Source organism: Psychrobacter sp. TPE 89C (genome assembly GCF_055522395.1).
Genome location: NZ_JBVFXW010000007.1, coordinates 1 through 96,213 on the forward strand (window position 1 = coordinate 1; position 96,213 = coordinate 96,213).

The 96,213-nt window shown below is 42.3% G+C and carries 78 protein-coding genes, 1 tRNA gene, 1 other RNA gene, 1 pseudogene and 2 riboswitches; of the genes and pseudogenes, 50 read left to right on the top strand and 31 right to left on the bottom strand.

Annotation, left to right across the window (positions count from 1 at the left end; translation table 11 throughout):
- Positions 1–65 precede the first annotated feature (65 nt).
- Entirely contained in the window at positions 66–710 is a 645-nt protein-coding gene (locus tag ACZW67_RS03680; protein ID WP_465182206.1) for a hypothetical protein, read from the bottom strand.
- A 262-nt stretch (positions 711–972) separates the two neighbouring features.
- A complete protein-coding gene (locus ACZW67_RS03685; RefSeq protein WP_465182207.1) occupies positions 973–1,293 on the bottom strand; it encodes a YcgL domain-containing protein in 321 nt (106 codons plus the stop codon).
- 237 nt (positions 1,294–1,530) lie between these two features.
- Positions 1,531–1,670, top strand: a riboswitch (glycine riboswitch).
- A gap of 53 nt (positions 1,671–1,723) precedes the next feature.
- Positions 1,724–1,871, top strand: a riboswitch (glycine riboswitch).
- A 168-nt stretch (positions 1,872–2,039) separates the two neighbouring features.
- Here ACZW67_RS03685 and gcvT point away from each other — a divergent pair.
- The 5 genes from gcvT to ACZW67_RS03710 all read left to right on the top strand — a co-directional run bounded on the left by gcvT (position 2,040) and on the right by ACZW67_RS03710 (position 8,523).
- Complete coding sequence (gene gcvT, locus ACZW67_RS03690; protein ID WP_465182208.1) at positions 2,040–3,218, top strand: glycine cleavage system aminomethyltransferase GcvT; 1,179 nt, start codon at positions 2,040–2,042, stop codon at positions 3,216–3,218.
- Positions 3,219–3,316: 98 nt separating this feature from the next.
- Positions 3,317–3,697 (top strand): glycine cleavage system protein GcvH, encoded by a 381-nt coding sequence (gcvH, locus tag ACZW67_RS03695; RefSeq protein ID WP_110922708.1) that lies wholly within the window; start codon positions 3,317–3,319, stop codon positions 3,695–3,697.
- 262 nt (positions 3,698–3,959) lie between these two features.
- On the top strand, positions 3,960–4,718 hold the full coding sequence (locus ACZW67_RS03700) for a nitroreductase family protein (RefSeq protein WP_465182209.1): 759 nt from the start codon (positions 3,960–3,962) through the stop codon (positions 4,716–4,718).
- 66 nt (positions 4,719–4,784) lie between these two features.
- Positions 4,785–7,682: an aminomethyl-transferring glycine dehydrogenase gene (gcvP, locus tag ACZW67_RS03705; RefSeq protein ID WP_465182210.1), complete on the top strand. Its 2,898-nt coding sequence runs from the start codon at positions 4,785–4,787 to the stop codon at positions 7,680–7,682.
- Positions 7,683–7,848: 166 nt separating this feature from the next.
- A complete protein-coding gene (locus tag ACZW67_RS03710) occupies positions 7,849–8,523 on the top strand; it encodes a lipase family alpha/beta hydrolase (protein ID WP_465182211.1) in 675 nt (224 codons plus the stop codon).
- A 57-nt stretch (positions 8,524–8,580) separates the two neighbouring features.
- On the opposite strand, the gene ACZW67_RS03715 is transcribed toward ACZW67_RS03710, so the two are convergent.
- From ACZW67_RS03715 to ACZW67_RS03730, 4 genes are all read right to left on the bottom strand, one after another.
- On the bottom strand, positions 8,581–9,900 hold the full coding sequence (locus ACZW67_RS03715; RefSeq protein WP_465182212.1) for a ribonuclease D: 1,320 nt from the start codon (positions 9,898–9,900) through the stop codon (positions 8,581–8,583).
- Between the two features lie 154 nt (positions 9,901–10,054).
- Positions 10,055–10,648, bottom strand: a complete 594-nt coding sequence (gene recR / locus ACZW67_RS03720; RefSeq protein ID WP_110922704.1) for a recombination mediator RecR — start codon at positions 10,646–10,648, stop codon at positions 10,055–10,057.
- A gap of 218 nt (positions 10,649–10,866) precedes the next feature.
- The gene (locus tag ACZW67_RS03725; RefSeq protein WP_110922703.1) at positions 10,867–11,196 is read right to left on the bottom strand and encodes a YbaB/EbfC family nucleoid-associated protein; all 330 of its coding nucleotides are present in this window, start codon (positions 11,194–11,196) and stop codon (positions 10,867–10,869) included.
- A gap of 80 nt (positions 11,197–11,276) precedes the next feature.
- On the bottom strand, positions 11,277–12,551 hold the full coding sequence (locus ACZW67_RS03730; RefSeq protein WP_352259371.1) for an O-succinylhomoserine sulfhydrylase: 1,275 nt from the start codon (positions 12,549–12,551) through the stop codon (positions 11,277–11,279).
- 606 nt (positions 12,552–13,157) lie between these two features.
- Here ACZW67_RS03730 and ACZW67_RS03735 point away from each other — a divergent pair.
- From ACZW67_RS03735 to dusA, 3 genes are all read left to right on the top strand, one after another.
- Complete coding sequence (locus ACZW67_RS03735) at positions 13,158–14,798, top strand: phospholipase D-like domain-containing protein (protein ID WP_465182213.1); 1,641 nt, start codon at positions 13,158–13,160, stop codon at positions 14,796–14,798.
- Positions 14,799–15,039: 241 nt separating this feature from the next.
- On the top strand, positions 15,040–16,341 hold the full coding sequence (locus ACZW67_RS03740) for an MFS transporter (protein WP_465182214.1): 1,302 nt from the start codon (positions 15,040–15,042) through the stop codon (positions 16,339–16,341).
- Positions 16,342–16,441: 100 nt separating this feature from the next.
- Positions 16,442–17,416 carry a tRNA dihydrouridine(20/20a) synthase DusA gene (gene dusA / locus ACZW67_RS03745; RefSeq protein WP_465182215.1) on the top strand — a complete coding sequence of 325 codons (975 nt, stop codon included), beginning with the start codon at positions 16,442–16,444 and terminating at the stop codon, positions 17,414–17,416.
- Between the two features lie 65 nt (positions 17,417–17,481).
- On the opposite strand, the gene ACZW67_RS03750 is transcribed toward dusA, so the two are convergent.
- From ACZW67_RS03750 to ACZW67_RS03765, 4 genes are all read right to left on the bottom strand, one after another.
- Positions 17,482–18,273, bottom strand: coding sequence for a lysostaphin resistance A-like protein (locus ACZW67_RS03750; RefSeq protein ID WP_465182216.1), 792 nt, complete (start codon positions 18,271–18,273; stop codon positions 17,482–17,484).
- A gap of 65 nt (positions 18,274–18,338) precedes the next feature.
- On the bottom strand, positions 18,339–19,229 hold the full coding sequence (locus ACZW67_RS03755; RefSeq protein ID WP_465182217.1) for an alpha/beta hydrolase: 891 nt from the start codon (positions 19,227–19,229) through the stop codon (positions 18,339–18,341).
- 148 nt (positions 19,230–19,377) lie between these two features.
- Complete coding sequence (sppA, locus tag ACZW67_RS03760) at positions 19,378–20,430, bottom strand: signal peptide peptidase SppA (RefSeq protein ID WP_465182218.1); 1,053 nt, start codon at positions 20,428–20,430, stop codon at positions 19,378–19,380.
- Between the two features lie 232 nt (positions 20,431–20,662).
- Positions 20,663–23,725 (bottom strand): ComEC/Rec2 family competence protein, encoded by a 3,063-nt coding sequence (locus ACZW67_RS03765; RefSeq protein ID WP_465182219.1) that lies wholly within the window; start codon positions 23,723–23,725, stop codon positions 20,663–20,665.
- Between the two features lie 325 nt (positions 23,726–24,050).
- Between ACZW67_RS03765 and ACZW67_RS03770 the strand changes: the two genes are divergently transcribed.
- The gene (locus ACZW67_RS03770; protein ID WP_465182220.1) at positions 24,051–24,626 is read left to right on the top strand and encodes a DUF2062 domain-containing protein; all 576 of its coding nucleotides are present in this window, start codon (positions 24,051–24,053) and stop codon (positions 24,624–24,626) included.
- Positions 24,627–24,695: 69 nt separating this feature from the next.
- Here the strand turns inward: ACZW67_RS03770 and ACZW67_RS03775 are convergent, their stop codons facing one another.
- Genes ACZW67_RS03775 through ACZW67_RS03785 form a run of 3 tightly spaced genes read right to left on the bottom strand, consistent with a single transcriptional unit; the run spans position 24,696 to position 27,000 of the window.
- The gene (locus ACZW67_RS03775) at positions 24,696–25,007 is read right to left on the bottom strand and encodes a hypothetical protein (RefSeq protein WP_465182221.1); all 312 of its coding nucleotides are present in this window, start codon (positions 25,005–25,007) and stop codon (positions 24,696–24,698) included.
- Positions 25,008–25,036: 29 nt separating this feature from the next.
- A complete protein-coding gene (lolD, locus tag ACZW67_RS03780) occupies positions 25,037–25,717 on the bottom strand; it encodes a lipoprotein-releasing ABC transporter ATP-binding protein LolD (protein ID WP_110922693.1) in 681 nt (226 codons plus the stop codon).
- Between the two features lie 47 nt (positions 25,718–25,764).
- The gene (locus tag ACZW67_RS03785; RefSeq protein WP_465182222.1) at positions 25,765–27,000 is read right to left on the bottom strand and encodes a lipoprotein-releasing ABC transporter permease subunit; all 1,236 of its coding nucleotides are present in this window, start codon (positions 26,998–27,000) and stop codon (positions 25,765–25,767) included.
- Positions 27,001–27,506: 506 nt separating this feature from the next.
- Here ACZW67_RS03785 and ACZW67_RS03790 point away from each other — a divergent pair.
- Positions 27,507–28,481, top strand: coding sequence for a hypothetical protein (locus ACZW67_RS03790; RefSeq protein ID WP_110922848.1), 975 nt, complete (start codon positions 27,507–27,509; stop codon positions 28,479–28,481).
- A gap of 113 nt (positions 28,482–28,594) precedes the next feature.
- On the opposite strand, the gene ACZW67_RS03795 is transcribed toward ACZW67_RS03790, so the two are convergent.
- Positions 28,595–28,984, bottom strand: a complete 390-nt coding sequence (locus ACZW67_RS03795) for an SCP2 sterol-binding domain-containing protein (RefSeq protein WP_110922691.1) — start codon at positions 28,982–28,984, stop codon at positions 28,595–28,597.
- Positions 28,985–29,832: 848 nt separating this feature from the next.
- Between ACZW67_RS03795 and ccoN the strand changes: the two genes are divergently transcribed.
- The 6 genes from ccoN to ACZW67_RS03825 all read left to right on the top strand — a co-directional run bounded on the left by ccoN (position 29,833) and on the right by ACZW67_RS03825 (position 36,098).
- Entirely contained in the window at positions 29,833–31,314 is a 1,482-nt protein-coding gene (gene ccoN, locus ACZW67_RS03800; RefSeq protein ID WP_465182223.1) for a cytochrome-c oxidase, cbb3-type subunit I, read from the top strand.
- Positions 31,315–31,323: 9 nt separating this feature from the next.
- Positions 31,324–31,962, top strand: a complete 639-nt coding sequence (gene ccoO / locus ACZW67_RS03805) for a cytochrome-c oxidase, cbb3-type subunit II (RefSeq protein WP_197100044.1) — start codon at positions 31,324–31,326, stop codon at positions 31,960–31,962.
- Entirely contained in the window at positions 31,962–32,144 is a 183-nt protein-coding gene (locus ACZW67_RS03810; RefSeq protein ID WP_194197257.1) for a cbb3-type cytochrome oxidase subunit 3, read from the top strand. Before ccoO ends, ACZW67_RS03810 begins: the two co-directional genes overlap by 1 nt.
- Entirely contained in the window at positions 32,141–33,337 is a 1,197-nt protein-coding gene (gene ccoP, locus ACZW67_RS03815) for a cytochrome-c oxidase, cbb3-type subunit III (protein WP_465182224.1), read from the top strand. Before ACZW67_RS03810 ends, ccoP begins: the two co-directional genes overlap by 4 nt.
- A 420-nt stretch (positions 33,338–33,757) precedes the next feature.
- Entirely contained in the window at positions 33,758–35,161 is a 1,404-nt protein-coding gene (ccoG, locus tag ACZW67_RS03820) for a cytochrome c oxidase accessory protein CcoG (protein WP_110922687.1), read from the top strand.
- A gap of 346 nt (positions 35,162–35,507) precedes the next feature.
- Positions 35,508–36,098 (top strand): FixH family protein, encoded by a 591-nt coding sequence (locus ACZW67_RS03825; protein ID WP_465182225.1) that lies wholly within the window; start codon positions 35,508–35,510, stop codon positions 36,096–36,098.
- Positions 36,099–36,205: 107 nt separating this feature from the next.
- Here the strand turns inward: ACZW67_RS03825 and ttcA are convergent, their stop codons facing one another.
- Entirely contained in the window at positions 36,206–37,213 is a 1,008-nt protein-coding gene (gene ttcA / locus ACZW67_RS03830) for a tRNA 2-thiocytidine(32) synthetase TtcA (RefSeq protein ID WP_465182261.1), read from the bottom strand.
- A 360-nt stretch (positions 37,214–37,573) separates the two neighbouring features.
- Between ttcA and queC the strand changes: the two genes are divergently transcribed.
- The 6 genes from queC (at position 37,574) to ACZW67_RS03860 (ending at position 44,440) form a co-directional block, all read left to right on the top strand.
- Positions 37,574–38,353 (top strand): 7-cyano-7-deazaguanine synthase QueC, encoded by a 780-nt coding sequence (gene queC / locus ACZW67_RS03835; protein ID WP_465182226.1) that lies wholly within the window; start codon positions 37,574–37,576, stop codon positions 38,351–38,353.
- A 235-nt stretch (positions 38,354–38,588) separates the two neighbouring features.
- Positions 38,589–38,918: a hypothetical protein gene (locus tag ACZW67_RS03840; RefSeq protein ID WP_110922684.1), complete on the top strand. Its 330-nt coding sequence runs from the start codon at positions 38,589–38,591 to the stop codon at positions 38,916–38,918.
- A 272-nt stretch (positions 38,919–39,190) separates the two neighbouring features.
- Positions 39,191–39,688, top strand: a complete 498-nt coding sequence (locus ACZW67_RS03845; RefSeq protein WP_181416251.1) for a peroxiredoxin — start codon at positions 39,191–39,193, stop codon at positions 39,686–39,688.
- Between the two features lie 237 nt (positions 39,689–39,925).
- Positions 39,926–41,416, top strand: coding sequence for a dihydrolipoyl dehydrogenase (locus ACZW67_RS03850; protein WP_465182227.1), 1,491 nt, complete (start codon positions 39,926–39,928; stop codon positions 41,414–41,416).
- A 151-nt stretch (positions 41,417–41,567) separates the two neighbouring features.
- On the top strand, positions 41,568–42,746 hold the full coding sequence (locus tag ACZW67_RS03855) for a mechanosensitive ion channel family protein (RefSeq protein WP_465182228.1): 1,179 nt from the start codon (positions 41,568–41,570) through the stop codon (positions 42,744–42,746).
- A 386-nt stretch (positions 42,747–43,132) separates the two neighbouring features.
- A complete protein-coding gene (locus ACZW67_RS03860; protein ID WP_465182229.1) occupies positions 43,133–44,440 on the top strand; it encodes a hypothetical protein in 1,308 nt (435 codons plus the stop codon).
- A gap of 165 nt (positions 44,441–44,605) precedes the next feature.
- Here ACZW67_RS03860 and ACZW67_RS03865 read toward each other — a convergent pair whose 3' ends face one another.
- Positions 44,606–45,268 carry a LuxR C-terminal-related transcriptional regulator gene (locus ACZW67_RS03865; protein ID WP_465182230.1) on the bottom strand — a complete coding sequence of 221 codons (663 nt, stop codon included), beginning with the start codon at positions 45,266–45,268 and terminating at the stop codon, positions 44,606–44,608.
- A gap of 188 nt (positions 45,269–45,456) precedes the next feature.
- On the opposite strand from ACZW67_RS03865, the gene rlmKL reads away from it, so the two are divergent.
- The 7 genes from rlmKL to ACZW67_RS03900 all read left to right on the top strand — a co-directional run bounded on the left by rlmKL (position 45,457) and on the right by ACZW67_RS03900 (position 53,940).
- Positions 45,457–47,763: a bifunctional 23S rRNA (guanine(2069)-N(7))-methyltransferase RlmK/23S rRNA (guanine(2445)-N(2))-methyltransferase RlmL gene (rlmKL, locus tag ACZW67_RS03870; RefSeq protein ID WP_352259356.1), complete on the top strand. Its 2,307-nt coding sequence runs from the start codon at positions 45,457–45,459 to the stop codon at positions 47,761–47,763.
- 337 nt (positions 47,764–48,100) lie between these two features.
- Positions 48,101–48,676, top strand: a complete 576-nt coding sequence (locus ACZW67_RS03875; protein WP_110922677.1) for a TerD family protein — start codon at positions 48,101–48,103, stop codon at positions 48,674–48,676.
- A gap of 227 nt (positions 48,677–48,903) precedes the next feature.
- A complete protein-coding gene (locus ACZW67_RS03880) occupies positions 48,904–49,971 on the top strand; it encodes a DUF475 domain-containing protein (RefSeq protein ID WP_465182231.1) in 1,068 nt (355 codons plus the stop codon).
- 242 nt (positions 49,972–50,213) lie between these two features.
- The gene (locus ACZW67_RS03885; RefSeq protein ID WP_197217630.1) at positions 50,214–51,143 is read left to right on the top strand and encodes a glutaminase; all 930 of its coding nucleotides are present in this window, start codon (positions 50,214–50,216) and stop codon (positions 51,141–51,143) included.
- 464 nt (positions 51,144–51,607) lie between these two features.
- Positions 51,608–52,183, top strand: coding sequence for a TerD family protein (locus tag ACZW67_RS03890; protein WP_110922674.1), 576 nt, complete (start codon positions 51,608–51,610; stop codon positions 52,181–52,183).
- 251 nt (positions 52,184–52,434) lie between these two features.
- Positions 52,435–53,187: a TIGR00266 family protein gene (locus ACZW67_RS03895; RefSeq protein ID WP_465182232.1), complete on the top strand. Its 753-nt coding sequence runs from the start codon at positions 52,435–52,437 to the stop codon at positions 53,185–53,187.
- 144 nt (positions 53,188–53,331) lie between these two features.
- Complete coding sequence (locus ACZW67_RS03900) at positions 53,332–53,940, top strand: TerD family protein (RefSeq protein WP_110922672.1); 609 nt, start codon at positions 53,332–53,334, stop codon at positions 53,938–53,940.
- Between the two features lie 118 nt (positions 53,941–54,058).
- On the opposite strand, the gene ACZW67_RS03905 is transcribed toward ACZW67_RS03900, so the two are convergent.
- The gene (locus tag ACZW67_RS03905; protein ID WP_465182233.1) at positions 54,059–55,339 is read right to left on the bottom strand and encodes a TerD family protein; all 1,281 of its coding nucleotides are present in this window, start codon (positions 55,337–55,339) and stop codon (positions 54,059–54,061) included.
- 331 nt (positions 55,340–55,670) lie between these two features.
- Here ACZW67_RS03905 and ACZW67_RS03910 point away from each other — a divergent pair, with 331 nt between their 5' ends.
- Positions 55,671–56,819: an ATP-grasp domain-containing protein gene (locus ACZW67_RS03910; RefSeq protein ID WP_465182234.1), complete on the top strand. Its 1,149-nt coding sequence runs from the start codon at positions 55,671–55,673 to the stop codon at positions 56,817–56,819.
- A 227-nt stretch (positions 56,820–57,046) separates the two neighbouring features.
- On the opposite strand, the gene ACZW67_RS03915 is transcribed toward ACZW67_RS03910, so the two are convergent.
- Positions 57,047–57,790 (bottom strand): MHYT domain-containing protein, encoded by a 744-nt coding sequence (locus tag ACZW67_RS03915; protein ID WP_465182235.1) that lies wholly within the window; start codon positions 57,788–57,790, stop codon positions 57,047–57,049.
- A 123-nt stretch (positions 57,791–57,913) separates the two neighbouring features.
- Entirely contained in the window at positions 57,914–58,633 is a 720-nt protein-coding gene (locus ACZW67_RS03920) for a hypothetical protein (protein ID WP_465182236.1), read from the bottom strand.
- A gap of 747 nt (positions 58,634–59,380) precedes the next feature.
- Here ACZW67_RS03920 and ACZW67_RS03925 point away from each other — a divergent pair.
- The 7 genes from ACZW67_RS03925 (at position 59,381) to ACZW67_RS03955 (ending at position 67,249) form a co-directional block, all read left to right on the top strand.
- On the top strand, positions 59,381–60,616 hold the full coding sequence (locus ACZW67_RS03925) for a S1 family peptidase (RefSeq protein ID WP_465182237.1): 1,236 nt from the start codon (positions 59,381–59,383) through the stop codon (positions 60,614–60,616).
- 72 nt (positions 60,617–60,688) lie between these two features.
- Positions 60,689–62,011, top strand: coding sequence for an NYN domain-containing protein (locus ACZW67_RS03930; RefSeq protein WP_465182238.1), 1,323 nt, complete (start codon positions 60,689–60,691; stop codon positions 62,009–62,011).
- Positions 62,001–63,305, top strand: coding sequence for a phosphoribosyltransferase domain-containing protein (locus ACZW67_RS03935; RefSeq protein WP_465182239.1), 1,305 nt, complete (start codon positions 62,001–62,003; stop codon positions 63,303–63,305). The genes ACZW67_RS03930 and ACZW67_RS03935 overlap by 11 nt, the downstream gene beginning before the upstream one ends.
- Entirely contained in the window at positions 63,292–63,966 is a 675-nt protein-coding gene (locus ACZW67_RS03940; protein ID WP_465182240.1) for a hypothetical protein, read from the top strand. Before ACZW67_RS03935 ends, ACZW67_RS03940 begins: the two co-directional genes overlap by 14 nt.
- A complete protein-coding gene (locus ACZW67_RS03945; RefSeq protein WP_465182241.1) occupies positions 63,963–64,796 on the top strand; it encodes an HAD hydrolase family protein in 834 nt (277 codons plus the stop codon). Before ACZW67_RS03940 ends, ACZW67_RS03945 begins: the two co-directional genes overlap by 4 nt.
- A gap of 64 nt (positions 64,797–64,860) precedes the next feature.
- The gene (locus ACZW67_RS03950) at positions 64,861–66,042 is read left to right on the top strand and encodes a cysteine protease StiP domain-containing protein (RefSeq protein WP_465182242.1); all 1,182 of its coding nucleotides are present in this window, start codon (positions 64,861–64,863) and stop codon (positions 66,040–66,042) included.
- Between the two features lie 142 nt (positions 66,043–66,184).
- Positions 66,185–67,249 (top strand): HpcH/HpaI aldolase/citrate lyase family protein, encoded by a 1,065-nt coding sequence (locus ACZW67_RS03955; protein WP_465182243.1) that lies wholly within the window; start codon positions 66,185–66,187, stop codon positions 67,247–67,249.
- A gap of 203 nt (positions 67,250–67,452) precedes the next feature.
- Here ACZW67_RS03955 and ACZW67_RS03960 read toward each other — a convergent pair whose 3' ends face one another.
- Positions 67,453–68,265 carry an alpha/beta fold hydrolase gene (locus ACZW67_RS03960; RefSeq protein ID WP_465182244.1) on the bottom strand — a complete coding sequence of 271 codons (813 nt, stop codon included), beginning with the start codon at positions 68,263–68,265 and terminating at the stop codon, positions 67,453–67,455.
- Between the two features lie 317 nt (positions 68,266–68,582).
- Between ACZW67_RS03960 and ACZW67_RS03965 the strand changes: the two genes are divergently transcribed.
- Complete coding sequence (locus tag ACZW67_RS03965; RefSeq protein WP_465182245.1) at positions 68,583–69,380, top strand: enoyl-CoA hydratase/isomerase family protein; 798 nt, start codon at positions 68,583–68,585, stop codon at positions 69,378–69,380.
- 355 nt (positions 69,381–69,735) lie between these two features.
- Here ACZW67_RS03965 and ACZW67_RS03970 read toward each other — a convergent pair whose 3' ends face one another.
- The 4 genes from ACZW67_RS03970 to ACZW67_RS03985 all read right to left on the bottom strand — a co-directional run bounded on the left by ACZW67_RS03970 (position 69,736) and on the right by ACZW67_RS03985 (position 73,182).
- Positions 69,736–69,909 (bottom strand): YdcA family protein, encoded by a 174-nt coding sequence (locus ACZW67_RS03970; RefSeq protein ID WP_197131400.1) that lies wholly within the window; start codon positions 69,907–69,909, stop codon positions 69,736–69,738.
- Between the two features lie 267 nt (positions 69,910–70,176).
- On the bottom strand, positions 70,177–71,808 hold the full coding sequence (locus tag ACZW67_RS03975; RefSeq protein WP_465182246.1) for a long-chain fatty acid--CoA ligase: 1,632 nt from the start codon (positions 71,806–71,808) through the stop codon (positions 70,177–70,179).
- Positions 71,809–72,066: 258 nt separating this feature from the next.
- Positions 72,067–72,425: a transfer-messenger RNA gene (ssrA, locus tag ACZW67_RS03980) on the bottom strand.
- A gap of 85 nt (positions 72,426–72,510) precedes the next feature.
- Positions 72,511–73,182, bottom strand: a complete 672-nt coding sequence (locus ACZW67_RS03985) for an alpha/beta hydrolase (RefSeq protein WP_465182247.1) — start codon at positions 73,180–73,182, stop codon at positions 72,511–72,513.
- Positions 73,183–73,356: 174 nt separating this feature from the next.
- Between ACZW67_RS03985 and ACZW67_RS03990 the strand changes: the two genes are divergently transcribed.
- From ACZW67_RS03990 to ACZW67_RS04005, 4 genes are all read left to right on the top strand, one after another.
- Positions 73,357–74,742 carry a glycerophosphodiester phosphodiesterase family protein gene (locus ACZW67_RS03990; RefSeq protein ID WP_465182248.1) on the top strand — a complete coding sequence of 462 codons (1,386 nt, stop codon included), beginning with the start codon at positions 73,357–73,359 and terminating at the stop codon, positions 74,740–74,742.
- Between the two features lie 406 nt (positions 74,743–75,148).
- A complete protein-coding gene (locus ACZW67_RS03995; protein WP_465182249.1) occupies positions 75,149–75,922 on the top strand; it encodes a response regulator in 774 nt (257 codons plus the stop codon).
- 54 nt (positions 75,923–75,976) lie between these two features.
- A complete protein-coding gene (gene creC, locus ACZW67_RS04000) occupies positions 75,977–77,794 on the top strand; it encodes a two-component system sensor histidine kinase CreC (RefSeq protein ID WP_465182250.1) in 1,818 nt (605 codons plus the stop codon).
- Between the two features lie 99 nt (positions 77,795–77,893).
- Positions 77,894–78,124 carry a hypothetical protein gene (locus ACZW67_RS04005; protein WP_465182251.1) on the top strand — a complete coding sequence of 77 codons (231 nt, stop codon included), beginning with the start codon at positions 77,894–77,896 and terminating at the stop codon, positions 78,122–78,124.
- Between the two features lie 177 nt (positions 78,125–78,301).
- On the opposite strand, the gene aroC is transcribed toward ACZW67_RS04005, so the two are convergent.
- Positions 78,302–79,405, bottom strand: a complete 1,104-nt coding sequence (aroC, locus tag ACZW67_RS04010) for a chorismate synthase (RefSeq protein WP_465182252.1) — start codon at positions 79,403–79,405, stop codon at positions 78,302–78,304.
- A 112-nt stretch (positions 79,406–79,517) separates the two neighbouring features.
- Entirely contained in the window at positions 79,518–80,684 is a 1,167-nt protein-coding gene (prmB, locus tag ACZW67_RS04015; protein WP_465182253.1) for a 50S ribosomal protein L3 N(5)-glutamine methyltransferase, read from the bottom strand.
- A gap of 356 nt (positions 80,685–81,040) precedes the next feature.
- On the opposite strand from prmB, the gene ACZW67_RS04020 reads away from it, so the two are divergent.
- A complete protein-coding gene (locus ACZW67_RS04020) occupies positions 81,041–82,390 on the top strand; it encodes a L,D-transpeptidase family protein (protein WP_465182254.1) in 1,350 nt (449 codons plus the stop codon).
- Between the two features lie 115 nt (positions 82,391–82,505).
- On the opposite strand, the gene ACZW67_RS04025 is transcribed toward ACZW67_RS04020, so the two are convergent.
- On the bottom strand, positions 82,506–82,718 hold the full coding sequence (locus ACZW67_RS04025; protein WP_110922650.1) for a hypothetical protein: 213 nt from the start codon (positions 82,716–82,718) through the stop codon (positions 82,506–82,508).
- A 288-nt stretch (positions 82,719–83,006) separates the two neighbouring features.
- Here ACZW67_RS04025 and ACZW67_RS04030 point away from each other — a divergent pair, with 288 nt between their 5' ends.
- From ACZW67_RS04030 to ACZW67_RS04050, 5 genes and pseudogenes are all read left to right on the top strand, one after another.
- Positions 83,007–84,761, top strand: coding sequence for a TIGR00341 family protein (locus ACZW67_RS04030; protein WP_465182255.1), 1,755 nt, complete (start codon positions 83,007–83,009; stop codon positions 84,759–84,761).
- A gap of 276 nt (positions 84,762–85,037) precedes the next feature.
- A complete protein-coding gene (gene alaS / locus ACZW67_RS04035; RefSeq protein ID WP_465182256.1) occupies positions 85,038–87,710 on the top strand; it encodes an alanine--tRNA ligase in 2,673 nt (890 codons plus the stop codon).
- Positions 87,711–88,060: 350 nt separating this feature from the next.
- A complete protein-coding gene (locus ACZW67_RS04040; protein ID WP_465182257.1) occupies positions 88,061–89,347 on the top strand; it encodes an aspartate kinase in 1,287 nt (428 codons plus the stop codon).
- A 405-nt stretch (positions 89,348–89,752) separates the two neighbouring features.
- Positions 89,753–89,920, top strand: a pseudogene (gene csrA, locus ACZW67_RS04045) (carbon storage regulator CsrA); the annotation flags it as partial.
- 123 nt (positions 89,921–90,043) lie between these two features.
- Complete coding sequence (locus tag ACZW67_RS04050; RefSeq protein ID WP_110922646.1) at positions 90,044–90,418, top strand: HopJ type III effector protein; 375 nt, start codon at positions 90,044–90,046, stop codon at positions 90,416–90,418.
- A 77-nt stretch (positions 90,419–90,495) separates the two neighbouring features.
- Here ACZW67_RS04050 and ACZW67_RS04055 read toward each other — a convergent pair whose 3' ends face one another.
- Both ACZW67_RS04055 and ACZW67_RS04060 read right to left on the bottom strand, forming a co-directional pair.
- Positions 90,496–90,807, bottom strand: a complete 312-nt coding sequence (locus ACZW67_RS04055; RefSeq protein ID WP_110922645.1) for a YeaC family protein — start codon at positions 90,805–90,807, stop codon at positions 90,496–90,498.
- A gap of 67 nt (positions 90,808–90,874) precedes the next feature.
- A complete protein-coding gene (locus ACZW67_RS04060) occupies positions 90,875–91,882 on the bottom strand; it encodes an NAD(+) kinase (protein ID WP_181416247.1) in 1,008 nt (335 codons plus the stop codon).
- 302 nt (positions 91,883–92,184) lie between these two features.
- Between ACZW67_RS04060 and ACZW67_RS04065 the strand changes: the two genes are divergently transcribed.
- Positions 92,185–92,907 carry a Bax inhibitor-1/YccA family protein gene (locus tag ACZW67_RS04065; RefSeq protein ID WP_465182258.1) on the top strand — a complete coding sequence of 241 codons (723 nt, stop codon included), beginning with the start codon at positions 92,185–92,187 and terminating at the stop codon, positions 92,905–92,907.
- A gap of 141 nt (positions 92,908–93,048) precedes the next feature.
- Here the strand turns inward: ACZW67_RS04065 and ACZW67_RS04070 are convergent, their stop codons facing one another.
- Positions 93,049–94,428, bottom strand: a complete 1,380-nt coding sequence (locus ACZW67_RS04070) for an aminotransferase-like domain-containing protein (RefSeq protein ID WP_465182259.1) — start codon at positions 94,426–94,428, stop codon at positions 93,049–93,051.
- Between the two features lie 264 nt (positions 94,429–94,692).
- On the opposite strand from ACZW67_RS04070, the gene ACZW67_RS04075 reads away from it, so the two are divergent.
- Entirely contained in the window at positions 94,693–95,874 is a 1,182-nt protein-coding gene (locus ACZW67_RS04075; protein ID WP_465182260.1) for an MFS transporter, read from the top strand.
- A 262-nt stretch (positions 95,875–96,136) separates the two neighbouring features.
- Here the strand turns inward: ACZW67_RS04075 and ACZW67_RS04080 are convergent.
- Positions 96,137–96,213, bottom strand: a tRNA-Asp gene (locus tag ACZW67_RS04080).

Consider the following 96,213-nt stretch of genomic DNA (forward strand, 5'->3'; position numbering starts at 1 on the left):
AAAATCTTATTTTATTATTCCAGCGCTTTGAATTATTTGTAAAGGGCTTACTATTAACAACCGCTTTATAACTTGTCCGATTTACCCATCTTAGAATTTTTCGTTAAGCTACTGTCTTTCTTTAAGCTGACCTCTGTTTCGGCCTTAGCTGTTAAAGGCGTTTTACCAGACTGCGGAGTGACATCGGGTTGTTCAGTTAATGTATCACTTCCTAGCAAATAACTGCCTGTCGTCAACTGCATCGTCGCTTGCGTATCTTCTGCACTGCTTCTACGTGCTTTGTCTAAGCTCGATTCAAAAGCACCACGGATGAGTTGCCAAATAAAACCAACAAACAATCCCGCCACTAATACCACCAATATTGGTAGCATGTTAGTAATCGCACCCGCAAAATCTTTCATCATAACAGCGTAAACGACATTGATATTGGCTGGTGCCAATACACTAGGGTCATTCAAAGCGGTACTGGGTGCTAATAAAACAGCAAACAGCACCATCCAACTCATACCACCCAGTGGTTTCGGTAACATACGAGCGACCAACAACCATAATACCAATACGATAACGACACCGCCAAGGTAAGCATACATTGGTAAATCGGCAGGTGGTACGTCTTTGACCATCTGCCCCCACCATATAGCAACCTCACCGAGAATATCACTGATGGCTTCTAACGGTAAGATGTGTACGATATTTTTTAACCAGTCCATACGCGTTTCACTATTTGCATTTATAAATTATGCGTCATATTTTCGTTTTTGCAGACAGACAGTAGATACTGCTCTACTATAACCAGTAACAACGAATACATCATCGACATGCACACTTGATAGGTCGCTAGTTTATCACGACTCTCTACCAAAATGCATGTGACCAAATGTTTACTAAACGTTTTATTGATTGCTTTCTAAAGTGCTCGTCTCAAGGATTGGTCTAAAACAGCCTTGCAGAAAACGCCTTAAAGTAAAGATACTAGTCATAAATATTATCTTGCGCTTCGCGAGCACGTAGCTCAGCTTGGCGGCGCATGACATCCTGAGGTGGCAACTGCACAAAATAGCCTTGTGACTTCAGTTTTGCCAATACTTCTGCTTTATCAACACGGGCTAGCGTTGGCGTGGCTGCCAAATCTAGATGCATGACAAACTTACTACGGCCTAAGCCTGCACGGAAATCTTTGGGTAAAACACCCAACCAATCCCTGATCTCATCGGTATCATCTGGATAATCAGGGCGGGCAATATAGACGTACATATCGTCATGTTTTAAAAATTTATAAATATCGCAATGCATAAAAACAACCTATCAGAAACTATCGCCATAGGTTAGCATATTTTGGGCGATTATCAGTAGTCGCTTTATGTTTTGGTATCGGTAATCGCCTCTCATTTCCTACAATTTCACAGACGTAAAAACCGTCTATTTATTGATAATTGTACTGATTGCCCTCTCAAACAGTCATTTTTTCCACAATTATCCACTTTAATGTGGTTCATGTCTTGTAAAAATACGATTAACCTTTCATAATAAAAGCGTTTTTCAGGAGAGAGTTTGTAAGCATCTGCCTCGTATCAAACCGCATTGGTCATACGATGTCTATAATTGCTATACGACCACCGAAGGCGCATCTACCCTGCCAATCGCTCAGGTAAAAGGACTGAAAAAACACATGTCATTATTGTTTAGTTAAACGCTATTAAGCGTGCATAACTCAAACATTAGGCATAACAAATCTGGAGAGCGGTAAAACGGACGACGTTTTACCCACCGAAGGGGAGAAAATACGCTATCATCAATAGCAGGTTTAGATTAAAAACCACATAGTGATGATTCGTGTTGAAAATCTCAGGTCACAGGACAGATAGGGCTATTGCTTAAACCGACGTTCAGCGTCTGTTTGGTCTACGGTTTTCTATTTATTTTTTGTGCCACCCTTTGATGTAATACTTGCACCTTGCAATGTTGCTTCTCACTACTATGATAATGCGCATCCGTTTCTATACTTTTGAGTATGACTGATGTACACATAAGGATTTGTTATGACCGATACTCAAGATAACCAAGCTCAAAATCAAGCGCCTCAACGCACTCCTCTATATCAGTCTCACGTCGACAGTGACGGCAAACTGGTGGATTTTTCTGGTTGGGAATTACCGATTCATTATGGCTCACAAATAGAAGAGCATGAAGCCGTTCGTACTGATGCAGGGATGTTCGACGTCTCACATATGGTCGTGGCTGATATCAAAGGCAGCGATGCAAAAGCATGGCTACAGAAACTGCTGGCTAACGATGTTGAGAAACTAAAAACTGTCGGTAAAGCCCTCTACTCTGGTATGTTAAATGAGCAAGGTGGCGTCATCGATGATTTGATCGTCTACTTGATGAATGAAGAAGCCACTGAATACCGTATCGTCTCTAATGCTGCCACTCGCGATAAAGATATGGCACAGTTCCATAAAGTCGCTGAAGGCTTTGACATTGCTATCACTGAGCGCTCTGAGCTTGCGATGATTGCTGTTCAAGGTCCAAACGCCGTAGAAAAACTGGCACAAGCCAAACCTAGCTGGGCAGATACCTTAGCAGGACTCAAGCCTTTCGTTGGTGCCGACCTAACAGATATCGAAGGCACAGATTGGTTCGTTGCGCGTACCGGTTACACAGGTGAAGATGGCGTCGAAGTCATCATGCATGGCGATGATGCACCAGCGTTCTTTGAGCAATTAAAAGCCAATGGCATCAGACCTGCGGGCCTTGGTGCACGTGATACTTTGCGCATGGAAGCCGGCATGAACCTATATGGCCATGATATGGACGACTCCATCAGCCCTTATGAGTGCAACATGGGCTGGACACTAGCGCTAAAAGACGAGCGTGACTTCGTCGGCCGTGCTGCTATGGTTAGCAAACGCAAGCAGTCAAAAGAGGACAACACTGCAATGAAGCAAGTGGGTCTACTACTAACGACTCGCGGCGTATTGCGTGAAGGCATGACGGTGACCATCAATCAAGGCACAGACAATGAGCAGACTGGTATCATTACCAGTGGTACATTTTCCCCTAGCCTCAAAAACTCAATCGCGATTGCCCGTATTCCTGCCAGCGTATCAGACGATGACAACGTCCAAGTTGATCTGCGCGGCAAAGGTAAATTCGTTGATGTACGCGTTCTTAAACTACCATTTGTCCGTAATGGCAAGCAGCAGTTTGACTCATAGGCTTTATAAATTCTATTATTAGCCTCTATTAGATTTAGCTTTACTATTCTTGCTTTACTATTCTTGTTAATTAACCTCTATCACGTAGGAGAGAGACCATGAGCAACATCCCAGCAGAACTAAAATACATTGCCAGCCACGAATGGTTACGCTTAGAAGACGACGGCACTATCACTGTTGGTATCACTGACCACGCTCAAGACCTACTGGGTGACGTGGTATTTGTTGAATTACCAGACGTTGGCGACATCATCGCTGTTGATGATGAAATCTCAGTGGTTGAATCAGTAAAAGCCGCTTCTGACGTTTATGCACCTATCTCAGGTGAAGTTGTGGAAATCAACGAAGCACTAGAAGATGATCCTGAAATCATCAACTCTGACCCATATGGTGAAGGTTGGTTCTTTAGAATGAAGCCTGACAACATCGCTGACTACGAAGCATTACTGACTGCTGATGAGTACGAAAACGAGCTGTAATATCAGCCCGATACTCTAATCTACTAGCAGCGCTAGGGTTAGAGGTAACTGTTCATCATACCTTATTACATCGAAAACTCGAATAATGACAGATACTAGCAGCAGCTGGTATCTGTACGCTTTACTCTCAAAACCTGCATACCGTTTATTACTTCCAACCGCTATTTGATTTATTCGTATCAATCACTTGTCAGATGATATTGAAGAAGTGCACTCAATAATGACTCAAGTTGATCATTCAATCCCCAGCATGGATCCTAATATGAGCACCAACACTGACCTTAAAGATAACATTGCAACGCCTACTCATACACCGCAGCTACAAGCGTTTCGCGACGTGGTTGAATCACGCCGTTCTGTTCGTCGTTTTACGGACACGCCCATACCTGATGATGTATTAGCAGACTGTTTGCGTTTGGCCATGTTGGCGCCAAATTCTAGCAATCTACAGCCGTGGGAATTTTATGTCATCGATGATGTTGATAATCGCAAACGTGCGGTGAAGAACTGTATGAATCAAAACGCGGCAAAAACGTCAGCACGCCTGATTGCGGTCGTTGCTCGTACTGATATCTGGCAAAGTCATGCTCAGCAAATCTTACGTGAATACCCTGACAAGCCTGTACCAAAAAAGGTCAAAGACTACTACACCAAAGTCGTCGCACTGGACTTTTTACGGGGTCCAGTTAATGTGGTATCAGCGGCTAAATGGGGCGCAACTCAAGTGGTCAGACGCTTAAAAGGTCCGATTAAATCGCCTTATTATACTTTTGAAGACACCAAAAACTGGGCAACCAACAACACCTCGCTCGCGGCGGAAAACCTAATGCTAGCACTACGCGCACATGGCTTTGACAGCTGTGCGATGGGCGGCTTTGATGAGCCTGCCATGAAGCGACTATTAGGTTTAAACAATGATCAACATATCATTATGATGATTGGTGCTGGCGAGCGTGCTGACAATGGTGTCTACGACACCCAGTACCGCTTTGATCAAGATCAGTTTGTGCACTACGTCTAATGCACCATGCCGTTATTTTTAGTTAATCTCTTTATTACTTTATTACTCCCTTAATCAAGGACTATCATGACTATCTCTCAAAACCCGACGTTTGATACTTTTCAAGGACTATTCAACGAAGCTGAATTTGTCTACCGTCATTTAGGTTCAAATGACACCAAGCAAGCTGATCTGCTGAGCGCTGTTGGTTATCAAGATATGGCCAGCTTTATCAATGATACCGTGCCTGAGCCAGTACGTTTGCACAAAGAGTTAGACTTGCCAGTTGCGATGAGCGAACATGCCGCATTAGCGAAACTACGTACGATGGCAGATGACATCACCGTTAAGAAAAGCTATATCGGTCAAGGTTACTCGCCTGTGCGTATGCCTGCTGTTATTCAACGTAACGTTCTCGAAAATCCAGGTTGGTACACTGCTTACACCCCTTATCAAGCTGAAATTGCTCAAGGTCGTCTAGAAGCCTTGCTTAACTTTCAACAAGTTTGTATCGATCTAACAGGTCTTGAGCTTGCTGGTGCCTCATTACTTGACGAAGCAACCGCAGCTGCTGAAGCCATGGCGATGTCAAAGCGCGTGAGCAAAAGCAAATCGATGCAGTTTTTTGTTGATGATCGCGTCTATCCACAAACATTAGATGTCATCAATACTCGCGCCAAATACTTTGGCTGGGACATAGTCGTTGGTGATTTCGAAACTGCCAAATCAGGCGATTATTTTGGTGCATTATTCCAATACGTCGGTGTTGAAGGTGACGTAAAAGACCTAACAGACGTCATTGCAGCTGTTAAAGAAAACAAAACCTACGTCAGTGTGGTTAGTGACATCATGAGCTTGGTGCTACTAAAATCACCAGCTGATATGGGTGCAGACGTGGCTTTGGGTAGCACACAGCGCTTTGGTATCCCAATGGGCTTCGGTGGTCCACATGCGGCTTACTTTGCTTTCTCTGACAAGGCCAAACGCTCAGCGCCTGGCCGTATCATTGGTGTATCAAAAGATTCGCAAGGCAATACTGCACTACGTATGGCATTACAGACTCGTGAGCAGCATATCCGCCGCGAAAAAGCCAACTCAAACATCTGTACGTCACAAGTATTGCTTGCCAACTTGGCAGGTATGTATGCTGTGTATCATGGTCCAACTGGTGTTAAACGCATCGCCACGCGTATCCATGCGTTTGCCACTGCCTTTGCAGATGTGATTAAAGGTGCTAACGACAGCAACTTAAACGTGGTACATGATCAGTTCTTCGATACCGTTGTGGTTGATTGTGGTTCAGAAAGTCTGGCTACTCAGATTTTTGAAAACGCGGACAATGTTGGTTATAACTTATGGCGTTTGGGCGATAGCAAACTAGCCGTTTCATTCAGTGAAATCAGTGATCAAACAGACTTTAATGTCTTAACTCAGCTGTTTGTCAGCAAAACACATGACTTACCTGAAGCAGCCAGTGTATCGCTTGATAGTGCACACTTACGTACCGATGATATCTTGACACATCCAGTATTTAACTCGCATCACACCGAGCATGAAATGCTGCGTTATTTGAAGTCGCTTGAAGACAAAGATTTGGCGATGAACCGTAGCATGATTTCACTTGGTAGCTGTACCATGAAATTGAATGCGACCAGTGAAATGCTACCGATCACTTGGCCTGAATTTGCCAATGTGCATCCTTTTGCACCGCGTGATCAAGTCACTGGCTATATCGCCATGATTGATAGCTTACAAGACCAACTCAAAGCCATTACTGGTTTCGATGATGTGTCTATGCAGCCAAACTCTGGCGCATCAGGTGAATATGCAGGTCTGCTTGCCATCCGTCGCTATCACGAATCATTGGGTGAGACTGACCGTGATGTTTGCTTGATTCCAATGTCAGCGCACGGTACCAACCCAGCGACTGCCATGATGATGGGCATGAAAGTGGTTGTGGTCAAAACTGATGACAATGGTAACGTTGATATCGATGACCTAACCGCTAAATGTGAAGAGCATAGCGCGCGTCTAGGTGCGTTGATGATCACTTATCCATCGACGCATGGTGTGTTCGAAGAAGGCATTCGTCATATCTGTGATTTGATTCATAAGCATGGTGGTCAGGTCTATATGGATGGTGCCAACATGAATGCTCAGGTAGGCATGATGCAGCCTGCAGATGTCGGCGCAGATGTACTGCACATGAACTTGCATAAAACTTTCTGTATCCCACATGGCGGCGGTGGTCCAGGTATGGGTCCTATCGGTATGAAGGCGCATTTAGCACCATTTATGGCCAACCATACGCTAAGCCCTGTACATAACGCGCAAAAAGACTGCTCAGCAGTATCGGCAGCGCCTTATGGTTCAGCGAGTATCTTACCAATCTCATGGATGTATATCGCCATGATGGGCCGTGATGGCTTGCTAAAAGCGACTGAGATGGCATTATTAAATGCTAACTATGTGGCCGCTGAACTAAAAGACCACTACCCTGTGTTATATACAGGTAAAAACGGCCGCGTTGCTCACGAATGTATCATCGATATTCGTCCGTTAAAAGAAGATACTGGCATCAGTGAAAGCGATATCGCTAAGCGCTTGATGGATTATGGTTTCCACTCGCCAACGATGAGCTTCCCAGTTGCTGGCACTTTGATGATTGAGCCGACAGAGTCTGAGTCAAAAGAAGAGCTAGACCGCTTTATCAGCGCGCTCAAATCTATCAAAGCTGAAGCGTTACAAGCCAAAGCTGGCGAAAATGGTTGGACGCTAGAAGACAACCCATTGGTCAACGCACCGCATACTGCTGCTATGGTGACTAGCGGCGAATGGACGCACCCATACAGCCGTGACACAGCTGCATTCCCGCTTCCTTATATCCGCGCTCATAAGTTCTGGCCAAGCGTAGCACGTGTCGATGACGCTTATGGCGATAAGAACCTCATGTGTTCTTGCCCAAGTATCGAAAACTATTTGTAATCGTAGTCTTTGATAAATCATAAGTAGTTTTTTATAAGAAAACAAACCTCCAAGTCAGTAGCTGGCTTGGAGGTTTTATTTTTTGTGTACACTATTAAATAACATCAGAAAATGATGATAGTATTGATGAATATCACAAAATGACTTTTATGATGTTGGAGCAGACATGCAACAGAAAAATCGCGTAATTCTCATCCACGGTCTGCACCAAACTGCATGGATTATGCGACCTTTAGCAAAACGCTTACAAACGGCAGGTTTTGAGACTCATCAATACGGCTACCGTAGTATACGTGATGGAATCAAGACTAATAGTCAACGTTTAAACGCTTGGCTTGAGAGCAATCACAATCCTGCCAAGCCCATCGACCTCATTGGTCATAGCTTAGGCGGGCTAATTATTCGTGATTTTATAGCGCACTACCCTCAGTGGAAAATTGGACGCTGTGTGACTCTAGGCACGCCGCATAATGGCAGCATTAGTGGCGATTATATTTGGCGACTCGCTCCTGCGATTGTCGGTAAATCATACGAGCAAGCTTTGGATGGCACGGTTGCGCCTTTGCCAAAAGGTATTGAACTTGGCGTCATAGCTGGCAATAAAGCGCAGGGTTTAGGGCAACCTATCCTAGCCTATCATAATCGAAAATTGCGTAAGACAGATAATGCGCCATCAGCAGAACATCTAATGCATGACGGCACAGTATATATACAAGAAACTAAGATTGAAGCGGCTGCCGATCATATCGTGATGCATGTCTCACATACGGGTATGCTAGTCCACAAATCCGTTGCGAAACAGGCAATGTATTTTTTACAAAATGGACAATTTGAACGCTGATCGTTATGAGGTTTTGATAATTAACAACGCGCAAACTCCAACAGACATTCACGCTTATTAAGCATGAACACCCATACCTTGCTGTAATTCAGTTTTATGCTTCTCAATGACTGGAATCAAGGTATGCACTATCCAGTTATTGCGCCAACCTTTTAGTCCTTGTGGCAACTCACTGACGCCTTTGTTGAAAGCCACAACTTCATACAGTTGAGCAAGCCATTTTTTACGCATCAGCACATTAGCAGGCACACCAATTTTCTGCGCTTGATCATCTATCGCTTGTTGCACGGCCTTTGATAGGACTTTGTTTTTTGAACGATAAGGTGGCAATAGACAATCAGGATGCTCAGCAGGTGGCAAACTCTTTGCGTCTTTGATGACCTTCAGCAACTCTTCACCATACAGTCGCAACATACTGCGATGCATCGTTGTTTTATGCGCCAGCTCTCGCATGCTGTTAGGCTTTTCGGTGATAATTTCGCGCACTGCTTGTTTTTTTATCACAAACGTACGGGGTTGATTGGTCGCACGCGCCAGTTCTTCTCGCCACGTAGCAACTCCTTTGAGTATCGCCATCTGCTGAGAATTATAGCGATAATCTGCCATCGTTAAATACATCGCATCATCTTCAACGTGCTGTGTATTGTATAAATCACTGGCATAAAGCTGACAATCTGCCCATACATAATCGTACAGACCTTGTTTTTTTAGCTCGTATTCAAGGCTTAGATACAACGCTGGTAAAAACCGCACATCATCAATCGCATATTGCTCTTGCTCATCCGATAGCGGACGTTGCAGCCAATCTGACTGGCTTTGTTCTTTATCAATATGCATATCCAACTGATCATCAAGCGCTTGCTGATAACCCATCTGCAGTTGACCAGTTAGATAAGACAACGCGATTTGCGTGTCAAATATATTGGTCAATGGCGGACAACCAGACAACAGATAAAAAATGCCCAAATCTTCACCGCATGCATGCCAAATCGCTACATCCACTTCACTCAGCGCCTGCCACAGTTCAGCCAATTGCAACTGCGGCGCATCTAGCAAATAAATATGGTCACCCGTATTCAGCTGAACCAATGCCAATCTTGGATAGTACGTATCACGCTTGATAAATTCGGTATCTAATGCGACGCGGCCGCAAGTAGCCAATGCATCGATGACTTGAGCCAGACCGCCTTGCTCACGTACCCATGTGACAGCGGCTTCATCAGCGATATCTAGTAACGCATCAATATCTGGTTGTGGCGGTAACACTGCTGAATCGACATCGGTGTTAAGTGGTTGACTGGATACGTCGTCATTAGCAACACAAGCATCGACTTGAGTGTTTGAATGGGTAGAAGCGTTCGAAACATGGTTGGACACGGGCAGATACCTGCATAAATAAGAGAAAATAAAACGCTAAACCACGTTTTAATAAAATGAAATAATAAAACAATTATAACAGTACCATCAATTATAACAGTACCATAAAATCAAATGGGCAAGACTTGACGGTGGTAAAAACACTATAACAAGTCTATAAAAATGAGCGATTTTGCATGGCTTGACCAAGTGTCATACTGTCTAAGTACTCAAGCTCACCGCCCATCGGCACCCCTTGTGCCAAGCGTGTGACTTTATTGACATGACGGCTGACGGCTTCACTGATAAAGTGTGCGGTGGTCTGCCCTTCAACAGTAGTACCAGTAGCCAGTATCAGCTCTTCAACAGGCTCTTGTTTGACACGCCAGACCAGCTGATCGATATTTAAGTCATCAGCGCTGATGCCGTCGATAGGTGATAAGTGTCCGCCTAAGACAAAGTAACGTCCACGATAACCTGCTGTCTGCTCTATTGCCATCACATCTGCAGCCGTTTCGACCACACATAACAATCCATCATCACGTCTCGGATCTTGACACAGCGGACAGATAGCCTCATCACTGAAGCTATGGCAACGCTGGCATTCAACAATATCACGCATCGCATCATCAAGTGCTTGGGCAAGCGCCATGCCTTGTGGGCGTTTTTTGGTGAGCAGATGTAACGCCATACGTTGGGCACTTTTTTGCCCGACGCCTGGCAAAATACGTAGCTGTTTGACCAGCTGATCAAATTTGGCTGTCAGCAAAACCACTTCCTTTATCTATAAACCGTAGCTATAAAAATGGGGTCGTATCGTGTCGATAACAACCCCATTTGCTAGACATTATAGTCAGCTGACATATCGCCAATTAACCATAAAACAAGCCGCCTATCCATACCAAAAATTAAAAATAACGTGGAAGACTAGTACCATTCTAGTAGGCTCAATAAGTCTAACAAGTTAGATTATCTCTGGAATAGATATTAGAACATGCCTTGCATACCTGGTGGTAGACCCATACCTGATGTTGCGCCAGCCATGGTTTCTTCATACAAGTCATCTGCTTGACGAACGGCATCATTGATAGCAGCAGCAATTAAGTCTTCGATCATGTCTGGCTCGTCTTCGAGCAAGCTTGGGTCAATGGTTAAACGCTTAACGACATGGCGACCAGTCATGGTTACTTTTACTAGACCACTGCCCGCTTCTGCGTGCACTTCTTTATTGGCAAGATCTTTCTTAGCGTTTTCAACGTTTGCTTCGACTTTCTTTTGCATCGTTTGTGCTTGTTGCATCAATGCTTGAATATTCATAGTTGCCTCTTTTGTTTTTTAATAATAAATGATTGATATTTGACTAATATAAAGTGCTAATAGCGATTATACCGTTATCTTTACAAACTGTCTAAACCACGCGCCAAATCTTTGATGATATCTTCTACGTCTTCTAAACCTACAGACAGACGAATAAGACCATCTTTGACGCCTGCTTCTGCACGAGCCTCAGCAGTCAGTCGGAAATGTGTGGTGGTCGCCGGATGGGTAATGGTTGTTTTCGCATCGCCCAAGTTATTGGTGATAGACACCATCCGTGTTGAGTCAATGACATGCCAAGCGGCAGCTTTTGAGTCAAGGTCAGCAGTTGGTTTTACTTCAAAACCCATGATAGCACCATAGCCACCTTTCATATGATGTTGGCGTGTGGCAAGCTCATGAGCAGGATGATCGCTCAACCCTGAGAAATGCACGGTACTTACATTAGGGTGATTGACTAAGAAATCCGCCACTTGATTGGCATTTTGACAATGTGCTTGCATACGCAATTTAAGTGTTTCAAGGCCTTTCGTAAATACCCAAGCATTAAATGGGCTCATACTAATACCACCTGAGCGTACCACGGTAAATGCTTCTTGCATCAGCTTATCGCTACCGACCAGCGCGCCGCCAAGTACTCGACCTTGACCATCCAAATATTTAGTTGCAGAGTGAATCACCACATCGGCACCCAAATCTAATGGGCGCTGTAATGCTGGCGTGGCAAAGCAGTTATCAACCACTAATAAGATATCATTGGCTTTACATAACTGGCTGAGATAACCAAGATCGCAAATCTGCGCTAGCGGATTACTTGGGCTTTCGCAATAAATAACCTTGGTATTTGGCTGAACGGCATTCGCCCATGCTTCGTTATCGAAGCAATCAACGTAGCTAACTTCGACGCCAAACTTGGCCATATAGTTGTTGAATAGACCAATGGATGAGCCGAATAATTGATTGGCCGCCAGTAGATGATCACCTGCTTTCAAATAGGCTAAGCACATGGTCAAAATCGCACCCATACCTGAAGCCGTCGCAACCGCGCGCTCACCGTTTTCTAGGGCTGCTAGACGACGCTCAAAGGTACGCACGCTTGGGTTGGTATGACGTGAGTAAACATTGCCTGTTTTAGTACCATCAAAGTGCGCAGCAGCATCAGCAGCAGACGTGTAAACATAAGAGCTAGTGGTAAAAATAGGCTCTGAATGTTCACCTTCGTCCGTACGGTGTTGCCCTGCTCGTACGGCAATGGTCTGCATACCATAATCCAGCCCTAAATCTAAGGCATCGTTGCGCCAGTTTGGATCTAATTTGTTTACATTGCTTTCATCATTGGTTTGCGACTGACTCATAAATCTTCCGTTACTTTGATAGTTATAAACTTGACTGTAATAAAAGTGGCTGCTTATTTTTTAATTATTGACCTAGGGCATGCTTTCAATTCACTCGATAGTTATCTCAATGGGCTAAAAATGGCTAAATCTTGCCAAACATCGTCAAATAGCCGGTTAATATCCCGATATCATCTGCGCTATTTTTCTTGTTTGACGGCAATTTATCTCATTTTTATCACCATTTTTGAAATGAAGACACGCCCTAATAAACCAGCGTTATCATATCATGCCAACTTATTCCAAACAGCTGGTTTCAGATGATTATCAAATGTTATTTTTGAATACCGACATACCTCTTATATCAAGATAGGTTTGAAGATTAATAAAGATTAAAGATTAGTTAAACGACCAATAAACAAGCCACTACATCTAACAAAAATAACGTATTTATAATAGGCATAGATGCCGACAGCTGATAAGCTTAGCGGCGATCTAAGTTCCACCTTGGGCAGTTTTATTACTTGTCCCATAATTGGCACTATTTTCTGTCAGCAAACACAGGGATATCATGCTTACTTTTAACGGAATTCTTATTATATTAAGGCTTACTAAGGTAACTCATTTATGTCGATGTTCAGTATAGATCCAAGTAATCTATCGTTGAGTCTAACGCTCGGACTTACCTTAGGACTTGTTGGGTGCCAAAGCTTACCGAAGCAACCACATCTGCCTGAAAGCCAAGCATTATCAGCGCGTGTGGATGCTCTATATCAACCTAAAAGCAGCCAAAACATTGAAGACAATGAAACATCTATAACCACTAATATCGATCTAGTCGCAGCCGTTAGTGAGCAAAATGATATTCATCCAGAACTATCGGGCTACCACCCTATCGTGACTGGTGCCAATGCATTTGCCTCTCGCAGCATATTAACGGATATGGCCACACGAAATATCGATGCACAGTATTATATTTGGCACAATGATCAAGCAGGCCAATTACTGTTAAGAGATTTATGGAAAGCTGCTGAGCGTGGCGTGCTTGTGCGTTTATTATTAGATGATTTTAATAATAACGCGACATTCGATCAGCACTTACTGCGTTTTGCCAGCCACCCTAATATTGCGGTACGTATCATCAACCCCCTTATGTACCGTAAATTTCAAACATTGAATTACGTCACGGGCTTGCCACGTATCAACCGCCGTATGCATAACAAAAGTATGACCTTTGATAAGCAGATTACTATTATTGGTGGGCGTAATATTGGCGATGAATACCTAAGTAATGATAAAAATAGCCAATTTGCAGATTTAGATGTTTTACTGATTGGTAAAGTAGTCGCTGACATTGATAACAGTTTTACCAGTTATTGGTCATCGCCATTATCCTTTGACATCGAAACCCTAGTCACCGCTGATGATAACTCACCGTCTGATTTTTTATCAGCATTAGACAAACTTGGTCTAGATGACAAAAAAGAAGAGAACGATTTAACTATTTATAAAACAGCAATCGAAGACTCAACGATAGACAGCGATTTAATCAATAAGCGTGTGCCTTTTCGTTGGACAGACATGCAGTTTTTGAGTGATGATGTTGGTAAATTGACAAAATCCGTCCCTGCTGATACCAACTTGGTGCATCAACTACGGACATTGCTAGGTACGCCAACCAAGCAATTAACGATTATCTCCTCTTACTTTGTGCCGACCAAAAACGGTGTCAATACGCTGGTGAAACTGGCCGAAGCTGGCATTGATATCAAGATTTTAACGAATTCATTTGATGCAACCGATGTAACGGCTGTGCACTCTGGCTATAGCCAATGGCGTCCTAGCCTGCTCCGCGCCGGTGTCAAAATCTATGAGCTAAAATCGACCGCTTCTGAAGAGCAACGTGAAAATAAGCTGTGGAAAGCACGCAGCCAGTCGTCAACCAGCCTACATGCAAAGACTTTTGCGGTTGATGACCACCAAGTATTCATTGGCTCATATAATGTTGATCCCCGATCTGCCAATATCAATACCGAAATGGGTGTGATTATCAATGATGATGAGCTAGCGAGACAGTTACATGGCGCACTTGGCGACGATTTATTAAGCAAAGCTTATGAAGTGAAGTTATTAGACAATGGCAACCTGCAGTGGCAAACCATGGAAAATGGTAAAAAAGTGGTTTACGATTCAGAGCCGCGTGTCGATGTCAGTGACCATGTTTGGTTGACTATCATGTCATGGTTACCTATTGACTGGCTATTGTAGCGCTCATACTTGATAATCCTCGAAATGACTATTTAGAGGTAAATTAGAATGACTGAGTGATTAATTTTCGCTTACTCTCAGAACCCTTGTAACTTAGACATCTGTTTCATATATTAGCTCCCAAACCTTTATTTTTTCGACAAATCACTATCTATTTATACTGATTTGTCGTTTTTTATTATGGCCGGTTATCTAGATAATAACCGGCTTAACGAATACCTTTATATATGCGTGATCTATTATGCCCTCCCGTTCCCAATATGCACTGATGTCTTCCAAAGACAGAAATACAGTAATGTTTATCTGCTTTAGTAGTGCAGTGGCATTTTTTGATTTTTTGATTTATTTATATATCTCAGATATTGTGGCGGCCGCTTTTTTCCCTGCTAACATCGACCCGACTATTACAAAGATACAAGGGCTCGGACTGTTTACGATTGGTTATTTGGCACGCCCGATTGGGGGCATTGTTTTTGGTCGTTATGGTGATATAAAAGGTCGCAAACCCATACTATTAATCAGTATATTAGTAACAGCGCTTAGCTTATTGGCAATGGCAAGCTTGCCTACCTATGCACAATGGGGATTGATTGCACCTATTTTATTTATCACTCTACGATTCATACAAGGCATGGCATTTGGTCTTTATGTCCCACTCGCTTGGATTTTTGTGGCGGAGCATGTGCCACGACTGTATTCGTCCGTCGTCTGTAGTTATGTCAGTGCCAGTTTTTACGTAGGGGTTTTATTCTCTAATGCCTTTTTTCTTTGGCTAACCAGTTCCATGACGACGGCGCAATTGGCTGATTATGGTTGGCGTTTACCATTTTTCATCGCGGCTGCCTTAAGCCTTATGCCATTATTGGCATGGCGATGGATCGATGAATCACCATTTTTCCTTGAAATGAAAAACTCAAAGCCAAACAACCATGTTGCCAGACCATTCCGTCTACTCTTCAAGCACTGCAAGCATTCACTATTTATCGGTATGATTCTCACCCTTATTGTTTCTAGCGTAACGACCGTTGTCGTACTTTTATTACCTGATTTGATTGAGTTGCATTTTACGTTAGATAGTGATCTGTTTAAATTTTCCCACAGTCTAGGCATTGTATTTATGATTCTTGGCTGTATCTTTTATGGAATAATCTCTAACCATCAAAATTTTGGTAAAATTTTGACCATTGGTTCTATTCTGTTAATCGTTCAGATGCTGGCATTCTTTTATCACCTACAGGCGAGTGGTGACTACATCCTCATTATGTATGCACTGTTAGGATTCTTTGCTGGCATCATTGGTATGATACCAGCCATTATCTTGCAATTATTTCCGACCAATGTCAGACTCACAGGAATGGCTTTTTGTTATAATATGGCCTACGGCGTTGTCGGAGTATTAGTACCTTTCGGGCTTGGCTATGCCACTCTTTATGTGGCTTTCTCACCAGCACTCTACATTGCGTTCATCGGTTTTATTGGAATAATAATGGGCATTTACTTCTATAATTTGCCCGAAGCCAAAAAAATAAACCAGATTATCTAGATCGGGATACTCATTAAAATGTTTATACCGTTATTTTGTATAAACATTTTTGTACTAAACCCCACACTCTCAAAGATTAGAATATTAAGGCTTAACAATCATGGTTGATATGACCAATAAAAGACTCTCTGTCGCACCTATGATCGACTGGACAACTACAGATTATCGGTACTTTGCACGGCTCTTTAATCCGCACGTGTATTTATATACAGAGATGATCAGTACAGGTGCCCTAATACATGGCAATCGCGCACGCCATCTACGCTTTGATACGCAAGAGCATCCGTTAGTGTTGCAGCTAGGTGGTGCAGACAACAGCGAGATGACACAATGCGCTGAATTTGCACAGCAGCATGGCTATGATGAAGTCAATATCAACGTTGGTTGCCCATCAGATCGCGTACAGCATAATAAGATAGGCGCATGCCTAATGGCAGAGCCTCACACAGTTGCAGACTTGGTCAAACATATGCAAGCAGCAGTCGATATTCCGGTGACGGTTAAGCATCGCATCGGTATTGATGACTTTGACAGTTATGAATTTATGGTAGATTTTGTGCAGGCGGTCGCCGAAGCTGGCTGTACGCGATTCATCGTTCATGCACGTACTGCGTGGCTACAAGGGCTGAGTCCTAAGCAGAATCGCGAGATACCACCACTTCGCTATGAAGACGTTTATCGCCTGAAACAAGACTTTCCAGCGCTCGATATTGAGATTAATGGTGGGATTGACACCATCGCTGATATTGAAACGCACTTGCAGCATATTGATGGGGTCATGATTGGACGAGCGTTTTATCACAATCCTTACTTATTAGCAGAAGCCAATAGTTTATGGAGCGACGAGCCAGCACCTAAACGCTCAGAGATTCTGTCGCAGCTTTATCCATATCTCGAAGAGCAACTCGCCAAAGGTGAACCGCTACCTACGATGACACGTCATTATTTAGGGTTATTCCAAGGACTTATGGGTGCACGTAAATGGCGTCAGGCATTGAGTGGTAAACCTCAGCTGACCATTGATGATATCAAACGCGCGGCAGATGAAGTCTTCTTATTGAATCCTGATATGTAGTAGCTTTTATCATCGTAAGAACGACAATAAAGACATATAAAAAATCAGCAACAATTGCTGTTTATTTAAGCTGCTTGCGCCATATACTGCCACATCGCTGCACCGTTGTTAGCGATGTGCAATAGTATTGGCAATAATAACGACCCTGATTTGACACGTGCATAGCAAAATACCAATGCTAATACGACAATGGTGCTGATTTCATAAATACCATACTGCACATGGATTACTGCAAATATCAAACTGGTCACAATACTGGCAACGATTGCACCTCGATACTTTGTTGAATAAGAGGAATCAGCGAACTGTTCTGCGATAGCCGTCCACAAAATACCGCGAAAGACCAGCTCCTCATACAATGGTGCAACGATGACCATCGCAAAGACCAGCAGCCATACCGAACTGACAGATTGGTATAGCGGATCTACAAATACCAGTGGCGTCTCATCAAGAAAGTACGTGAGCGCCTGACTGGCAATCATAAATATCAATAGCAGCCCAGCCATTTTCAACCCTGCCGCAGGTGAAAATGACTTTAGCGCCAGATACTGACGCACACTGCCTCCCCTCAAACGAATGACAGAGACAGTAATCCCTGTTATTAACACACAACCTATAATGATAGAAAGACTCACAACCGTGCCATCATTACCGCCAAATAAGAAAATATCACCTACTGTTGCATTTTGAGTAGCAGGTAACACTAACTTGCCAGCGACATATATCCCTAGCAATTGACTGACAAAAAACACCATTACCATGCCTACCGTCAGTAGGAATGCACCCAAGTGTGAAAACAATGGCACATGGTTCAGCGATGCAGCTTTCTTGTGTGAGTCAGTAGCATTTTTTAGCATAAAGTCGTTACTCAAAAGTCTGTTTTCAGCCTATGTCTGTAAAAAACATCAATAATAATTAACGACTATTTTAACAGTTGCTGCTCAATCAATGACAATACTTGCAGCGATACAGAGTCAGGATATTCAAGCGGGAACATATGACCACCTGCATGAGTGGTATAAGGCACCCCTAACCGTGCCTGCACTTGCTGGGGGAAGTGACGTTTTAAGAATATGCTGTCTTCACCAATAATCAAAGTGACGGGCACCTTAGGACCACGATTTGGTGCCAACCAATACCAAGATGGATTGGTACGGAATACGGCGACTTCGCTAGATTTAGGAATCGCTAAGGTTACTTTACCGTCAGCACGTTGGTGTAATCCATAATCGATATAGCCTTGAAAACTGCGCTCATCAAAATTCTTAAAAAACCCCTTATGGCGCATCTGTTCATAAGCATCCGCTCGACTATCCCACACATCACGGCGGTGCTTAGAGATTCCAGCAGGTGATAACTTATCCATCAAACGATTATTCATCAACGGCAGTCTGTCTGCTGTCTTTGCTAAATGCCAGAACAAACTGACCTTGCCATAAATCCAAGGTGGATCCATGAGGACTGCTTGCGCAAAGTACTTTGGCTCGCGATACAATGCTTGCATGGTACACATTGCGCCAAGTGAGTGACCAACTGCCACTACTTGCGTGACGCTATGTTTCTCACAAGCATCTTTCACGCTATCGATAATTTGGTTTGTGAGACTACGCCAATGATCGTCTACGGGATAACCTGGGGTATCGCCTAGCATCGCAATATATTCAATCGTAAAAAACTCTGCTAAATTCTCAAAAAATGGCTGATAAACAGCACTTGGCATACCATTGGCATGCGCAAAATGAATAACAGGTTTGTTTGTTATTTTAGAGATAGGTAAAGCGGCAAAGGTCTGAAAATTGCATTCATCAGTCATAACAGGCTCTCATCGAATCATTATGGATAGCTTATGTGTCATTTATCATGATCAAATCTGACATATCTAATATATAACTAAGAAGGCTGAGCATAATCATATACTCAGCCTTATCAATCATACACATTAAATCTCAAATACAAAATGCTTAACGCATCTCTACATTGCCATCTTCTTTTGTTAGGACATCAAGATTGACACTTGAGCCAATGCCTGCACCTAACTTAACAGCGAAGCGATCCATAAACGACTCAAAAGGATCTGTTGGGCTGTAGTTAATCGCCGTATCAAGATCTAACTCTTTTTCTAAGCTCGCGATGCTACCTTTCTTGTCTGCTAGACCAAGTTCGATAGACTGCTCACCTGTCCAAAATAGCCCTGAGAACAACTTGTTCTGTTCAGGATTTTTTAGACGGTCGCCGCGGCCTTCTTTCACTGCATCGATGAAATGCTTGTGCGTATTTGCTAATACTTTTTCGACATGACTTTCTTCATAGTCAGTCAATGGACGCGATAAGCTTAAGATATCTTTGTATTCACCAGCGGTCAACGTACGATCTTTTACGCCGACTTTATCCATCAAGCCTTCAATATTATAGCTCGACATAATCACGCCGATAGAGCCAACCAAACTTGATGGATTGACATAAATCTCGTCTGCTGCAGAAGCAATGTAATAAGCGCCAGAAGCACCAATATCACCAATCACTGCGTAAAGTTTCTTGTCTGGATATTCTTGACGCAACTCCATCATAGTCTGCCAAATTTCATCAGACTGTACAGGTGAGCCACCAGGTGAGTTGATATCTAGCACAACAGCTTTTGAATTACTGTTTTCAAAAGCACGGGTCAATGCTTCATTGACATCATAGGCATTGGCCACATCGCCACTACTAATGACACCTTGCAGCTCAACCACAGCCAAATGTGGCTCGCTGTTGTCGACTGCATCAATACCTGTTGATGCACTGCTGCAACCACGACCAAGGGTCAAAAATATCAATAAGATATAACCAAAGGTCAATAATTTAAAAAAGATACTCCAGCGACGAGCGCGGCGCTGTTCAACCACACTAGCCAGCAATGTGTTTTCCAGCAGTCGCCACTCTTGTCCAGTCGGTTGGCTTGATTGCTGCATGGGTGCTGGCTGATTTGCCGAAGTGTCAGGACGTTTGTTAGGGTCTGGTGGCCAGTTGGGCATATAACTTCCTAAGTCAGAAACAATCTAAAACGATAAAAGAGATGATATAGAATATAAATGTAGTAAGAAGCTAGTTCTTACTCTCGACGCATTTGTAATGCAAGCGTCATTTATATTAATAGGTTGGTAAGTATGGTCGCATTTCCATTATGGTTCAATAGTATAACTGTGAAATATCACCATATTGTAACGCTAAGAGTATGAGCAATTTTTTGAGAGGTATTATTATAATTTAGTATGAGAATTTGCTCTGAAAGTTATCATCTATAGATAGTGTCACCTCTAGCGCTTTATCATCATAAGTCACAATATTCTTAATGCCTTGAAGGCCTAGTACATTGACAGTTATATGCGATGTACTGTGTCCAAGCCATGTAATATCAGATGGCATTATTGTTTGATTGATGGTTATTGGATCAGTGGTTGTTTGATTAATAGGTGTTTGACCAGCAGCTACCTGACCAGATAATGGCTCCGTTGAACACAGCAACTCCCACATCTGCCAAACACGTTGATGAGTATCTGCATTCAAAACAAGACGTGATGTAGTCTCTGCTACATTAGGCGTCAAGGATGAAAGGTTAGACGGCAGTGTTTGTACAGCTGCAGGTAATGACCTAAGTGGATCAGCAGCATTATATTTTAGTACTTGTATTGGTAAGCCAGTGTCTATAGCGAGCGTGCAATCCCAAACGCTGTCATCATCTATTGTGCTCCAACCTGTCAATGCTTGTATGGACAAGTCGCCATTCGGTAGCTGCCATGTTTTACCCTGCTCGCAACCTTGCACGCTAATATCTGACTTACTCTTAGATTGACTGGCGACCTTATATGAGCGCTGAAGTGCAGGCCAACGATCAAAGCGCCCTGCCTGCCAGTACTGATTAATAGGCAGTTGCTGATTTAACTGTGCAACCGTCAGTGGTAATAGCTCAGAACCTATAGTATTAATGTCAGCACGCTTATCATCAGTTGTCAGCGTAGCCGTCAATCCAACACTACCACTCTGTACGGTAATACCCTCTAGCTTATTAATCGATAAACTGCCCAATTGCTGCTCCAACATCGTCGAGAGCTTCTCTACCGTCAAGTTACTTGGCATCGTTCGTGTGGCTTTCGGTCTATGATCAGCTAAAAACAGCCAACTGACACTCTTATTATTGGTACTTTCAGAATTGGTAATAGGATACTGCAACAAAGCAGCGCTTATAGATTGATTGCCCGTTGGTAGTATATATAACGTTGGGGTCATCGTGAGTGACTGCTGATTGGCATAGACCGTCATCATGAGCATGGTCAATGGCGGTAATACTAGCCAACGACTGATAAACCCACGTGGTAACAGCCAAGGCAATATGCTTAGCAATACCATTAATAAAATCGCTATATTCACTGGTGTATAGAGCCAGGCTTCTGACAATGAGGGTAATGACGTCAGCCATATCATTAGCTCATGCAAGCTCGCAACAATGGCACTAACGAGTGCCCAAATCCTATCAGCGATAGTAGGTGACAACAGATAAAAAAGCCCTGCCAGTAGATTGAGCGGTACAATCACCCAACCAAATAAGCCGATAGCAAATAGATTGATGAAAAGCCCCCATAGTGAGGCCTTGCCGAACAGCAGTAACGTAATAGGCAGTAAAGTAATAAACAACCAAAACTGTAGTTTAAATATGCGTCTACCTATCATCCAAACACGTTTGGCTAACTCATTTATAGCATTGGAGTTGTAGGCGCCAGCTTGATGAATAGATACAGATGCTTGCCTATATTTATAGGACGTGTCTTCGTATTTAAGTAGTAGTGCCACTGCGATAAAAGACAACCAATACCCTGCTTGCCATAGTACATAAGAATCAAGCCATGCCATCAAGACTGCCAGTGCAAACAATACACGCATGGTACTGATAGGCAATAGCGTTAAACGCACCAAGCCTATCGCTAGTAACATCCATGCAGTACGGGCAGCAGGTACATCAAATCCTGTGAATAATGCATAAACAAAAGCCGCACCAATCATCACCCACCAACGCACTTGCCAACGTGGTATATAGCGATAAACAACTGGACAGAATCGATCAAAAAGTAAAACCGCACTTCCAGCCAGCACAATCGCTAAAAACAATACATGCGTCCCTGATATTGCCAGTAAATGCGAGATACCTGCCAACTGATACAAATCCTTAGTATCGCGATTGATTAAACTACGGTCGCCTGTCAATAAACTGAGCGTGACAGCTTTTGCTTGCTGCTCTGCTGTGGTTTTATTACTCCAGTCTGTATAAAAATGCTGCCGCAATTGCCAACGCCCTTGGTCAATACGAGTACGCAAACGTTGAAGATAGCTATCGGAAGTAGGTGCTATGTTTGATGATTCACCATTAGAAAAAGTCGACGTACTAGCCGCCAATATATTTGCGACACCATCAATATGGCGACCTCGCAACCAACGATAGCTATCAAAACCAGAAGGATTGTTTAACGCTTGTTCAGAGGTAGCCAGTGGCGCAAGCCTCAAACTCATAAATAGCTGATCACCTGGCTGCAAATGATTTAAGTTTGCAAATTGATCACTGTCTGAAGACATTTTAGATAGGGTTTTTTTGGGGTAAGCATTGAGTAATACACGGTACTCTATACTCTCATTGATACTGCCACTGCCACTGCCACTGTCACTGTCACTGTCACTGTCACTGTCACTAATATCTGAATTTTTATCATGCGATGTATCATTATTTTCAGTATTTTCACTTAGGCTATTTTTGCTATCACTTAAAAAATTAACGGTAATATCATCTAAGTCTTGCGATATTAACTCTGATACCAGCGGTGATACATGACTAATAACCGCCACTTGTCGATAGCCGCTTTCTGTAGTGGCATCATAGACGCTATCGCTTATCCCCTCAATGGTCACCAACGCTTGCACACGCATAGGCTCAGTGACTGCTGTCATTTCTGCTTGTTGGTGGCTGAGTAAAGCTTGTATCGCGCTACCCACAACCAGTCCAATCGCCAATATAGCGGCTATCAAATGATTAGCAGCACGAAATAATAATTTAGGATAATGTGGAGAATAGCTAGAATGTTTTTGCGAGGAACGACTAATATTGACGGAAGGTATATTGAATTGAACAAGGATAATCAAAACGATAGCAATCGCCATTAGTGATAAAGGTACGATAGAGACGTTAGCAGTATTCATTAATAACGGACTCATTGGCATATTATATGAAACTGCCAACACGCCCATCATAGCGCTAATAATCAAGCTACAGATCAACCAATACACCAGCACTCCTTGCTTGATGATATAAATATTATGATATGACTAAATATAGTAAGTGGTTACGATGGGCAGCAACCTACCATCATAAACAACCTGCCACCACAGAGAAGTATCGGCATAAAATTGAGCCTAAACGAGCGGTAGCTAATACGTCATACAATGGCATTTATATTTATATTACCCTATACTGCTCATACATAGTACGATGACGATACTCTGACATTATCATACTATATAATCTCACCCGTATTTTTTATTAATAATATTACCTTATAACAGTCCATCAAGATAATTGATCGGGCTGTAGTTAACGATTAAAGGCAATCTTGTGCCCCAAAAACGTCTAAAAAGCCTACTTCCTACACCAGAGAAAATTCTAGAAAGTCGCACCTTAAAACTGTTTGCACCGCATTTAGCTGATCCACGATTATGGCACTTTAATCGTCACAGCCTAAATAAAGCGGTCTACATTGGTGTGCTTAGCGCATTTTTTCCATTGCCGGGACAGATGCTGATAGCGTTGGTTGGCTCATTAGTATTCCGTGCCAATGTTCCGATGGCGCTCGGTTTGACTTGGATTACCAATCCGCTTACTAGCTTGCCTATTTTTTATGCTGGTTATTACATCGGCGCCAAAATTATCGACGCACCAGTGCTCAGTCTCCGACTTATCGGACGAATGATTGCTGATTTTAGTTTGTGGGCACTGTCAGATGGTGCCAATCCATTTATTACCTATCGTGGCACTGTATCGATTGCGGCATTTTGTATCGGACTCACAATTTTAGCAGTGTTGACTAGTATTATTTGTGGGTTGGCATTTAAAGCAATTTGGCGCTATAAAACGGTCGTCAGCTGGCAAAACCGTCAGGATATACCTTCTGACAAACCACCCAAATCCTAAATTATGCTAGATACTATTAGATTATAGATTAATAACAGCATCAACTGTCTGTACGCTAGGCTATCTACACTACACGTCTTTGCTATTTTCTATAGCTTCCGTGATATTACTGGTAAGATTGCTATCCATCACAAAAATCTCAACCACCTCTTCACCTTTGAATAGCGTATAGCGTTTGCCTGTTGCGCTATCTTGGGCTTTGAGATCGTAATCGACACCAGCCAGAGTAATGGCATCAAAGACAGGTGTCAGCAGATCTATCTGTGCCTGTTTATCAATCGTATCGAACAATGCCGGATCCATATAAGAATGTAGCGGCGCATTGCCTTCTTCGGCACTGCCAAAAGCTTCGATTGGATCTTCATCTTCATTTTCATTCATTATGTTTATCCTTGTCAGACATAAGGGGCTTAATACTGTTCCCAATGACCATTGCGCAATAGTAGCTGACGATCTGCCAGTGCCGCCAGATTGCGATCATGCGTCACCATCAATAGTGCCGTTTGCATCGTGTTTTGTAATTCTGTCAACAGTCCAAAAACGCTTTGGGCATTATCATAATCCAAGTTACCGGTTGGCTCATCTGCTAAGATAAGCGATGGCTTGGTTACAAGCGCACGGGCAATCGCCACACGCTGACGCTCACCGCCTGATAACTCGCCTGGTCGATGCATCAGACGATGCTCAAGACCGACACTTTCTAGAATATCAATCGCTTGTTGACGCGCTTCAGTCGTCGATACTTTTGGTCGCATCAATAATGGCATAGCGACGTTTTCAATAGCCGTAAACTCAGCCAACAGATGATGAAACTGATAAATAAATCCCAAATGCTTATTACGCATCGCACCACGTTCGGTTTCATTCATGCTATTTAATAATTGACCATGTAGCCACACTTCACCCGTAGTAGGTGTATCAAGACCGCCTAGCAAGTGTAGCAAGGTACTCTTACCCGAGCCACTGGTACCAACGATAGCAATACGCTCGCCAGCCTTAACCGTCAAATCCAAGCCAGTCAATACTTGCGTACTAACCGCCCCTTCATCATATATCTTATTGATATTTTTCGCCTCTAAAATGGCAGACATGGTATTTCCTTTATTCTATTTATATAGTTGATGCTTTAGAAAATCATTTACTCATAACGCAATGTTTGTGCTGGCTGAATCTTAGCAGCGCGACGTGCTGGGTAGATCGTTGCCAAAAAGCTCAATACAAACGAGGCACCAGTAATCAACACTACATCTAACACACGCAACTCTGACGGCAAATAGTTCACAAAATACGCATCAAATAGGTTCAGGTTAAAGACTTGATTGATGAAACCCAAAATATCGCTGACCGTGAGGGCGAATATCACACCCAATATCGTGCCAGCAACCGTACCGATGACACCAATGACTACGCCTTGAACCATAAACACTTGGGTAATCAATCGAGGTGATGCACCAAAGGTTTTTAAGATTGCAATGTCCGCTTTCTTATCCGTGACAAGCATAACCAGACTAGAGACGATATTAAAGGCTGCAACCAAGATGATTAAAAAGAGCAGCAAGCCTACCATCGCTTTTTCCATCTGAATGGCACCAAATAGATTGCCATGAGTCTGTGTCCAATTATTCGGATACAACCTATCAGGGGCAATCGCAGCCGCCTTTTCTGAAGCAATTGGCGCAGTAAAGATATCGTTGAGCTTCATACGCACACCCTGCGCACCCTCTGGCAGACGTAACAGTTTTGCAGCATCACCCATAGGAATGAAGGCCATCAGACTATCGACTTCTGGACTGATGGTGAAGATACCCGTCAAAGTAAAGCGCTTAAATCGCGGTATGACACCGGCTGCTGACGGTGATGCCTCTGGCAGAACTAACGTGACTTTATCACCGAGTTGCAATCCTAATGATTGCACCATCTCTTCACCCAGTACAATACTAAAGTCACCATTTTGCAAGGTATCAATACTACCCTCAACCATGTGCTCGTTGATGATAGAGACCTTTTTCTCATACTCAGGCTCAATACCTGTGACCATAATCCCTGCAACCTGACCATTTGAGGTCAGCATCCCTTGCAGTTGGATAAATGGTGCTACCGCTGCCACTTCTGGGTCTTCTTTGATCTTGTCTGCCAATTGTTCCCAGTCACTGATAATCTCAGATGAGACGACCGTTGCTTGCGGCACCATACCCAAAATACGGGTTTTTAGCTCTCGATCAAAACCATTCATGACCGACAGCACCGTGATTAATACGGCAACCCCAAGAGTCAAACCAATCATCGAGATCAGCGATATAAAGGAGATAAAACCATTACTACGCTCTGCTCGGGTATATCGTAAGCCGATAAATAACGCTAAAGGACGAAACATATTCAAACTCTTTATCTTATCTACGTGCGACTTTATATATAGTCGGTTCAATATAATTTGGATACAAGAAAAGCAAGTGAAAGTACTACAAGTAGTAAACTAAGCGAGACTGACACCATATCCAATTTATAGAGGATTGGCTATATGCTATAAAACGAGCACACAAACTGGGTTTCAGACGGGCTTAAGACAGCCGTCAAAAGGGAGCTAGTTTGACACAAATCGGCTGATATGTGCCAATCATTAGCAAAAACTGAGTATGTTTTTTGCTAAAAAATAGGGTTTTGTTACTATTTTTTATGTGGGACTTGCTATTACTTGCGTCAATACCTATATATTGTATGCTAAGGACAATTGTCATTACCCATTCATTGTAGTTTGTTGACCTTTTGCTGATGACAACGTTGCTAGCCATCATAGACCCATATTTAGCATAGTAGGTTATGGTAGCCAGTAATCGCAGCTATAGCGACAAACTTCACGCTGACTTAATTTTGAGTACTCTCATGACCATTAATTACCAATATAAAAACATCCAATCTCCTACTAAGGTAACCTTAACTGACGAGCAATCTGCAGGTCACGCTGATCATTGGCGAATTTTGACTGATGATATGAGCCATGATGTACCAGAGTGGCTACAGAAAATGATCGAACAAGCAGCGATGCCTAAAGGTCTTAATAGCAATGTCAGCTCGCAAGACAGCTGCCTATTACTATCTGAAAATCAGCCTTGTCACATTAATCAAGTACTGGCGATGAAAAATGGTAAGCCTGAGTGCTTTATCAATGCCTATCCTTGTGTCGATAGTCCATATGGTTTGAATTGTAAAATTGAGCGTATCATCGCTAATGACAAATCACATGATGCCGTACTACGCTTACATACGGCTGATGGCAGTATCATTTATGCTTTTGATCAGCTTTATACCACCAATCGTCATCTATATCAGCGAGATACGTCTTACTTTGTGAACCTTAGCGCCTGGGCGCACGAGATCAAACACAGCGAACAAAACGAAGTGATTATGGTCGAAGATCAAGAGTCGATTCGCTATCATCGTGCCTTTAATGACATTGTTGCCGCCAATGATGGAAAGATACCAGACGATTTGCAAGAGCAAATCAAAGAATGGAAACCTGAGACCAAAGAGCAAATGGCGCCTGTCGAAATCAACTTGGGTCATATGTGTGCATATCTCTTTGGCGATACACTAGGACAAGAAGACGAAGCATGGTGTCAAGGTCAAGTGCTTGGCAAACAAGAGACTGTCTTCAATGGCAAATCTATTATTTTGTTTGATGTCGTCATACTACGTGAACAAGACGCAGATCCATTTGTGATACGTGTTGGTGCGCTCAACACCGCAGAGACAGCCATAATTAAAGTGCATGATTATATACAAGCCAACGTTTGGCTACAGGCGGCTATCTATAAGCAAAACCAAAAAAGCACAACACAACAATCAAAAGCTAGTTAATCAAACAAAAACATGTTGCTATTAAATCTATCAATAAAAAAGCCTCTAATATGAATTAGAGGCTTTTTTTATGTCAACTAGGGCGTATCACATAAAACCATGTGAATATAAAACTACGCCATAGTCGTCATAGATTTGATACGAGAGTACAGTTCTTTTTGTTCAGTGCTTGGGCGAGCAGTCTGTACTGCCATCAATTGTGACATATCGCCTTCAACACGAATTTTACCGCTCATAAATGCACCCATGATTTGATTGGTATCAAAATCAGTGATGATAGATTGCAAGATACTGCGATCAAGTAGCAAGGTAGTGGTCGCCGCGTCATTTAATCCGCGATGTAATAAGCCATTAGTGAAGTTGGCTTCAATATCTTGATCCGTATCAGATAATTTCAAGTTGACGATCATATTTGCAAGTGCTGGCGGTAAGTTAAGCTCGCCCGCTTCTTGACCCATTTGCTCAACTTGCTCAAACCATTCATTTGTCAAAAAAACTGCCATATTATTGTCCTTAATTAGTATTATGTGAGGCTAAGGTTTTATTCACCCTCGCCTGACTGAACATCAAATTATAAAATAGTTTCTGATAGCAACGATATAAAAACGCTGCTACCCATCATATTTAGCCTCATTATAAGGGTCGACTTGATGATAAGTAAAACTTATTTACATGACTCATGCTGCCATTGTTACAAGATTCTTTTTCATACTGACAGTAACGTATGACAATCACTATCCATTTCTAACCAAAGACCGCCTCTAGAATCATGACAAAATTGTGTATAAAATAGGTGGATAGCGTAGCAATAATAAGTTGCTCGCTAGAGTTTTTACCAAAGAGTTTGTATTTTGCCGCATAGTTCTGATGATATTTGATTAGGATTGCGTTACAATACCCTTAAACAGAGTCGGGAGTTTTAACTAAACATTACGTAAACATGTTTTTTTGTCAGCCGCCGCTAGCATACGTCTATGGTCAGTGCATTTTCATGGCCCTATGGATATTGGTATCTATCTTCATTGGTACAGATTTATTGGTAATAATTAAGATAAATACTTAGCCTCATTAGATGTTTGATGCTCAAAAACGGCGCATTTTCTTATTCACCTTAACAGTTATTAATAATCCTACTATCGATTGGCTATGAGCGCTGTGTATTTTAAATGCCTCTATATATGAGCACCAGCTGATATATGGCTTAGATTGATAGCTAATAACGTTAAAACTATAAGCAATCCAAAAAACAGCATGTACCGCAACTACTATTTGATCATCAATTATTATGATGCAGATGGTGCGGAGAGTTAGTTAATTCTGTTGATAATTCGGGCTGTAAAGGAATCATCCAATGAGTTTACAAAACACAGCAGTCGCCCCAGTTGACCGTGAGTACGAAATTACAGTCATAAGATTCTTTACGACAATGGCCGTAGTATGGGGCATCGTCGGCATGAGTCTTGGTGTGTTCATTGCTTCACAGTTAGCATGGCCAGCACTTAACTTTGATACGCCATGGCTGACTTTTAGTCGTCTGAGACCACTGCATACCAATGCGGTTATTTTTGCGTTCGGTGGTTCTGCCCTGTTCGCAACGTCTTACTATATCGTTCAGCGTACCTGTAAAACACGCCTGTTCGCGCCGTATTTGGCTTGGTTTACCTTTTGGGGTTGGCAGGCAGTGATCGTTTCTGCCGTCATTACCTTACCGCTAGGTTTGACTTCAAGTAAAGAATACGCTGAGCTTGAGTGGCCTATCGATATCTTAATCGCGTTGGTATGGATCTCTTATGCCATCGTCTTTTTTGGTACGCTTATCAAACGCAAAACCTCACATATCTATGTGGCTAACTGGTTTTTCGCCGCTTTCATTATTACGATTGCACTACTGCACATCGTAAACAGCATGGCGATTCCTGTTAGTGCCTTTAAATCTTACTCGCTATTTGGCGGTGCAACTGATGCTATGGTGCAGTGGTGGTACGGGCATAACGCAGTAGGTTTTTATCTAACGGCAGCGTTCCTTGGAATGATGTATTACTTCGTTCCTGTACAGATTGGTCGCCCTATTTATTCTTACCGTTTGTCTATCGTTCACTTTTGGGCGTTGATTGCTTCATATATGTGGGCTGGTGGTCACCATTTGCATTATTCAGCGCTTCCAGATTGGACGCAGTCATTAGCAATGGTATTCTCAATCATCCTATTTGCACCATCTTGGGGTGGTATGATCAACGGTGTACTAACGCTATCAGGCAGTTGGGATAAGTTACGTACCGATCCGATCATTCGCTTTATGATTGTTGCATTGTCGTTCTACGCGATGTCGACGTTCGAAGGCCCAATGATGTCTATCAAGACGGTCAATGCGCTATCGCACAACACTGATTGGACAATTGGTCACGTACACTCAGGTGCACTTGGCTGGGTTGGTATGATCACCATTGGTTCATTATATGTACTGTTACCGCGTATTTATAACAAACCAAAGATGTACTCTATCAGCTTAATCACCACGCATTTTTGGCTTGCGACTGCAGGGACTATCTTTTATATCGTCTCTATGTGGATCTCAGGTATTGGCCAAGGCATGATGTGGCTTGCGACGAACCCAGACGGTACTTTGGTATATAGCTTCGTTGATACTGTTGAATTCTCGCATTTCCCATATATTGGCCGTGCTTTTGGTGGCTTCTTATATGTGTCGGGTATGTTTATTATGGCTTATAACTGCTATAAAACACTCAAGATGCCAGAAGGTAAGCCTGTAGATGTCGCTGATCCAACGGATCATGAACCTAGTGTCGAAAAACCTTCGACAGCTAACGTATAAGGAGCGATCATGGCTGGTACACCGCATGAAATTATTGAAAAAAATACAGGCCTGTTAGTCATTGGTATCGTGATTGCTATTAGTTTTGCAACGCTCGTTGAAATCGTACCATTAATATATGACAACAAGGGTCCTGAAGAAGGCGGGGTTAACGCTCCCCTTCCCACTATGGAACCTTGGACTGCACTAGAGTTCGAAGGCCGTGACATTTATATTCGTGAAGGTTGTCACGTATGTCATACCCAAATGATTCGTCCGCTACGTGCTGAAGTTGAACGTTATGGACCATACTCGCGTGCTGCAGAATCAACGTGGGATCACCCATTCTTGTGGGGCTCTAAACGTACTGGACCTGATCTAGCACGTGTTGGTGGACGCTACTCTGAAGACTGGCAAAAGCAGCATTTGATCAATCCACGTTCATTGGTTCCTGAATCAGTAATGCCTGGCTTCCCTTGGCTTGCTGAGAATGAAGTGGATGGTGCAAACATTCAAGACAAAATGCGCCTATTCCGTGATCGCTTTGGTGTTCCTTATACTGAAGAAGATATCGAAGGAGCGCCAGATGCTGTTCTTGGTGCCACTGAACTTGATGCTTTGGTTGCCTATCTACAACAACTAGGCACCGCGATGGAAGGACAGCGCTAATGGGTATTGGTGAATTACAAACAATTGCGACCGTTTCTGCCTTTATTGCCTTCGTAGGTGTTGCATGGTGGGCGTATTCGCCAAAAAACAAAAAACGCTTCGAAGAAGATGCACAACTTGCGCTTGATGACGAAGATATAAAGTCTTTGTCTGAAGAGCAGCGCAATAAGGATAAACGATGACATTTTTTTGGAGTTCTTGGATCACGCTAATCAGTATCGGCTGTTGGCTATTTATTCTTGGGGTTTTGTTATTTGTTCTAAAATACAAACCTGACGTTGAAGAAGATGGCACCACTGGTCATGAATATGACGGCATCCGAGAATACGACAAACCATTGCCTAAATGGTGGCTAGTGATATTTTTTGGTTCGATCGTTTGGGGTGTTGCTTATTGGGTATTTTTCCCAGCTATGTTCCCCAAACATTGGGAAGGAATTGCCACGGTAGAAGTCGATGGTGAAACGGTACCGTGGACCTCTCATAACGAGCTAAATAGTGAGCTTGAACAGAACAACAAAGTATTTACGGATAACTTTGAACAGAATATCTTGGCCAAAGCAGATGCTAGTGGTGCAACATCAACGTTAGCCACACTTGCAGATATGCAATCGACTTTGCGTCATAGCGAAACAGCACCAGCAGACTTAAAAGCTCAGATTGATGGCAAAGTTGCAGAACTTGCACCTTATGTTGAGAAGCTATCTGAAAATCCAAATGCTTTAAAAGTTGGTAGCCGTTTATTTTTACAGAACTGTTCTGTATGTCATGGCTCTAATGCTAAAGGTGCAACAGGTTATCCAAATCTGACTGATAATGATTGGTTGCATGGTGGAAAGCCAGAGAATATCTTGCTGACCTTACATAATGGCTGGCACATTGGTGTAGATTACAAGAAAGAACCTGCAAAACTACCAATGCCTGCTTGGCGTGAAAACCTTGGTGAAGATGGTGTGCGTGCAGTTGCTGAGTATGTACTATCGATCTCTGGCAATCAAAACGATTACGATCTAGACCAAACGTTAGTTACACAAGGTAAGACGTTATTTAATCAGCCTACTAACTGTGTACTTTGTCATGGTCCAGAAGGTAAAGGCATGGTATCTACAGGTGCACCAAACCTAACAGATAACATCTGGCTGTTCGGTGGAGAGCGCGAAACCATCCGTGACACCTTACGTTATGGTCGTGCTGGTGTAATGCCACAATGGCAGACCAAACTGGGTAATGAACGCATTATGTTGCTTGCGGCTTATGTTTATTCATTATCAGATAAAACAACACCGCCTGTGACTCCGGAAACTGCTTTCACTGCGCCTGTTACGGCTACGGCTGCGGCTGCAACTGTAGAAACAGCGGAAGCTACTGCTAACTAATACTTTTAGTAGATTGCTCTGTCATAAATGAATGAGATTGAAAAAAGGGAGAACTGTTATTGCAGTTCTCCCTTTTTTATATACTTTTGCTAGCATGTGTATGAAATTTGGATACTGGCTAGTGCATAACTGGCATATCTTTAGAGTAAGATATTAATTGCTTTTTATTATTATTACCCCATTTATAGTAAGGAGAATGCTAAAATAGCCGCACTCAAAAACAGCTCATTAATCGCTGATTTATAGAGCTATTTTTCATTTTCATGAAGTCATTCGTAATCGATCATTTGGTAGATGGTTTAACAAATATTTGTCCGCTACCTACTGACATTGATAACATCGTTCGCTCATACATCTTATGATTAAAGATGTTTGTTCATCATGCCAGCAAACTGATTCTTTTTTTAAAGAGGCACGTTTATGTCAGCACAACAACCCAATAAAATCCCTGTACAGCAAATTGACTTGGATGCCACCAAACACCGTGTTCATCCTAGATTCATTAAAGGCTTTTATCAAAATATTCGTATCATCACAATGTATGCCCTATTGGCCGCTTTTTTGCTTTTGCCATGGCTACGTTATAATGGCAGACAAGCAATATGGTTTGATGTTCCCTCGCAGCATTACTATATTTTTGGTACGACATTTTTGACTCAAGACTTTTATTTCATTGCCGCCTTTGCCATTATTGCCGCATTTATGCTATTTATGGTGACTGTTTATGCAGGCCGCGTATGGTGTGGTTATGCTTGTCCACAGACGATTTGGACACACCTGTATCAGTATGTTGAAAAGTGGATCATTGGTGATCGCAATAAGCGCATAAAGTTCGATAAAGAACCAATGAGCGCGCAAAAAGCCTTTAAACGCTCTGCTGTATATTTTATTTGGTTTGTACTTTCAGTTATCACAGCGGCGACCTTTGTAAGCTACGTCGCTGGAACAGATTATCTGTATCAAAGCTGGCAAATGATTGGTGTTGTCCCAATTCCTGATTGGCCAACATGGGTATGGGTATCGATGTTTATTTTCACCTTTGCTACCTATGCTAATGCAGGTTATATGCGTGAGCAGATGTGTATCCAGATCTGTCCTTATGGTCGCTTTCAGAGTGTCATGTTTGATAAAGATACGTTGGTTGTATCCTATGACTATGAGCGTGGTGAACCACGTGGCACACGCAAAAAAGGCACAAATCCTGAGCATTTGGGCGACTGTATTGAGTGTACGATGTGTGTGCAGGTCTGCCCCACTGGCATCGACATTCGTGATGGGTTGCAGGTGGGTTGTATTCAGTGTGCCGCTTGTATCGATGCCTGTAATGACGTTATGGATAAAGTGGGCTACCCTCGTGGGCTCATCCGCTATACAACAGAACGTCAACTGGCAGAAAAAGAAGATACTCGTGTATTTAGTCCACGCTTATTTGCCTATTTAGCAGTTATTTCTATTTTGTGTGGTGGTCTTGTTTATGCATTGACGGATCGCGTACCCTTAGAGATTGATATTCGTCGTGACCGTAATCAATTGTCATCCATAAACAATCAAGGCATGATTGAGAACAGTTATATTGTTAAACTGACCAATAAAACGCAGAATCCTCATGCTTATAAAATAACACTAGCACCGAAAGATGGTTTGAGTTTAGAGCTACGATTCAATGATGTGCCACTAGAGGCAGGCGAAAGCTTCGATATGCCAGTTAGCATCTATGGAGATCCAGATGTTATCGATTTCGAACAGACGCCAGTCACTCTAAATGTGACCAGTGAAGATGGACAATACAAAGTCAGTAAGCAGAATGTCTTTACTACTCAATAAGCTTTTATAAACTATTGAGCGCTTCGCTAGGGCGTATCTTCATTTTAAAAATGGTGATAAAAATGAGATAAATTGCTGCCAAACAAGAAAAATAGCGCAGATAATATCGAGATATTAACCAGTTATTTGACGATGTTTGGCAAGATTTAGCCATTTTTAGCCCATTTAGATGCCTATCGAGTGAATTGAAGACACGCCCTAGTATATAATTATACATATTACTTGTTGGTCTATGACTAGCAGGTAAACCGTTTATCATTACACTGGCAGCATGTAGCCGTCAGATGGTTCGTTGATACAGTTTATAGATGTCTGACAAACCAGATATCTGATTAATAGGTACTTTATGTCTACTCCAGCATCAAACTTTAAGCATCAAGACACTCAGCCATGGTATAAAAATTACATGGTCGTTATCTTTGTGATTGGCATGCCCGCATTTGTGGTAGTGGCCTGTATCTACTTTGTTTACTACTCTTATCAGATTCGAGACAGTGTGGTACGTGACGATTGGTACATGGATGGCAAGACCCTTTATCAAGATGTGTCACGTGACAAGCTGACTTATGATTTAGACCTACATGGCAAAATGCAATTTGCTGATAATGGGGATGTTACCTTCTATTTAGATTATCCTGAGCAAAGCTTGCAATCAGGTAAATTATTGAATGGTACGCCGCTCGTTTATCCTGAACAGCTAGATCTGTCTATCTCGCATGCCACTGATATCAAAAAAGACCATGATGTGATATTGCAGCACCAAGAAGGCAATAAATATAGCGCGCAAGTCGATATGGATCCAGTAAAAGCCAAATACTATCTGCAAGTCAGTAACGGTGGTACAAACAACTGGCGTATGCAAGATGTCGCCAAGCTACCTCGTTCAAATGTTAGTTTTGTACCCTTACAAGCTTTCGAAAAAAAACAACCTGATTGATCAGATATAATCTGAAGACGTAAAAAAACCAGCCATTAGTAGATAATGAGCTGGTTTTTTATAGCCAATTTAAAGGTTTTAGCGATAGCTGGTTCAGTATAGAACCATCAAATAACCGGATTAATCGTTGGGATTTTTTGCGTGGTACGATTATCTGTTGTCGCCTTATCTAATTCTGGCAGTTGCTGTTTATCACTCATAAACTTCGGATTAAACGTTTGGGTCTTTGGTGATATAGGCAAACCAATTTCAGCCAGACTATCGGTCTGCCCTACTTGAATATTATCGCCTTCAAACAAACGCTCATTATCATCACGATCAAGACTTAACCCTTCAAAGTCAAACAATTCACGATCGGCTAATTGCGATGGGGCAACGTTTTGCATCGCCTTAAAGATAGAGGCCAAACGCTGTGGATGAGCATCGTTCCATTCTCGTAGCATATCATTGATAATAGCTCGTTGTAGATTGGTTTGGCTGCCACACAAGTTACATGGAATAATTGGGAATTCTTTCAATTTAGCGTATTCAATGATGTCTTTTTCTTCGACATAAGCCAGCGGACGAATAAGCATGTTTTGCTTATCATCGCTCAGTAGTTTAGGTGGCATAGACTTGAGCGTACCGCCATGAAATAAGTTTAAAAAGAACGTGGCCAACATATCATCGCGGTGATGACCCAGTGCAATCTTGGTGGCACCAATCTGCTTCGCAAAGCCATATAACGAGCCGCGACGCAAACGTGAGCAGGCAGAGCAATAAGTCTTACCTTCTGGTACCACGCTTTTAACGATACTATAAGTGTCTTTTTCTAAAATATAGTGAGCAATGCCTTGCTCGTTCAGATATGCGGGCAAAATATCTTCGGGATAGCCAGGTTGTTTTTGATCGAGGTTCACCGCAACGATATCAAAGCTAATCGGTGCAATGCGCTTGAGCAATAATAAGATATCAAGCAGCGTATAACTGTCTTTGCCGCCTGACACACAGACCATCACCACATCACCCTCTTCGATCATATTAAAATCACGAATAGCCCAAGATACTTGTCTACGCAGTTTCTTCTGTAGCTTACGGAACTGTGCTGATTGAGTAGGTGATAACTGCTCCGCCATCAACTCATCCTCAGCGGCATCATCATCTTCCATGCCATCAGTCTCTAAAGTATAGTCAGCCATACCTGCATCAGCAGACATCTCATCAAACTCTGGCGTAATTTTTGGCGTAAACAAGGTCGCTGCAGTCATAAGTTACTCAATATCTTTACAAGGGTGATTTTGCTATACAGCAAACTGCTATTACAGTGCTGTCATACATGATGGGCAAGCACTAACACTGATGCTTTAAAAGCAGGGATTATAACAAAATTTGCTAACAGTTTGAAAAGAGGACATTAAATAATGGCTGCATGGTTCTGTAACGGCTGGATTTTTGCTAAAATAGCCGTTTTTCGTAAACCAATAATAGATACCATTATGACTAACGTTACCTCACAAAGTACCGCCGATAACACAGCGCTTGATAGCGAATTAGATAGCCTTCATAACAACCAAAATGCCGTCGTGCTACTGTCAGGCGGGCTTGATTCGGTCACTTGTTTATATTGGGCAAAGGCACGCTATGCCTCTGTGACAGCAGTCAGCTTTAATTATGGTCAACGTCATAACAGTGAACTTGTCGCAGCCAAGACTATCGCTGAGACGGCTGAAGTTAATCACAGAATTATCGATATCGATATCGCCCAACTCGGTGGCTCATCCCTGACAGATCATAGTATGATCGTTCCTGACGGTGATTCAGATAAATTCCCTAATAAAAACCGTGATGAAATCGATAACGATGCCATTCCTAACACTTATGTCCCTGCCCGCAACACCATATTTTTATCGTATGCGCTAGCAGTGGCAGAAGTGGCTGATGCCAACCATATCGTCATCGGGGTCAGCTCAGTCGATTACTCAGGCTACCCGGACTGTCGTCCAGAGTACATCGCAGCGTTTGAGCATATGGCCAACCTTGCCACAAAAGCAGGCGTCACCGGACACCATTTATCGATTCAAACGCCATTGCAGCAGTTGTCCAAAGCAAAAACTATTGAGCTTGGCTTATCACTCGGTGTCGATTATGGGCAGACTATTTCTTGCTACCGTGCCGATGAAAACGGCCTTGCTTGCGGTGTATGTGATAGCTGTACATTACGTCGTCAAGGCTTTGAACAAGCTGGCATTGCTGACCCTACCCACTATCAATCTTAGTAGATAGTATAAGCGGCGTCTTATTAAAATTTATACTAAATAATGGCAGTGCTCAACATTAGCGCAACATTCGCTTGCATTAACACAGCATGTCGCCATTGTATTTTAGTCAATATACTTGCTATGGTATGGGCGATTGCCTTTATTGAAAGACACAAGTGCCCATATCAATCATCAACTATTAGTGTTTTGCATACAAAATATAAAAACTGATGCCACCTGTAAGAGGATGTTTATGAAGTTACTACCAATATTACCTTTAGCTCTAGCTGCTATTTTTGCGATGCCACAAGCGAATGCTGCTGATATCAAAAAAGAAAATATCAATACTTGCATTGATGGTGCGGTCAAATACAAAGTCGCGGATAAAGGTACTGCTACCAAGCTGTGTAACTGCACCATTGACGTCCGTAGCAACATGACCATCGGTCAAATGTGGGAAATAGAAAGCTACGCGCAAGATAAAAAAGACCCTTCTGGCCTACCTTATGTCAAAAAAATGCAAAAAGAGCTGCAGCAATGCACCGTTGGCTTAGACTTAAAGCAGCCACAAAAACCTGCTTAACCTGCAACTTGCTGAACATATAAAAGACTGGTCATTACCAGTCTTTTTTGTTGGGAATAAACAAGTAAAATGTAAAACTCATTATGAATTCCAATAAATCCCCCTATAATAAGAATACGATAACTAAATACAGCCAATATATAGTTGATTTAGGTTAAAGAAGAGGCAAGGCAACCGAGTGCAGATGTATATGTGATACGTCAAGCGAGGTTAATGCTGTCACTCCTTTATAGAGGATTGACTATATAATCAAAATTAACAAGGACTTTATAATGGCAAAGCCAACCACAGAAAACCTCACACTACCTGAGTTCCCAGTCACGATAGTACGAGAGCTAGATGGCAACTTCGTCCATGACGAGATAAATTTAAAAGAGATGATCAGCAATACCAATAAAGGACTCATTCTTTACTTTTATCCAAAAGACAATACACCTGGCTGCACCACGCAAGCGACAGAGTTTACCGCTCATCTCAACGACTTTGACGAATTGGGCTATGACATCATCGGTGTCTCACGTGATAGCGTTGAGTCTCACGAAAAATTCATCGCTAAACAAGACCTAAACATCGCACTTATTAGTGATACTGATGAAAAACTGTGTCAGTACTTTGACGTTATTAAAGAAAAAAATATGTATGGAAAAATAACGCTCGGATTAGTCCGTTCAGCATTTGTTTTCGATACGGATGGTACGCTAACTCACGCTCAGCGCAATCTACGTGCCAAAGGCTATACCGAACGGTTGCTTGAAATATTAGCACCTTAATCAACATAGCCTCTTAACCAATATAGCCATAAATCACGACAGTCATAAATGATATAAAGTTGCTTTTGTATAAATCCATTTTTATATAAAGCTACTTATATAAAAAGTCACTTATATACAAAGTCACTTTAAAATAAGCGCTGATAATAACGACAATAACCATAACGACAATAATAATGCGGTGCCAAATACTAATAAAAGCATTCAAGGCTACCGCCTCCATAATGTGAGAATACTATGAATAAACAATCTGAGACTGGTGTTGATAATGCAGCACCCAAAGTCACTCGTGAAGTATCTGTAGCCGTCATCGGTGCAGGTACCGCTGGTCAAAATGCCTTTCGCCAAGCCAGCAAAATTCATGACGACATTGTCATTATCAATGATGGGTTTTGGACAACCACTTGTATCCAAGTCGGCTGTATGCCAAGTAAACTGTTGATTGCAGCCGCTGAGCGTGCTCATGATGCTAAAAGTTCTGCTAAATTTGGTGTTCATGCTACCGTTCAGATAGATGGTAAGCAAGTCATGCAGCGTGTCCGTGATGAGCGCAATCACTTTGCTAGCTACATCAAAAAGCAAGTCGAGGGATGGCCTGACGATAAGAAGATAGACGGTCGTGCTCATATCAATAAGCAAGGGCTCATCGAAGTCAATGATGAACTAATCGAGGCAGAACAAATCATTATCGCGACTGGTAGTTCCCCATTCATCCCAGACGGTTGGACAGATAAGCTGGGCGATACGATACTCACTTCTGATAGCGTCTTTGAGCTCACAGATTTACCAAAGTCAATGGCAGTCGTTGGTGCAGGTGCGATAGGGTTAGAAATAGCTCAAGCGTTAACACGTTTAGGCGTGGACGTAACATTATTTAATCGAGTCAAACGTGTTGCCGGACTCAAAGATGACGATATCAATAACAAAGCGATTGATTGCCTGAGTGGTGAGTTGACCATGCACTTGGGTAGTGAGATTAATAATGTCGGCACCCAGATAAATGCAGAGCATAAAACAGCATTTATTGATTATGAAGACAGTGCTGGCGAGTCGAAACAATGGCAAGGTGAATACGTACTGGTCGCGACAGGACGCCGTAATAACATCAAACAGCTAGGCGTTGAAAACCTAGGTGTCGAACTTGATGACAAAAATCGCCCAAAAGATTTGAGTAAAAAAACAGGCAAGATTGGTGATTCAAACGTTTATATTGTGGGTGATGCCAATGCACATATTCCATTGCTACATGTGGCTAGTGATGAAGGCTATAGTGCTGGAAGTATGGTTTGCGAAAACGAAGAAAATGCCTATATTCGCCCGCCCGCCACACCATTCTCTATCGTATTCTGCTCACCGCAAATCGTCAATGTTGGTATGTCCTTGCCAGAAATTCAACAAGACTCAAATCTAGAGCATGTGATCGGCAGCGTCAGCTTTGATAATCAAGGCCGCAGTCGTGTGATGGGCGTCAATTGTGGTCTATTACATATCTATGGCTGTAAAAAAACAGATAAAATTTTAGGGGCTAGCATGGTAGGCCCTGATGCTGAATATATTGGTCATATTTTGGCATCAGCAATTACCAATGATTTGAGTGTCAAAGACATGCTTGACACGCCTTTTTATCACCCAACGATATTGGAAGGTCTACGCACTGCTTTGCGTGATGTGCAGCATAAAATGGAGATACCTTATCAATATCAAGATACTCAGAAAAATAGCTCTTAATTATCAGCTCAGCCGCACCTGCAAAACAGGTATACTCAGTGTCAATCAGCACATCTCTTGTGTTTGATTGCACTGATGATTTAAGGTAACTTATAATCCTATACCTTATGTTAAATACTTTGCATATACCAAAATCTGCATGGACCAAAAAATGCCAATCGCTAGTATTACTGATTTTTTCAAAGAGATCATACGTGATCTCCATACTAGCCTCTATCTTGCGCTTGGTGGATCTGCAGATGAAGAGTCACTTGACTGGTCATCTCAAGCAGTGGATCTGGCAAGTACTGGCATCAAAATCCTAATACTGCTTGCGGTATTAGGATTTTTTTATTGGTTGGCTATTTATATCCTCAAACAAAGCAAAGCGAAAATACGTTTAAATGAGCGTCGAACTAAAATTGTTCGCTCAGTGCTGCGTTATATATGGGTTGTAGCCAGTTTAATCGCCATTATGAGTCAGATTTACTTTGAACCAGATACCATCAAAGCGACGGCAAAGGCTAGTACCTGGGCCGGTATCTATTATGTACTCTGGGCCTCCTCGGGGCAAATTATTCACAGAGTGCTACAGCATTATGGCCTCAACGCCTCCATAGAGCAGCTCCTCAAAAACATCTTGTCCGTGCTGCTATTGGTACTCGGACTTGCCAGTGTCATGGCGCAATTTGGCTTTGATATCGTCTCACTAGTAGCGGGTTTGGGTATTGTAGGTTTAGCAGTCGGTTTTGCTGCTCAATCGACGCTTGCTAACTTTATCGCTGGTATTACTATTTTACTTGAGCAGTCCTTTCAAGTTGGCGACTGGATTCATATCAATGAAAATGAGGGCCGTGTGGTGCTTATCGCCTTACGTACCACTCATATTTTGACTCGAGATAACATCACTGTCATTATTCCAAACTCTAATGTTGCCTCCTCCGAAGTGATTAACCTAACTTCCAAAAACTTTATACGCTTTGATGTTCGTGTACGTATTGCTTTCGAAGATGATATTGATACTGCCCGTAAGGAAATTTTGCAAGTACTTACCGATACTGAGGTGGTACTTAGCCGTCCTGAAACCTCGGCCACCGTGGCAGAGATTGGTGAGTATGGTGTGTTCTTTATTGTACGGTTTTGGGTGAAACCAGCCGCTGTGGCACGTATGCCAAAAATCAAGGAACATTTGAGAGAAGATATCAAGTGCGCTTTTGACGCAGCAAATATCTCAACCCCTTATCCACATATGCGTTTGCTCATGCCAAAAGACGTCGACTATCCCATAGCGACCAAACCCTTTGCAACGACGACACAACGAGTAGCACCAGACAACCATGCTCAGCCTTAATATCAAATAAAACCAATAATAGTTTATGGCTGTTCTGTTAGCGTGATAAAATTTTGTACGCATTCAATAGGTTGATCATGACATTGCTCAAGGTATTTAAATACGCATTGCTTTGAGCGACACCTGACCTATCCTGTATATCATCACCTAAGAACACCTCTTATAGCTTACTTTCATAGTGACGGGTTACGATACTAATTAATATGAATTGAGACTATTAAAATACCTCTAATGCTATGCATGCAGATCCTATACCTGTAGATATCTACAGGTACATCTTTGATAAATCCTTGTTATGCTGCAAACAGATACTAATAGACCGTTGAATAGGTTTGACAAAATATCTAGGGGCATAATCAATTGATTACTGACAGGGAGTTCTGCGCATGGACATTAAATTAAGATTCACTCAAGCTTTGAGCATAGTTGGTGCTAGTTTAATATTGACAACGGGAGCATTTGCAAATCAACTGATTAATGGAGGCTTTGAGCTAAGTCCGCCTACCAGTGGATTTGGCAATCATATAGGTCATCCTATTACTCCTTGGGTGTTAGGAACAGGTGATGATTCAAACGTCATCAGAACCAACCAAGGCATTAATTCCACGGGAGATGGCCCTCGGAGTGATGCATCGGGCACTGCGTCAGGAACTATTAGACATTATCTTGATATTGCTAATGGCAGCAATGACTTCTATCAAACCTTTATAGCAAAATGTAATGGTGAAGCAAATTTTGGTGGATACTTTTCTACCAGAGCTGATAGTAATGGAACAGCCTCTGTCATCTTGCGTAATGGAACAGGTATCAATGGATCAATCGTTGGTCAGTCTAACCCTGTAACTCTCCCAGGTGGTAACTCTTCAACAGATCCTTGGAAATTAGTATCCTATACTAGCCCAGTGGTAGCAGGTAATACCTATTCATTAGTCATCAAAATGGATAATAACATGAACTTTGATGAAGCCTTTGTCAATATCAAAGGGTGTGCTGGCGATGGGGGCACTGGACCGGGTCCCATAATTTTTGATGAGGCTACAAATTTAGGTGATTTGGTTCCAATGGATTATGATGATATTGTCATTAATATACCTGCTGATAACTGCTGCCCACCCATCAATGAAGAAGCTATCATTCGACAATTAACCCCGGTATTTCAGCCCGGTGGCGGATCAAATGCAAAATATCGTCTTAATTTCTCAGCAACATCGCAATTTAACAATCAGATGCAAAGCTACTTAAACTATGTGCATAGCATGAAGCCCCCTATCAATGCATTAATATCCAAATGGACTATATATGATAAAGGACCAGGTGCGTTAGGTTCACCCGTACCTACGTCACCAGGTTGGGGCACTAGTATTGACGCATTTTATACTAACTTCCACATCACTAATCCTATAAATCATGGTAATACTTCAGCAAGTTATGATATGAAACCGAACCATTGGTATCGTGTACAAGTAGGCACATATTTTAATGGTGGTAACAAGTTCTTCCCCCAAACATGCGAGTCTGCTGATTACTGGGTTAATTGGCAAGTTGGTGGAAACAAGTCGTCTGGCTCAAATGGTAGTGCCGGTAGCTTCGTCATTAGTGATGGTAAGCAAGAGATTGCTAGAGTCAAAGTGGAATCTAAAGCTCAGCCTAAATCTATGTCAATGAAAAAAAGCGCTACTCTAAAACGATTCTAAAATAGATCTATAACTCTTTAGAGAAATCTGACAAGAGAGTAATGGAGAAGTCATAGAATTTTGAAGACATTAATTATCAATTAATAAACCACCTATCATTTTATGATGGGTGGTTTATTCGTTAATGTAGACTCCAATTTAGTGCTACCGCTTCTTCAATCCAGCTCAACCATTTTTCAAATCATATACTTTTAAGTCAATATCTATCAACCCATGATTGACTGCTTGTACTATGGCATGTGTACGGTTAGACACTTCTAGCTTTCTAAGGCAGTTGCTCATATGAAAGCAAACAGTACGCTGTGAGATACCAAGATCGCACGCGATTTTTTTATTGCTATCCCCTTTTACAATGCAGGTTAGCACTTCAATTTCGCGATTAGTGAGGTGGGGTTTATTGATTTCTGCTGTGATAGGTTTCAGACTAGCAAGTAATGATGGTGAGATAAATTTTTTGCCTGTACGAACCTGCTTGATAACGGCTAACAAATCTATAAAGGTCGTATTTTTTAACACGTAACCTGACAATCCAATATTGAGTAATTGCTGTGCTTTAGCGCCATCATTGACGGTGGTCAATGCAATTAATTGCGTGATGAGTGATTGCTTTTCAACCGAAAGAACGATGTTTTCGATATCTATACCAGACATCGTGACATTCATTAAGACAATATCTGGTTCATACTTTTCTATTAGATGTAATGTGTGATCGCCATTCGTTGCATGGCCTACAACATTCAACCCTTCTACACGCGCAAGCAAAAGCATAAACCCCTCCAAAAATATTGGATGGTCATCTGCTACGATTACTGTGGTTATCGTCTCCATTTTTTTAGTATAAAACAAATATTGCGTTAACTTACCAGTTTATTACTGCTTTATTAACTACTGTGACATTCAATCTTATAATCCTAGATAGCTTTTAAACTAAACTTATTGAAATATGGTAAAATTGTCGGTTAAACATCTTATTTTATGATGTGCATTAATTATCAATTTAGCCCACAGGTATCCGTATGACCGAAACAACCGCGCCCTCAACTTTAGTAGCAGCTTCGCCAGAGTTGTCGCTTGACCTTATCATCACTTGTGCCGATGGGCTTGAGGCACCGCTACAGACCGAACTGACCAGTTTTGGTATTGCCAGTGAGATCAAAAGCACAGGCCGTTTAGCGGTTACGGGTACTTTGCGCGACCTATATACTATTTGTCTTTGGTCACGTGTCGCCTCCCGAGTATTGATGCTGATTAAACGTAAAAACATCAATGCCGAGTACGATGTGGCTGAGCAAATTTATGGTTTGGCAAAATCAGTCAATTGGACTGAGCAATTCAGCTTAGAGCAAACCTTTGCGATTCGTCTCTCTGTAGACAAGCGCGTGGCCGTTAGTCAGCAGTTTGCGATGCTCCGTATTAAAGATGCGATTGCTGATACGTTTAATGAAGTTTACGACAGCCGTCCTAACGTCGATAGCAAAAATCCAGATTTCTCTATTTTTGCGACCGTGAATGACAAACAAGCTGAACTATATTTAGATTTATCAGGTACCAGCTTGCATCGCCGTGGCTACCGTGTGGCCATGACAGACGCGCCCCTAAAAGAAAACTTGGCTGCCGCCCTACTTTATAGTGCTGGTTGGCATAAAAAGAACGAAGATGGTAATGCGCCTTTCTTCAATGCCTTAATCGACCCTATGTGTGGCTCTGGAACGTTCATCATTGAAGCGTTACTCATGCATTGTGATTATGCGGTTGGTATCGATAAAGCCGCCAATCAATTTGGCTTTTATCAATGGCAGCATCATGACGATGTGCTCTGGCAAGAAATGATTAATGATGCACAGACACGTTTCCGCGACGCGTTGGAGATTGCAAACGAGCAGCCTGACACCCTACCACTAATGTTAGGTTTCGACGCTGATAGTGGTGCAATTCTCGCCACAGAAAAAAACATCATTGCCGCAGGTTTACAAGATTTACTGCCGCTACTCGATATCGAAACTCGCGCCCTTGACCAGTTGGGTGCTGTACTAAGCCCTCTCGTCAGTGATGGTCGATTGAGCAATCCTTTAATCATTACCAACCCCCCTTATGGTGAGCGTTTGGGCGATGAAGAAATGATTAAGCCGTTATATCAAGCGATTGGTCTTATTTTGCAAGATAGCTTTGCTGGTAGTGGCGTTGATCCAATGCTTGGCATACTGGCATCTCATGTCGAACAAGTCGATATCTTACCAATTAAAGAACCAAAAACGTTGCGTTGTCATAATGGTGCCATCACCGTTTATTTCCGCTATGGCACCTTGATTGCAGGACAAACGGGCAATCTCGTGAGTCGTTTTGAGAAACGTGAGATTGAAGTAGAAGATGGACAAGACTTCATCAACCGCTTGCAAAAAAATCTAACCAAACTGAAAAAGCTAGCGAAAAAAGACAACGTCAGTAATGTACGTGTCTACGATGCTGACCTACCAGATTTCAAGGTTGCGATCGATTTATATGGCGACTACGCTCATGTGCAAGAATATGCACCACCAAAGACTATCCCACCTGAAACAGCTAAAAAGCGCTTCAACTTGGCATTGATGGGTATCCGTGAAGTTTTCGGTATTAACCGTGAACAAATCTTTATCAAAACGCGTGCCCGCCAGTCTGGTAATGATCAATACAGCAAGCAGAACACCACAGAAAAACGTGGCAAGTTTCATGTTGCGCGCGAAGACGGCGCTTATCTTTACGTGAATTTTACAGATTATCTTGATACTGGTCTGTTCATCGATCACCGTAACATGCGTGCACGAATCAAGGACAACAGCCGTGGCAAAGCGGTATTGAACTTATTTGCTTATACTTGTACGGCAAGTGTTCACGCGGCATTAGCTGGCGCGAAAAAAGTCACCAGTGTCGATTTATCACAGAACTATCTAGATTGGGGCAAACAAAACTTTGTACTCAATGGCTTGGACGTGAGCCGCAATAAATATCAGTTCGTTGCTGCTGACATCTTCGAATGGATTAAAGACAATACCGAGCAGTTCGATATTATCTTCATTGATCCACCGACCTTTTCAAACTCTAAAAAGTTTCAAGGTACTTTTGATGTACAGCGTGACCATGCTGCCCTTATCAATCGCGCCATGAATCGCTTGACGTCAGATGGTGTGTTGTATTTTTCAAACAACTTTACCCGCTTTGAGCTAGATGAGCAGTTGACTGAGCGCTACGATATTGTTGAGATTACACAAAAGACTATTGGTTTTGATTTTAATATCAAAAAACCGATTCATCAAAGCTTTGAAATTCGCCATCGTCAGAGTTTTTAAGCGACAGTCTATAATCTTAGGTCTATCATTAGAGCTTTCAAATGGTAGCTTTTAGATAAGCGCCTACAGATGACTAATTATATAAACGGTCATCTAGTAAGCCACTAAATCTTAAGTTTTATGCTCAATTTTTTATGAAACATAACAATGACCCAATCAGCTTTGATTGGGTCATTTTTTGTTGTTATGATAGAGCGTTATTAAGCAATAGTTTTGCGGCGATAGTTTTTTGATAATGTTAATCCCACTATCGATTTTGCTCGCTTAGTTGTACTTCTTCGCTTAGTTATTGCTTTAATATTGCATCTCTCCCTACTCTAATAACAAGGATATTCTCATGGCTTTATCACTTAATAAAGGCGGTAATTTATCGCTAACCAAAACGGATCCAAACCTAACCAAGCTACTTATCGGTCTTGGCTGGGATGAGCGTGCCACATCAGGCGCAGAATTTGATCTTGATGCGAGCGTATTCTTGCTAAGTGGCGCTGGTAAAGTGCGCGGCGACCATGACTTTATCTTTTATAATCAGCTGAAATCTGACAATGGTGCAGTAGAGCATACTGGTGATAACCGTACTGGCGAAGGGGATGGTGATGATGAAGTTATCAAAGTAAACCTAACTCAAGTGCCTGCTGATGTCGACAAAATCGTTGTCACCGTGACTATCCATGATGCTGCAGCACGTAGTCAAAATTTTGGCCAAGTAGCCAACGCCTTTATCCGTGTCGTTAACGAAGAAACAGGCACTGAAGTCGTACGTTTTGACTTGGCTGAAGACTACTCTGTCGAGACGGCAATGGTATTTGGCGAAGTATATCGTCATAACGGTGAGTGGAAATTCCGCGCCGTTGGTCAAGGCTATTCAGGTGGTCTACAGGCGATGTGCCAGCAATATGGCGTTGATATTTAAAACCCTATTTTATTAACATTTAGGTACTTATCAACCGTCGTTATCACGTCCAAAACGTAAAGCTGACATAGTTGCAAATAGTCACAATTTATAGTGGCTAAATGACTAGTAATGCTCTGCGTTTCGTTTAGAATTACCTATCAAAGGTGGTTAGCAATAACCACTTTTTTGCAGTTTGTGTCTATAATAGGCCGACCTTAGCTTTACGCAACCAGACAGGATGTGTCATGAGACATTTTTATTTAGATTTTATCTTCACAGCCATTGCCCTAGCGGTAGCGGCATGGTGGGGATATTCACATGGCGGTATGGGTGGCATGATATCCACCTTATCTATTACCGCTATTTTGGCCGTCATGGAAATTTCATTATCATTTGATAATGCGGTGGTCAACGCTTCAGTCCTCAAGGGCTGGGACGAATTTTGGAAGAAGATATTTTTAACCGTTGGTATTTTGATTGCAGTATTTGGTATGCGCTTGGTCTTCCCCATTGTCATCGTCGCGGTTACCGCTGATCTTGGTATGATGGAAGTTATCAATCTAGCGCTGTATCAACCAGAAGAATACTCAGCCAGACTAATGGCGCATCACGCTGAAATCTCAGCATTTGGTGGTATTTTCCTACTATTAGTTTTCTTGAACTTCATTTTCGATGAGAAAGAAGTCCACTGGTTTGATTGGTTAGAAAGCCGTTTGGCTAAGCTCGGCAAAGTCGGTGCTATGAGCGTGTTTGTCGCTCTCATCGTCTTAATGATTGCCGTATCATGGGCCAGCGCTGAGCAGTCAGGTGCCGTCTTAATTGCAGGTGTCTGGGGTATTCTTGTTTATCTTGGCGTACAGGTTGTCTCTGGCATGCTCGAAGGTGATCTCGAAGAAGGCTTAGAAAACGAAGAAAGCGGTTCGGGTGCTGCGGCGACTAGCGCTATCATGAAAGGCGGTATCATCGGTTTCTTATACTTAGAAGTTCTTGATGCTTCATTCAGTTTTGATGGTGTTATTGGTGCATTTGCCATTACCAACGACGTTATTGTCATCATGTTGGGTCTTGCCATTGGTGCGATGTTTGTACGCTCTATGACTATCTTCTTAGTCGATAAAGGTACGCTTGATGAGTTTGTCTATCTCGAGCATGGCGCACATTATGCGATTGGTGCATTAGCAATTATCATGCTGTTGTCGGTTAAGTTCCATGTACCAGAACTCATTACTGGTCTGATCGGCATTACCTTCATTGGTTGGGCATTTGTTGCATCACTTAATTATCGTAAGGCTGAGAAGGCAAGTCTGAATTAAGGCATGTCATTCATATAGCATCTAGTGATGTATTTAAGCAGGTCATATCAAAAAATTGATATGACCTGCTTTTTTTTAGCTTAATTAAAGCGACAGGTTATAAATATATGATGTATGCGTCGGTATACCAGATTGACCAATAATTAAGATAACCAATCATTAAAATACAATTCCATGATTACTATCATTCTTTATTCAGTTAGAATCTCCATCCTCTAATAACATCATAAAAATACGACTACATGATTAATATACAAAAAATTCTTGATGATATTGCTACAGAAATGGCAAATGAAACCGATCGTGGCAAAGTGGCAGATTATATCCCGCAGCTGGCTCATGTCGATCCAAACCAGTTCGGTATTGCGGTGGCGACACCTGACGGACAGGTCTATACAGCTGGCGATGCTGGTACACTGTTTTCTATTCAAAGTATCTCAAAGGTATTCACCTTAACTATCGGTCTTGGCAAGTTGGGTAATGCGCTCTGGACACACGTCGGTCGCGAACCATCTGGTGACCCCTTCAACTCTATCATGATGCTAGAGCATGAATCTGGCAGGCCACGTAATCCCTTTATTAATGCTGGTGCAATTGCGGTGGTAGATGCGATCATGATGGGTCATGAGCCCAAAGAGACATTGGGCGAGATACTACAGTTTGTACGCTTTATCGCAGATGATGACTCAATCAGTTTTGATCACAAAGTAGCCGCATCCGAAATGGCACATAAAGATCGAAATGCGTCATTGGCCTATTTTATGAAATCTTTTGGTCGTCTAAAGCATGACGTGGATAAAGTGTTGGGTACTTATTTTCATCAATGCTCGATTGCGATGAACTGCCAACAGTTAGCTCAGGCTGGCCTATTTTTAGTATCTAATGGTATCAATGAGCACACAGGCGTTAGAGTTATCAATGCACAGCGTTCTCGACGGATTAATTCGCTGATGATGATGTGTGGTCATTACGATGGCTCTGGTGAGTTTGCTTATCGTGTCGGTCTGCCAGGTAAAAGTGGTGTTGGTGGCGGTATTTTGACGATAGCACCAGGTGAAGGTTCAATCGCCGTCTGGTCACCAGGGCTCGATCATATAGGAAACTCTAAGCTTGGAACCAAAGCATTAGAGCTGTTTGTACAAGAAACTGGCTGGTCGGTTTTCGGTGATTAAAGACTATCATTTGATGCTTTTATCGGTGAGTTGTTTAAGACGATGTGCACCGTTAAATATGGTGAGTTTTACTCTGGGTCATGCTAAATATATTGGTATGACCCTTTTTCGTTTTAAAGCTTTCTTTAGGAAAATATGCTCTTATTAGCTAAATGCCGATTTTTCTTATTTAATCTACAAATGGTAGTAGACTAACAATTTACTTTTGATAACAACACCTTAAGTATTGCTATCAAGATTGTTAAAAAGTATCAGATATACAGAGACATTATGTCTCTTAGGAAACATATAGTAAGTGCACAAAATACGCCTTGCTTACTAAGCAAACGCTTAGTATAGTAAAACGTAATGATACGCAGGCCGTGATATACAGGTAGCACTACTGTCTGTGCTTACGTATCAACCATTGCACCACTTTCAGTTCATTTTTTTATTATTTAATTACTAATCAATAGGATATTTATATGGCTATTAGCTTAACAAAAGGCGGCAACGTAAACTTATCAAAAGAAGCGCCAGGCTTAACCAATATTACAGTCGGTCTTGGCTGGGATCCACGCGCTACTGACGGTCAAGAGTTTGACTTAGATGCGATTGGCTTTTTGGTCAATGAAGCAGGTAAAGTACGTAACGACCAAGATTTTATTTTCTTTAACAACCTAAAGTCAGACAATGGCGCTGTTGAGCACACAGGCGACAACCGTACTGGCGAAGGTGATGGCGATGATGAAGCTATCAAAGTAAACCTAGCAAGCATTCCAGCTGACGTTAATAAAGTAGCACTTTGTGCCATCATTTATGAAGGTCAAGCCCGTAACCAAAACTTCGGTCAAGTAGGCGAAGCTTACATCCGTATCGTTAATGACAATGGCGGCAGTGAAATTGCACGCTATGACCTATCAGAAGACGGCAGTACTGAAACGGCCATGATCTTTGGTGAGTTGTATCGTCACAGCGGCGACTGGAAATTCCGCGCTGTTGGTCAAGGTTTCAGCGGTGGTCTGGGACCATTAGCGGGTTCTTATGGCGTAAACGTATAAGCTCAGCTTTGACTAATCTTAGCTTTGACGTAATCGCTTAGCAAAATAAATATCGCAGTCATATAGTTGATTGCGATATAAAAGAGCTATTTAAAGCCATCAAGTGTGCCCTTTTAACGCATTTGATGGCTTTAATTTTAATTGGCTAACCAAAAAAGCCAAAGTCTTGAAGATAGCTTATAGAAAACCATATACATAAACATAGCTATCAAGCGCACATATTAAAAAATTAGAATAAGGATTTGCAAACCATGGCCGCAACATTTAGCTTAATCGGTACCATCGAACCTTTTTTACATTGTAATCTCAAAAAAGGCGACTCGATTTATTGTGAAGCCAATGCAATGGTGATGATGGAATCAAACCTTGAGCTCAAAGGTAAGCTGCAAGGCGGGTTGATGCAGTCACTTATGCGCCGTTTCGCTAACGATGAATCACTGTTTCAACAGCAAATCGAAGCGGTCAATGGTGAAGGTGATTGTTTGCTTGCGCCCACGCTAGATGGTGATATGCAAATCATTGATTGCGGTGCACAGCAGTACACGCTCAGCGATGGTGCTTTTGTAGCGGCGCAAACTGGCGTGGATATCAGAGCCAATATTCAACGCAACCTTGGCGGTGCGGTATTTGGTGATACTGGTGGCTTTATGGTTATGCAGACGCAAGGCCAAGGTCAGGTCGTGGTATCAGGGTTTGGCTCACTATTCGAGATCGATGTAGAAGCAGGTAAAGACGTTATCATCGATAATGGTCACGTGGTCTGCTGGGACTCCAACTTAGATTATAAGCTGTCAGTTTCGACCAGTAAGAAAAAAGGATTCATGAGCAATATCATCAACTCCGTCACCAGTGGTGAAGGCATGGTATTGAACTTCTCTGGTACTGGCAAAGTCATTATCTGTTCGCGCAATCGTGATAGCTACCAAGGCTGGCTACAAAGCGTCTTAGGTAGTAGCTCAGGCGGTCGCGGTGGTAGTAGCGGCTTATTAGGCAATATCTTATAATTGTATGTCGTTATATAAAGATTTTATTCAACGCTTTACTCAAAACTATTACAACATTTTTAAAAACTTAGATAGCAAGGAAGACGAGTGGCAACACTACACTCAGTTCATATTTCTCAATATTGATACTATAAGGATAATCACATGGCAGTTAGCTTACAAAAAGGTCAAAAAATCTCACTTAGCAAAGAAGCTGGTGGTGACCTCACGCAGGTAAAATTAGGTTTAGGCTGGGATGTCGCACAGGGACCACAAGAAAAAAAAGGTGGGTTCTTAGGTAAACTATTTGGTGGCGGTAGTGGCGGCGACTCTATTGACCTCGATGCTTCATGCATCATGTTCGATAGCAATAAACAGGCGGTCGATGCTATTTGGTTCAGTCAGCTAAAATCAAAAGATGGCAGCATTGTACATACTGGTGATAACCGTACGGGTGATGGCGATGGCGATGATGAAGTCATCAACGTAGACCTATCTAGAATTCCTGCTAATGTTGTATCGCTGGTATTTACCGTCAATAGCTTTACTGGTCAGACTTTTGAGACCGTAGAAAATGCATTTTGTCGTATCGTAAATGCTAATAACAACCAAGAAGTTGCTCGCTATAACTTATCAGCGCAAGGTGGACACACGGCGATGGTAATGGCAAAAGTTTATCGCCATAACAATGAGTGGAAAATGCATGCCATCGGTGAAACAGCGTCTGGTCGTACTTTTCATGATTTGATGCCTGCTATCACACCGCATGCATAATTGACTCTAGAAAATTTTTGAATGTTGAAGCGTATTCAATAGTAATAAGCCCTTCTATAATAGAAGGGCTTATTTTTTTGTACCAATCAATATTCTTGCAGCCGTTACTACTTAGTTACTACTTGCTACCGCGTTTCCAGCTAAATCCCCAATTAAAAGCTTTGTCCATTTCTTGGTGACCTTTAAAGTATTGGTTGATACGCTCAACATTGATACTGCCTTGTTGATTGACCAAACGAGCGATTGCACACATTGGCAAATTGCCTGTGCCTTCTGTTAAACGCGTTTCAATCGGTGGCTGCTCTGGTACCGCAATGGTGACCACGCCATCAGTTTGTGCCCAGTTCGGTGCACCTTCGTAGATAAAGGCGAAGATAAAGACCTCCTCAATCTGCGACCACTGCTGACCATTGATATCCAGCCATTCACCACCACTTATCTGACCTGTTCTATCATCGGCACGCAGACACACATAAGGGGCTGACTGTAAGCTACCAAAACGATTACCCAATGCTTGGATAAGCGTCTTTTCACCATTTTTCAGGTGAATCATCGCACCAACATCCAGATCAATACCACCCGCTTTATGTTGCTTAAACAGATCACCCAAGAGACCTTTTTTAGGTGCCTGCTGATCAGCATTCGGTCGTTGATTCCAGTTCAAATTCACAGTAATTTTACCAAAATCATCGCGTTTTTTGAGATTGATGCTAGATTGATTTTTAGTTAAGGTTACTTTACTTAGGTTTATGGCAGGATTAGCTGGAATCGGTGGTGGTGTATTTTTTTGAGGTGCGCTACCCGCTTTTTGTGTGTTGATTGGACGCTGCGTGTTGATAGGTTGAGCCTGATTATTTGACTGATTTTGAGCTTGGTTCTGTGATTGGTTTGGAACTGGTGCCTCATCAGCGATCTCAACACCGAAATGCTCTGACAAAGGTTTTAGACCACCTTCAAACCCTTGAGCAATAAATCTAAACTTCCAACTGCCCTGCCTTCGATAGCATTCAGCTAAAATAATTGCTTTTTCATTACGGCCTGCGCTACTGAGCTGACAAGTCATCAGCACTTGACTGCCTTGTAATACTTGAATATCCACATCACCGACTTGAGCAAGTGTTTTATCACTAGAGAATGCGAGCGCTATTTTTTCAATACTTGCAGGTTGAGCTGGCAAATTGATGTCAAAAAAGCCATCACTGTCGTGACCACGAAAGCTGACACTACTATCATCGCTACGTGTCTGCCCATAAAATATCATGTCTCCATCACCGCGCACTTTACCATTGGCAGTTAGGCGATAAGCAGCACAATCAATCGTATTTTGGCTTAAGATACGAATACTAATATTGTCCGTCGGTAGTGGCGCATTTGCACCTGCAATTAGGGTTTGACTCATTACTCATCCTTTCATGTATTTATTATATCGATGTATTTATTATGTTTACTATCAGCATATAGTAGCACGGTTATTACAAGATTTTTAGTCGGTAGACGCCTTCTGTTAAGTACTAAAAACCCCACAATAAATCTTAAGCATTCTTGTTCATACTATTTTATCAGTACCATTTATAACGCCTAGCATTTGTATATAATAGCGCTACTATCAGCAATATGATGACTTGGATGGTTAACTACATTTTTAGCTTATCTATATTGCTATTGGTTTTGCGATAACGGTATTTCGTTATCCAATTATATCTAACACTTATGATACTGCTGAGAGAATTATGGATAACATTGCTAACGATAGTCACCATACAACGCCAACTGCAGCTTGGTTAGCCGAAGGCCAGTCAAGCCAGCGTGATATGTTAGCCAGCCTACAAGCATTGAAGACTCAATCTGAGACACCATTCAACATCATAGCCTCACACCGTCACGATAGACCTGAGATTTTCGAGTTTGCGGATAATGTCTATCTTGAACCTACTATAGCTTCTATAGATAGCCCCGATGAGGTGGACGTTGAACCTGAACCCGTTATGCCGCGTTGGCAGTTCGTCCTAGAACAGGCTCAACAGCACAACGTAAAGGTATTATTGACTGGTCGCAATGGTATTGATTATGAGGCCCATCGAGAGGTATTTGATGCAGCAGGTATTCGCTTATTGACCGGCGCAACCAGTGTCAAATCGTTAGAATCAATCGACGATAAATTTGCCTTTATGCAACAGTGCCATTCTCATGACATACCTGTCGCTGATGCTTGGCGCTTTGATACGACTGAGCAGCTTGAAGCGCTACTTGCCAAACATGGCCATCAGCCTTTGTGTGTCAAACCAGTCACTGGTATTTTTGCGCAAGGATTTTGGCGGTTAGATTTAGGTAAAACAGAAGAGGATCAATACGATAGCTTTGAGCATTTATACTTTACTGAAGAGAAAAAAATCAGCAATGCCCAATTTATAAATGCGTACACAAACAGCTTAATGGTGCATGAGCGCCCTATTCCAATGTTATTAATGCCTTACTTGTCAGGGCAAGAGTACTCTATCGATGTGGTATGCGAATATGGTGAAGTACTGGCCGCTATTACTCGTTATAAAACTGGGAAAATCCAGCATATCGGCTACGAGCAATCCGTCATGGATGTCGTCATTCCATTAATCAAAGCATTCAACTGTGATGGTATCGTCAGTGTACAGACCAAGGCTGATGATGATGGTCAGCACCGTGTACTTGAGATCAATAGTCGCCCATCTGGCGGTATTGGTTATACAATTCATAGCGGTGTGGATTTAACACAGGTTGGATTTGCCTACTGGTTGGGCTTGACTGATAAACCAAGGCTAGCTGATATCGTTCAAAAGATAGTACCTTGCCAAGTACGTTCAATCATGATGGGTGTAAAAATCGAAGAAACTACAATGGATTAAAGTGTAGATAAGCCATTAGCTATACACCAGCTATTCCACATAAAAAAAAGGTTTTTAGAATAATATCTAAAAACCTTTTTATTGTATTAACCATTCAATAAACAGAACAGTGATGGCTTATAGTCAATTCTCTATAAAAGAGTGACACGTTAACCTTGCTTGAGATATCACATATACCTCTGTACTCGGTTGCCTTGTCTCTCTTTTAAACTGAATCAACTACATCATTACTCGCCGAATACTAAGTTTTCTTGTTTAGGAGCATTTTTAGATGCTAAGAACCATAGTAAGCCAAGTACAACTGCTGAGCCAATAAAGATAATAATCGATGAAGTAATCGCACCTTCAGGTGTATGACTCATAGACATTGCGTGACCCGCTGTAGCGCTCATTTCCATCGCTGCTACACCAGTATAATGCATACCACAAACAGCGATACCCATAATGAATGCGCTACCAAAACGCTGTACCGTACCACGTAGGTTAAATGCTAACCATAGCGCAGCCATAGCTGCCACAATTGCAATGATAATCGAAGTGATTAAAAGTGGTATGTTATATGACATGGTTGCCTCCATCTGCATTGAGGCCATACCTGTATAGTGCATTGCTGCAACACCCAGTCCAGTCAATACACCACCACTGATTAACTTGGCAATACTTGACGCGCCGCGTCCAACGATAACAATACCAACGGCAACAAACAAAATAGCAAGTAGCATTGAAATAACGGTCAAACCTAAATCATAAGTGACTGGCATTTTCATATCGACTGCCATCATACCAATATAATGCATAGACCAAATAGCACCACCAATCGCGATTGAAGATAACGCTACCCAAAAGTATAGATCGTTTCCTGGTTTGGCTGATGGTACGCGAATGGCAAGATTTAGACCAACATAAGAACCCATTACGGCAATAACATATGAGATAAACACCAAAAGCAGGTTGTATTCAACTTCAATCATTTTTTCGACCTTTATATTTAATAAAAACTAAGCTTAAGCAATATCCGATTTAATAAATTAACATTACTTTATGCATTTATTACTGTTTTTCATAGGGATTTCATCGTCTATGAATAATTATTTTTACCAGATGATAAATTCGCAAATATTGGTAGTGCCAGCGCCACAGCTTGACTCCTCAACCCGAACTCTATCTACAGCAGGATTACTTGATAAGAAACCATCGATATAACCCACTACAAAGTGACAGCCTGAATGATTGCTATCTGACAATTTGCAGAATGGACATTTGGTTAAAGCAACTAAGTTATTCTTAGCTTTAACTTTAGAGAATGCCTTCAAGGCTGGTACAAGTTCGCGATTAATCGTAGTTGGCATTTTTAATGGGCTACCAAGCGAATAGTCACGCTGGTAGATACCACTTCCAACTTTACGCCCCAACTCATGCATTGCTTTAGCGCGAATCTCGTGTGGCAAGTTGGCCTCATAGTGCCTAACGACATCGGCGATGTCAGGATACTGGGCACCAATAGCTGCTAACGCATTTTTCTGTTCTAAATCTTGTGCTGCAGGTGGTGGTGATGACACTGCATCTGTACTTCCCTCTCCATCTATCTCTAGCTGAAAAAGTGTACAACCTTCAATGGAAGAAAGATCATTGATTAAATCTTCTTGTGTCTTTGATCCTTGGCTTTTGGCAACGACATGAATAATGTTGCCACCGTTTTCTGAAGGCTCTTGCTTTTGGGTTACAAGTTGGTAACCTGCTTTAATAAGTGGCGAGATAACATTAACCAAACGAATTCGCTCAGAAGACGTTTCCAATGAACAAGAAAATTTCAAAAATCACTCCTTTTCTAAAAATATCGCCAAACTTTTTAGTAGCAAGCTATCTGGGCAAGCTCAACGACTAATATAAATTCAGTTTCAGACTTATGGTTTATCGACTTTCTTGTCGTATGAATTTGGTGAGAAAACAAAGTTTAATATGTTTATTGTCTTTTAAATTTTATAGATATAAGACACCTAAATTTGTGTCCTTCAAGCTTTGATAAGTTATCTATTACACATAATTAAGTACAGGTTTATGCGTAGACTTATTTTTTCTAAGCTTTTCATATTTATAAAACAAGAGAGGTATGCATAGATAATATCTAAACATTTAATTACATATTAACTGTTTAATTTTTCTCAGACAATCTTTGGTTACTTTATAGAATTAATTACGCAGCATTATTACTGAATAGATATATTATGACAAGGCTTAAATTAATATTGCCGGACAAATGGTTATATTATCCGATAGGTGGCTAAAATTAGAAATAAAGATTTTTATCTTGTTACAACTATGCTGCAGGGTGTTGAAATCATGACTTAGAAGTCATGACTACCATTGATTTTTAAAGTCAAATATTCAGTAGATTTTCAATCTAATGTTATTACAACAGTACGCTAATCATTCTATGCCACATTCTGTATAAAAACTATAAAAAATAGACAAATATCTGTTTTTATAATGACCACATAGTTATTTAAACAGCTATCTAAAAACTGTCTATAATGACTTATAATCGACTCAATTAGAGGCATATGATGACTGTACAGACTGCGTTAGTGCTAGGAGCAAATACGATTATCGCGCAATCTAATTGTTCGGTTGCTTTTTCTACAACAGAGCAGCTTACATTTGGGCAGCAACTTGGACTGATATGGCTGCCGTTGGATGAACATCGTAAAGCAGCTTGTAGCCCTGCCTACCTTCATGAGCCCAAGGACTGGGCTCAGTTAGACGATAATGATAATCCAAGCGCATGGCAGCTAGATTTGACCAAATTGTTTGATACGCAAGATGTTGTTTCTTTGCAATTGATTGCATATGTCTATCATGATCCAAGCCTTAACCTACCAGCGATTGAACTCAATAATATCTGTTTAACACTCAACCATGATGAAATAAAATATGACTTCACTGCAAATGAGCGTCATATTAAAGCGGCTATCATATTGGAAGTCTATCGACGTAATGGCCAGTTTAAATGCCGTGCACTGGGTGAAAGCTCTACACAAGGACTAGCAAGCGTAGAGCATCGAGTCGGAATAAGTCTTGATACCCGTCCGCCAGATACACACGCGCTAACTCAAGCGGCTCAGCAGCAACAGCGAACTCAGCCAAACAACGAGTCGCGTCCCCCACGTCACGTTCAGCTTGGCGAAACTTGGACGGGAACGGCATTCGCTATTGACTCCTATCACCTATTGACCTGCTATCATGTGATTGAGTCAGCGGCGATGATTGGTATCCGTCAGCAAGGCCAACCTGATCGCGAAGCGCAAGTAGTCCTCAGCGATATCGGAAGCGACTCAGCCATTATTCGAGTGAGTGAACCTTTGCTTAGCTATTTGCCATTAGCACAGCGATGCTCTGATAATTTGGGAGAGACCATTACGACATTGGGATTCCCGCTGTCAGGACTAAGTAGCCAACTGCAAGTCACGCAAGGTTGTATCTCAGGTCTGACAGGGTTTGGCGATGATATTCGCTATATGCAATTCACCGCACCCATTCAGCCCGGATCTAGTGGCAGCCCTTTATTACTGCCTACTGGTGAAGTTGTCGGCATGGTAACCTCTAGCCTCGTCCACGAGCATGCACAAAACATGAACTACGCAGTGAAATTTCAGTTATTATCTGCCCTACTAGCGAGCGCTGGCATTGGCTTAGATGACTTATCGGACTTGCCTCTTGGTAAAACGTCACCACTGACCACACCGCAGTTGAGCAAACAAAGCCGCGGTGCGCTATGGCTGGTTGGCTGTCAAGGTTGAGGTTAAAGAATCACGTAACGAACCTAAAAAATATAAAACAATGACTTAAAGAAAACGTATTAGGAAATATAAATGTCAGCTCAGCTCAAAAATATAGCCATACTTATCGATGCTGATAATGCATCAGCAAAAAATATTGGCCATATTTTGCAAGAAATAGAAAAGCTTGGTCATATCACTTGCAAAAAAATATATGGTGATTGGGGAAATGCTCATATTCAAAGTTGGCAAGAAGCATTACTCAAATATGCTATCGATCCTATGCAGCAGTTTGCTTATGTTAAAGGCAAAAACGCCACTGATATAGGCATGGTCATCGAAGCCATGGATTTGCTGTATAGCAATAATTACGATGGGTTTTGTCTCATATCAAGTGATAGTGACTTTACCTCACTGGCTTTACGTATTCGTAAAAACCATGTAAAAGTATTTGGCTTTGGCAAACGTAATACGGTTAGCGCGTTTTCGCAGGCTTGTGATAAATTCTTTTATGTAGAAGATTTATTACCCGATCAGAATAATAGCAATTCTACGCAAACAACTCTTTCTCCTAAAAAAGCACCTAATAATAATTCATCAAAACAATGGACGACTCAAAAATTACAGACACAAACGCACTTAATTAACTTATTAAATAAAATAATCAAAGAAAATACTAATGCTTATAATGGTTGGTCGAATCTCTCTTATATAGCCAGCGAACTTAGTAAAAACCATAATGACATCAAACTCGATAAGTATGGCTATGATAAATTTTCCAATTTAATGATTGCACTGCGTTTATATGATATTAGAAAGCAATCTAATGGCATGTGGGCAAAGATTAAAATACTGAAGGCATTAACAGCCGCTATAACTGCTAATAAAAAAACGATTAATACTAAGCCAACTTCTAACCTTTTCCCAGCTGCTCCTATTCTTGTCAAAATATCAACAGCACCTACTATCGATACTGTCTTATTTAGAGTGACTCCCACTGCAAAGGTACGCGGTGATGAAGATATGATATTTTATGGTCAAACGCATAGCGAGGATGGTTCAGTCGAGCTAAACCAGCAGCTCGAAAATAATACATCAGTCTCTGAGTTCAGTTGTGATCTAAACCTCCAACCTACCAGCATTGAACAACTTAACTTCGTGCTATCAAGTGAACTGGAAAGCTTAGCGACTGACTCACAGCAAACCAGTATTGAATTAAATATCACTGATGAGCAGCAAAATACATTATTATTCTCAGGCAAATTTGACGTCCAAAATAAATCAGGCAAAAGCCTAATATTATTTACGTTAAACCGAACTGGCAACCAATGGCAGTTTGTGCCAAAACATCAAAATATAGATGGCGACCTACGTTATCTCTGTGAAAAATATGGGGTAGAACTAAGTGATAACTGATTTTAAAAATAGTACGACATCTCATAAAACCTATAAACGCAGCATCGCCTTACCTCGTGGTACGCTTGATCTAACTTATCAAATCAATCCAGCAGCGGCTAAAAAAGATTCGCAGAAAGATGACAACTATCAATTAGAAGACTTACTCGGGTTTGCTCAGCGTATTAACCCAAAACGTGCGTTTTTATTTGTGTCAAAAGTCTTAGGCCGTCATATTCCGGTAGCGCCTAGTACGATGCGTAATGCTTTTACAGATCTGGCAAACTTAGTACCTAGAGATTTACCTGAGCCGATTTTGGTTATTGGCATGGCAGAGACGGCCGTTGGCTTATCGGCTGGCGTCCATCAAGCACTACAAACGCGTTACCCTAATGCTTTATTATTGAACTCTACGCGTCATGCGCAACACAATGATGATAACAGTGAAACGTTGCTGACCACATTCAGCGAAGACCACAGCCATGCAAGTCAGCATCTGATTTATCAAAGCTCTGATAAAATCACGCAAGCGCAACTACTGGCCAGTAAAACTCTGATTATGGTTGATGATGAAGCGTCAACGGGTAATACTTGCGTCAATGTCGTTACGGCGCTACGCAATGCAGGACTGAGCCAATTAGAGCAAGTGCATCTCACCACGTTGGTTGACTGGTCTCTAAGTCAGAATCAAGATGCAGCAGATATAGACGACTCCATATCTGCTCGCTTGCCGAACATTGACTTTCATCGTCATCACTTATTGTCTGGCGCTTGGCAATGGACGGATGCGCCCAATCCTGAACCCATCATCATGCCGTCGGTCGATACCACTGACGCTGGTAGTCAGTCATTAGGTAACACTGGCAATTGGGGACGCTTTCCAACACTCGATAGTACCGATGGATTCGATCGCTATCTGCAGAATTTTCAAGCAGCATTGACGAGTTTTAGTGATCAAGCACCGTTTGATAAAGAGCTATTGCCTGAGCGAATTCTGGTATTAGGTAGTAATGAGTTTGTGTGGCTGCCATTTTTATTGGCTGAATGGCTCGAAGGTCAGGTTAAAGACTCTAAAAAAACCGTTAACTTTAGCGCTTTGACACGATCACCCATTGCTCTGGGTGGTGCGATTACCACCATGCTAAGCTTTAGCGATAATTATGGGCTTGGTATGACCAACTTTGCTTATAACGTCGAGCCTAGTGATTGGGATTTAATTGTGCTGTGTGTAGAGACCTCAAGCGATAGCGTTGATGACATGTGGCAAGGTTTGGATAATGTATTGGTGATAGGTACTAGCCATGGGAATGGCTGAATTTTTAAGTAGCGCTCAAATAGCTTTGGGTCTTAATGATTATGCTCAGGCTATTATCACAATTATTGTTATAACCATTCTCGTGTTTGTAAGACCTTTTAATTACATAGTTAACCGTGTAGATGCCAAAGATGATAAGCAATTTGAGATGCTTTATAAAATAATTGATGATGAAAACTTTCTTGAACGCCTGAGTAATCAACCATTTTTAATCAAGCAACTTTTCTATAAGCGTTTTTACCTACTCAAAAATTACAAGGTTGAAGAAATAGAGTTTCTAATGTCTCAAAAGAACTTAAAAATTAGCTTATATGAGATTAGCACTTTAAAATCGGGTTCTATAATCAAATTCCAAAATGGTAAATATATAAAGAACATCAATAGTCTGACTAATTATTGGATCCGTTATCATCGAAGATTCAATACATTCATCATTATCGGGTTCCTATGTTGGATACTAATTTCGTTGTTCTTTTTCCTCATACTTCTCAAAAGCACTACATTACTCTATATTTCTATAGCGCCACTTTTTGGCTTAGAAATATATTTATTAATGAAAATAGAGGGTGTAAGAGCTTATCTTAGAACAAAAAATGTAATAGATGATTTCATACATCAAAGCGCGTTATTTAAAGATAACCAAGGTAATAGGAATACATGACCACACCATTTTTTCAGCCTAATGCAAATATCGTAAAACCCTATGCACTCATGGATTTAGACGATACACTATTCCAAACTCAACGCAAAATTGACGCGTGGGACTTACCCACTACGGAGCCTGAGCAATTGGTTTGTGCGACCGTCAATAAACAAGACGAGCCATTGAGCTTTATGAGTCAACGTCAAGCGGCGCTATTTAATTGGCTACTTGCCAGCACTGAGTTGGTAGTCGTCACTGCCCGTGACCGTAGTGAAATCAAACGCGTGAAGCTGCCTTTTGACAGTTGGCAAGTCCTGACTCATGGTGCGATTATTCTCAGCAAGGATGGCAAGCTACAAGCCCAGTGGCAACAGCATATGTATGACGAGCTTGCACCATTGCAGGATAAATTAAATCAGCTGAGTCAAGTATTCGCCAATTACAGCAAAAGTGATGGCAGTCAGCTCGTATTTACACCCCATATCGATAGCTTTCATAATGGTTCTGTTGATGAAGCATTGACCATTTATTTAGCTATTAAACATGCTCACAAAAACCATCAGGCATTGATAGATTTGGCTGAAAATTTGCCAACGCTGATACGTGATTTTGATCAAGATTTTTATGTACACGTGAATGCAAATAATCTAGCGATATTGCCGCGTGCCGTGCATAAGCATCATGCTGTAAAGTTTTTATTAGAGCATCATTTAGACAGTCAGCGACCTAGTTTTGGCTTTGGTGACAGCCTAGCAGACTTGCCATTTCTGCAACTGCTAGACTGGTATGGGATGCCCAATCATGGTCAACTACACTCGCAATTACAATCGCAGTTACAGCCTTTGTGATAGGCTAGGTTATTCATTCTCACGACCCTCACCTTTTTCTATAATGAGTGACAATATTGCTATCATGATTTCACATAACCTCAATACAAAAATAGCCGATTTACAAAGTTACGGTTCAGGCAGTTACTTTGCCAGTGATGTGACCGTTCTGCTCGATATCGTTGATAAAGATGCCGTGGCTGATGTACCTGTCAGCCAAAAAGAAGCGCTTATCCAAAGTGGCCAGCGTCACTATTCTGATATGTTGACGTTAGAAGATGCACCAACAGCGATGCATGAACAACTATATCATCAGGCGCTAGAGCAAGGCACAAACAGAACTGCGACTGATATCGCTAACTTGGCTTATACATTACAAGGTACTTTTGAACAAACCGTTAATACTGAGAATCCATTAGTTTTGGTCAGCTTAGTACGTGCAGGTTTACCGATTGGGGTACTGTTGCAGCGTGCATTAGCAGATACTGACAGCAACTACGCTTTGCCAAGCGTACACTACGGTATTAGCATCATTCGTGACCGAGGTTTGGATTCTGTCGCCCTAGCATTAATATTAAAAACACATCCAAACAGCCCTATTGTGTTCGTCGATGGTTGGACAGGGAAAGGTGCCATTTATCAAGAGCTATCTCGTAGCCTAGAGGTATGTAGCAACCCTAGCCATCCAAGTTTTGCGAATATCTTTCATCAGGGTGAAGGTGTGATTCCATTATTAACGCTGGCTGATCCGGCTGGTGTTGCTTGGCTTGCTGCTAGTGAAGAAGACTGGTTGATTCCATCAGGGTTACTGAACAGTACCGTGTCAGGGCTCATATCACGCAGCTTATATACCGAGCCACAATCAGGTCTGCATCGCAGTGTTTTTTATGATAACTTGGTAGCGTCAGATCACAGCTTAGCCTTTGTCGATCAAATCGATGCGGCACGTCATGCACTGACCGATTCTTCGAAGTGTTTATCACTATACAAACAACCCCGCTATCAAACGGCTGACTTAATCGATATGCTCGCAGCAGATTATGCTATCGACAATCGTAACCGAATCAAGCCGACCATTGCAGAAGCCACGAGGGCCATATTGCGCCGTGATCCTGAACGTATTTTGCTAGCAACTGCCGATCATCCAGATACGATACTGCTCAGACATTTATGTACGCAACGAGATATCGCTATCAGTGTATTAGGTGATAAAATACTGCCTTATCAAGCCATCACTCTCATCAAGCAACGCACCAAAGACAGCTAATGGCTATTTTCTAGTTTTAATGGCTATATTTAGAGCTATTGAACTTAGAGCTGTTGATAAGTAATGACCCTTGAGCCATGCCACTTGATAATAACTTCTATTTTTTATAACTCCTTACTTATCACTACTTATGATGCCAACTATGTCAGATACGCCACACAACGAAGCAAATATCTATAACCATTCCCAGTCTTACGCTCATCTATTTACTGAGCGTCATGCGATGGTTAAACCACACACACATCATCCTTATCAGCTTGGTGCTAGCCTTTATATGCCTGCAACTCGGGAAGATATATGGCAAGTCATCAAGCGCGACAAGCTTCCTACGATTAACAGTATTATTATTTGTTTAGAGGATGCCGTCAGTCATAGCGATGTCGACTTAGCACTTGAACGCTTGCAAGCATTGCTCGATACATGGGCTACGCATGTCGATAGTATCAATAATCCATCTAGAAAAGCAGACATCAAGACTCAATATCCAACTCGTCCGTTGGTGTTTATTCGTCCACGCAATCCGATGATGCTACAACAGTTGGCGGACTACCGTCATATCGATCTCATCGATGGTTTCGTCATGCCAAAAGTCGATATGTATAGCTTATCCAACTGGCGCATGGCTTGTCAGAATCTAAGTGCCGAGCAACTATTAATGCCCACGCTTGAGACGGCGGCCTTATTCAATCCACATCACAATCAAGAACTGGCCATCGGCTTTAAAGAAGCTTTTAGCCAGCCAGTGTTTGCACTACGTATCGGTGGCAATGACTTGTTTGCCGCGCTACGTCTCAGGCGCCCTAAACACAGTATTGTCTATGACACGCCAATTGGCACCCTAGCCTATCAGCTACTTGGCTGCTTTGTGCCGCATGGCTTCTATCTGACGGCACCTGTGTTTGAATACTTAGATCAACCAACACTGTTTATGCAGGAGCTGACCCATGATGTCAGCTTAGGTTTGGTTGGCAAGACTGTCATTCATCCAAGCCAAATCGCTTTGGTACAGCAAGCATATTGCGTACCACTCAGCACCTTGGATGAGGCGCAAGCGATACTTCATAGCGAAGCCAAAGCGGTATTCAAATACAACAACACCATGTTAGAGCCAGCCACGCATCGCGCTTGGGCGACTGAGGTCGTGAATCGCGCCGAAGTATTTGGAACTATTGATGATGGCAGTAGTGAATACAGCTCTCGAATGTAGCTATCAGATAGTTAATGTATGTCACAAAAAAGCCGCTATCATCATTTGATAGCGGCTTTTTTATATGAAGTTTAACCCTAAGAATGAGGCTTTAATACACTACAGTCAAAGAACTCTAAAATGGGTACAAGGCAGCCGACTGCAGATTGTACAAGTAGTACATCTAAGGAAGGTAACGCCGTAGCAGCTTAATAGTTCACTGACTACACACAGTTTTCTAAAAACTGACTCATGACTCGGTTTACTTGCTCAGGTTCTTCTACAGATGATGTATGACCCGCACCTTTAATAATCGCTAGCTTAGACCCTGCAATCGCAAAATGCATACGCTCAGCCTTTGCATAAGGGGTCGCTACATCTTCATCACCAACGATAATCAATGTGGGTGTTGTAATATCACCAAGCTGCTCATAGATGCCTTTACGCTCAATCACACCCATCGTAGCCTTGATCACTCCGCCTTTACGATTGCCTTGTAGCATCGTGAGCCATTGCTTGCGTTCCACTTTACGCAACTTGTCTGCCAAAAAAGTATTGCCAAACATAATAGGCATGAGTTTATTACTCACACGCTTGCTACCCAACCAACGAATGGCTTGGACAAGTTTACGATACTGCGGCATATTTTTAGGATCTTCAGGATCAGCAGACGTTGCTAATAAGGTAAGCGATAGTAATAAATCAGGATGCTTAATTGCAACTCGCTGAGCGACAAAACCACCCATAGACAATCCTACAAAGTGGCATTTATCAATACCAAGCGCAGCAATCAGGCCAAGTGTATCCTCTGTGAGCGCATCCATATCATAGCCAGACTTGGTAATTTGCGATTGACCTTGTCCACGGAAATCAAAAGCAATACAGCGATAGTCTGCTTGGAAATGTTTGACTTGTTCGTCATATATTTGCGTACTCCACAGCAGACCGTGTGCAAATACCATGACCGGCTTTTGCACATCATTTGGCGCACTGTCTTCATAATAAATATCTGCATCATTGATTTTAATGATTGGCATAATAACTTCCTTGTTTGATAGATAAGAGAGGCCAATATATCCCTCAGGATTTTAGCATCTGCATGAATAACCCCCTGACACAGCTTCTGGCATTTTAGCATAACCTATCGAATTTCGATGTGTCTTGAGCGCCCACAAAACCTACTTTTATAATCATGCCAAACTGCTATAGTAATATGCTGTCTACATCGTCAGTTCAATATAATTCAGATATAAGTAAGGCTAGTGAAAGGACTACAAACCGTAGATTTTGCGTATCTGACTTATATGTAATTGACCATAAGATACTTATAAAAACTTATACAAGGATAGATAACATGTCGCAGCCTTTAGTCGATTATCAAGTCGAACAGCATATTGCTACCATTACATTTAATGATCCAAAAAGCCTAAATGCTTTTGGTACGCCTCTAAAAAATGGCGTGTTAAAAGCGCTTGGTGAGGCCGATGCCGATGACCAAGTACGTGTCATTATTTTACAAGGTGCAGGTGGCAATTTTTCTAGCGGCGGCGATATCAAAGAAATGCTGTCTGAAGGTTTGGATAAAGACATTATTTCAAGCAAACTAAAAGGCATGGTGGAAGGTGCTGGAGAAGTCAGCTTAAAGTTGCGTAAGATTCATAAACCTATTATTGCTAAGTTAGAAGGTGCAGTAGCTGGCGCAAGTATGAACTTAGCCTTAACCTGTGATTTCCGTATTGCGGCTGATAATGCCAAATTTGTACAAGCCTTTGTCAATATTGGCCTGATTCCAGATGCAGGCGGCATTTATTTGCTAAACCAACTGGTTGGCGCAGCAAAAGCCACCGAACTGGTAATGTTGGGTGATAAGCTTAAAGCCGAGGATATGGCGCGCTTAAATCTAGTGAATAGTGTGGTTAGTGCTGATGAGTTAGACGCAAGCGTACAGGCATTAGCAAACCGCTTAAGTCAGTTGCCAGGTAAAGCATTGGCCTCGATGAAGCATATGCTCAATGTGCATGCTTTTATGGGTTTAAATGAAGCCTTAGATATGGAAGTTGAACAACAAACCATGATGGCAAAAACGGATGACTTTATCGAAGGTGTCACGGCCTTTGTAGAAAAGCGTAAGCCAGTTTATCAAAGTAAATAGTTTTATTATCTATAGTCAATCCTCTATAAAAGAGTGACAGCGTTAACCTCGCTTGAAGTATCACACATACGTCTGCACTCGGTTGCCTTGTACCTCTTTTAAACTGAATCAACTATAATGTCGAAATACCAGTTGAAGACTTCGATAACAAACTAATTATTGAAAAACAGTGGAATAATAAACTAAACCATAAAAAATCCGACCACTTGTAGTGATCGGATTTTTTATGGTTTAGAAATATTGAAAGCTAAAGGTTATAGCAGTGTTTGTCGCTAATACTTGTACCAAATCATTCTTATTTTATTCGTAGAGAACAATCTATATATCAATTGTCTTTTTAAACTATTAATATTTATTAGCTACATGACTTTTTAGACTGACTGATCTTTCCGTTTTTACAGACAAACTTAGCACCTTGGCAATGCGATATGCCACCCATCTTGCCAGAACAAGGCGTATTCTTTGCATTTGCCTGCATGACAGGCGCTAGCATAAATATAGAGATAAAAAATGCTGACCAAGTTTTCATAAATAGAAGCCTCAACAAATGAATAATATAAATTCGAACTATATTACTGTGACGTTCTTTTATCAATCTTTATTTAATCTACTTTCGTCGATGAATGCTAAACCTTAAAATAGTGTCTTTGCATTAATCAATATAAACCTCGATACCCAAAACACGCCCAAAGCAAAGGGCTAAGAGTCATAGACTATTAGCCCTTTATCATTACATTCATCTCTCAATACCAATTCACTGACTAAACACCTTATGAATTTATGCCGTCAAAATATACTACGATATATTCAATAAGGCATCGCCATGATCATCACGTAAATCCTTTTTCACCATTTTTCCAGCACCGTTAAGCAATATACTCTCTACAAAAATAACTTTATCTGGTATCTGCCAGCTGGCTATTTTATCCTCATAAAATCTCAATACTTGCGCCTCGTCGATTTCTGAACCTTCTTCTTTTACGACGATCAATACTGGACGCTCGCCCCACTTTTTATGCTTTGCCGCAATGGCCGCTGCGATTTTGATTTCCGGATGTGCGACTGCGATATTCTCAAGCTCCACTGAAGATATCCACTCGCCACCAGATTTTATCAAGTCTTTTGAGCGATCACGGATATTCATGTAACCATCTGCATCGATGGTGGCAATATCACCCGTATCAAACCAGCCGTCTTCAGTGATGGCATCAGGGTTCTCTGTGTAATAATCATTGATAATCCAGTGCCCTTTAATTTGCAAACGACCTTGAGACAGACCATCTTCTTTTACGCACTTTGACGGCTCATCAGTGTCTATCAAGCGTAGCTGAACCCCATAAGGCGGGCGACCTTGAGACTTGCGCAAATCATTAATCTCTTCTTTACTCAGTGATTTATGCTTGGCTTTTATTTGATTCATCGTCCCAAGCGGACTGGTTTCAGTCATACCCCAGCCATGTACTGCATCGCAGTTGAAATCTTCTCTAAATGTTTTGATAACTGATGGTGGACACGCTGCGCCACCAACGATAGTGCGCGTCATACTCTCAAGTTTGCTGCCTTTAGATTTCGCGGCAGTCAATAGACTTTGCCAAATCGTTGGAACGCCTAGCGCGACTGTTACCTGATAATCATCAATGAGAGAGACCAGACTGTCACCGTCTAGATTGGGGCCAGGCAATATGAGAGAACAACCTGTTAATGCAGCAGCATAAGGCGTACCCCATGCATTGACATGAAACATAGGTACTACCGGCAGTAAAACATCTTGCGCAGATAGTGCTGAGACGTCAGGCATACATAATGCCATTGCGTGAAGTACAGATGAGCGGTGAGTATATAAAATACCTTTAGGATTGCCTGTTGTGCCTGAGGTATAGCATAAGGAACTGGCAGTCGCCTCATCGAGTTGAGGCCACTCAAAATCAGGAGAATGCGCTGCTAGCAACTCGTCAAAGAACAGTACATTCGGTAACTGCTCTACAACCTTTTCATTTCTAGCGCTCAAGCAAATAAAATGCTCGACGCCTTTGATGTCTCCCTTAATTGCCATAATCAACGGCAAAAAAGTCACATCAAAGAACAATACGCGGTCGTCAGCATCATTAATAATATAGCTGAGCTGCTCAGGGAATAATCGAGGATTGATAGTATGGCAGACCATACCACTACCCGAAATCGCATACCACGCTTCTAAGTGACGATGATTATTCCAAGCCAGCGTAGCGATTCGTTCTGAGGACTTTAATCCAAGTGTAGCCAGCGCATTGGCCAAACGTTTTGAGTTGTTGGACACACTAAGCCAGTCAGTATGCATTATCTGTCCATCGACTTCTTTGGAGACAACCGCTGTATCACCATGATAGCGTGCAGCATGTTCAATAAGACCACTGATCAGCAATGGCTGATACATCATTTTTCCTAACATATTACATTCCCTGTAGTTGTTTGAACGTCAGCTTACTCTTATTGGTATATCATCTGATACTCCGAATAGGCCACAATTAAGAATAATCAGAATTATTAGTTAAAACAAGCGAATATTATGACCTCAATTGATGAAAAAATAATGTTTGCTCTCTTATACTTCAATTCTGAACGATAGCTCATGGTCATTTTAGATAGAAACACCTAAAATTTAGGCAAAAAAAATCCGACCACATTGAGTGATCGGATTTTTAATATTTGGTGGAGATGGCGGGAGTTGAACCCGCGTCCGCCAGCATTACGCTCATGAATCTACATGTTTAGTTTCTGTCTTTAATTTTAGTCTGCACCGATCCGACAGTCAGGATGGATTAGCCGATTCTCTACTTTTGAACCCAAGCGATTGAGACAATCCCTTGTGGCGAGCCTACATGCGGACGCTTCAACTTAGTTGACCAACTGTAGGTGATCAGCAACTTAGTAAGCAGGGTTTATGCTGCTAGAGCGTAATTTTCGTCGTTTGCGACTATAACAATATATGTTGGATTAACGAGAGGACATATACTCTCGACATGCATCATTGAGTTTCATTACCAGCGTCGAAGCCAGAACATCCCCAATAAGGTCGACTATTATATAGTAGGTAGTGGGTAGGTTTCAACCTTTATAAACCCTGTATTACATTACGTTACAGCTCAACTGTCTAAGCAAGTACTGCGTTCAACCATGTACCAATCGCTTGAATCTGCGGCATACATACCTGATGTGCCATCGGATAAGTATGATATGCCACGTTATAGCCTTTATCAGACAATAATTGCTGTGCCTGCTCACCCAAAACAACAGGGACAACCGGATCATGACTACCATGTTCGATTAGAATTGGCATGTCTTTATTAGCAGCACTATAATCGATATTATCATTGGTCGCTAAGTAGGTAGAGAGTGTCATCAAACCAGCCAAACGCTTTGGATAGCCAAGTGCCACATGGTAAGCCACTGCCCCGCCCTGCGAAAATCCTGCAATGACGATATGCTCAGGAGAGACACCGCGCTCAACCTCACGGCTGATCAAATCATTGATTTGTTGGGCAGACTCTTCAATCTGAGCAACATCGATTTTACGTTCTAGACTCATCTCTAAAATATCATACCAAGCTGGCATGACCATACCGCCATTCACCGTCACTGCACGCTTTGGTGCATGTGGGAAAATAAATCGTACAGCCATATCATCAGCCAAGCCCAGCTGCGGTACCACAGGCTCAAAGTCATGACCACTGGCACCTAAGCCATGAAGCCAAATGACAGCACGGTCTATTTTTTTATTGGTAGGGTTATGCTCAACGATAACAGCGTCTAAATAGTCAGTCATGACTGATCCTTAATACAATTTTGATAGTTTAGCTTTGAGAATTGGGAGTGAAATATTTTTGTAACAATCACTCGCCTGTCATTATCTTTTAAAAATTATCAGGTAACGTAAGGGATGGATAAATGACAGCAATATTGTACTTATTATTTTTCACTTTTTGTAGGGACAGTTTACATGACAATGTTAGATAATTCAGTGGCGACGCTCAATCAACTCAAAAAAACGCCATTTAAAACCGTTAAGATGGTCAGTATAGCCATAGCACTAGGGGCCACTTGCACCCTATCAATGGCCGCAGACGATATACGCAATACCACATTGACTCAAACATCCAATCAAACCATTAAGCCATCACTAAAGCAGTTGTCAAAAAACTTACCTGCCAAGCCTCAAGCCTATACCTATGGTGTGCGGCCATTCTACTTGGTCAATGACATGGATGCAGGACCATTAAAAGACGAGCTGATGGCTTGTAGTGCGCAAACGCCTAGCAAAACCAATTTTTCTATCGCGCATCGCGGTGCACCGCTACAATTACCTGAACACACTTATGATAGCTATGTTGCCTCAGCGCAAATGGGCGCAGGTATCTTAGAGTGCGATGTGGCTTTTACCAATGACGGCGAGCTGGTCTGCCGCCATGCGCAAGACGACCTGCATACCACTACTAATATTCTGGCGACCCCGCTAGCCAAACAGTGTACCGTACCGCCAATTATCGACGCCAACGGTGTGCTGACCAATGCTGACAGCATTGAATGTCGCACATCAGACATTAGCGCAAATGAGTTCAAGACCCTCACAGGAAAAATGGATGCCGCGGATAAAACAGCTACCACTCTCAATGATTATATGAATGCAACGGCTGCATGGCGAACTGATTTATATTCACAAAATGGTCAAGTACTCACATTAAAAGAACATATTAAGCTTGCTCAAAGCCTAGGTATGAAACACACGCCAGAGCTAAAAGCACCAGCCGTCACTATGCCATTTAACGGCTATAGCGTAGATGCTTATCGTCAGCAGCTGATTGACACTTATAAAAATGCAGGCGTGGCTGCCAGTGATGTGTTTGCGCAGTCGTTTAATATTGAAGATGTGGATTACTGGATTAAAAACGAGCCTGATTTTGGTACCAATGCTATCTACTTAATTGATGATAGTAATGAGACCGCAGACGGGAAAACATTTGATAAAAATGACCCTAGCACGTGGAAACACTCGCTAGCCAATATAAAAGCGCGTGGCATTAAAACCATTGCCCCACCACCCTGGATATTGGTAACCACTGACGCGACAGGTAAAATGATACCATCTGCTTATGCCAAACAAGCTAAAACACTTAATTTAGATATTGTTACTTGGTCAATTGAACGCTCAGGGCCGTTAGCAGCAGGTGGCGACTGGTATTATACTGACTTAGGCAAAGCCATTAGTAATGATGGTGATATGATGACTTATATCGATGTACTGGCGCAAGATGTTGGGGTCAAAGGTATCTTTTCAGACTGGCCCGCAACCGTTACCTACTATGCTAACTGTAAAGGTTTAAACTAGTCTGTATTGAAAACTTATAAGTAATGCCTATTAATAACCAAAAAGTCAACTGAGTCACAACTTGGTTGGCTTTTTTATATGCTGGAATATTGGTTCAAAGGTTAGTTCAACGTCTGCTTTGACTCATTCAGTTAATCAACGACTGCCATATCAACACCTCAAAACGTGAAAACAGTTCGCCTCTCATTTTTTCCATCAATTTTTCATCGCTTTTGACAAGCATTCACAAAATGCCTTGGGACTTTTATGCTAGGATAATCCCAACAACTTTGGAGTCTTTCCATAGCTCCAAATACAAACTTTATTCAGCAGAGTGGACACTGACAGTATCTATGCGATTGTTATCTATTAACCGTCACGTCAAGCAGCCATTTTTTACACATTTTTCTAAAATAAGTATACCGTCATGACTCATATTTTACTGGTAGAAGATGATCCCGCCATTGCAATGTCGCTCAAGGTCACTTGCAAGCGTGAAGGCTGGCAAATTACATGGCTAGACAATGCCAGTAGCGTACTGCCGATTCTACATAGTGAGGCCGCAAGCGATCTATCAGCCATTATTTTGGATGTTGGATTACCAGATGGTGACGGTCTCAGCTTGTGTCAACAAATACGCCATACGCCTGATATCGATGCCTTAAAAGACATTCCCATCGTGTTTTTGACGGCACGTAGTGATGAGGTCGATCGTATTTTGGGCTTAGAGATGGGCGGCGACGATTACTGTGCCAAACCCTTTAGCCCGCGAGAGTTGGTCGCCCGCCTAAAAGCCATTTGGCGACGTGAGCAATTATTGTCTCAACAGTCATCCGTCCCTACTACCTCAATAGACAATGACAACCCGTCTAATAATATGACTGGGCAAGCATTAACGTTTGAATGTCAGTCTGGCATTTGGCATTACCAACCGCTCAATTACTCATTGATGTGGCAGGAGCAAAAGCTGGATCTGAGTAATACCGAGCGCAAAATCTTATTGACCTTATTACAAGCACCCAATCAAGTCTTCAGTCGTGAGCAACTGTTAAATGCAGTCAGTGACTATCCGGATCATCGCTTGGCGAGAACGATAGACAGCCATATCAAGTCAATTCGTAAGCAGCTGGCTACCGTAGATGCTAGCATCGATGTCATCCATACGCACCGTGGATTGGGCTATGCGTTATGTCCCGCTTAGCTATATTTTACTTAGTACTGACTTTCTATAACTGCAAGCAACACTGATAAAAATATGACCAATAAAGCGAATGACATCGATGATGACCATGCTAATAGCAGCGTTAGTCATCCTGCTCATGCCAATCAAAGTAACTGGTATGCAAAGTTACATCCTATTGGCACTGCGCAGCAAACGACTGAGCCAAAACGACTACTGAATCTGAGTATATTTTTTAGAATTTGGTTAGCCGTTGCATTGGTGTTGACCATTTGCGGTGTGGTAGTGTTTACTCAACTATTTGGCTATGTCAAACCAACAGCACAGCAAGTCATCGAAGACACGTTATTAGATACCAGTAAATTGCTCTCGGTCAGCTTGCAGGTGCCATTATCGTCTGGGCAGCTATATGAGGAGGCTTATCAAGCAAGACTGGATTCAGCATTCATCGGCACGCCAGCGACGAACAAAACCAGAGAGCCAGAATATAAAAATAAAAGCTATAGCAGTTTTCGGATATATGTCACAGACCATTCTGGCACGGTCATATATGACTCTCTGCCTTACCCTGACAACGATGAAGGGCAGGACTATAGTCGTTGGAACGATGTCTATTTGACCCTACAAGGTCAATATGGCGCAAGAAGTACTACGCGAGATCACAATCAGCGTGATGGTACGATCATGTATGTGGCACAGCCTATAAAAAATGCTGCTGGCAATCTGATTGGCATCGTCAGCGTCGGTAAACCTGTCGCTAGTGTACTGCCTTATTTGGATGATACGCGCAATCGTATGCTGATTACCGCGCTGTTTATGAGCATCGCTGCCCTGATGTTGGCAGGGCTGGTGGCATGGTGGCTTAAGCAAAGCATTACCTTGGTTACCCAATATACCAGTGCGTTGGCTGAGGATACCAAAAAACCCTATTTTTACTTAGGTCATGAGCTTAATAGCCTGACAGATACGATTGAATCTATGAAGCATAGATTGGAAAACCGATCTTATGTGACCGATTACGTCCATACCCTCACCCATGAGTTGAAAAGCCCATTGACCGCAATTCGTGCCAGTAGTGAACTGTTAGAGGACGATGGTCTCGATAGTAGCGCATTAGACATTGAAGATCGGCAGATGCTGATCCAAACTATCGGTGAACAAAGCATAAAAATGCAGCAGTTAATTGATCGATTACTGTTACTTGCCAAGATTGAGCAGCCAACTTTTAAGCTAAATCAACAGCTGACGCCTCTATTACCATTACTACAAACCCTTGCAAAAAATAATGCCGCTAAATTGCAGCAGCAGCTTTTAGCACCTATTGACATCTATATCGATGATGCACGCTTTACTGACACCATACATTTACAGCCGAATATATTGGCAAATACCAGTGTCTTTGCTGATCAGTTCTGGTTGGTACAAGTGCTACAAAACGTATTGGATAATGCCATTCACTTTGCTGAGAGCACGGTCAATATTCATATTCACAATACAGTGCAGACAGTGACTATTGATATATTTAACGATGGCAAATTACTACCCGACTATGCCGTAAAAAAAGCCTTCGACCGTTATTTTAGTTTATCGCATCAGAGCCAAGCCACTTATAGCGCAGCAAGCCAGCCCAATCAGTCATCAGAGCCTTCACTTGATAAGCAATCAATCGCAGAAACCAAACCAGAGCAGCCTAACACGTCTGGCAACACTCTCAAAAAAGGCACTGGCCTTGGTTTAACGTTAGTAAAACAAGTAATCGAACACCACGGAGGTCATGTTGCAATTGACAACGTGCATAGTAATGAAGGTTCTGAAAATGGCGAGAGTAGCGCTGTTAAATACCCACACTCTGGTGTGATGGTTAGCATTACACTGCCTTTAGCTCGCGAATAAAATTCATTAAACTTCCATCATTCCTACACAAGTTTTCTATCTCATTGTCTTACGATAGCGTTATTCAAATTCGTAAGACAGATTAAGGATAGAAATACGATGCAACACACACTTATTACCAACCATATTGTTAATAACAAGCTTATCGAAAGTCAATTGATTGAGAGCTTGCTAGGACATAGTCGTCATCATTGCGCACAGATTTTGTCAAATCAAGGCATTGATAGTATTGAGTTTGGACACTGGCTCGCCATTCCCAGTCAGCAGGTGTTATTGGTGTTTCGCCATCAAAGGTGTGTGGCTATTGATGCTTATCAAATAGCGGCTTAAGCACTTATTCAACTTTACATCAGATAGCAACCCACTAATTTAAGAACTTTATACTCATCCATGAAAAAGCCCTGTGCTAACTCTAATCAGAAATCATTAGAGCCAGCGCAGGGCTTTTTCAATCACATTACGATAAAAATACTGGTACTGGTGCTAGTGTTGCTACTAACACTAAAGCTATGTAATCGACTCTACCGGCTGCTTCACATCGCCATTTTGACCACGATGACGCAGGTAATGATCGAGCAATACAATCGCTAGCATGGCTTCTGCGATAGGCGTGGCACGTACGCCAACGCACGGATCATGACGACCCTTGGTCAGCATATCGATCGACTCACCTTGCGTATTGATACTCTTGCCAGCGGTGGTAATACTAGACGTTGGCTTTAGGGCAATACTGACACGGATGTCTTGCCCTGATGAGATGCCGCCCAAAATACCGCCAGCATGATTGGCAGTGAAACCGTCTGGCGTTAGCTCATCACGAGAACTGTGACCGAACTGTCCAGCCACTGCCATGCCATCGCCCATTTCAACGCCTTTTACCGCATTGATACTCATCATGGCATGAGCAATATCAGCATCTAATCGATCAAATACTGGCTCGCCAAGTCCGACAGGGACACCGCTTGCAATGACTTCTAGACGCGCACCGCAACTAGTGCCTTGACGGCGCAAGTTATCGATTAATGACTCAAAACGAGTCACCGCTTCTTTGTCAGCACAAAAGAATGGATTGCTATTGACGAATTCCCAATCAATTTGACTAACATCTGTGACGTTACTGTATTCATTGCCAATCTGAGTCACATGACCACGGACTTGCACGCCTAAACGGTCTTGTAGATATTTTTTTGCAATAGCACCAGCCGCGACGCGCATCGCCGTCTCACGTGCTGATGAACGACCACCGCCACGATAATCGCGAAAGCCATATTTCATACTATAAGTATAGTCTGCATGACCCGGACGGAAAGTATCTTTAATCTCGCTATAATCTTTAGATTTTTGATTGGTATTACGAATCAGTAAGCCAATAGACGTACCAGTCGTTTTACCTTCAAATACGCCAGAGATAATTTCAACTTCATCAGATTCACGGCGCTGAGTCGAGTACTTAGACGTGCCCGGTTTACGGCGATCTAAGTCTACTTGCAAATCCTCTTCAGACAAAACCAAACCAGGTGGCACGCCATCGACGATAGCCATAAGGCCTGCGCCATGCGACTCTCCACACGTAGTGACAGTGAAAACCTGTCCGATACTATTGCCTGCCATATCTATCCTTAAATAAGTAAACGCAACTTATGCTTATTTTATTCATCGTTTGTGACTGTGACGAATTACCGATTATTATGATAATCAGTACCTAGTCACGACCTATATCTGACTATTGAATACTGTCTAATAGCTGTACATAAGAGGCAAACAACTGACGATGGGTCATGAGCTCATCATAGGTAATCGCAAAGACACCATGACCGCCGTGGGCAAATTTCAACCAGTCAAGCTGGATTTCAGGATAGGCTTGTTTTAATGCCCATTCGCTATCGCCCACTTCGCAAATTAGCAGACCTTCAGGGCTTAGATAGTCTGGCGCTTCAAACAAGATACGATGTACCAAGTCTAGCCCATCTTGACCAGCAGCTAGGGCATGCTCAGGCTCATATAAAAACTCAGGTGGCAAGTCTGCCATGATGGCCGCATCAACGTACGGTGGGTTGGTGACGATGAGCTCATACTGGTTTTCAGTAGGAATCTTCGCAAACAAATCTGATTCAATCACATTGACCTGATGACCAAGATCATGATGATCGACGTTGACCATCGCTACTTCTAGCGCACCTTTATCGATATCGACAGCATCAACCAATGCATCGACGAAACGGGTCGCAAGCGCGATAGCAATACAACCAGAACCGGTACACATATCCAAAATACGCTCAGGCTGAGACAGTTGCTTGACGTCTAGGCCATGATCGTAAAACGCTACGCCTTGCTCATTAGGACTGCTTCCTAACGGCTTAGCCAGTTCAGTCACCTCAAAGTAAGGATGAAACTGCTGACGTATCAATTCTGCTATCGGTGAACGTGGAATCAAAACACGCTCATCGACATAAAAAGGCAAGTCACAGAAGTATGACAAGTTAATCAAGTAACTGAGTGGCTTACGTTCAGCGATGCGCTCTTCTAGCAGACTTAGCACCAACTGCTTCTCTGAAGTCGTCAAGCGACAATCAAGAATTTGCTCATTCGCTGACCAGTCTAGCGATAATGAATGCAATACAATGGCAGACGCCTCTGCGAATTCATCGGTAGTACCTTGGGCGACGACCACATCATAATTGCGTAGTTGAGTCACTGAAAAACGAATGAAATCGCGAATACTGACGAGCTGCTCTCGCGCTTCTTCTAGCTCTGCATGCAAATTGGCAAATTGATCGTCCTCACCGAGAAGCCCAGACTCCAAATCAAACGCCATATTATCTTCTAGACTATCGTCATTGAAGTACTGGTTTTGAAACTCTTCTGCGCTCATTGTTTGGTCTTCTGACATATCATACCTTGCTGATTACATGTTCGTTGACGACATGTGGGTGGGTTAAATCGCTTCTAATAAAAGCCGATCTATTAATTAATATTCTATATTATACATTATAGACATAAACACTAAGTAGCGCCAATATTTGCATTTTTGTGTTTATAGAGATAATAGGAAATGTAATTAACTTCAGTCATATCATGAGCTATTACCCTATCTAAACTCTCGCTCAGTTATTACCCAACTGTAGTGAATACGTCAGCAGTTGACGTTTGGCAAGCATTAAGTGAAAAAAGATGTGTCTAAAGTTTGCGAAGCATCCAAATTATGCGCATAATAGCCACATTAGTACCAACTACAAGTGATTCAACATGATGAAAATAAAGCCTATTATTACTGCTATTTCTATCGCTGCTGTCAGCGTTAGTGCCATTGCTGCCACTGCCGATACGACTCGCACATTGCCAGTACGTACAGCGGATTCGCTTGCGAAAAAAGTCAGCCTCAATGTGCAAGAAAATCGCAGAAACTCGTTAGACCGTCGTACAGCGACTGACAACATGACGCAGCTAATCGATTCAAAACAAGCACCGAAAGCGGCGGCGCCTGATAATATGAGCGCAGCTGAGCTGATGCGTAAAGATGAGCAGGCTGACCGTACTGACGATATAAGCGAAGGTCAAGCGGTTGCTGCTCCTAGCAACCTGGCATCGATCGATTCATCTGACCCACTTTCTTTTGAATTGCCTGAGAACGAAAAACGTCAAGACTTTAGTGATGACCCTACCATCAAAAATATCGAAGACAAAGATGGTAAAAGACACACTACCTTGAACCTATCAAACTATGCCAAGCAAGTGAATAGTTCTGTCTGGTCACCAAACATGAAAGTCAACTCAGCGATGACTATCAAGATGCAGGCGTTACTAGATTGGAACCATGCGTCTCCTGGTCCTATCGATGGTGGTTGGGGTATGAATAGCAAAAAAGCCCTTATCAACTTTCAAACCATGAAAGGTTTGACTGCTAACGGTAAAATGGACCAAAAAACATGGGATGCTTTGATCAAAAACATTCCTGCTAATAAGCCCGTACTGGTCACCTATACGCTGACTAAAGCAGATCTTGATACCAACTTTGCGACTACTCCTTCTGGTTCAGAAGCCAAGTCAAAAATGAAAGGTTTGTATTATCAAGACATCAAAGAGATGCTCGGCGAACGTTTCCACATGGACGTACGCTACCTTGATAAGTTGAACAAAAACAAAGAATACAAAGTCGGTGAAACCATCACAGTATTGAACAACCGTGGCGAGCTTAACCAACGTATCAACCGTATTGTTGCTAACAAAGCAGACCAAACCCTGTATGCATACAATGGTGACAAACTGGTTGCTACCTATCCGACGACTGTCGGTAGTGCTGCTACACCATCACCAAAAGGTACGTTCAAGATCATCAATAAAGTAAAAATGCCTTGGTATAAGTCAACAGTCGGCGAAGGTGCTCAAAAGAAAGTGCATATGATCGCACCAGGACCAAATAATCCAGTAGGCGTTGTTTGGATGGGACTATCTAAACCTTCTTATGGTTTACATGGCTCACCAGTACCTGAAGGCATCAGTCGTCAAGGGTCAGCAGGTTGTGTGCGTTTGACCAACTGGGATGTACTAGAGGTTTATGCAAACGTTGAGAATGGCGCAGTGGTCGAACTTCAATAACGCGCTATTATAATCATCAACATAGTGACTAATATAGCGACTAAAAAAGACCTTGATATATCAAGGTCTTTTTTATGGCTGAACATAAATGATGGTTGAATATCCTGAAAATATCTTACACTTTATACCCTTCCTCATTGCCAGTAATACTACCGACTTTTTTGGTAAAGAATAACCCTGCAGGGATAGATACCAAAATTCCCAATGCGACTGCTATTTGCACATGCAATATCTCATTAAAACCTGTTACTAACGTGGCAACTATAAACACACCAATGGTAACGGTTGCTGCTATTGAATAAATGACAGAAAATAATGGCCAGTTCATAAGATACTCCTTACTTTTATTGTGGATATATTACCTTTATACACTAAACCCACATTAAAAGTAAGTATTTAATATAGATCCATAGAGTAGCCATAACAGATGATTTAGAGCAAAAGCCATGTTAATATTAAGGTTTTATTCTGATAGTCTCAATATCATAAATATTACCTTTCAGCTATTATCAGTTACCGATTAACGTCCCTTCTTGTTCGCAAAAAACTCATATACCTTCCTCCATTTATCATTACAATAACGACTTTCTTTTACTTTTTAAGAAAGCTACCTGCTATGACCTCATCTGAAGAAAAACCGTCTAATAATACGAGTACCACCAAAGACTCATTAGCGATGACTAAGACTGAAAAAGAAAACGCTATGGTCGCGAATGGGACTGATAGCTCTGAGCCAGACAGTACTGCAAAAAATGCTGAACCTTCAGAGCATCATGATGAAAATGCATCCGATAAGGACATGGCAGATACACACAATCCTGACGCAAAAGTAATCATAGAATCGATCAGTCCAGATGTAGCAGTTGCGACATTAGAGACACCTGATACCACAACATCTGAATCCGACACCTCTGAAGATAAATCACAGCCTTCTACTGAAGACTTAACACCAGAGACTGAGTTAGAGTCAAATAATAGCTATATTGAACATACTCACCTAGAAAATCCTGAAGCTACAAAAAAAATTCAAGATGATCCTGACAGCACTAAGCAAGCCTCTCAAGAGGAGGCCGACGCTGAAGTAACCGTTTCTGATAGTGATATAGAAGACAGCTCGCTAAAAAATAATACGAATACAGAGCAGTCAGTCAACGACTCAACAAACGCTATTGCAAATAAGCATCAGACTGGCACAAAACAAGACGGTCAGAAAAATATAGATGATACTGTAAAAGATGAAGCCAACGATCAAGAAGCGCAAGAGGAGGAAGTTAAAGAACAAAAGGAAGCCAAACTAGAATCTTATAAGCAATTTGTCGCCGAGCAATTTAGCAATCAAAAAGTAGACTATCCAGAAGTCCGAGTAAGGATTGAAGCCAATGCGCTGCCTAGTAAAATGTATTTCATCATGAACATACTGTCTGCCATCATTGCCAGTTACGGACTAGTGACCAATTCAGCAGCGGTGGTCATCGGGGCTATGTTAGTGGCCATGATGCTAGGACCGATTACAGGTGTCGCATTAGCCATTATTGACCACCGTATGCCGCTACTGCGCAGGTCACTTATCACCATGCTCATCGGTGTGTCATTGGTGATATTGGTTGGCTTTATCGTGGGCTGGCTACATAAAGATCAGCCTTTAACAGCAGAAATACTGTCACGTACTCAGCCAACATCCATGGACTTAATGATTGCTCTGGCAGGTGGTACTGCTGGTGCTTATGCGATGGTCTCGCCGCACCTCTCGGTTGCTGTTGTGGGCGTAGCCGTTGCCACCGCACTGGTGCCACCACTGGCTGCTAGTGGTATTTTATTGGCTAATGGTGAGCTACAGCTCGGACTCGGTGCGTTTTTATTAGTCATCACCAACATTATTGCGATTCAATTTACCAATGCCTTAGTGCTTTGGCTGCTAGGGTTTCGACGTTTGGTTGATGACGATTATAAATCAAATACTTACTTAACTTTTTTGCGACGTAATGCCGTAACTTTATTATTGTTAGGTGGATTGGGTACTTATTTGACCATCAATCTACAGACCAATGCCAAGCAGCAAGTATTTGAGAGTAATGTCAAAGAAACCATCAATAGTTACTTCATTGATAAGGGCAACGTGCTAACCAATACCCAATTCGAAACTGTCGATGACAACCAAGTCGTACGTGCTGTCATTCGCGGGGAGACAACGCCTAGCTCATATGATGTCCGTCAAATTGAATTGGCAATTACCCAAGATATGGCGAAAAACTTTCCCAAATATTTACCCATTAAACTACAACTGCGCTACTTGCCAGTAAAGGTGATTGAATCCAATCCATTGATACAAGATAAATTGGATGAAACTGATGCAGCGATTTTGACCAACTAATTCATTCGCGAGCCAGCATTTTTTCATGTTTTAAAATACTGGCTATAGTCAGCTCAAGATAATTTTAATACAATCATGAAGGCAAATGAAAGTACTACCAATAGCAGACTTAGCAATCCTGATACGCTATCTGATCTATATAGAGTTGTCTATATATGCACAGAATAACCTTGCAGTTGTAACTCTTGTACCAAGAGCTTGGGCGTTTGTGCTAAAATCGCTTGCAAAATTATTTTACTTCATCTACTCAATTCTATCCGTCAGTAAGGAGCCGCTGTGAGCCAGCCATTTCGCTCAGCCGATATTCGCCAAGCCTTTATCGATTTTTTCATAAGCAAGCAGCACACTACAGTCCCATCGTCTAGTCTGATTCCGCATAACGATCCGACATTGCTATTCACCAATGCCGGTATGAATCAGTTTAAAGAGACTTTTTTGGGCATGGAGCCACGTGACTATACACGTGCTGTGTCCTCGCAAAAGTGCGTACGTGCTGGCGGTAAACACAATGACTTAGATAATGTTGGCTACACTGCCCGTCATCATACGTTCTTTGAAATGTTGGGCAACTTCTCATTTGGCGATTACTTTAAACAAGCCGGTATTGAGTATATTTGGGAGTTTTTGACATCAAGTGACTGGTTAGCAATTGATAAAGACCGTCTGTATGTCACCATTTATGAAACCGACGATGAAGCCTTTGAGATTTGGAACAAGAACATCGGTATTCCAAGTGAGCGCATCATTCGTATTGGTGATAATAAAGGCGCGCCGTATGCGTCAGATAACTTTTGGACGATGGGTGACACCGGTCCTTGTGGTCCTTGTACCGAAGTTTTTTATGATCATGGTGTAGATATCGAGGGCGGCCTACCGGGCACACCTGAAGAAGACGGCGACCGCTATATCGAGATTTGGAACTGTGTGTTTATGCAGTTCAACCGTCAAAAAGACGGTACGTTATTACCACTGCCAGCACCTAGCGTTGATACAGGCATGGGTCTTGAGCGTATTAGTGCCATCATGCAAGGCGTCCATGGCAACTACGAGATCGATTTGTTTATCCATTTGATGGATGCAGCAGCTGAGATTTTAGAAATTAACAATGAACAGCAATCATCATTGAAAGTCATCGCCGATCACATTCGTGCCGTTGCCTTTTTGATTGCTGATGGTGTCACACCAAGCAATGAAGGCCGTGGCTATGTGCTACGCCGTGTGATCCGTCGTGCGGTGCGCCACGGTAACAAGCTTGGTGCAGATGGTGACTTTTTCTATAAAATGGTCGCACCATTGGTTGCTGAAATGGGCCACGCCTATCCTGAGTTACAAGACAAGCAAAGCGCCATCGAAAACGCCATTCAAAAAGAAGAAACACAGTTTGCCAAGACACTAGCACAAGGGTTGCGTTTGCTTGCCAGCGAACTTGAAGGGTTGCAAGATGGTGACACGCTCTCTGGTGAAGCAGCCTTTAAGCTATATGATACATATGGCTTCCCACTTGATTTGACCGCTGACATCACTCGTGAACGCGGTATCGTTATCAATGAAGCTGAGTTCGATGAGCACATGCAAGCACAACGTGAGCGTGCTCGTGATGCTGGTAAGTTCGATGTCGATTATAGCAGCATCATTCAAGTAGAAACGCCGACGACCTTTATCGGTTATGAGCAACTTGAAGAAGAAGGCGTAACGATTGACGCGCTTTATCAAGATGGCAATTCAGCAGACAGCTTGAATGAAGGCATGGAAGGTGTTGTTGTACTTGACCGTACCCCGTTTTATGCCGAAGGTGGTGGTCAGGTTGGTGAGCTTGGCGAAATTCGTACCACATCTGGTGTCTTTGAAGTCCAAGATACCAAAAAATCTGGCCAAGCCATTATTCACTATGGTGTTGTCACCATGGGTGAGATTAACGCCAAACAAACGGCTGATGCGCAAGTACTCTCTAGCATCCGTGCAGCCAGTGCCAAAAACCACTCAGCTACGCACCTATTACATGCAGCATTAAGAGAGGTATTGGGCGACGCGGTCACCCAAAAAGGCTCACTAGTATCAAGTGAAGTATTACGTTTTGATTTCTCTTATGACAAGCCCGTTAGTGTTGCTGAAATCAGCCGTATCGAACGTCTCGTCAATGAACAGATTCAAGCCAATACCCCTGCGCGTATCGAGAACATGTCGATTGATGAAGCCATGAAAAACGGTGCAATGGCGCTGTTTGGTGAAAAGTACGGCAGTGACGTTCGCGTGCTTACCATGGGTACAGACAGTATCGTAGATGGTCAACGCAAGCCCTTCTCTATCGAGCTATGTGGCGGTTTGCATGTACAGCGTACTGGTGATATTGGACTGTTGAAAATTACGAGCGAGTCAGGCATTGCTGCTGGTATTCGCCGTATTGAAGCCGTTACTGGCATGAATGCGGTCAAAAACATTCAGCAAAGCGAGCAACAATTGAGCGAGCTAGCAAGTCAGCTTAAAGTAAAACGCCCGGAAGTTGCACAGCGTGTACGTACTATGGCAGATAAGCAACGCGACCTAGAAAAACAACTAGAGCGCTTGCAACAAAAAATCGCCAGTGCCCAAGCAGCCAACTTACTCGACGACGTGCAGACTATCGCAGGTACGTCAGTACTTATCAGTATGTTAAGCGGTGTCGATGGTAAGTCAATCCGTACGCTGATGGACGATATCAAATCGAAACTTCCAGATAGCGTGATTGTATTGGTGGGTGACAAAGACGATCAGCTAGCCCTAGCAGCCAGTGTGGCCAAGTCTGTCACAGCCAAAGTAAAAGCGGGTGATATCATTCGTCACTTGGCAGGTGAGCTGGGTGGTAAAGGTGGTGGTAAGCCTGACTATGCTCAAGGCGGCGCACCAAAGTCTGGTAACAGTGCAGCAGTCATTGATGCGCTACCTGCTTGGATTGCAGACCAGCTTGGCTAGATAGTAGAGAGCCAACTGAGCAAAACGCTGCATCCTCAAATGTACAATACGTGATTGGTTATAACCATTATAACCAATCGCCATACATCTAAGCCGCACTAGCACTTAACGTGGTGACGTAGATATGATATAAAGGTCAACGTTTGAACACATTGTTCATTCATTGACTGCTAAGCACTATTGAATAATAAGTACCATTAAATATAAGCACCATTGAATAAATGAAAGGCATAGGGCGCAACTCTTATAATACGGCTTTGTCTATGCAAACATTGATTGAGCGGCACGTGGCTACATTGGCTCTCATTGATGATAACAAAAGGCCATTAATGAATAATAGGTAGATTTTTATGGCGTTAATAGTACAGAAATACGGCGGCACCTCGATGGGCAGTATCGACCGCATCAAAAACGTCGCCAAACGAGTCAAACGCTGGCATGACAACGGTCATCAAGTGGTCGTTGTGGTATCTGCCATGAGCGGCGAAACCAACCGTTTGATCGATCTGGCTCGCCAAATTAGCACTCAGCCTGATCCTCGTGAATACGACCAAATGGTTTCAACAGGTGAGCAGGTTTCTATCTCATTGCTCGCGATGGCGATTAAAGAGCTTGGTATCGGTGCGCGTTCATTTACTGGCCGTCAAGTCGCGATTAAGACGGATAGCGCCCACAATAAAGCCCGTATCGAAAGCATCGATGATAAAAATATTCGCGAGCAGTTAGATGCTGGCAATATTGTCATCGTCGCAGGCTTCCAAGGTATTGATGAAGAAGGCAACGCGACCACATTAGGTCGCGGTGGCTCTGATACTACTGGTGTCGCTATTGCGGCTGCTTTGGGCGCGGATGAATGTCAAATCTATACCGACGTTGATGGCGTCTACACCACTGACCCTCGTGTCACCTCAAAAGCTAAGAAACTCGAAAAAATTACCTTTGAAGAAATGCTTGAGATGGCAAGTCTTGGCTCTAAGATTCTACAGATTCGTTCAGTAGAGTTCGCGGGTAAATATGGTGTGCCTTTGCGTGTACTATCTAGCTTTGATGAAAACACAGACGGTAGCTTTGATCAAGAATTTCAAGACAATGTCGGCACATTAATTACGATAGACGAAGGAGATAGTATGGAACAGGCAATCATCTCAGGTATCGCCTTTAACCGAGACGAAGCAAAAATTGTAGTGCGCGGTGTACCTGATCACCCTGGTATTGCCTCTGCTATCTTGAGTCCGATTGGACGCGCCAATATCGAAATCGATATGATCGTACAAAACCTTTCGACCAATGGCACAACCGACTTTACTTTTACTGTCAATCGCTCTGATTTAGACAAAACCATGAAAGTGCTGAATGAAGAAGTTAAAGACGAGATTGGTGCAAAAGAAATCTTAGGTAATAGTGAAGTCGTGAAAGTCTCACTAGTGGGTGTGGGTATGCGCTCGCACGCCGGTGTCGCTAGTCTTATGTTCCAGACGCTCGCTGAAAACAACATCAATATCCAAATGATATCGACCAGCGAAATCAAAGTCTCTGTACTGATTCAAGACCAGCATTTAGAAAAAGCGGTTAAATCACTACATACCGCATTTGGTTTGGATCGCGAAGATGGCGAAAGTAAAATCGCTGGGCTATAATAGCCGTCTATAATCCTGATGTGTTCTTTATAGTGGTTGGACTATTATTTTAATTAACAGTAATAGATTTGGCTGGCACAGTTATCACTCATGGGTTACTAATAACATTCAATAATACGTTCAATTAAATAGGGTCTCTTGAGATCCTATTTTTATTTTTTATTATTGCTGACGTTAGTAGTTACCTAATAGTTTTGTGAAAACTCGTGACAGTCTCTGCCATGCCCCCTATAATGGGCTTTCATTTGGGCTAAATGAATCTACCTATCATTGCCGCCATTGGCACTACGCTAATTATTTTAGTCATGCCGATATATAGTATGTTTAATACTGCGGTGATGTCCTGCAATTGAGAAGTAATCTAATGAGTAATAATTTGTTGATGCGACATAAGGAGTGTGACGCATGTTAATTTTGACACGCCGCGTGGGCGAAACGCTAATGATTGGTGATGAGGTCAGTGTGACTGTCCTAGGTGTCAAAGGCAATCAAGTACGTATCGGTGTAAATGCACCTAAAGATATTGCCGTACACCGCGAAGAGATTTATCAACGTATTCAGCATGAGCGTTCTGTACAGTCGCAAATGCAACATCTTGAGCAAGGCAGTTTTGCGCCTTCTTTCGATGATGAAGACTATTTTAATCGCTAATCGATATATTTTCACTTTTCTAATCTGCTCTGAGGTCATTTATTTATGAGTATTCGCCAATCAGACATATCGGCTCTACTTAATGGTTTGAACAAAAAAGCCATTGGATTCAATGATGTCATCAGTTTTATTGATGATTTTTATCGCTATGCACCTGCCCCTTTTGTTAACGGCATGGTACATAATGCAGCTGGTGAAAACGAAGGCAGTGCAAAGATTTTTGGCTTTGCTAAGCTCCATGGTCTTGATCAATTAGACACGCTAAAACTATTCGGTGAGCATTATGCCAAAGTTCAAGCAACCCCTAATGGTACCGACCATGCCAATATTCGTAATTTTTTACATTGGGGTTGGCAAGGGTTTTTGATGCAAAAAAACCCACTGACAGTACGCCCTAGCGTTGATACGACTGCACTTTAATCAATCATCAAGCAATAAAAAAGCCACGCTATATATAGCGTGGTTTTTTTATTGTAGTCTACATCGATAATAAGTGCTTATTTATCACGAAACTTGACGGGTTGCACGGCCCCTTTAGGATTCGGCATATTGGGATAATGATGCTCATGCTCAACATCACATTCTGCTCCAACGACAGACCCGTCATCTTTTACTGGTTTATGAATGTAGCCAGTACGCTCAGCAGGTGGTAGGTGCTCATGCTCCCAAACCATGATGGCTTGCATACAAGTTTCACGCTGTTCAGCGGTTAGCTTACGACCATCAGGCCATTTACCTATCTCAATTGCCATACGAAACTTATCAGCCACTTCTGGCGTCAAACTTGCCAATATCGTTTGCTTATCCATCTTATCTACTCTCCACTACTATTTTTTATAGCATATTCTATCTAACGTTTTTATATAACAGATGCACTTATTCGTCATCGTCCATAATATCATCATCGACATCCAGACTGAATTCTTCAGCATGGACGTTCCAGTGCAACTTTGTACGACAAGCTTCATAAAAGTCAAACCCTGGCGGATGCAACAGTGTCAGCTTGTCAGGGTGCTTGCGAATATAGAGCCGCTGCTCTTGCTCAAGCGGCACACTCGGCTTACCATCTGCACTGACCATCGGCTGCGTGCGATTGTCTTCGTGAATACGAATACATACCTCACTATTGCCGCTCACCACAATCGGCCTACTAGATAGCGTATGTGGATGCATAGGTACTAGACAGATCGCATCCATACTTGGATGGATGATAGGGCCACCGCCTGACAATGCGTAAGCGGTAGACCCAGTCGGTGTGGCCGCTATCAAACCATCACTATGCTGTCTGTACACATCATGCTCGTCAATTTTCATCTGAAAATCAATCATGTGTACTGATTTTCCAGCATGTAATACGATGTCGTTGAGCGCCATGTCTTCGTGGATAATCTTACGACCTTCTCGTATCTCCATGGTCAACAGAAACCGATGATCTAGTTGGTAATCACCCATCAAGACTTGGCGTAGCTTAAACGCTGCCTCATCAGGCTTTACATCTGCCAAAAACCCAAGCCGACCACGGTTAACGCCCAGCACAGGAACACGGTAACGTGCTAAAGCTTCGGCGGCATGCAATATCGACCCATCACCACCAACAACGATGACCAAATCGCAAATTTCACCGATGAGACTGCGCTTAACGATTTTAACTTTTTCAATCTCAGTGAGATTCAATGTTGGTAAGTTGGCCGTCTTCACATCCATAATCAATGTGAGATTCATATCATTGATCGTTTGGGCAATCTGCACGAGGCTTTGGGTGACACTACGCTTGCCTGCACGGCCCATCAATCCGATACGCCTAAAAGCAGGGTTTTTGATAGCGTGAAACAGCTCTGACTCATGTAAGTGTGGCAATCTGGCTGACTGCGCTGAGTTTTCCATAAAATGGCTCGGTATAACGGTAAAATACTAGGTAATGATAGCGATAAATGAGCGCTTAGACTAGCATGTTTATGAATTATCGTTGTTAACTGTCGTAATCGACCCCATATAAAAGCCATCATACGTTACTTTTAGACGTGTTTATTTAGCTACATAGCATCACATTATTATAATTCAATAAGCAACTACAGAATGTCGTGAGGCCTTTATGGCCGTCACGCAAACACAGTTGACAATAATGGCGGATTTGCTAAAGTAGCTGTTATCTAACTCATTTATATTTTATTATTAGGGACATATATATGGCCAATCCTATTGTCAGTCGCGCAGAACTTGCGATCGGCGGGAATCCAATGACGGTCAAGGGTGTTATTCAAAAGACCAGTCTATTACTTGGGCTATCAGCTATCACTGGTGTGGGCTTTTTCTTTTATGCACTTATGGCAGGTCTATCGCAGGGTTTTATCACGATGGCAGCTTTTGGTAGCATGATTGCTGCATTCGTTCTCGCTCTTTTTATCACTTTTAAGCCACAAAAAGCCAAGACTTTGGCTGTACCTTATGCACTACTAGAAGGTATATTTTTAGGCGGTATTTCACTTTTCTTTATGAGAATGTATCCAAGTGTGCCAGTGACTGCTATGTGTGCAACCTTTGTCACAGCAGCCGTTATGCTAGGTCTATATCGTTCAGGTTTAGTCAAAGTTACTCAAAAGTTCCGTTCAATCCTGACCTCAGCCGTTATTGCCATCATGCTGGTCTATGTGGCTCAGTGGGTGCTTTCTTTAGCATTCGGCTCAAGCTTACCTTTCTTGTTTGAAGGCGGCGTTATCGCTATTGGCTTTAGCTTATTCGTTATTGTTATTGCTTCTTTCACACTGCTATTGGACTTCGATAATATCGACCGCGGTGTGGCAATGGGCATCTCAGAAGACTACGAATGGCTATTCAGCATCGGTATACTTGCCACACTAGTGTGGATGTACATTGAATTTATGCGCCTATTAAGCTATCTACAAGATTAGTATAAATAGACTGTCTAACAGTAAGCTAAAACAAAAAACCGTCTTTTATTAAAGGCGGTTTTTTTTATGGGTAAAGTCTTGCTTCAATTAGCGATATTTTACTTTCAAACCCTATCGAGCAACTTATAGAAAGCTAACTACCTAAGTCATCGATTGAGCCAATACCTCAAATATTTTTGAATGATTCATTTGCGCCACATTGAAACGCATAAAGTTTTCAGCATTGTCCGATTGACTAAAAACGTTGCCCGGTGCCAATACCACACCTTTTGATAAACAGCGATTGGCTAACTCGGTCGCATTATTATTCTCAGGTAATCGGCACCATAGGAACATACCTGCTTGTGGGAGCAGCCACGGTACGATGCCTAATTTAGCCAGTCGTGGTAGCGTATGAGTACGCGCGCTTGCCAGCCGAGTATGCGTATCATTCATATGTTTACGATAGCCGCTGTCAGTCAGTGCTGAGAAAACAACAGCTGCCGCCAACTGACTGCCACCAAAGCCAGTCGCTATCTTTAAATCTACCAAGCTCTCAACCCATTCTATAGGCGCTGCAATATAACCACAGCGTAGGGATGCGGATAACGTTTTAGAAAAACTGCCGATATAGAATACTCGTGATAACCCATCTAAAGCCGCCAATCTCGCCGCAGGCTTGACTTCAAAATCTGCAAAAATATCGTCTTCGATAATGTACAAACCAGCCGCTTGAGCCAATTGTAATACACGGTATGCCGTAGCAGGTGATAACGTTGCACCCGTAGGATTGTGAATGGCAGCATTGGTGATGTATAGGCGCGGCTTATGCTCATCTAAAATCGCTGCAAAGGCCTCTACATCTGGCCCGTTTGGCGTGTAAGGGACACCAACTACTTTGACCCGATGGGCAAGCAGCTGTGCTCGAAAGTTAAAGTAGCACGGATCATCGACGACGACCGTATCACCTGGTGTCAGCAAAAATCGAAAAATCAAATCTATCGCTTGAGTACCTGAATCCGTTAATATCACCTGTGACGGTTCTGCATTGATACTCAATCCTGCCATACGCCGCGTGAATAGTTGGCGCAATGGTAACAGTCCTAGCGGCGTTGCATATTCACTGATAATGGACACGTCAGCCTTTGCCACATTTCGCAAGCCACGGCGTATACCTGCCTCAAACAGCCAATCTGCTGGTAACCAGCCGCAGCCTGGCTTTAGCGCACCATCGGGTGGCTCCAGTGACTGCCGTGATACCCATAATGGATCTACCACTCGGTCAATTTTTGGCGCTATATCTGTCAATAATAGCGGCGCTGTCGTCTCTGCCACGTAGAATCCTGCACCAGGCCGAGAGTAGATAATTCCCTCAGTTTGCAGGCGCTCATAAGCTTCAACCACAGTAGATGGTGAAAATCCATAGCTTTTAGCGGCTGCCCGTACAGACGGCAGACGTGATTCTGGCATATAGATAACGGTCGCTATTTTCTCTCTTACGTCAGCCATGACAATTTCGATACGTGTTAACTTATTATTCATATTTTTACATTTTTTGGTAGGTCAGCTTCTATGAAGTCTTGTCTCAAAATTATAGATGAGAAAATATATTGACTTGATATCCGAACTGTATGGGCTCTATAGACCAAACAGTTCTGTCTAATTGTACTGGATTGTATGTAGATAACCTACTGCGCTTTTGTTTTAATCATTGAACATAAAACGATGTAGAGGTAGGTGTCATTCTATTGTGAATCGCTCTAACCTCAGTCAATTCAATGATCATTCTTCAAAAAGTAGCAATATATGACCACTAAAAAATATAATAAATATTTGGCCTTTGCCTTATGCGTGATAACGACAAGCGTCAATATTCAAGGGCCGCTTTATGCCGTTTACGCACACAATGATGGCTATGGCGTACTAGCAACTACGATAGCGTTTTCCTTTTATGTATTAGGCGTCATACCGGTATTGTTGGCTTTTGGTGGATTGTCTGATCGCATCGGACGACGCAAGACCATTTTAATCTCTTTGGCACTATCAATAGCGGCGACGGCTCTCATGTTGTTTTATCCGTACACGCGAGCGTTAGCAGTAGCGCGATTCATACTGGGTGTGGGAACAGCTCTAATGGCTGCTACGGCGACTGCCTATATGATTGAGCTGCTTGGCTCATCAGATACGATGCGTGCGACAGCATGGGTGACGGCCAGTACGACGATAGGTTTTGGTCTTGGCCCTGCTTTGACGACAGTTTCTTTGATGTTTTACGAAACAGAGCAGCCAGCCAGTTTTTTCTTACTGCTAGCAAGCGGTCTTGTTGCGATATTTTTAGTGTATCAATTACCCGAAACGTCACCTAAACGCACTAATTTGCCCACATCTATGCTACGGCTACCTTATTTTAACCGTGAAGTCATCTGGTATGGCAGCGGTATTTTGATTTGTTGGGCGACGACCGGATTGGTGTTGTCAGTTATTCCCTCAGTACTGGCCACGCATGGACTCGCTAAGTATGCAGGGATATCCTCTATGTTAGCCATCAGTTGTGGATTGATTGTTCAGCCAATCGCCCGAAAACTTGACCCTCAAGTTTCAAGCAAGATAGGCCTCTTAATCTTACTACCAGCATATGTTTTATTGGCTTGGGGAACCTTGAACGCCAACCTTCCAGTGATTCTTTGGGCTGCTTTTTTAGCTAGCAGTAGTTGTTATGGCTTTGTCTATTTAGGAGGTATGCTAGGAGTCGCACGCTCGGCTGGCAATGAGCAGGCACGTGCGAGTGCAGGCTATTTTTTGATGGCTTATATAGGGCTTAGTGTGCCTGTCATCTTTACTGGTTTGATTGTGGATCGGTATGGTGCTGCTACTGCATTCTACGCCTTTGGTGTGTTTTCATTAGTTGGTGTGATTGTCTTGTTTGCCAGCCAGCCTATGTTGAAAGTTAGGCGTCATTCAACCTTAGAAATGAGAAAAATTACCTGATCAAACCTTAAGTAGAAGTAAAAGCAGCATTATTTTCCTTTGATCAATCGTAAAATGCGATACACGATAAAGTAAGAAATAGAATAGAAAGGCACAGGATAAGGACATAAATGCTTTAGATGGTCTGTTCTCTTCTATTCAGAAGTCTTACCACACACCAATCTGAGTTTTAGGTGATACTACAGACACAAAAAAACCTCAAACAATCTAATGTTTGAGGCGAAACTTGCTTAAACTCGAAAGCCTAAATTCGTTTTAAATATGGCGCAGCGGACGGGACTCGAACCCGCGACCCCCGGCGTGACAGGCCGGTATTCTAACCAACTGAACTACCGCTGC

Bases quoted from the DNA above. Each gene is read 5' to 3' on its own strand.
- ACZW67_RS03680 (WP_465182206.1), bottom strand. From the start codon at position 710: ATGGACTGGTTAAAAAATATCGTACACATCTTACCGTTAGAAGCCATC.
- ACZW67_RS03685 (WP_465182207.1), bottom strand. From the start codon at position 1,293: ATGCATTGCGATATTTATAAATTTTTAAAACATGACGATATGTACGTC.
- gcvT (WP_465182208.1), top strand. From the start codon at position 2,040: ATGACCGATACTCAAGATAACCAAGCTCAAAATCAAGCGCCTCAACGC.
- gcvH (WP_110922708.1), top strand. From the start codon at position 3,317: ATGAGCAACATCCCAGCAGAACTAAAATACATTGCCAGCCACGAATGG.
- ACZW67_RS03700 (WP_465182209.1), top strand. From the start codon at position 3,960: ATGAGCACCAACACTGACCTTAAAGATAACATTGCAACGCCTACTCAT.
- gcvP (WP_465182210.1), top strand. From the start codon at position 4,785: ATGACTATCTCTCAAAACCCGACGTTTGATACTTTTCAAGGACTATTC.
- ACZW67_RS03710 (WP_465182211.1), top strand. From the start codon at position 7,849: ATGCAACAGAAAAATCGCGTAATTCTCATCCACGGTCTGCACCAAACT.
- ACZW67_RS03725 (WP_110922703.1), bottom strand. From the start codon at position 11,196: ATGAATATTCAAGCATTGATGCAACAAGCACAAACGATGCAAAAGAAA.
- ACZW67_RS03730 (WP_352259371.1), bottom strand. From the start codon at position 12,551: ATGAGTCAGTCGCAAACCAATGATGAAAGCAATGTAAACAAATTAGAT.
- ACZW67_RS03735 (WP_465182213.1), top strand. From the start codon at position 13,158: ATGTCGATGTTCAGTATAGATCCAAGTAATCTATCGTTGAGTCTAACG.
- ACZW67_RS03740 (WP_465182214.1), top strand. From the start codon at position 15,040: ATGCCCTCCCGTTCCCAATATGCACTGATGTCTTCCAAAGACAGAAAT.
- dusA (WP_465182215.1), top strand. From the start codon at position 16,442: ATGGTTGATATGACCAATAAAAGACTCTCTGTCGCACCTATGATCGAC.
- ACZW67_RS03750 (WP_465182216.1), bottom strand. From the start codon at position 18,273: ATGCTAAAAAATGCTACTGACTCACACAAGAAAGCTGCATCGCTGAAC.
- ACZW67_RS03755 (WP_465182217.1), bottom strand. From the start codon at position 19,229: ATGACTGATGAATGCAATTTTCAGACCTTTGCCGCTTTACCTATCTCT.
- sppA (WP_465182218.1), bottom strand. From the start codon at position 20,430: ATGCCCAACTGGCCACCAGACCCTAACAAACGTCCTGACACTTCGGCA.
- ACZW67_RS03775 (WP_465182221.1), bottom strand. From the start codon at position 25,007: ATGAATGAAAATGAAGATGAAGATCCAATCGAAGCTTTTGGCAGTGCC.
- lolD (WP_110922693.1), bottom strand. From the start codon at position 25,717: ATGTCTGCCATTTTAGAGGCGAAAAATATCAATAAGATATATGATGAA.
- ACZW67_RS03785 (WP_465182222.1), bottom strand. From the start codon at position 27,000: ATGTTTCGTCCTTTAGCGTTATTTATCGGCTTACGATATACCCGAGCA.
- ACZW67_RS03790 (WP_110922848.1), top strand. From the start codon at position 27,507: ATGACCATTAATTACCAATATAAAAACATCCAATCTCCTACTAAGGTA.
- ACZW67_RS03795 (WP_110922691.1), bottom strand. From the start codon at position 28,984: ATGGCAGTTTTTTTGACAAATGAATGGTTTGAGCAAGTTGAGCAAATG.
- ccoN (WP_465182223.1), top strand. From the start codon at position 29,833: ATGAGTTTACAAAACACAGCAGTCGCCCCAGTTGACCGTGAGTACGAA.
- ccoO (WP_197100044.1), top strand. From the start codon at position 31,324: ATGGCTGGTACACCGCATGAAATTATTGAAAAAAATACAGGCCTGTTA.
- ACZW67_RS03810 (WP_194197257.1), top strand. From the start codon at position 31,962: ATGGGTATTGGTGAATTACAAACAATTGCGACCGTTTCTGCCTTTATT.
- ccoP (WP_465182224.1), top strand. From the start codon at position 32,141: ATGACATTTTTTTGGAGTTCTTGGATCACGCTAATCAGTATCGGCTGT.
- ccoG (WP_110922687.1), top strand. From the start codon at position 33,758: ATGTCAGCACAACAACCCAATAAAATCCCTGTACAGCAAATTGACTTG.
- ACZW67_RS03825 (WP_465182225.1), top strand. From the start codon at position 35,508: ATGTCTACTCCAGCATCAAACTTTAAGCATCAAGACACTCAGCCATGG.
- ttcA (WP_465182261.1), bottom strand. From the start codon at position 37,213: ATGGCGGAGCAGTTATCACCTACTCAATCAGCACAGTTCCGTAAGCTA.
- queC (WP_465182226.1), top strand. From the start codon at position 37,574: ATGACTAACGTTACCTCACAAAGTACCGCCGATAACACAGCGCTTGAT.
- ACZW67_RS03840 (WP_110922684.1), top strand. From the start codon at position 38,589: ATGAAGTTACTACCAATATTACCTTTAGCTCTAGCTGCTATTTTTGCG.
- ACZW67_RS03845 (WP_181416251.1), top strand. From the start codon at position 39,191: ATGGCAAAGCCAACCACAGAAAACCTCACACTACCTGAGTTCCCAGTC.
- ACZW67_RS03850 (WP_465182227.1), top strand. From the start codon at position 39,926: ATGAATAAACAATCTGAGACTGGTGTTGATAATGCAGCACCCAAAGTC.
- ACZW67_RS03855 (WP_465182228.1), top strand. From the start codon at position 41,568: ATGCCAATCGCTAGTATTACTGATTTTTTCAAAGAGATCATACGTGAT.
- ACZW67_RS03860 (WP_465182229.1), top strand. From the start codon at position 43,133: ATGGACATTAAATTAAGATTCACTCAAGCTTTGAGCATAGTTGGTGCT.
- ACZW67_RS03865 (WP_465182230.1), bottom strand. From the start codon at position 45,268: ATGGAGACGATAACCACAGTAATCGTAGCAGATGACCATCCAATATTT.
- rlmKL (WP_352259356.1), top strand. From the start codon at position 45,457: ATGACCGAAACAACCGCGCCCTCAACTTTAGTAGCAGCTTCGCCAGAG.
- ACZW67_RS03875 (WP_110922677.1), top strand. From the start codon at position 48,101: ATGGCTTTATCACTTAATAAAGGCGGTAATTTATCGCTAACCAAAACG.
- ACZW67_RS03880 (WP_465182231.1), top strand. From the start codon at position 48,904: ATGAGACATTTTTATTTAGATTTTATCTTCACAGCCATTGCCCTAGCG.
- ACZW67_RS03885 (WP_197217630.1), top strand. From the start codon at position 50,214: ATGATTAATATACAAAAAATTCTTGATGATATTGCTACAGAAATGGCA.
- ACZW67_RS03890 (WP_110922674.1), top strand. From the start codon at position 51,608: ATGGCTATTAGCTTAACAAAAGGCGGCAACGTAAACTTATCAAAAGAA.
- ACZW67_RS03895 (WP_465182232.1), top strand. From the start codon at position 52,435: ATGGCCGCAACATTTAGCTTAATCGGTACCATCGAACCTTTTTTACAT.
- ACZW67_RS03900 (WP_110922672.1), top strand. From the start codon at position 53,332: ATGGCAGTTAGCTTACAAAAAGGTCAAAAAATCTCACTTAGCAAAGAA.
- ACZW67_RS03905 (WP_465182233.1), bottom strand. From the start codon at position 55,339: ATGAGTCAAACCCTAATTGCAGGTGCAAATGCGCCACTACCGACGGAC.
- ACZW67_RS03910 (WP_465182234.1), top strand. From the start codon at position 55,671: ATGGATAACATTGCTAACGATAGTCACCATACAACGCCAACTGCAGCT.
- ACZW67_RS03915 (WP_465182235.1), bottom strand. From the start codon at position 57,790: ATGATTGAAGTTGAATACAACCTGCTTTTGGTGTTTATCTCATATGTT.
- ACZW67_RS03925 (WP_465182237.1), top strand. From the start codon at position 59,381: ATGATGACTGTACAGACTGCGTTAGTGCTAGGAGCAAATACGATTATC.
- ACZW67_RS03930 (WP_465182238.1), top strand. From the start codon at position 60,689: ATGTCAGCTCAGCTCAAAAATATAGCCATACTTATCGATGCTGATAAT.
- ACZW67_RS03940 (WP_465182240.1), top strand. From the start codon at position 63,292: ATGGGAATGGCTGAATTTTTAAGTAGCGCTCAAATAGCTTTGGGTCTT.
- ACZW67_RS03945 (WP_465182241.1), top strand. From the start codon at position 63,963: ATGACCACACCATTTTTTCAGCCTAATGCAAATATCGTAAAACCCTAT.
- ACZW67_RS03950 (WP_465182242.1), top strand. From the start codon at position 64,861: ATGATTTCACATAACCTCAATACAAAAATAGCCGATTTACAAAGTTAC.
- ACZW67_RS03955 (WP_465182243.1), top strand. From the start codon at position 66,185: ATGTCAGATACGCCACACAACGAAGCAAATATCTATAACCATTCCCAG.
- ACZW67_RS03960 (WP_465182244.1), bottom strand. From the start codon at position 68,265: ATGCCAATCATTAAAATCAATGATGCAGATATTTATTATGAAGACAGT.
- ACZW67_RS03965 (WP_465182245.1), top strand. From the start codon at position 68,583: ATGTCGCAGCCTTTAGTCGATTATCAAGTCGAACAGCATATTGCTACC.
- ACZW67_RS03970 (WP_197131400.1), bottom strand. From the start codon at position 69,909: ATGAAAACTTGGTCAGCATTTTTTATCTCTATATTTATGCTAGCGCCT.
- ACZW67_RS03975 (WP_465182246.1), bottom strand. From the start codon at position 71,808: ATGTTAGGAAAAATGATGTATCAGCCATTGCTGATCAGTGGTCTTATT.
- ACZW67_RS03985 (WP_465182247.1), bottom strand. From the start codon at position 73,182: ATGACTGACTATTTAGACGCTGTTATCGTTGAGCATAACCCTACCAAT.
- ACZW67_RS03990 (WP_465182248.1), top strand. From the start codon at position 73,357: ATGACAATGTTAGATAATTCAGTGGCGACGCTCAATCAACTCAAAAAA.
- ACZW67_RS03995 (WP_465182249.1), top strand. From the start codon at position 75,149: ATGACTCATATTTTACTGGTAGAAGATGATCCCGCCATTGCAATGTCG.
- creC (WP_465182250.1), top strand. From the start codon at position 75,977: ATGACCAATAAAGCGAATGACATCGATGATGACCATGCTAATAGCAGC.
- ACZW67_RS04005 (WP_465182251.1), top strand. From the start codon at position 77,894: ATGCAACACACACTTATTACCAACCATATTGTTAATAACAAGCTTATC.
- aroC (WP_465182252.1), bottom strand. From the start codon at position 79,405: ATGGCAGGCAATAGTATCGGACAGGTTTTCACTGTCACTACGTGTGGA.
- prmB (WP_465182253.1), bottom strand. From the start codon at position 80,684: ATGTCAGAAGACCAAACAATGAGCGCAGAAGAGTTTCAAAACCAGTAC.
- ACZW67_RS04020 (WP_465182254.1), top strand. From the start codon at position 81,041: ATGATGAAAATAAAGCCTATTATTACTGCTATTTCTATCGCTGCTGTC.
- ACZW67_RS04025 (WP_110922650.1), bottom strand. From the start codon at position 82,718: ATGAACTGGCCATTATTTTCTGTCATTTATTCAATAGCAGCAACCGTT.
- ACZW67_RS04030 (WP_465182255.1), top strand. From the start codon at position 83,007: ATGACCTCATCTGAAGAAAAACCGTCTAATAATACGAGTACCACCAAA.
- ACZW67_RS04040 (WP_465182257.1), top strand. From the start codon at position 88,061: ATGGCGTTAATAGTACAGAAATACGGCGGCACCTCGATGGGCAGTATC.
- ACZW67_RS04050 (WP_110922646.1), top strand. From the start codon at position 90,044: ATGAGTATTCGCCAATCAGACATATCGGCTCTACTTAATGGTTTGAAC.
- ACZW67_RS04055 (WP_110922645.1), bottom strand. From the start codon at position 90,807: ATGGATAAGCAAACGATATTGGCAAGTTTGACGCCAGAAGTGGCTGAT.
- ACZW67_RS04060 (WP_181416247.1), bottom strand. From the start codon at position 91,882: ATGGAAAACTCAGCGCAGTCAGCCAGATTGCCACACTTACATGAGTCA.
- ACZW67_RS04065 (WP_465182258.1), top strand. From the start codon at position 92,185: ATGGCCAATCCTATTGTCAGTCGCGCAGAACTTGCGATCGGCGGGAAT.
- ACZW67_RS04070 (WP_465182259.1), bottom strand. From the start codon at position 94,428: ATGAATAATAAGTTAACACGTATCGAAATTGTCATGGCTGACGTAAGA.
- ACZW67_RS04075 (WP_465182260.1), top strand. From the start codon at position 94,693: ATGACCACTAAAAAATATAATAAATATTTGGCCTTTGCCTTATGCGTG.